General features: G+C 61.7%; 104 protein-coding genes and 4 pseudogenes (2 of these 108 cut by a window edge). 52 read left to right on the top strand and 56 right to left on the bottom strand.

Features of this window, described 5'->3' with window-relative positions; translation table 11 throughout:
• A protein-coding gene (locus NXC14_RS25080; protein ID WP_085780738.1) for a hypothetical protein crosses the window boundary here: on the top strand, nt 1-19 show its 3' portion. It extends 1,166 nt beyond the left edge of the window; only the last 19 of its 1,185 coding nucleotides appear in the window; its start codon lies off the left edge, out of view; it ends in the stop codon at nt 17-19.
• Between the two features lie 24 nt (nt 20-43).
• Here NXC14_RS25080 and NXC14_RS25075 read toward each other — a convergent pair whose 3' ends face one another.
• From NXC14_RS25075 to NXC14_RS25040, 8 genes are read right to left on the bottom strand one after another with little or no spacing between them, the layout of a single operon-like run.
• Nucleotides 44-1,057 (bottom strand): succinylglutamate desuccinylase/aspartoacylase family protein, encoded by a 1,014-nt coding sequence (locus NXC14_RS25075; protein WP_085781256.1) that lies wholly within the window; start codon nt 1,055-1,057, stop codon nt 44-46.
• Nucleotides 1,058-1,088: 31 nt separating this feature from the next.
• Nucleotides 1,089-1,433: a RidA family protein gene (locus NXC14_RS25070; RefSeq protein WP_085780737.1), complete on the bottom strand. Its 345-nt coding sequence runs from the start codon at nt 1,431-1,433 to the stop codon at nt 1,089-1,091.
• A 37-nt stretch (nt 1,434-1,470) separates the two neighbouring features.
• Entirely contained in the window at nt 1,471-2,781 is a 1,311-nt protein-coding gene (locus tag NXC14_RS25065; RefSeq protein ID WP_085780736.1) for an alanine racemase, read from the bottom strand.
• Nucleotides 2,774-3,730 carry an amidohydrolase family protein gene (locus NXC14_RS25060; protein WP_085780735.1) on the bottom strand — a complete coding sequence of 319 codons (957 nt, stop codon included), beginning with the start codon at nt 3,728-3,730 and terminating at the stop codon, nt 2,774-2,776. The genes NXC14_RS25065 and NXC14_RS25060 overlap by 8 nt, the downstream gene beginning before the upstream one ends.
• Nucleotides 3,727-4,668, bottom strand: coding sequence for an ABC transporter permease (locus tag NXC14_RS25055; protein ID WP_085780734.1), 942 nt, complete (start codon nt 4,666-4,668; stop codon nt 3,727-3,729). Before NXC14_RS25055 ends, NXC14_RS25060 begins: the two co-directional genes overlap by 4 nt.
• Nucleotides 4,665-5,627 (bottom strand): ABC transporter permease, encoded by a 963-nt coding sequence (locus NXC14_RS25050; RefSeq protein ID WP_085780733.1) that lies wholly within the window; start codon nt 5,625-5,627, stop codon nt 4,665-4,667. The genes NXC14_RS25055 and NXC14_RS25050 overlap by 4 nt, the downstream gene beginning before the upstream one ends.
• Entirely contained in the window at nt 5,624-7,138 is a 1,515-nt protein-coding gene (locus tag NXC14_RS25045; protein WP_085780732.1) for a sugar ABC transporter ATP-binding protein, read from the bottom strand. Before NXC14_RS25045 ends, NXC14_RS25050 begins: the two co-directional genes overlap by 4 nt.
• Nucleotides 7,139-7,159: 21 nt before the next feature.
• Nucleotides 7,160-8,230 (bottom strand): ABC transporter substrate-binding protein, encoded by a 1,071-nt coding sequence (locus tag NXC14_RS25040; protein ID WP_085781255.1) that lies wholly within the window; start codon nt 8,228-8,230, stop codon nt 7,160-7,162.
• Between the two features lie 221 nt (nt 8,231-8,451).
• Here NXC14_RS25040 and NXC14_RS25035 point away from each other — a divergent pair, with 221 nt between their 5' ends.
• The 5 genes from NXC14_RS25035 (at nt 8,452) to NXC14_RS25015 (ending at nt 13,552) form a co-directional block, all read left to right on the top strand.
• Nucleotides 8,452-9,237 carry an IclR family transcriptional regulator gene (locus NXC14_RS25035; RefSeq protein ID WP_085780731.1) on the top strand — a complete coding sequence of 262 codons (786 nt, stop codon included), beginning with the start codon at nt 8,452-8,454 and terminating at the stop codon, nt 9,235-9,237.
• A 296-nt stretch (nt 9,238-9,533) separates the two neighbouring features.
• Nucleotides 9,534-10,886, top strand: coding sequence for an LLM class flavin-dependent oxidoreductase (locus NXC14_RS25030; protein ID WP_085780730.1), 1,353 nt, complete (start codon nt 9,534-9,536; stop codon nt 10,884-10,886).
• 10 nt (nt 10,887-10,896) lie between these two features.
• The gene (locus tag NXC14_RS25025; protein ID WP_085780729.1) at nt 10,897-11,748 is read left to right on the top strand and encodes an ABC transporter permease; all 852 of its coding nucleotides are present in this window, start codon (nt 10,897-10,899) and stop codon (nt 11,746-11,748) included.
• Nucleotides 11,749-11,788: 40 nt separating this feature from the next.
• Complete coding sequence (locus NXC14_RS25020; protein ID WP_085780728.1) at nt 11,789-12,772, top strand: ABC transporter substrate-binding protein; 984 nt, start codon at nt 11,789-11,791, stop codon at nt 12,770-12,772.
• A gap of 9 nt (nt 12,773-12,781) precedes the next feature.
• Entirely contained in the window at nt 12,782-13,552 is a 771-nt protein-coding gene (locus NXC14_RS25015) for an ABC transporter ATP-binding protein (protein WP_085780727.1), read from the top strand.
• 82 nt (nt 13,553-13,634) lie between these two features.
• Here the strand turns inward: NXC14_RS25015 and NXC14_RS25010 are convergent, their stop codons facing one another.
• The 7 genes from NXC14_RS25010 to NXC14_RS24980 form a co-directional block, all read right to left on the bottom strand.
• Nucleotides 13,635-14,048 carry a type II toxin-antitoxin system VapC family toxin gene (locus tag NXC14_RS25010; protein WP_085780726.1) on the bottom strand — a complete coding sequence of 138 codons (414 nt, stop codon included), beginning with the start codon at nt 14,046-14,048 and terminating at the stop codon, nt 13,635-13,637.
• Complete coding sequence (locus tag NXC14_RS25005) at nt 14,045-14,311, bottom strand: type II toxin-antitoxin system Phd/YefM family antitoxin (protein WP_085780725.1); 267 nt, start codon at nt 14,309-14,311, stop codon at nt 14,045-14,047. Before NXC14_RS25005 ends, NXC14_RS25010 begins: the two co-directional genes overlap by 4 nt.
• Before the next feature lie 194 nt (nt 14,312-14,505).
• Nucleotides 14,506-15,414 (bottom strand): homocysteine S-methyltransferase family protein, encoded by a 909-nt coding sequence (locus NXC14_RS25000; RefSeq protein WP_085780724.1) that lies wholly within the window; start codon nt 15,412-15,414, stop codon nt 14,506-14,508.
• A 71-nt stretch (nt 15,415-15,485) separates the two neighbouring features.
• Entirely contained in the window at nt 15,486-16,175 is a 690-nt protein-coding gene (locus NXC14_RS24995) for an ABC transporter permease (RefSeq protein WP_085780723.1), read from the bottom strand.
• Nucleotides 16,176-16,187: 12 nt separating this feature from the next.
• Nucleotides 16,188-16,913 (bottom strand): ABC transporter permease subunit, encoded by a 726-nt coding sequence (locus tag NXC14_RS24990; RefSeq protein WP_085780722.1) that lies wholly within the window; start codon nt 16,911-16,913, stop codon nt 16,188-16,190.
• Between the two features lie 12 nt (nt 16,914-16,925).
• The gene (locus tag NXC14_RS24985) at nt 16,926-17,699 is read right to left on the bottom strand and encodes a transporter substrate-binding domain-containing protein (RefSeq protein ID WP_085780721.1); all 774 of its coding nucleotides are present in this window, start codon (nt 17,697-17,699) and stop codon (nt 16,926-16,928) included.
• A 49-nt stretch (nt 17,700-17,748) separates the two neighbouring features.
• Nucleotides 17,749-18,528 (bottom strand): ATP-binding cassette domain-containing protein, encoded by a 780-nt coding sequence (locus NXC14_RS24980; protein WP_085780720.1) that lies wholly within the window; start codon nt 18,526-18,528, stop codon nt 17,749-17,751.
• Between the two features lie 162 nt (nt 18,529-18,690).
• Between NXC14_RS24980 and NXC14_RS24975 the strand changes: the two genes are divergently transcribed.
• The 5 genes from NXC14_RS24975 (at nt 18,691) to mctP (ending at nt 23,201) form a co-directional block, all read left to right on the top strand.
• A complete protein-coding gene (locus NXC14_RS24975; RefSeq protein ID WP_064807195.1) occupies nt 18,691-19,155 on the top strand; it encodes an Lrp/AsnC family transcriptional regulator in 465 nt (154 codons plus the stop codon).
• An 84-nt stretch (nt 19,156-19,239) separates the two neighbouring features.
• Complete coding sequence (locus tag NXC14_RS24970) at nt 19,240-20,625, top strand: cache domain-containing protein (protein ID WP_085780719.1); 1,386 nt, start codon at nt 19,240-19,242, stop codon at nt 20,623-20,625.
• Nucleotides 20,622-21,293, top strand: coding sequence for a response regulator transcription factor (locus NXC14_RS24965; RefSeq protein ID WP_085780718.1), 672 nt, complete (start codon nt 20,622-20,624; stop codon nt 21,291-21,293). The genes NXC14_RS24970 and NXC14_RS24965 overlap by 4 nt, the downstream gene beginning before the upstream one ends.
• A 245-nt stretch (nt 21,294-21,538) precedes the next feature.
• Complete coding sequence (locus NXC14_RS24960; protein ID WP_085780717.1) at nt 21,539-21,736, top strand: DUF3311 domain-containing protein; 198 nt, start codon at nt 21,539-21,541, stop codon at nt 21,734-21,736.
• Nucleotides 21,726-23,201 carry a sodium:solute symporter family monocarboxylate transporter gene (gene mctP / locus NXC14_RS24955; RefSeq protein ID WP_085780716.1) on the top strand — a complete coding sequence of 492 codons (1,476 nt, stop codon included), beginning with the start codon at nt 21,726-21,728 and terminating at the stop codon, nt 23,199-23,201. The genes NXC14_RS24960 and mctP overlap by 11 nt, the downstream gene beginning before the upstream one ends.
• Nucleotides 23,202-23,279: 78 nt before the next feature.
• Here mctP and NXC14_RS24950 read toward each other — a convergent pair whose 3' ends face one another.
• From NXC14_RS24950 to NXC14_RS24910, 9 genes and pseudogenes are all read right to left on the bottom strand, one after another.
• The gene (locus NXC14_RS24950; protein WP_085780715.1) at nt 23,280-25,253 is read right to left on the bottom strand and encodes a methyl-accepting chemotaxis protein; all 1,974 of its coding nucleotides are present in this window, start codon (nt 25,251-25,253) and stop codon (nt 23,280-23,282) included.
• A gap of 646 nt (nt 25,254-25,899) precedes the next feature.
• Nucleotides 25,900-26,971, bottom strand: a pseudogene (locus NXC14_RS24945) (LLM class flavin-dependent oxidoreductase).
• 320 nt (nt 26,972-27,291) lie between these two features.
• Nucleotides 27,292-27,630 carry a hypothetical protein gene (locus NXC14_RS24940; protein WP_085780714.1) on the bottom strand — a complete coding sequence of 113 codons (339 nt, stop codon included), beginning with the start codon at nt 27,628-27,630 and terminating at the stop codon, nt 27,292-27,294.
• A 95-nt stretch (nt 27,631-27,725) separates the two neighbouring features.
• Nucleotides 27,726-28,823 (bottom strand): substrate-binding domain-containing protein, encoded by a 1,098-nt coding sequence (locus NXC14_RS24935; RefSeq protein ID WP_085780713.1) that lies wholly within the window; start codon nt 28,821-28,823, stop codon nt 27,726-27,728.
• A gap of 50 nt (nt 28,824-28,873) precedes the next feature.
• On the bottom strand, nt 28,874-29,911 hold the full coding sequence (locus NXC14_RS24930) for an ABC transporter permease (RefSeq protein WP_085780712.1): 1,038 nt from the start codon (nt 29,909-29,911) through the stop codon (nt 28,874-28,876).
• 18 nt (nt 29,912-29,929) lie between these two features.
• Nucleotides 29,930-31,426, bottom strand: a complete 1,497-nt coding sequence (locus NXC14_RS24925; RefSeq protein ID WP_085780711.1) for a sugar ABC transporter ATP-binding protein — start codon at nt 31,424-31,426, stop codon at nt 29,930-29,932.
• 97 nt (nt 31,427-31,523) lie between these two features.
• Nucleotides 31,524-32,417, bottom strand: coding sequence for an NAD(P)-dependent oxidoreductase (locus NXC14_RS24920; RefSeq protein WP_085780710.1), 894 nt, complete (start codon nt 32,415-32,417; stop codon nt 31,524-31,526).
• On the bottom strand, nt 32,407-32,964 hold the full coding sequence (locus NXC14_RS24915) for a gluconokinase (protein WP_085780709.1): 558 nt from the start codon (nt 32,962-32,964) through the stop codon (nt 32,407-32,409). The genes NXC14_RS24920 and NXC14_RS24915 overlap by 11 nt, the downstream gene beginning before the upstream one ends.
• A 13-nt stretch (nt 32,965-32,977) precedes the next feature.
• Nucleotides 32,978-33,742 (bottom strand): SDR family oxidoreductase, encoded by a 765-nt coding sequence (locus tag NXC14_RS24910; protein WP_064695139.1) that lies wholly within the window; start codon nt 33,740-33,742, stop codon nt 32,978-32,980.
• 136 nt (nt 33,743-33,878) lie between these two features.
• Here NXC14_RS24910 and NXC14_RS24905 point away from each other — a divergent pair, with 136 nt between their 5' ends.
• Complete coding sequence (locus NXC14_RS24905; protein WP_085780708.1) at nt 33,879-34,820, top strand: 2-hydroxyacid dehydrogenase; 942 nt, start codon at nt 33,879-33,881, stop codon at nt 34,818-34,820.
• A 10-nt stretch (nt 34,821-34,830) separates the two neighbouring features.
• A complete protein-coding gene (locus tag NXC14_RS24900) occupies nt 34,831-35,862 on the top strand; it encodes an L-idonate 5-dehydrogenase (RefSeq protein WP_085780707.1) in 1,032 nt (343 codons plus the stop codon).
• Between the two features lie 13 nt (nt 35,863-35,875).
• Here the strand turns inward: NXC14_RS24900 and NXC14_RS24895 are convergent, their stop codons facing one another.
• Nucleotides 35,876-36,949 (bottom strand): LacI family DNA-binding transcriptional regulator, encoded by a 1,074-nt coding sequence (locus NXC14_RS24895; RefSeq protein WP_085780706.1) that lies wholly within the window; start codon nt 36,947-36,949, stop codon nt 35,876-35,878.
• Nucleotides 36,950-37,169: 220 nt separating this feature from the next.
• Between NXC14_RS24895 and NXC14_RS24890 the strand changes: the two genes are divergently transcribed.
• Nucleotides 37,170-38,096 (top strand): SMP-30/gluconolactonase/LRE family protein, encoded by a 927-nt coding sequence (locus NXC14_RS24890; protein WP_085780705.1) that lies wholly within the window; start codon nt 37,170-37,172, stop codon nt 38,094-38,096.
• 56 nt (nt 38,097-38,152) lie between these two features.
• Here the strand turns inward: NXC14_RS24890 and NXC14_RS24885 are convergent, their stop codons facing one another.
• Both NXC14_RS24885 and NXC14_RS24880 read right to left on the bottom strand, forming a co-directional pair.
• Entirely contained in the window at nt 38,153-40,264 is a 2,112-nt protein-coding gene (locus NXC14_RS24885) for a VWA domain-containing protein (protein ID WP_085780704.1), read from the bottom strand.
• Complete coding sequence (locus NXC14_RS24880; RefSeq protein WP_085780703.1) at nt 40,261-40,785, bottom strand: RNA polymerase sigma factor; 525 nt, start codon at nt 40,783-40,785, stop codon at nt 40,261-40,263. The genes NXC14_RS24885 and NXC14_RS24880 overlap by 4 nt, the downstream gene beginning before the upstream one ends.
• 263 nt (nt 40,786-41,048) lie before the next feature.
• Between NXC14_RS24880 and NXC14_RS24875 the strand changes: the two genes are divergently transcribed.
• Nucleotides 41,049-41,960 (top strand): alpha/beta hydrolase, encoded by a 912-nt coding sequence (locus tag NXC14_RS24875; protein WP_085780702.1) that lies wholly within the window; start codon nt 41,049-41,051, stop codon nt 41,958-41,960.
• Nucleotides 41,961-41,963: 3 nt separating this feature from the next.
• Here the strand turns inward: NXC14_RS24875 and NXC14_RS24870 are convergent, their stop codons facing one another.
• The 10 genes from NXC14_RS24870 to NXC14_RS24825 all read right to left on the bottom strand — a co-directional run bounded on the left by NXC14_RS24870 (nt 41,964) and on the right by NXC14_RS24825 (nt 55,664).
• Nucleotides 41,964-43,967, bottom strand: a complete 2,004-nt coding sequence (locus NXC14_RS24870) for a CocE/NonD family hydrolase (protein WP_085780701.1) — start codon at nt 43,965-43,967, stop codon at nt 41,964-41,966.
• A 20-nt stretch (nt 43,968-43,987) separates the two neighbouring features.
• Nucleotides 43,988-45,619 (bottom strand): ABC transporter ATP-binding protein, encoded by a 1,632-nt coding sequence (locus NXC14_RS24865; protein WP_085780700.1) that lies wholly within the window; start codon nt 45,617-45,619, stop codon nt 43,988-43,990.
• Nucleotides 45,612-46,439, bottom strand: coding sequence for an ABC transporter permease (locus NXC14_RS24860; protein WP_085780699.1), 828 nt, complete (start codon nt 46,437-46,439; stop codon nt 45,612-45,614). The genes NXC14_RS24865 and NXC14_RS24860 overlap by 8 nt, the downstream gene beginning before the upstream one ends.
• Nucleotides 46,436-47,443, bottom strand: coding sequence for an ABC transporter permease (locus NXC14_RS24855; protein WP_085780698.1), 1,008 nt, complete (start codon nt 47,441-47,443; stop codon nt 46,436-46,438). The genes NXC14_RS24860 and NXC14_RS24855 overlap by 4 nt, the downstream gene beginning before the upstream one ends.
• A 95-nt stretch (nt 47,444-47,538) precedes the next feature.
• Nucleotides 47,539-49,128, bottom strand: a complete 1,590-nt coding sequence (locus tag NXC14_RS24850) for an ABC transporter substrate-binding protein (RefSeq protein WP_085780697.1) — start codon at nt 49,126-49,128, stop codon at nt 47,539-47,541.
• A 115-nt stretch (nt 49,129-49,243) separates the two neighbouring features.
• On the bottom strand, nt 49,244-50,026 hold the full coding sequence (locus NXC14_RS24845; protein ID WP_085780696.1) for a carnitinyl-CoA dehydratase: 783 nt from the start codon (nt 50,024-50,026) through the stop codon (nt 49,244-49,246).
• A gap of 7 nt (nt 50,027-50,033) precedes the next feature.
• Complete coding sequence (locus tag NXC14_RS24840) at nt 50,034-52,088, bottom strand: acetate--CoA ligase family protein (protein ID WP_085780695.1); 2,055 nt, start codon at nt 52,086-52,088, stop codon at nt 50,034-50,036.
• A 4-nt stretch (nt 52,089-52,092) separates the two neighbouring features.
• A complete protein-coding gene (locus tag NXC14_RS24835) occupies nt 52,093-53,253 on the bottom strand; it encodes an acyl-CoA dehydrogenase family protein (RefSeq protein WP_085780694.1) in 1,161 nt (386 codons plus the stop codon).
• 10 nt (nt 53,254-53,263) lie between these two features.
• A complete protein-coding gene (locus NXC14_RS24830) occupies nt 53,264-54,754 on the bottom strand; it encodes a carnitine 3-dehydrogenase (protein WP_085780693.1) in 1,491 nt (496 codons plus the stop codon).
• A 7-nt stretch (nt 54,755-54,761) separates the two neighbouring features.
• Nucleotides 54,762-55,664, bottom strand: coding sequence for a 3-keto-5-aminohexanoate cleavage protein (locus NXC14_RS24825; RefSeq protein ID WP_085780692.1), 903 nt, complete (start codon nt 55,662-55,664; stop codon nt 54,762-54,764).
• Nucleotides 55,665-55,760: 96 nt separating this feature from the next.
• Between NXC14_RS24825 and NXC14_RS24820 the strand changes: the two genes are divergently transcribed.
• Entirely contained in the window at nt 55,761-56,759 is a 999-nt protein-coding gene (locus tag NXC14_RS24820; protein WP_085781254.1) for a GlxA family transcriptional regulator, read from the top strand.
• Here the strand turns inward: NXC14_RS24820 and NXC14_RS24815 are convergent.
• Nucleotides 56,734-57,609, bottom strand: coding sequence for a LysR substrate-binding domain-containing protein (locus tag NXC14_RS24815; protein WP_085780691.1), 876 nt, complete (start codon nt 57,607-57,609; stop codon nt 56,734-56,736). The two genes, NXC14_RS24820 and NXC14_RS24815, sit on opposite strands and share 26 nt — an antisense overlap.
• Nucleotides 57,610-57,719: 110 nt before the next feature.
• Between NXC14_RS24815 and NXC14_RS24810 the strand changes: the two genes are divergently transcribed.
• Entirely contained in the window at nt 57,720-58,616 is an 897-nt protein-coding gene (locus NXC14_RS24810) for an EamA family transporter (protein ID WP_085781253.1), read from the top strand.
• A 154-nt stretch (nt 58,617-58,770) separates the two neighbouring features.
• On the opposite strand, the gene NXC14_RS24805 is transcribed toward NXC14_RS24810, so the two are convergent.
• Nucleotides 58,771-59,205: a hypothetical protein gene (locus NXC14_RS24805; RefSeq protein WP_085780690.1), complete on the bottom strand. Its 435-nt coding sequence runs from the start codon at nt 59,203-59,205 to the stop codon at nt 58,771-58,773.
• 718 nt (nt 59,206-59,923) lie between these two features.
• Between NXC14_RS24805 and fdhA the strand changes: the two genes are divergently transcribed.
• The gene (fdhA, locus tag NXC14_RS24800; protein ID WP_085781252.1) at nt 59,924-61,114 is read left to right on the top strand and encodes a formaldehyde dehydrogenase, glutathione-independent; all 1,191 of its coding nucleotides are present in this window, start codon (nt 59,924-59,926) and stop codon (nt 61,112-61,114) included.
• Between the two features lie 79 nt (nt 61,115-61,193).
• Here fdhA and NXC14_RS24795 read toward each other — a convergent pair whose 3' ends face one another.
• Nucleotides 61,194-62,000: a transporter substrate-binding domain-containing protein gene (locus tag NXC14_RS24795; RefSeq protein WP_085780689.1), complete on the bottom strand. Its 807-nt coding sequence runs from the start codon at nt 61,998-62,000 to the stop codon at nt 61,194-61,196.
• A 119-nt stretch (nt 62,001-62,119) separates the two neighbouring features.
• Here NXC14_RS24795 and NXC14_RS24790 point away from each other — a divergent pair, with 119 nt between their 5' ends.
• The 3 genes from NXC14_RS24790 to NXC14_RS24780 all read left to right on the top strand — a co-directional run bounded on the left by NXC14_RS24790 (nt 62,120) and on the right by NXC14_RS24780 (nt 65,538).
• The gene (locus NXC14_RS24790) at nt 62,120-64,489 is read left to right on the top strand and encodes an EAL domain-containing protein (RefSeq protein ID WP_085780688.1); all 2,370 of its coding nucleotides are present in this window, start codon (nt 62,120-62,122) and stop codon (nt 64,487-64,489) included.
• Nucleotides 64,490-64,564: 75 nt separating this feature from the next.
• Nucleotides 64,565-65,149, top strand: coding sequence for a cysteine hydrolase (locus NXC14_RS24785; RefSeq protein WP_085780687.1), 585 nt, complete (start codon nt 64,565-64,567; stop codon nt 65,147-65,149).
• A 134-nt stretch (nt 65,150-65,283) separates the two neighbouring features.
• Entirely contained in the window at nt 65,284-65,538 is a 255-nt protein-coding gene (locus NXC14_RS24780) for a hypothetical protein (protein ID WP_085780686.1), read from the top strand.
• A gap of 110 nt (nt 65,539-65,648) precedes the next feature.
• On the opposite strand, the gene NXC14_RS24775 is transcribed toward NXC14_RS24780, so the two are convergent.
• Both NXC14_RS24775 and NXC14_RS24770 read right to left on the bottom strand, forming a co-directional pair.
• Nucleotides 65,649-66,905, bottom strand: coding sequence for a DUF4010 domain-containing protein (locus NXC14_RS24775; RefSeq protein WP_085780685.1), 1,257 nt, complete (start codon nt 66,903-66,905; stop codon nt 65,649-65,651).
• Nucleotides 66,906-67,198: 293 nt separating this feature from the next.
• Nucleotides 67,199-67,498, bottom strand: a complete 300-nt coding sequence (locus NXC14_RS24770; RefSeq protein ID WP_085780684.1) for a hypothetical protein — start codon at nt 67,496-67,498, stop codon at nt 67,199-67,201.
• 179 nt (nt 67,499-67,677) lie between these two features.
• Here NXC14_RS24770 and NXC14_RS24765 point away from each other — a divergent pair, with 179 nt between their 5' ends.
• A complete protein-coding gene (locus NXC14_RS24765; RefSeq protein WP_085780683.1) occupies nt 67,678-68,511 on the top strand; it encodes a universal stress protein in 834 nt (277 codons plus the stop codon).
• An 83-nt stretch (nt 68,512-68,594) separates the two neighbouring features.
• Here the strand turns inward: NXC14_RS24765 and NXC14_RS24760 are convergent, their stop codons facing one another.
• Nucleotides 68,595-69,050 carry a pyridoxamine 5'-phosphate oxidase family protein gene (locus tag NXC14_RS24760; RefSeq protein WP_085780682.1) on the bottom strand — a complete coding sequence of 152 codons (456 nt, stop codon included), beginning with the start codon at nt 69,048-69,050 and terminating at the stop codon, nt 68,595-68,597.
• 235 nt (nt 69,051-69,285) lie between these two features.
• Entirely contained in the window at nt 69,286-69,624 is a 339-nt protein-coding gene (locus NXC14_RS24755; protein WP_085781251.1) for a TraR/DksA C4-type zinc finger protein, read from the bottom strand.
• A 228-nt stretch (nt 69,625-69,852) separates the two neighbouring features.
• On the opposite strand from NXC14_RS24755, the gene NXC14_RS24750 reads away from it, so the two are divergent.
• Together NXC14_RS24750 and NXC14_RS33645 are read left to right on the top strand one after the other, a co-directional pair.
• Nucleotides 69,853-70,431 (top strand): hypothetical protein, encoded by a 579-nt coding sequence (locus NXC14_RS24750; RefSeq protein WP_245362226.1) that lies wholly within the window; start codon nt 69,853-69,855, stop codon nt 70,429-70,431.
• Nucleotides 70,428-70,676, top strand: coding sequence for a universal stress protein (locus tag NXC14_RS33645; RefSeq protein WP_245362225.1), 249 nt, complete (start codon nt 70,428-70,430; stop codon nt 70,674-70,676). Before NXC14_RS24750 ends, NXC14_RS33645 begins: the two co-directional genes overlap by 4 nt.
• Before the next feature lie 109 nt (nt 70,677-70,785).
• Here NXC14_RS33645 and ugpC read toward each other — a convergent pair whose 3' ends face one another.
• Nucleotides 70,786-71,853, bottom strand: a complete 1,068-nt coding sequence (gene ugpC / locus NXC14_RS24745; protein WP_085780681.1) for a sn-glycerol-3-phosphate ABC transporter ATP-binding protein UgpC — start codon at nt 71,851-71,853, stop codon at nt 70,786-70,788.
• A gap of 339 nt (nt 71,854-72,192) precedes the next feature.
• On the opposite strand from ugpC, the gene NXC14_RS24740 reads away from it, so the two are divergent.
• The 6 genes from NXC14_RS24740 (at nt 72,193) to NXC14_RS24715 (ending at nt 78,492) form a co-directional block, all read left to right on the top strand.
• Nucleotides 72,193-73,833: an extracellular solute-binding protein gene (locus tag NXC14_RS24740; protein WP_085780680.1), complete on the top strand. Its 1,641-nt coding sequence runs from the start codon at nt 72,193-72,195 to the stop codon at nt 73,831-73,833.
• 71 nt (nt 73,834-73,904) lie between these two features.
• Nucleotides 73,905-75,023 carry a sugar ABC transporter permease gene (locus NXC14_RS24735; protein WP_085780679.1) on the top strand — a complete coding sequence of 373 codons (1,119 nt, stop codon included), beginning with the start codon at nt 73,905-73,907 and terminating at the stop codon, nt 75,021-75,023.
• Nucleotides 75,023-75,934, top strand: coding sequence for a carbohydrate ABC transporter permease (locus NXC14_RS24730; protein WP_085780678.1), 912 nt, complete (start codon nt 75,023-75,025; stop codon nt 75,932-75,934). The genes NXC14_RS24735 and NXC14_RS24730 overlap by 1 nt, the downstream gene beginning before the upstream one ends.
• 17 nt (nt 75,935-75,951) lie before the next feature.
• Nucleotides 75,952-77,001 carry a LacI family DNA-binding transcriptional regulator gene (locus NXC14_RS24725; RefSeq protein WP_085780677.1) on the top strand — a complete coding sequence of 350 codons (1,050 nt, stop codon included), beginning with the start codon at nt 75,952-75,954 and terminating at the stop codon, nt 76,999-77,001.
• A 106-nt stretch (nt 77,002-77,107) separates the two neighbouring features.
• Complete coding sequence (locus tag NXC14_RS24720) at nt 77,108-77,569, top strand: RbsD/FucU domain-containing protein (protein ID WP_085780676.1); 462 nt, start codon at nt 77,108-77,110, stop codon at nt 77,567-77,569.
• A complete protein-coding gene (locus NXC14_RS24715; RefSeq protein ID WP_085780675.1) occupies nt 77,566-78,492 on the top strand; it encodes a ribokinase in 927 nt (308 codons plus the stop codon). Before NXC14_RS24720 ends, NXC14_RS24715 begins: the two co-directional genes overlap by 4 nt.
• A 60-nt stretch (nt 78,493-78,552) precedes the next feature.
• Here NXC14_RS24715 and NXC14_RS24710 read toward each other — a convergent pair whose 3' ends face one another.
• Nucleotides 78,553-79,278 carry a response regulator gene (locus NXC14_RS24710; protein WP_085780674.1) on the bottom strand — a complete coding sequence of 242 codons (726 nt, stop codon included), beginning with the start codon at nt 79,276-79,278 and terminating at the stop codon, nt 78,553-78,555.
• Between the two features lie 120 nt (nt 79,279-79,398).
• The gene (locus tag NXC14_RS34015; protein WP_085781250.1) at nt 79,399-79,740 is read right to left on the bottom strand and encodes a hypothetical protein; all 342 of its coding nucleotides are present in this window, start codon (nt 79,738-79,740) and stop codon (nt 79,399-79,401) included.
• 268 nt (nt 79,741-80,008) lie between these two features.
• Here NXC14_RS34015 and hemN point away from each other — a divergent pair, with 268 nt between their 5' ends.
• Nucleotides 80,009-81,361: an oxygen-independent coproporphyrinogen III oxidase gene (gene hemN, locus NXC14_RS24700; protein ID WP_085781249.1), complete on the top strand. Its 1,353-nt coding sequence runs from the start codon at nt 80,009-80,011 to the stop codon at nt 81,359-81,361.
• Between the two features lie 135 nt (nt 81,362-81,496).
• On the opposite strand, the gene NXC14_RS24695 is transcribed toward hemN, so the two are convergent.
• From NXC14_RS24695 to NXC14_RS24685, 3 genes are all read right to left on the bottom strand, one after another.
• Nucleotides 81,497-81,940: a pseudoazurin gene (locus NXC14_RS24695; protein ID WP_085780673.1), complete on the bottom strand. Its 444-nt coding sequence runs from the start codon at nt 81,938-81,940 to the stop codon at nt 81,497-81,499.
• A gap of 150 nt (nt 81,941-82,090) precedes the next feature.
• On the bottom strand, nt 82,091-84,016 hold the full coding sequence (locus NXC14_RS24690) for a PAS domain S-box protein (protein WP_085780672.1): 1,926 nt from the start codon (nt 84,014-84,016) through the stop codon (nt 82,091-82,093).
• A 26-nt stretch (nt 84,017-84,042) separates the two neighbouring features.
• Complete coding sequence (locus tag NXC14_RS24685) at nt 84,043-84,774, bottom strand: helix-turn-helix domain-containing protein (protein ID WP_085780671.1); 732 nt, start codon at nt 84,772-84,774, stop codon at nt 84,043-84,045.
• A gap of 238 nt (nt 84,775-85,012) precedes the next feature.
• On the opposite strand from NXC14_RS24685, the gene ccoN reads away from it, so the two are divergent.
• The 14 genes and pseudogenes from ccoN to NXC14_RS24615 all read left to right on the top strand — a co-directional run.
• On the top strand, nt 85,013-86,635 hold the full coding sequence (gene ccoN / locus NXC14_RS24680; protein ID WP_085780670.1) for a cytochrome-c oxidase, cbb3-type subunit I: 1,623 nt from the start codon (nt 85,013-85,015) through the stop codon (nt 86,633-86,635).
• 8 nt (nt 86,636-86,643) lie between these two features.
• Nucleotides 86,644-87,378, top strand: coding sequence for a cytochrome-c oxidase, cbb3-type subunit II (gene ccoO / locus NXC14_RS24675; RefSeq protein ID WP_085780669.1), 735 nt, complete (start codon nt 86,644-86,646; stop codon nt 87,376-87,378).
• A gap of 8 nt (nt 87,379-87,386) precedes the next feature.
• On the top strand, nt 87,387-87,539 hold the full coding sequence (locus NXC14_RS24670; protein ID WP_085780668.1) for a cbb3-type cytochrome c oxidase subunit 3: 153 nt from the start codon (nt 87,387-87,389) through the stop codon (nt 87,537-87,539).
• Between the two features lies 1 nt (nt 87,540).
• Complete coding sequence (gene ccoP / locus NXC14_RS24665; protein WP_085780667.1) at nt 87,541-88,404, top strand: cytochrome-c oxidase, cbb3-type subunit III; 864 nt, start codon at nt 87,541-87,543, stop codon at nt 88,402-88,404.
• Nucleotides 88,405-88,513: 109 nt separating this feature from the next.
• Nucleotides 88,514-88,698, top strand: a pseudogene (locus tag NXC14_RS33640) (hypothetical protein).
• Between the two features lie 171 nt (nt 88,699-88,869).
• A complete protein-coding gene (gene ccoG / locus NXC14_RS24655) occupies nt 88,870-90,438 on the top strand; it encodes a cytochrome c oxidase accessory protein CcoG (protein ID WP_085780666.1) in 1,569 nt (522 codons plus the stop codon).
• A complete protein-coding gene (locus NXC14_RS24650) occupies nt 90,435-90,920 on the top strand; it encodes a FixH family protein (protein ID WP_085780665.1) in 486 nt (161 codons plus the stop codon). Before ccoG ends, NXC14_RS24650 begins: the two co-directional genes overlap by 4 nt.
• Nucleotides 90,917-93,199: a cation-translocating P-type ATPase gene (locus tag NXC14_RS24645; protein WP_085780664.1), complete on the top strand. Its 2,283-nt coding sequence runs from the start codon at nt 90,917-90,919 to the stop codon at nt 93,197-93,199. The genes NXC14_RS24650 and NXC14_RS24645 overlap by 4 nt, the downstream gene beginning before the upstream one ends.
• Nucleotides 93,196-93,354 carry a cbb3-type cytochrome oxidase assembly protein CcoS gene (gene ccoS, locus NXC14_RS24640; RefSeq protein WP_085780663.1) on the top strand — a complete coding sequence of 53 codons (159 nt, stop codon included), beginning with the start codon at nt 93,196-93,198 and terminating at the stop codon, nt 93,352-93,354. The genes NXC14_RS24645 and ccoS overlap by 4 nt, the downstream gene beginning before the upstream one ends.
• 33 nt (nt 93,355-93,387) lie before the next feature.
• The gene (locus NXC14_RS24635) at nt 93,388-94,053 is read left to right on the top strand and encodes a Crp/Fnr family transcriptional regulator (RefSeq protein ID WP_085780662.1); all 666 of its coding nucleotides are present in this window, start codon (nt 93,388-93,390) and stop codon (nt 94,051-94,053) included.
• 78 nt (nt 94,054-94,131) lie between these two features.
• Nucleotides 94,132-94,710, top strand: a complete 579-nt coding sequence (ccmE, locus tag NXC14_RS24630; RefSeq protein WP_245362224.1) for a cytochrome c maturation protein CcmE — start codon at nt 94,132-94,134, stop codon at nt 94,708-94,710.
• A 96-nt stretch (nt 94,711-94,806) separates the two neighbouring features.
• Entirely contained in the window at nt 94,807-95,484 is a 678-nt protein-coding gene (locus NXC14_RS24625; RefSeq protein ID WP_085781248.1) for a CBS domain-containing protein, read from the top strand.
• A gap of 269 nt (nt 95,485-95,753) precedes the next feature.
• The gene (hemA, locus tag NXC14_RS24620; protein ID WP_085780661.1) at nt 95,754-96,968 is read left to right on the top strand and encodes a 5-aminolevulinate synthase; all 1,215 of its coding nucleotides are present in this window, start codon (nt 95,754-95,756) and stop codon (nt 96,966-96,968) included.
• A 112-nt stretch (nt 96,969-97,080) separates the two neighbouring features.
• A pseudogene (locus tag NXC14_RS24615) lies at nt 97,081-97,390 on the top strand (hypothetical protein); the annotation flags it as partial.
• 47 nt (nt 97,391-97,437) lie between these two features.
• Here the strand turns inward: NXC14_RS24615 and NXC14_RS24610 are convergent.
• Nucleotides 97,438-97,641 carry a hypothetical protein gene (locus tag NXC14_RS24610; protein ID WP_085780660.1) on the bottom strand — a complete coding sequence of 68 codons (204 nt, stop codon included), beginning with the start codon at nt 97,639-97,641 and terminating at the stop codon, nt 97,438-97,440.
• Between the two features lie 126 nt (nt 97,642-97,767).
• On the opposite strand from NXC14_RS24610, the gene NXC14_RS24605 reads away from it, so the two are divergent.
• The 3 genes and pseudogenes from NXC14_RS24605 (at nt 97,768) to NXC14_RS24595 (ending at nt 101,118) form a co-directional block, all read left to right on the top strand.
• Nucleotides 97,768-98,331, top strand: a complete 564-nt coding sequence (locus NXC14_RS24605; RefSeq protein ID WP_085780659.1) for a threonine transporter RhtB — start codon at nt 97,768-97,770, stop codon at nt 98,329-98,331.
• Nucleotides 98,332-98,510: 179 nt separating this feature from the next.
• A complete protein-coding gene (locus NXC14_RS24600) occupies nt 98,511-99,512 on the top strand; it encodes an IS30 family transposase (RefSeq protein WP_085780658.1) in 1,002 nt (333 codons plus the stop codon).
• A gap of 185 nt (nt 99,513-99,697) precedes the next feature.
• Nucleotides 99,698-101,118 (top strand): annotated as a pseudogene (locus tag NXC14_RS24595) (ISNCY family transposase).
• Nucleotides 101,119-101,124: 6 nt separating this feature from the next.
• On the opposite strand, the gene NXC14_RS24590 reads toward NXC14_RS24595, so the two are convergent.
• From NXC14_RS24590 to NXC14_RS24580, 3 genes are all read right to left on the bottom strand, one after another.
• Nucleotides 101,125-101,862: a hypothetical protein gene (locus NXC14_RS24590; RefSeq protein ID WP_085780657.1), complete on the bottom strand. Its 738-nt coding sequence runs from the start codon at nt 101,860-101,862 to the stop codon at nt 101,125-101,127.
• Between the two features lie 382 nt (nt 101,863-102,244).
• Entirely contained in the window at nt 102,245-106,390 is a 4,146-nt protein-coding gene (gene traA, locus NXC14_RS24585; protein ID WP_245362223.1) for a Ti-type conjugative transfer relaxase TraA, read from the bottom strand.
• Between the two features lie 329 nt (nt 106,391-106,719).
• Nucleotides 106,720-107,202: a hypothetical protein gene (locus tag NXC14_RS24580; RefSeq protein ID WP_085780656.1), complete on the bottom strand. Its 483-nt coding sequence runs from the start codon at nt 107,200-107,202 to the stop codon at nt 106,720-106,722.
• A 490-nt stretch (nt 107,203-107,692) separates the two neighbouring features.
• Here NXC14_RS24580 and NXC14_RS24575 point away from each other — a divergent pair, with 490 nt between their 5' ends.
• Complete coding sequence (locus NXC14_RS24575) at nt 107,693-107,992, top strand: WGR domain-containing protein (protein WP_085780655.1); 300 nt, start codon at nt 107,693-107,695, stop codon at nt 107,990-107,992.
• 81 nt (nt 107,993-108,073) lie between these two features.
• Here NXC14_RS24575 and NXC14_RS33170 read toward each other — a convergent pair whose 3' ends face one another.
• Both NXC14_RS33170 and NXC14_RS24570 read right to left on the bottom strand, forming a co-directional pair.
• Entirely contained in the window at nt 108,074-108,241 is a 168-nt protein-coding gene (locus NXC14_RS33170) for a hypothetical protein (protein WP_198175578.1), read from the bottom strand.
• 345 nt (nt 108,242-108,586) lie between these two features.
• Complete coding sequence (locus NXC14_RS24570) at nt 108,587-108,910, bottom strand: DUF736 family protein (protein ID WP_085780654.1); 324 nt, start codon at nt 108,908-108,910, stop codon at nt 108,587-108,589.
• Nucleotides 108,911-109,876: 966 nt separating this feature from the next.
• Between NXC14_RS24570 and NXC14_RS24560 the strand changes: the two genes are divergently transcribed.
• The 3 genes from NXC14_RS24560 to NXC14_RS24550 all read left to right on the top strand — a co-directional run.
• Nucleotides 109,877-111,220, top strand: a complete 1,344-nt coding sequence (locus NXC14_RS24560; RefSeq protein WP_085780653.1) for an adenylate/guanylate cyclase domain-containing protein — start codon at nt 109,877-109,879, stop codon at nt 111,218-111,220.
• Nucleotides 111,221-111,375: 155 nt separating this feature from the next.
• Nucleotides 111,376-113,265: an ABC transporter ATP-binding protein gene (locus tag NXC14_RS24555; protein WP_085780652.1), complete on the top strand. Its 1,890-nt coding sequence runs from the start codon at nt 111,376-111,378 to the stop codon at nt 113,263-113,265.
• A protein-coding gene (locus tag NXC14_RS24550; protein ID WP_085780651.1) for an ABC transporter substrate-binding protein crosses the window boundary here: on the top strand, nt 113,265-113,630 show its start. It continues 1,542 nt past the right edge of the window; the window shows 366 of its 1,908 coding nt (coding positions 1-366); its start codon is at nt 113,265-113,267; the stop codon falls past the right edge of the window. Before NXC14_RS24555 ends, NXC14_RS24550 begins: the two co-directional genes overlap by 1 nt.

The raw sequence follows: 113,630 nt of genomic DNA, 5'->3' as shown, positions 1-113,630 counted from the left end.
GGTGGACGCAATCAGTTAAGCGCGAGCGCGCGTGGGGATTGGCTCAGGATGCGATAGGTTCGGCGACCTGGATCAGGCAATCGCCGGCCTGGCTGTCGCAGTGCAGCCTGTGCGAGATGACAATGCCGCTTTCGGCGAAACGCAGTTCTTCCTCCGACTGCTCCAAGCGTTCCAGGTCATGATACCATCCCGCCCGATCGCCGGCGGCAACGGTGGCGCCGAGCGCGATAGCCGGCTCGAACCAGCCTCTGCGGCTCGCATAGATGCCCTGGCTGTGCCTCGACAGCGAAAGCAGCTGCAGAGGCCCCGGTTGGGGAAGCGGTCCGAGTGACAGCACCGAACGCTCGACGATGCCGAGTGTCAAAAGCAGCCGGTCGATTGCCGCCGCCGTGAAGGTCATCGTCTCGGGCGTCACGGTTCCGCCGCCGCCAAATTCGCCGGAAAGCCCGATCGTCCCCGCCCGTGCGGCAGCACCCATCGATGTCGGTGCCGCCGGCCCGTTATCGGCGATGAAGGCATAGGACGCGCCGAGCGCCCGCATCAGCGACACGGACCGCTCGAAGCGGGCGGCATCGGCCTGTCGCTCGATCAGCGCGCACGGCAGGTGCGCCATCGACGTGCCGCCCGAATGCAGGTCGAGCACGACGTCGTGGCGCGGAAAGAGTTCACGTTCGAGGAAATGCGCCATCCGCGCTGTCGGTGATCCAAGAGGATCGCCAGGAAAGGCGCGGTTGAGGTTGCCGCCGTCGAAGGGCGAACAGCGCTTGGCCGCCATCACCGCCGGCAGGTTCGCCATCGGCAGGATGGTGACGGCGCCGCTTATTTCCGCAACGTCCAACAGCCGCATCAGCCGGCCGAGTTGCAGTTCACCCTCGTATTCGTCACCGTGATTGCCCGCCATCAGCAACAGAGACGGGCCCTCGCCATTCCTGAGATGGAGGACCGGGATGCGGATCTGATAATAGGGCGAACGGTCCACCGAATAAGGAATGGCGAGGTGGCCGGCCTGCCGGCCCTCGCGCGAGAAGTCGATCGGATTGACAATGCCGCTGTGCATCATGTCTCCAGTCCGGGCGGTTACTTCGCCCTCAGAGCGCGGCGATCGCGGTCATTTCGACGCGCAAATCGGGATCGGCGAGGCGTGCTTCGGTGCAGGCGCGCGCCGGCGGGTGTTCGATGTCGATCCAGCCGTCATAGACGCCGTTCATCGCCTCGAAATCGACGATTGCCGGCAGGAAAACATTGACGGCGATCAGACGCGAGCGGTCCGTACCGGCTTCCTTCAAAAGAGCGTCGATCTTGCCGAGCACATCGCGAGTCTGCTCTTCGATCCCAGCCTTGCGATTTTCCGCGACCTGGCCGGCAATATAGACGAGACCGCCATAGCTGACGGCTTGGCTCATTCGCGAACCTTTCTGATAACGCTGGATCATGGGCAGGTTTTCCTTTTCTTGCTTTTGAAGGGAAGGTTCAGCCGAAGCTTGTGAGATAGGCCGCCGTCACCGAGTGGTCGGGGTCGAGGCCATAGAGAATGGCGTGCCGGTCAAGGCAGGTGCAGGGATGCGAGATGCCGAACTCGATGACGTCGCCGACGCAGACGTCGCTCCCTTCGGGAAGAGCGACGAAGGCGTGCTGATCGTTGAGGCGGAAAACCTCGGCGCCCTTGAGGTCGCCGAGATATGACCGATCGCGATAGAGCGCCAGCGGCCGCGGCAGCCCCTGGTCCATCGCCACGTCGCGCAGGCCCATGCCTGCGATCGCAAGCCGCGGCTCCGGCCGCGACAGGACCTCCGCCCAGACTCGCAGCGCCGGACGAAAACCCGCCGCCGCCGAAAGCGTCTCGCGGCCGATACGGAAGCCGCCGCGCGCATCGAGGCCGGCAAGGCCGCGCTCGTAGACGCCGTGATCGTGGAAGAAGATGGCGCCGCTTCGCAGGATCAGCCGGCAGGCCGGATCGGCGGCAACCGCGGCTGAAAGCCCGGCGATCACGAGATCGAAAAATACCGAGCCGCCTGATGTCACAAGAAGCGGTCGGTCAGGGCCTGTGCGGGCGCGCACCTTCGACAGAAAATCTGCCGTCAGTGCCATCAGAGCCTCGATGCGAACAATTGTCTCTGCCGCATCGGCGGTCGCGGCAGCACCTTCATAGGCGGCAATGCCGCTCAACCGGAAGGTCGACGTCTCGGCGGCAAGAATTGCATCGAGAACTGCCTCAGCGGCAGCGGCGCTGCGGATGCCGGCCCGGCCCGCGCCGAGCTCCACCAGCAGGCCCAGAGGCGGCAGGTCCGTACGCTCTCGCCACGCCGACCGGAGCGCTTCGACGAGTGCTGCCGAATCCACGAAGATGTGGAGTTCGGCATCGGGATACCGGCCGAGCAAAGCCGCAAGCCGTCGGGCGGCTGCCGCCCCGCCGATCTCGTTGGCGAGGATCAGGCGGCGTTGTCCCGCCTTGAGCAGCACGGCGGCCTGGCGGATATCGGCGACCGTGGCGCCCCAGGCGCCAGCCGCCACAAGTGCGTCCGCGAGCGCCGTCGACATCGGCGTCTTGGCATGCGGAGCGATTTCGGCATCGTGGCTTTTTACATAAGCGATCATCAGGTCGACATTGGCAGAGAAGGCCTGCCGGTCGAGCGAGATCAGCGGCAGAGCCATCCTGCCGTCATAAGGCTTCCAGCCCTGTTTGCCGATTTCCGAGAGCGGAAGCGGTGGATGACCCGGCGCAAAGCCCCGCACCCGCTCATCGATCAGCACGTTTTCCCACACAGCATGAAGGTCAGACATGGCAGCCCCTCCCGGCGTCGGCCGGGTCGGCGATCCCGAGACGGTAGGTATCGTTGGCGGTGGCGAAGAACAGGGCGCGCTGGTCGTCCGGAGAAAGCCGCGAGGCGACCGTATGGAAAACCCCATAGACCTCGTCGAAAGAGGCGTGCAGACCTGCGACCGGAAAATCGCTCGCAAACATCGAACGTTCAGGCCCGAAACAATCGAGGCAATGCTCGATCACCGGCCGCAGGCTCTCAAGCGTCCAGTTATTGTCGTAGGCGACGAGATCGGAAATCTTCAGGCGCATGTTGGGTTCTTTACCGAGTGCCCGCAGGCCGCGGCGCCAGAGCGTCATGCCATCCTGCGTCCGGTCGACGGGGCTTCCGCCGTGGTTGAGGACGAAAAGCGTCTCCGGGAAGGCCTGTACGAGCTCAAGCGCTTCATCCATCTGCCAGGGATAAAGCATCAGGTCGAAGACCAGCCCCAGCCGCGTGGCATGCGCAAGCCCCGCCCGCCAGACAGGATCGCTCATGCGATCCGGACTCGACGCAAAACTCTTCGCTGCATCGGCATGCCAGCTGAGAATATCGCGGATGCCGACAACATTGGGATTTTCAGCCTCCGCCTCGATCAGGCGCAGGGCGTCCGGCCGGTCGAGGGCAATGCCGGCGACATAACGGTGCGCCACGCCGGAGCCGCGGTCGAGGCCATCCAGCCAACGGCTCTCCTCCAGCGGGTAGGCAACGGACCAGCCGGCCTCGACATGAACGGTCGCAACCACGTTCTGGCGCGCGGCGTCGGCGCGATAATCGTCGATGCCGTAGTCGCGCAGGATCGGCGCCAAGCTCCCGAACACCATCTCTTCACCGGTCTCCTGCGCTTTCTGAAGCCAGGGATGACGCTGCAGGCCGAGATCCCAGAGATGGTGGTGCGGGTCGATCACCGGCCCATCGTAGCGTCCCGTCATCGGCGCGCCTCGCGACCCGAAACGAGCAGAAGCGCCAGGATCAGCGTGCCGAACATGATCGACCGCCAGCCGGGCGAGGCGTTGACGACGGTGATCAGCGCCGTCGCCGTCACCAGCAGGATCGCTCCCGGAATGGTCCCGGCATAGGTGCCGCGCCCCCCGAGGATTGAAGTGCCGCCGAGCACGACGGCGGCGATCGAGGTCAACAGATAGGGATCGCCAATGCCGACATAACCCTGCCGGTTCATGCCGAGCACCAGAATGCCGGCAACTCCTGCGAAAAAGCCCGACAGGGTATGGGCAATCAGTGTGTTGCGCGTGACGCTGACGCCGGAAAGCCGGGCCGCCAGCGGGTTGGCTCCAAGCGCGAGGAAACGGGCGCCGATCGGCATGCGGTGGACGAGCAGCAGGACGACGACCGCCACGGCGAGCCACAGAAGGATGCCGGAGGGAATGCCGAGCGGCCGCGACTGCCCGAGCATGATGACTGCGGGATTGCTGACGGTGATGGCGCTGCCGCCGGCGACGATGACGAGCAGGCCCTGCAGGAAGGTCGCCATGGCAAGTGTCATGATGATCGGCGGGACGCGGAGATAGGTGGCACCTGCGCCGTTCATCAAGCCAATGCCGGTGGCGATGGCAAGCGCCGCCGTGATGCCGGCAAAGCCGGTCGGATCCCATGCCGGCGAAATCAGCGGCAGCAGGATGGCCGTGACTGTAATAACAGCGCCGACGGAAAGATCGATGCCGCCCATCAGGATGACGAGCGTCTGCCCCGCGGCGACGATGCCGATCACCGCGGCGAGCTCGAGAAGGTAGCGCAAATGGCCGTAGGCGCCGAAGCCGCGCAGCGTCAAGCTTGCGACGATCCAGACGAGCGCCACCAGAAGAAATGTCAGCAGCGGCGGGTTGCGGAACGTCGATCGGATGATGTTCAACGTCTTGCCCTCCACGCGCCGAGAAGTTCCGGAACGGCGACCGCGCCGACGATGATCAGGCCTTGAGCGACATATTGCGCGACGGGCGGGAAGCCGAGGAAGAACATGACGTTGATCATGACCGAGAGGAGCAGGCTGCCGCAAACCGCGCCGCGCATCGTGCCCTTGCCGCCGAGGAAGCCGACGCCGCCGAGCACGGCGGCAGCGATCGAGTTCAGCGTGAAGGGCGTGCCGATGACAGGATCACCGGAGCCGGTCTGCGCGGCGACGAAGAGGCCGGTCAGCGCTGCCAGCAGACCGGAGAGCGCAAAAGCCGTGACCTTCACCCGTTCGACCGGCACGCCGGAACGGAATGCGCCGACCGGGTTGTCGCCGGCCGCATAGATGCCGAGGCCGAGCGGCGTGGCGAGAAACAGCTTCCACAGCGCCAGGATCCCCACGAGCATCAGAAAGGCGATGGGTGTATGGCCGGCCAGCACCGTAGACAACCAGTCGGGAATGGCGCCACCTGGCCGCGGCAGCAGGATGAGGGCGACGCCGCTGATGATGAAGGAGCCGGCGAGCGTGACGATGATCGCAGGAAGCCTCAAATAGGTGACGATGGCGCCGGTGGCGGCGCCGATCGCGAGGCCGGCGGCGGCGACCGCGAGTATGCCACCCGGAACACCAAGCGCCCCTTCCATCGTCGTCGCGGCGATCACCGCGCCGAGGCTGACGAGCGGCCCGATCGCCAATGTGATGCCGCCGTTCAGCATGAGCAGCGCCTGCGCCATGGTGACGAGTGCGAGCGGGAACCAGTTCTGCGTGAACTTCGAGAAGCCGCCGATCGAAAGGATGCCGGGAAAGAGCATCGCATAGAGGATGAGAAAGGCCGTGACGACAAGGTAGAGGCCGGCGAGGCCGCGATTGCGGCGCATCTGGATCGAGGGATAGAGCCGGGATTGGGAATTGGTGTTCATGCCGCCTCTCCCTGTGCCTTGGTCGTGACGCCCATGGCCGCACCGACGATCGCTCCTTCGCTGATCTCATCCTGCGACAGCATCGCCGCGACGCGTCCTTCGCGGAGAACAACGACACGATCGCAGAGATGCACGAGTTCGGGCGTATCGGAACTGGCGAGGATGACGAGCCGCCCTTCGGCGGCGAAGGCGCGGAGCATGAGATAGATCTCCCGCTTGGTCTCGATGTCGACGCCGCGAGTGGGATCGTTGAGCAGCAGAACGGACGGATCGAGCGGCAGCCATTTGGCAAGCGCCACCTTCTGCTGGTTTCCGCCGGAAAGCGCCTGCACCGGGCGGGCCGTATCACCCTTGATCGTCAGCCGGCGCGCGAGATCGGCGACGAGGCCGGTTTCCGCCTGCCGGTCGCGAAGGCCCTTGGCGGCAAGCCGTCCGAGCGAAGGCAGGATGAGATTGGATGTGATGGAATGCGGCAGCACCAACCCCTCATGCTTGCGGTCGGCCGGGACATAGACGATGCCCGCGGCATTCGCCTCGCCGACATCGGCGGGCAGGCCCGATTTGCCGGAGACATCCGCCCGGGCGGCTGCGGCCGGAATGGCGCCGTAGAGGCCAAGCAGCAGATCTTCCTGCCCTTGACCCACAAGCCCGCCGATGCCGACGATCTCGCCGGCGCGGGCGGAGAAGGCGATGTCTTGCACCATGCCAGCGGAAAAGCCTTCGACGCTGATGCGCATGACACCGGGCGTGGCGGCCCCGCGCGGCGGGAACAGGTCGCCGGGCTCGCGGCCGACCATGAGACGCACCAGCCCTTCGCCATCGATGCCGGAAAGCGACTGATCTGCAGTGACGCCACCATCTTTCAGCACCGTAACATGCGAGCAGAGCGCCTGCACCTCGTTGAGGCGGTGGGAAATATAGAGGAGCGCCATGCCGCGCCCCTTGAGCGTCTCGATCAATCGGGCGAGGACGCCGGCTTCATGGGCCGAGAGCGACGAGGTAGGCTCGTCCAGAATGAGCACGCGCGGCTTGCGAAACAGCGCCTTGGCGATCTCCACCATTTGGCGGCGACCGAGCGCGAGATCGGCGACCGGCATGTCGAGCGGCTCGCTGAGCCCCACCATGTCGCACACCTCCTGCACGCCGCGGTAAAGCGCTCGGTAATCGATGAGGCCGAACCGGCGCGGAAAGGCGCCGAGTCCGATATTTTCGGCAATCGAGAGACTGGCAGTCAGGCTCAGCTCCTGCTGTACCACGGCAATACCGGCTTTGCGGGCCGCCGCCGGGCTGAAACGGCCGACAGGTTGGCCGTCTATCAGGATTGACCCGCCGTCCGGCTGGAGCGCGCCGGACAGGAGGTTGATCAGCGTGGACTTGCCGGCGCCGTTTTCGCCGAGCAGGGCATGAACCCTGCCCGGCCGAAGGGCGATGTCGACGCCCTTCAAGACGGGGTTGCCGAAAAACCCCTTGAACACCTGCCGGGCTTCCAGCAGGGGGCTTTCTTCCGTCATGACGACGTTCCCCAACGCGGATTACTTGCTCAGCAGCTTGTCGAAGAGTGCCTTGTCATAGTCCGAGTAGATATAGCCGTCAGCCGGGAACTTGTCGGCGCGCGCGAGATAGCTGCCGATCGAGCTGTCGTCGATGACAGGCAGCGGCACTTTGACGAAGGCTGGGACATCCTTGCCCTGCAGCGCCTGGACCGCCGTATAGACGGAGAGCGCCCCGAGCCAGTTGGGCTGCATCGTCGCCCAGCCCTTCAATCCCTTCTCTTTCCAGAGCTCGAGGAACTGGCGGGCATTTTCGCCTGTTGTCGGCACCTGATCGCGGCCCTGGCGCTCGAAGGCAAGAACGGAACCGGCCGACAAGGCGCCGCCGAGCGACAGCACGCCGTCAATTTCCGGATTGGCGAAAAGCAGGCTTGTCATCGCTTCCTGTGCCGGCGCGACATTATATTCCGTGTTGGTTTCGGTAATCACCTGGATGCCGGGATTGGCATCGAGAACCGGCTGGGCGCCCTTGCGGCGGTCGTCGCTCACCGAAATGCCGGCCGGGCCGTTCATTACGATGATCTTGCCCTTGCCGCCGAGCTGGCTGACCATCCACTTGGCCGCCGTCGCGCCCCATTCGTTGGAATCGGTGTTGATCTTCGCCGTCACCTTGTCGGTATTGACCAGACTGTCGAAATTCACCACCGCGATACCCTTGTCGCAGGCATCCGATATGACGCGGTCGAGCGCCGTGGAGGAACCGGCGATCACGACGATGGCGTCGACATTGGCATCAATCATAGACTGGATATGCTGGATCTGCGTCTGGGCGTTGCCCTGCGCATCCGTGATCATCAGGTCCTTCACCAGGCCCGCTTTCTTCAGCTCCTCCACTTCGGCCGTAATCGTGCCTTCGGTCTGTTTCATCCAGGTCGGCACCGAATAGATATTCGCCCAGCCGATCGTGAAGGGCGCCTTCCTGTCACCCTTGATGCAATTGGCGGCAGCCGAGGCCGAGCCGGTGGAAAGAACGAACAGGGTGGCAGCAGCGGCAGCGCCGGCGAGAAGGCGACGGCGACGCGAGGCGGAAATGCTGTTTTCAGAATTTTTCATGTCGATCCCCTTTTGTGTGGCAGCGTTAATGCTTGCCATCTGTTTTTGTCCAATATAATGTACATATGATCTAAATACCGGACGCGTTGATCTTATGCCGATTTTTCCGCCTCGCAAGAGGGATGAAAAAAATTTTCGTCGACCGGGGACTACAGGATCGGTTGACAGATGCGGCAGAGGGTTTGAAAAGCTTGGCCGAACAGAAATTGGGATCGACAGCAATGGACGCAATTCAGGACGAAGCGGTCGGCAAGCGTGCCCGCGGGCTCGACCGGGCCTTCGAAATCCTCGATTTCCTGCGCCAGAAGCGACAGGCTTTGAAGCCGAATGAAATAGCAGCGCAGATCGGCGCACCGCGCTCATCGGTCTACGAGCTCGTCAACTTGTTGCTGAGCAATGGCATTCTGGAATTCACGGGCGGCGAGGGGCGAGTTTATCTCGGCCGTAAACTCTATTTCCTCGGCGCCGCCTATGAAAACCATTTCGATTTCACCCGCGAATGCGAGGCCGCGCTGGAACAGCTCGCCGACGAAACGCGGGAGACGGCGCAGTTCTGCATGCTGGACGGAAACAAATATACGGTCGTGCGCATGCGCGAAGGCGCGCGGCCGTTCCGGATTTCGACGGATATCGGCCAGTCGGTGCCGATCCCGTGGACGGCCTCCGGGCGCTTGCTGGTCGCGCATCTGTCGGATCAGGAAATTCTGAACTTCATTCCGTCGCAGGATTTTCGTCTGCCTAACGGCGAATGGCTCGATCCGCAAAGCTTCATCGTCGAGGTCCGCCAGGCCGAGCGAGAAGGTCTCTTCACGTTCAACAGCATCGTCGACAGCTTTACCCATTGTTTCGCCGTGCCGGTGCGGGGCGAGGAGGGTCATGCGGCCGCAACGCTCTGCCTGGTCACGCCGCGCGACGACGGCATTGCGAACCGCGACCGCTACCTCGATTGCCTGAAGAAAGCCGCCACTGGCCTGGAGCATGCCCCGGCTCGGCCGAAACGGGGCTGATACCCGTACACGACGCGCATTGATCGCCGGCGACACTTCCTGCGGGAACTCGCGCCGAGCCACGTGCTTCCTTAAATCTTAGCACGCTCGCTGGGCTCTGCCCGCGTGCACATCGAAGAGCCGCTGCAGGACGAGCTATGTCTCGTTGTGCTCTTCGATGTTGATTTCCAGTTTGAGCCCAATCCCGCAAATCTATTCACTCTTCCCCCGAAACTACGAAATGATGTTTCTCTATTAAATTTATAGAGTACGTAATTAATATTCCGACGGCCAACGACGAACGGAGAGGATGCGAAATGACGCGGAAAATCAGGCTTGGGGCATTTCTTCCCGGCGGTGGACAGCATGTTGCATCGTGGCGGCATCCCGATCAGCCGGTCGACGGCGCGACCAGTTTCGAGTTTCACAAGCAGCTCGCCCTGACGGCGGAACGCGGCCTCTTCGATGCCTACTTCCTGGCCGATGGATTGGCCGTTGGCTTCGGTGGAGCGCGTGAAGGCGGCAACGCCCGCGTGGCCGGCTTCGAGCCCGTCACCTTGTTCTCCGCCCTTGCGCCTCTCACCACCCATCTCGGCTTCATCGCGACGTCCTCGACCACGTATGAGGAACCTTATACGACAGCCCGCAAGTTCGCTTCGCTCGATCTGATCTCGAACGGGCGCGCCGGTTGGAATGTCGTCACCACGACAGGCGACCTCACGGCGCAAAACTTCAACCGAGAAACCCAGCTTCCGCATGCCGAACGATATCGCCGCGCCGCCGAGCATGTCGACGTCGTCCGCAAACTCTGGGAGAGCTTCGAGGATGACGCGTTCATCCGCGACAAGGAGACCGGCGTCTTCTTCGATCCGGCGAAACTGCACGACACCGACCACCGTGGCGAGCATTTCAGCGTACGCGGCCCGCTCAACGTTTCACGCTCGCCGCAGGGGCATCCCGTTATTGTGCAGGCCGGCCAATCGGAGGACGGCCGGGGACTCGCCGCCGCGACGGCTGAAGTCATCTTCACCGCCCATCAGCATATCGAAACCGCCCAGGAGTTCTATCGGGATATCAAGGCGCGCGCCCGCGGACTCGGCCGCAATCCGGATCATATCCTGGTCATGCCCGGCGTATCCGCCTTCGTCGGCAGGACCGAGGCGGAGGCACGCGAGAAGTATGATCGCCTGACCTCGCTCATCCTCGAAGAAGATGGGATCGGCCTGCTCAACGGCCTGACCGGCGGCACGCTTGACCTGCATGGCTATGATCTCGACGGGCCGCTGCCGCCTGCACCGCCGACGGAAGGCATGAAGAGCCGCCAGGCCCTGATCCGCCAGATCGCAGACGAAAACAACTTCACCATCCGCCAGCTCTATCAGTGGATCGCATCGGCCCGCGGCCACTACACCATCGTCGGCACGGCAGAGCAGATCGCCGATACGCTGCAGACATGGTTCGAGAACGAAGCGGCCGACGGCTTCAACATTTTGCCGCCTTGGCTGCCGACGGCGCTCGACGACTTTGTCGATCTCGTCATCCCGGAACTCCAGCGCCGCGGCCTGTTCCGCACTGCCTATGAAGGCAAGACGCTCCGGGAAAATCTCGGCTTGCCTTTCCCGACAAACCGCTGGGCTGCCGGACGCACCGTCCTTGAGGCAGCGGAGTGAGGAGAAACCCATGGCCTACGAAATCAACCAGGCTCTTCCGAGAAGCTTCGGCCGACTGAAAAGCAGCAAAAGCAATAGTTCCGCTCTGGCCTCCCATATACGCGGAGTGCTCGCGGCATTTCTGCCGCGCTACGGTCTGCTCATCAGCTTCCTCGTGCTCTGGCAGCTGTCGAGCACCAGGGGCTGGATCAATCCCGCTGTCTTCCCGCCCTTGAACGTAATCCTGTCGGCGCTGTGGACCAATCTTGCCAATGGCGCCTTGCTCGATGATATCGCCATCAGTCTGCAGCGATCCGGAACCGCCTTCGCCTTCGCCGTCCTTGTCGGTATTCCGCTCGGTCTGTTCATGGGCCAGTTTCGCTTGGTCGAACAGGCGCTTGACCCAATCCTGCAGCTCTTCCGGCAGACCTCGGCGCTGGCGCTCTATCCGGTTTTCATCCTGCTGCTCGGGCTCGGTGAAACCTCCAAGATATTCGTGATCTTCTGGGCGACACTGTTTCCGGTGCTGCTCTCCACGATCGGCGGCGTCAAGGAAGTGGACAAGAAGCTCATAGAAATGGCTCGCACCTATGGCGCCGGACCGCTGACCGTCTTTCGCCGCGTCATTCTGCCAGCCTCCGTCCCGGCGATTTTCGTCGGCTTGCGACTTTCGGCGACGACGGCGCTTCTGCTGCTGATCGCTGCCGAGATGATCGGCGCCAATAAGGGCATCGGCTTTCAGGTGATGAACGCCCAGTACAATTTCCAGATCCCGCTGATGTTTGCGGCGATCCTGCTGCTCGCCTTTCTGGGGCTTGCCGCGAATGCCTTGCTCGTTCTCCTGCAGCGCCGTCTCTGCCGCTGGTCTCAGCCGAGCACGTAACCCGCTTCCCCCCGATTTTCCTCTTCCGAAAGGACATTCCATGACATTCCATCCCCGCAATCTTCTCCTGCCGGCTGTGATCGCTCTCGGTCTTGCCACGCCGGCCGCAGCCGCCGACACGGTGAAGCTGCGCTACCTCGCCAGCCAGGGCGGTCTTGCCGCCCATGAACTTGCCGAAGCGCTCGGCTATTTCAAAGACACCGGCATCACGTTTGAGAATGTCGGCTATGCCCAGGGCGGCCCTGCGTCTCTCATCGCTCTCGCATCCGGCGACGTCGAGATCGGCAGCGCCGCCACCTCCGCCGTCCTCAATTCGATCATCGGCGGCAATGATTTCGTCGCCGCCTATCCGTCGAACGGCATCAATGACGAGGTGCAGTCGACCTTCTACGTGCTGGAAGACAGCCCGATCAAAACGATCAAGGACATCGTCGGCAAAAGCATCGCGGTCAACACGCTCGGCGCGCATCTCGACTACACGATCCGCGAGGCATTGCATTCGGTCGGTCTGCCGAGCGACTCCGCCAACCAAGTCGTCGTTCCCGGGCCGCAGCTCGAACAGGTGCTGCGCTCCAAGCAGGTCGATATCGCCGCCTTCGGTTATTGGCAAACAACCTTCGAGGGTGCAGCGCTGAAGAACGGCGGCCTGCGCCCGGTTTTCGATGATACCGATGTGCTGGGAGACATTGCCGGCGGCTTCGTCGTCCTGCGCCGCGATTTCATCAAGCAACATCCGGAAGCCTCGAAAATCTTCGTCGAACAGTCGGCCCGCGCCCTCGACTATGCCCGCGAGCATCCCGAGGAAACCAAGAAGATCCTGGCCAAGGCGCTGGCCGAACGCGGCGAGAATCCTGATATTGCGCAGTATTTCCGTGGCTACGGCGTGCGCGCCGGCGGTCTCCCGGTCGAGCGCGACATCCAGTTCTGGATCGACGTGCTGGTTCGCGAAGGCAAGCTGAAGCAGGGCCAACTGGCGGCCAAGGACATCCTGTATACGGCCGATGCAAAACCGGCGAGCAATTGAGGAGGCGTGATGAGCGTCGCTGAGGACATTCGCCGCGGGGAGGTGACGATCCGTCGCCTCTCCAAATCCTACAAGCTGAACGGCAAACCGCTGCAGGTTCTGAAGGATATCAATCTCCATATCCGCTCCGGCGAAAGCCTCGCCATCGTCGGCGCCAGCGGATCGGGCAAGACCACGCTGCTGCGGGTTCTGGCAGGTCTGGAGGATTCCGACGGCGGAGAGGTGCTGGTGGACGGCAAGGCGATACGAGGCGTCGGCGCCGAGCGCGCCGTCATCTTCCAAGAGCCGCGCCTTCTTCCCTGGCTCACCGTACTTGATAACGTGGCTTTCGGCCTGGAAACGAGAGGTCTGACGCGTGAAAAGGCGAGGGAGCGGGCGCGCCGCTATGTCAAGCTCGTCGGCCTGCAGCAGTTCGAGACCGCCTATCCCCGGCAACTGTCGGGAGGCATGGCGCAGCGCGTCGGCATCGCCCGGGCACTTGCCGTCCAGCCGGAGATATTGCTGCTCGATGAACCTCTCGGCGCGCTCGATGCGATGACAAAGATCGGCATGCAGCAGGAGCTCGCACGCATCTGGCGTGACGAGGACGTGACCACCATTCTCGTCACACATGATCTCGAGGAGGCGATCTATCTCGCCGATCGAATCCTGATCCTGCCGCGGGAAAGGGGAGGCGAGCCACGTCTGATCGACATCGATCTGCCGCGTCCGCGCGACCGCAGCGCGCCGGAATTCGTTCGTCATCGTGAAGAGCTGCTGACCCTGTTTGGATTGCATTGACGGATGCTTTGCGGGCGGCCCGTGCCGCCGGCTCTATAGCAACCTTTGCATCAGCCCACGGATCAGCAGCATTTCACCCGACTCATGGGTCAACGAGCTCGATTCCCAAACCTTGGAAATCCCTGGTGTTGCGCGTCGCAAGGGTAAGATCGTGAGCAACCGCGGTCGCAGCGATCAGCCCATCCATCGATGACAAGCCACGGCCGCCCCGCTTTGCGTGGCCCATCAGATCTCCCCAAGCCAGGGCCACCGCTTCGTCCACCGGGATGATGCGCCGCTCGAAACGCTGCGGCAGATCGCGAGCAAGCCAATCGGCCAGCACGTCACGTTTTCGTCCCTTGTCCATGAGGGCGACACCGCGGCGGATTTCTGCGACCGACACGACGCTGATGAAGGAGCGATCCTCGTCGAGCCCATCCAGCCACCCCAGGACGCGCGCATCGGGGTTCGGTTTCGTGACCTCGGACAGGACATTGGTGTCCAGCAGAAGTCTCACAGTTCGCTATCGCGTGGTTCGTCGCGTTCACGCTCGAGATCCAGATCGGCGCCACGCAGCGGTGACTCCATCAGAAATTCGGCCAGCGTCCCCTTGCGGGCGGTCTTGCGTTGCCATTCCTCCGCAGAGACAACGACGACGCTCGGCTTGCCGTTGCGTGTAATTGTCTGCGGCGCGGCTTGCGCGCGTTCGATCACCTCAGAAAGCTTCGCTTTCGCGCTGGCCACGGTCCAGCTTTCGTCGCCTTGCCGTGATGACTGCATGGCCCACCTCCTGACCAGAATGACTATTATGACTATATAAGCCGTGAATAGGAGAACGGCAAGCTTCGCAAAAGAAATGACAGACGCCCGTCGCCGAAGGCGGAATGAGCGACTTGCGCCATGGTCACATGTCTCCAAACGATGAAGGTTTGAGCAGCGGCACGGCGACGATTACTCGCGGCCAAGATATCACCTCAGCGCGAAAGCATCCCGTTGAGGCGATGAATATGAGCAGCGCCGATGCCGCAGCAGCCGCCGATGATCGTGGCACCCGCTTCGGCCCAGGAGCAGGCAAAGCGCGAATAGGCGTCGTCATTCAGGTCGTCACGTGTATCGTGCAGGCCCTCGTTGGCGGCTTGCTCGCCGGTTTCTCCTTCGAAGGCATTGGCATAGACCCCGATTTCGATCTGGGCGTTCCTCTCCCGGAACACCCGTGCCGCCGTCTCGACCGCGCCCTGCATGACCTCAGGCTTGCTGCAATTGAACAGGAAAGCCGCCGCACCCGATGACACCGCCCAGGACGCGGCATCCTCGACGCTTTCGCCGGAGCGGAGTTTCGGTGCGCCACCCCTGATCGCCGCCTCGTCATCCGCCAATGTGAAGGAAATCCAGAACGGCTTGCCCGATGCCGCCACCGCTTTGCGAACGGCCTCGCCCTCGGCAATCAGGCTCAAAGTCTCACCGAGCCATAGGTCGACGAAGGGAGCGAGGTTTTCGACCAGCACCTCGAGATAGTCCTGCACTCGGGAAGGCTGGAAATTCTCAGGCTCGTAGGAGCCGAAGATCGGCGGCAGCGATCCGGCGACGAGCACCTTCCGGCCGGTCACGGCATCGGCAGCCTCCCGCGCCAGACGACCTGCAAGTCGCATCAGCGCCGGCCCCTCCTCTTGGAAGCGGTCTTCGCCGATATGGAAGGGCACGAGCGCATAGCTGTTCGTCGTGATGATTTCAGAGCCGGCGGCGATGAATTCCTGGTGCACCTTCCGCACGACCTCAGGCGAATTCATCAGCGCCTGCGCCGACCATTCCGGCTGCTTCAGTTCGGCGCCTAGCCGCAGAAGCTCGCGGCTCATGCCGCCGTCGAGAATTCGCGTTGTGCTCATGAGGTAGTCTCCATTCAGGCTGTCGCGCCGTTACCGGCGCCGGGCTTTTCAAAACATATGGCGAGCTCCGCCTAGCGGCGAACCGGCACCTGCGCTTCGAGACTTCGAAAGACGCGGGCGATCACGGCAGTCAGGGCGAGATAGAAGAGAGTGACGACGATGAGCGGTTCGTAGACGAGCAGCGTGTCCTGACGAACCTTGTTGGCGACGGCATAGAGGTCCATCACCGTCACCGTGAAAGCGAGCGGCGTCGCCTTCAACTGCATGACGATCTCTCCGGCAATGGTCGGGAGGGCAATGCGAAGGGCGCGCGGCAGCCAGATGCGGCGGGTGAGCTTCCAGGGCGACAGCCCGAAGGCGCGGCCGGCCTCGAGCTCGCCCTTGGGAACGGCAAGCAGCGCGCCGCGCAGCACTTCAGCCTCATAGGCCGCATAATTCAGCGTGAAGCTGACGGAAGCGAAGAAAAACCCCTCGCGCAGGATCGGCCAGAACAGGCTCTGGCGGATGCCGGGGATCATGGGCAGCAGCGAGCCGACCCCGTAATAGAGGAGCCAAAGCTGGATCAACAGCGGCGTGCCACGGAAGAAGGTGCAGTAGCCGCGGGCGGCGAGTCGCGTCAGCCTGCCGCCGGTGACCTGCGCGAAAGCGAGACCGATGGCGATGACGAAGCCGAAGACCACGGAAATGAGAAGCAACGCTACGGTCTGCCAGGCGCCGGTCAGAAGAAGCGGCCAATAGGAGGAGATCCAGGTGAAACTCATGGCGCGCTTTCTTCAGGCCAGACGCGGCTGTCCCCGCCGCACCCGCCCTTCGATCAATTTGAAGAAGGCGTTGGAAGCGAGTGTGATGGCGAGATAGAGAAGAGCCGAGGCAAGAAAAAAGACGAAGTAGTGTTTGGTGCTTGCCCCGGCGAGGCGGGTGGCGAGCGCCAGTTCCTGATAGCCGACGACCGCGACCAGCGCGCTGTCCTTGGTGACCGACATCCATAGATTGGCAAGGCCGGGCAGCGCATTCGGCAACAGCGCCGGCAAGTGGACGCGACGGAAGCGCAGCACCGGCCCCATGCCGAAAGCCTTGGCGGCCTCGATCTGGCCGACGGGAATGGCAAGGATCGCGCCGCGCAGCACCTCGGTCATATAGGCGCCCTGCACGAAGCCGAGAACTGCGACGGCGGCGACGAAACCGTTCACCTCGACCGGCGGCAGATTGAATGCCGCCAGCAGCCGGTTGAGGCCATCGGTGCCGGCATAATAAAGTCCGACGATCAGGATCAGCTCGGGAACGGCGCGAATGACCGTCGTATAGAGATCGAGCACGAGGCGGAGCACAGGATTGCCTGAAAGCTTTCCAAGCGCACCGCCCGTGCCAAGCAGCAGGCCGACAGCGAAGGCGCAGGCGGAGATGGCGACCGTAGAGACCGCACCTGCCAGAAGAACGCCGCCCCATCCCGGAGGATAGGGGGAGAGCAGGTCCAGAATGCCTTGTTGCCCGGTCGCCATTTCTAGGAGCGCTTACTTCGCGCCATAGATATCGAAATCGAAGTATTTCTTGGTGATTGCGTCGTATTGGCCGTTGGCGCGAACAGCAGCGATCGCCTTGTTCAACTTGGCTTTCAGCTCTGTATCTTCCTTGCGCAGGCCACCCGAAACACCAGCGCCCAGGATCTCCTTGTCGTCGGCGACATCGCCCATATTGGCGCAGCAATCCTTGCCCGCATCGCTTTTCAGGAAAGCGTCGAGCGCGAGGGAATCACCGAAGACATAGTCGATGCGGCCGGAAGCGAGATCCTGGAAAGCTTCGTCGAGCGTCTGGTAGGTCTTTTCCTCGGCAACGGCAGCAAAATACTTCTTGTAATATTCCGACTGGATCGTCGATACTTGAATACCGATGGTCTTGCCCTTCACATCCTCTGCCGTGGCACCCGGCTTCTGGTCCTTGGGGCCGATTAGGGTGCTCGGGGTGTTGTAATATTTGTCGGTGAAGTCGATCACCTTCGAACGTTCCGCGGTGTTCGACATCGACGACCAGATCACGTCGAACTTCTTGCTCTCAAGAGCCGGAATGAGGCCGTCCCAGGAGATCTCGACGATCGAGCACTTCTCCTTCATCTCTTCGCAGACGGCATTCATCAGGTCGATTTCCCATCCCTGCCACTGGCCCGAGGCGTCTTTGGCAAAGAAGGGCGGGTAGGATTCGTTCATGACGCCGAAGCGGACTTCGGCCTGTGCCGCGACTGCGGAAAGCGCAAATGCGACGCCGGCGAAAAGCGTGGGGAGCAGTTTCATTCGCAGGATTCTCCTGGTTCGTGTTGTCGGTAATGGCTCGATGCAGTGATCAGTGGGCGCTAAGGCGGGTGAACTCCCGGCAGCGGGCGCTGACGGGGGCCCCGAAGACGCGTTCCGGCGGGCCTTCCTCCTCGATCCGCCCTTGGTGCAGGAAGAGGACGCGGCTCGAGACATCGCGAGCGAAGCGCATTTCATGCGTGACGATCAGCATGGTCCGGCCCTCTTCCGCCAGATCGCGAATGACTTTCAGCACCTCGCCGACCAGCTCCGGGTCGAGCGCCGATGTCGGCTCATCGAACAGCATGACGGCGGGATCGACGCAGAGCGCCCTTGCGATCGCCGCGCGCTGCTGCTGGCCGCCGGAGAGAAAGGCGGGATAGGCGTCGCGCTTGTCGAAGAGCCCGACCTTGTGCAGCAGGGCTTCCGCCTTTTCGATCGCTTCGCGCCTGGAAACGCCCATGACATGCACCGGCGCCTCGATGACGTTTTCCAGTACGGTCCGATGAGCCCAGAGATTGAAGCTCTGAAAAACCATGCCGAGCCCGGTTCGCAGCCGCTCGATCTGCCGCCAGCTCTGCGGCTGCAGCCGGCCGCCGCGGCCGCTTTTCAGAGCGACCTCCTCACCGTTCACGGCGATGCGGCCACGATCCGGCGTTTCCAGAAAATTGATGCATCTAAGGAAGGTGCTCTTGCCAGAACCAGACGAGCCGATAATGGAGATGACGTCAGACTTATGGGCCTCAGCCGAAATACCCTTGAGAACCTGTTGCGAGCCGAAGCTTTTATGAAGATCTTCGACGCGAAGAGCAGGAATGGGCTGATCCGACATGCATGGGTCCGGCTGAACTGAGTTTGCGAAGGATAATGATAAAGTTGCGCGGTTTTTTCGCGCAATTTCTGCCTCTTCTGCATTCAATGTGCAAAATAATCTTTCTCATGCGGCGAATCAGGCAGAACGCATGAGCCGCGAAACGCCGAAATGGACTGGATAATGGAACAACTGGATCGTTTTGACCGTGACATCCTCGATATCGTTCAGCGCGACTGCCAGCTGAAGGCCGAAACGATCGCCGAGCGGGTAGGTTTGTCGGTCTCGGCCGTGCAGCGGCGGCTGAAGCGGCTGCGCGAGGAGGGCATCATCAAGGCGGAGGTCGCCGTCCTCGACCGGAAGGCGACGGGGACATCAATGGTGTTCATCGTCGGGATGGAGATCGAGCGGGACAATTACGACGCCTTGGCGAAGTTCCGCGTCTGGGCGGAAAAACAGGATCATATCCAGCAGGTCTATTACGTCACGGGCGCGGTAGATCTGATCGCGATCGTGACCGCCCGCGACGTCGAGCATTATGACGACATCGCCGCCCTGATTATGGCTGACAATCCGCAGATCCGCCGCATGCATACGAATGTGGTGCTGCGGGACGTCAAGCTCGGCCTGTTCGTGCCGCTGGAATAGCCATCACCTCATACCGCCGGCAAGCTGCTGGACTCATGTCGGACAAAGGGCATAATTCCGGACGCATTTCGGGAGGAACGAGCCTTGACCCTACGACACCAGATCATCGCATTGGCGATCGTCCCGCTCGTCATTTCGATCCTTGCGATCACCACCTTCATCACCTGGCAATCGGCAAATCTCGCCAAGAACAGCATCGACACATTCGAACAGAACATGCTGAAGACCAAGGAAGGCGAAATCCTCAACCTGACCAATCTTGCCTTGTCCGCCATCCAGACGATTTACGACAAAGCCGGCCCCGACGACGAAGCCGCCAAGCAGCGGGTGGCTGGGATTCTGACCTCTCTCGACTATGGCAGGGATGGCTATTTCTTCGTCTACGACTATGACGGCAACAATATCGTCCATCCGCGCCAGAGTTTCCGGCATGGCCAGAATTGGCTGGACCTGACCGATCCTGACGGCGACAAGGTGATTGCCGAGCTTATCGCCACGGCAAAGGCGGGCGGCGGCCTGCATCAATATAAATGGCAGAAACCTTCCACGGGACAGATTGCCGACAAGCTCTCCTTCGTCGTCAGCCTCGACAAATGGCACTGGGTGGTGGGAACCGGCGTCTATCTCGACGACGTCTTTGCTCAGAGTGCTGCCGCCAACGCCGTGATGCGCGCCAACATCAGGCGAACCTTCGTCATCGTCGCGCTGATTGCCGTGCCCTCGGTGCTCGTCGTCTTCACGACCTGCATGCTCCTGACCTTCCACGAGCGCCGCATGGCCGACAGCCGCCTCAAGGAACTGACGCAGCGGGTCATCGACACCCAGGAAGAGGAGCGCACGCGGCTGGCGCGCGAGCTGCATGACGGCATCTCGCAGACCCTTCTCGGCGTTCGATATGCAATGGACTTCGCCGGCCGCAAGGTCAGGACCAATGTCGACGATGCGGCGCTGACCATCGAGCGCGGCGTCGAGGCGCTGAACGGCGCCATCAAGGAAATAAGGCTGCTCTCGCACGATCTGCGCCCCCGCGTGCTCGACGATCTCGGCCTGACCGCGGCGCTCGAGGCTCTCTGTCATCACTTCGCCGAACGGACGGGGATCGAGGCTGATATCGACGCCTCGGGCTTTAATGGCATGCTGAAGGCGGAAGCCAACACCGCCCTCTACCGCGTCGCCCAAGAGGCCTTCAACAATGTCGAGCGACACTCGGGCGCCTCGAAGCTTTCGGTCAAGCTGTGGAGCGACGGCGGCCGCGCCCGCATGACGATTTCGGACAACGGCACCGGCTTCGACGGCAGCAAGGACGGCGGATCCGGCGGATCGGGTCTCGGGCTGCGCAACATGCAGGAGCGCATGGCCCACTTCCGCGGGCTGTTGCTCATCAACAGCAGCGAGTCCGGCACGACGCTGACGGCGATGATGCCGAGATCGGCCAATCTGCCCGCCGGCAAGCAGGCGGAAGCCGCATGAATGAACGCGCGAAAATCAGGGTTCTCCTGGTCGACAACCATCCGCTGGTGCTGGACGGGTTGAAAGCGGTGTTGGAAACATTCGACCATATCGAAGTCGCCGGTACCGCCGGGCTCGCGCAAACGGGTCTCGAAATCGCCCGGCAGATCCAGCCGCAGGTGGTGTTGATGGATATCAACATGCCGAAACTCAGCGGCATCGATGCGATCGAACTGTTCAGGAACGAGCTTCCCCAAGCCCGGGTCGTAATGCTCTCCATGCATGACAGCCGGGAGTATATATCCTCGTCGGTCATGCATGGAGCAGCCGGCTACGTGCTCAAAGATGTTTCGACGGACGAGATCGTTGCGGCCATCGAGACCGTGGCTGATGGAGGCACCTATTTCTCCTCGGGGGTCTTCGACGCGCTGATGGGCGAACGCGCAAACGAGGGCAGCGATCCCCTGACGCCTCGCGAGCGCGACATTCTAGGACTGATCGTTGCCGGCAGGAGCAACAGGAAGATTGCCGAAGCGCTCGGAATAACCTCCGCCACGGCGGAAACGCACCGAAAGAACCTCAAGAAGAAGCTCGGCATCACCACCACGGCCGGCCTCATCCGTTACGCGCTCGACCACGGTATCGTCTCAAAAGTCAGCGGAAACCCTAGCCTACCCACTTCTGGGTAGACGCCGGCATTTCCGCCCCGCGGCCATCTTGTGACGACAAGACCGACGCCATAGGACTCCATCCGCGGCTGGCCAAGTGTCAGTCGTTGGGAGGAATTCATATGCGTTACATTAGCTTTCGATCGGCTGGAAAGGTCGAGCGATCCGAACCGGGCTCGCCGCGGCCTGCGGCTGACAGACCCGCCTTCCACGCCGACAACTGGAACATGGCGACCGCCCCCCGCGGCGCCTGAAAGGTACCCGACATGGAAAGACCACATAGCAAGGCAGCGCTCTGGCTGCTTATCATCCCGTACATAGGGCTGCTCTGGCCGCCATTCTACAATCTCCGCGAGCCGTCGCTTTTCGGCTTTCCCTTCTTCTATTGGTATCAGCTTCTCTGGGTACCGATCACAGCGACGCTGACCTGGATCGCCTACCGGAGTGTTCGCCATGACGACTGACATCAACGTCACGGCGCTTGCCGTCTTCATCTTCTTTTTCGCCCTCGTCACCGTCATGGGTTTCGTCGCCAGCCGCTGGCGCAAGCCCGAGACGCTGGCTCATATCGATGAATGGGGTCTCGGCGGACGCAACTTCGGTACCTGGATTACCTGGTTCCTCGTCGGCGGCGATTTCTATACGGCCTATACCGTGATCGCCGTCCCGGCGCTGGTCTACACGGTCGGCGCCTACGGCTTCTTCGCGCTGCCCTATACGATCGTCGTCTACCCCTTCGTGTTCATGGTTATGCCGGTGCTGTGGAAACGTGCCAAGGATTTCGGCTATGTGACGGCAGCCGACGTCGTCCATGGTCAATATGGATCGCGCGGTCTCGAGCTTGCCGTCGCGGCGACCGGCGTCATCGCCACCATGCCTTACATCGCCCTGCAGCTCGTCGGCATGACGGCGGTCCTGAAGGCGCTCGGACTGCATGGCGAATTGCCGCTGGCGATCGCCTTCATCGTGCTGGCGCTCTATACCTACTCGGCGGGCCTGCGCGCGCCCGCCTTGATCGCCTTCGTCAAGGACATCATGATCTATATCGTGGTGATCGCCGCGGTCGCGCTGATCCCGTCGAAGCTCGGCGGCTACGCCAATGTCTTCGCCTCGGCCGATGCGGCCTTCCAGGCCAAGGGCTCCGGCAACCTGCTGCTGGGCGGCAATCAGTACGTCGCCTATGCCACGCTCGCTCTGGGCTCGGCGCTTGCGGCCTTCATGTATCCGCATACGCTGACAGGCATCTTTGCCTCCAACAGCGGCAAGACGATCCGCAAGAATGCGATCATGCTGCCGGCCTATACGCTGCTGCTCGGCCTTCTGGCGCTGCTCGGCTATATGGGCCATGCCGCCAACCTGAAGCTTGACAGTGCGAACGACGTCGTTCCCACGCTGTTCAAGACGCTGTTTTCGGGCTGGTTCTCCGGCTTCGCCTTTGCCGCGATCGCCATCGGCGCACTGGTGCCGGCGGCGGTGATGAGCATTGGCGCGGCCAATCTCTTCACCCGCAACTTCTGGAAGGCCTATGTCGATCCCAAAGTCAGCGATGCAGGCGAGGCCAAGGTCGCTAAGGTGACATCGCTGGTGGTCAAGGTCGGCGCGCTTCTCGTCATCCTTTTCCTGCCGACGCAGTTTGCCCTCGACCTGCAACTGCTCGGCGGCATCTGGATCCTGCAGACGCTCCCGGCGCTGGTCTTCGGTCTCTACACCGGCTGGTTCCGTGCACCCGGCCTGCTTGCCGGCTGGTTCGTCGGCTTCTGCGGCGGCACCTTCCTGGTCTGGGATGCCGGCTGGAAGCCTCTGCATCTGATCAGCCTCGGCGGCGAACCCTTCACCGTCTATACCGGCCTGCTGGCGCTGGCGGCAAACATCGCGGTTGCAGTCGTGTTCAACGCCCTGCTTCCAGCCAGGGCCCCGGCTCGGGCGTAGGCACGAAAACGCGAAGGGCAGCAAACGCTGCCCTTCCTCATTTCAAATTATGGCAGGGGCGCAGGAGTGCTTCCGCGATCAGAATTCTTCCCAATCGCCCGCCAATGCCGCGTTCCCCTGGACCGCCGCGCCGCCCTGGAACGACTTGCCGATCTTCGCGATCATCTGCCGAGCGGGCGAGGCGACAGGTTGAGCGTGCTGCGCTGCCGCGGCGGGCGGCGTCATGCGCCTTGATGCCACCGCTCCGCCGATATTGAACTGGCTGAGCAACTGGAACAGCGCATCGGCTTCCTTGGCGAGGTTATGGGCGGCAGCTGTCGCTTCCTCCACCATGGCGGCGTTCTGCTGCGTCCCCTGATCCATCCTGTTGACAGCGGCGTTGATTTCTTTCAGCCCCGTCGCCTGTTCCTGCGAAGCGCCGACGATCGCGCCGACATTGCCGTCGACCTGCTGCACCTGCGCGGCAATCTCCTGCAAGGCCTTTCCGGTCTCGCCGACGAGGGCGACGCCGCTCTTCACATGGCCGTTCGAAGCGTTGATCAGTTCCTTGATCTCCTTTGCCGCCTTGGCGGAACGCTGCGCCAATTCGCGCACTTCCTGGGCGACGACGGCAAAGCCCTTGCCGGCTTCACCGGCGCGGGCGGCTTCGACGCCGGCATTCAGCGCCAGCAGGTTGGTCTGGAAGGCGATCTCGTCGATGACGCCGATGATGCTTCCGATCTCGGTGGCGGAAGATTCGATCTTGCCCATGGCGTCGACCGCATCGCGAACGACGCTGCCCGAGCGTTCCGCATTGTCCTTGGTCTTGCGGACGAGCTGCCCGGCTTCCTGAGCCCTGTGGCTGGAGTCGGCGACAGTGGTCGTGATCTCTTCCAGAGCAGCGGCGGTTTCCTCGACGGAAGCGGCCTGCTGTTCGGTCCGCTTGGCGAGATCGTCCGAGGCCGACCGGATCTCCTGTGCGCCGGCCGCGATGGCACTGGCGTTCTGAGAAACCTTCTGCATGGCGGCACGGAGCTTTTCGACCGCGGCATTGAAATCGGCGCGGAGCTTTTCCAGGGACGGAATGAACGGCGTGTCGATCTGCTGCGTGAGGTCGCCGTCTGCCAGGGCCTGCAAGGCGTCCCCAAGCCGGCCGACAGCCTGGTCCGTTTGCTCCGCAAGGGTGCGGCGTTCGCTGGCATCCTGCTCGAGGCGTTGCCGCTCCGCGACAGCCCGCTTGCTTTCCGCATCGGCTTGCCGTTCCGCCTTCGCTGAAATCGCGTCACGCAAGCTGGCCACGGCGCGCGCGAGCTTGCCGATCTCGTCGCCGCGCGCTTCGAGGCGACGGTCGCCGTCGAGATTGCCTTCCGCCATCGCTTTTAGCGAAAGCTGGAGTTTTGCCAGCGGACCGATGATCGTACGGGATGTGATGACGGCAGCGAAAATAGAGAGAAGAGCCGCGATCCCCAGCGCCGTCAGCACGATCGGCTTGAACCCGCTTGCCGAACTGCGAACCTTACCGCCGATCGTTTTGTTCAGCGCTTCCTGATAGTCGATGAATTTATTGATGGCGCCGAGCCACTGCACGAAAGCCGGACGGGCCTGTTCGAGCAGGATCTTGCGCGCCGCCTCGCCGTCGCCCTTCTCCTGCAGCGCGATGATCTCGGCGACCAGAGGATTGGTTTTCGCCTGAATGCCGGCAATCTCGTTGAGAATAGCTTTTTCCTGATCCGTGGCACCTGCCGGGGATGCAACCATGTCGGCCATGCGCTTTTCATTCTCGGCATAAGTGGCCGCGAGCTTATCGATCAGCGCCTCGGCGGCCTTGCGTTCATCCGCCGAGGTCACCAGGGTCACGTCGCGGATGGCGATCGCCCGATCATGCACGCTGCCGCGATAGTTGATGGCAAAGCGTTGCTTGACGCTGTTGACGTCATTGATCGTTTCAAGATCGCTGTTGATCTTCGCGACCTCTACCGCCGAATAGATGGCCAGGCCGGCCATCAGCAGAACCAGGAAGCTGAAGCCGAGGGTGAGACGCACCGCGATCCCGAAATTCTTAATGCTGTTCATTGGCACTCTCCATGGTTGGCGAGGTTGTCAAAAGTCGCTGGGACATCAGGATCGCTCGCGACTCCTCATTCAAGCGTGCGGTCCTTGATCCGTACCCGAACACGTCCCGAGGCACTGTTCGCGCCCGACATGCCACTTCGCATGCACTGTACATTGTCCGGGAACGGCCGTGCCAATGCCCAGGAGGCGCGGAAAGTAACATCGTCGATTTCGTGCAAGATTTCGGAAGCCCGGCTCGCCGTCATGGCGTAGGTGACGATCCTGAGAACGCCTTCCCGATATCCTAAAAATTTAGGGGAATATATTTTAGAGAATGTAAACGGAGGCGGCAGAGAGCCAGTAAGCTGCGTTTTTCGTATATCGTGTGCGCATTTCTTGCACCGCCGCCATGCGGGAAGAGTATGCTAAGTTGTTTCACAGCAACGGCCGACATCTGCTGTTGTAAATTCGGCGCTCAACTCTTTCGCCGCCTTGCACTCGGACAATGATCCGGGGAACGCCGGACGGAAATCGCGAGTCACTTCGGATGCACTGCGGCAGCGCAAACGATGCTTGGCGCCGACTCTACGTCGCCTACAATTCCGGCCGCAACAATGTGCTGCAACGATCCGACATCGTGTGCTCATGGAATTGCCCATCAGCGGGGTCAGCCACGCAGCAGCGGCAGAAGCTGATCGCCCTGACGCTTGATCTCGGAGAGGTAAGGCGTATCCGAAAGCACGAAATGCGTGATTCCCAGTTCCTGATATTTGCGCAGTGAACGGGCGACCTCTTCCGCCGAGCCGACCAGCCAAGTGGTGCCGGCCCCGCCGCCGCCGAACTTGCCCGGCGCGGTGTAGAGATTATCGTCGAGCACGTGGCCGCGCTCGTGAAGAGCGAGCAGCCGCTGCTGGCCCACGGCAAGTGCACCCTGGTGATCGTGCCAGCCGGCGCCTTTGTTCTTCGCCATCTCGGCGACTTTCGCCTCGGCATCGGCCCATGCCTCATCCGTCGTGTCCCGAACCAGCGTCGTTATCCGCAGCCCGAATTCCAACGGTGGAAGGTCGCGGTCGAGGTCCCGGCTCAGTCCCTTGAGCCGATCTATCCGCTCGCGGACACCATCGAGCGGCTCGCCCCAGAAAAGCTGGACATCGGCCTCGGCCGCCGCCACCCGTTCGGCCGCCTCGGATGCGCCACCAAAATAGAGTTTCGGGTGCCGGCGGTCGCCCGCGAACCTCGATGCGCGGCACCACGGTGGATTCGGCAACCCGGAAATGCTCTCCCGCGGAGGTGACGTTTTCTTCGGTCCATAACCTGCGCACCAGCCGCATGAACTCCCTCGTCCTGCTATAACGATGCGCCTGATCGCCCTCGCTGTCGCCGTAAGCCGACAGGTTGTCCTTGCCCGAGACGATGTTGATCCGCACCCGGCCGCCGGTCAGATGGTCGAGCGTCGCCGCTGCGGACGCGAAATTTGCCGGCCGCCAATAACCCGGGCGGATCGCAATCAGCGGCTCGAAGGTGGTGGTGCGCGCCGCGAGCGAGGCCGCGACGGTGAACGTGTCGGGACGGCCCCAGCCGGTGCCGATGAGCGCGCCCTTCCAGCCGTGCTCCTCAAGCGCCTTCGCATGGCTGGTCAGCGTATCCAGGCTGTTGTGATTGTCGACGGCGGAATCGCCGCGATGGCCGGGCCTGACGTCGTTCGGAATATACCAGAGAAATTCGGGATCAGTGCTCATGCGATGCTGCGGATCTGCGTGGTTGGAAGAAGAAGACCAAATAAGGCGGCCTGGTAGATCATGCAGCTATCTGCTTCGCCGGCGCCATGCGAGGTAAGATGGAGCATTGCCCACTAAATCAGTAGACTATTTAAATTAATAATAGCGGCGCTGATGAAAAATTGTGCCAAAGGCCGGTGCCCGCGGGCTTGGCAGCGTCCCAATAGGAAAAGCGCCTGGAACGCTCGTTCGCAGGCGCTTTAAAATTGTTCGATCGCTGTTCTCGATCTTACGGCCGGGCAGCGTCCGTCGCTCCAGTCGGCGCGGAAAATGCCCGGCGGTCAGGCAATGGCCGGCGGGTATTCGTTGGCCTGGAAGACGTGGTGATGCACCTTGCCGGTGAAGAGCTGCAGGAGTTCGCCGGTGACCTCGCGGCTCTCGAAGCGCACATGGGAGCGAAGCGCTGCATTGACCGCATCCATATCGGGATAACGTATGGCGAGAGCCATGGCATAGACAGGAGCGCCTTCGTCGCGCTCCATTCCGTCAAGCACCCGGACTTCCTCGGCGCCCGGAAATTTCGTCCAGAGAGGGACGAGCCGCTGCCTGACAAAGGCGCGGAATTCCTCTTCTCGGCCGGGATGGATTTCGCCTTCAAACAAAGCATAACGAATGATCATGGGTTCTCTTTTCCAAAACTCGCCGGAGCTGGATCGATATTGGCGTGGTGTCAGCGGGGGTAAGGGCGTATCCGCAGATACGCCCTTGGGAAGGCTTATTTGCCCCAGATTTTCTTGTATTGATCGCGATAGCCGTTATCGGGATCGAAGCTGTTCTTCGGCCCGCCGTCGAATTCGACGTTCGCGCTGGTCACCACGTGCAGCGGCGACACGTAGCCCGACCACGGCGCACCCGCAAAAGCGCGGTTCAGTTCGTCGACGAGCTGCCAGCCCTGGAGGTTGAGCGGCTCGGCGACCGTGACGGCCTGATACTGCTTGGCGCGAATGCGCTGATAGGCGCTCTCCGAACCGTCACCCGCGGCGACGTTGACCGGCTTTCCGTCGCCTGGAATGCCGGCAGAGGCGAGCGACGGTCCCATGAAGTCGTAATAGAGGTCGTTGATCGCCAGCGAATGCGTCCACTTGGCGCCGTACTTCTGCAGAAGCGACGTGGTCAGCTGCGGCATGCGCTGGGAGGTTTCGGCGATCGGCGTGTCGACATATTCGAGCACCGTGCCGCCGAGATCCTCGATCTCCTTCTTCATGCGGTCGGCCTTGGCGATAGCGATCGCATAGGTCGAGTCGGTGAAGATGATGACGCCCGGCTTGCCGCCGGCATCGGCGAAGGCCCAATCGGCCGCGGACTTCGATACTTCCATCGCATCGGTGGTGACGTTGGCGAAGACGCCGACTTCGGGAACCGGGCCGACGGCCGAGGCGGCGTGCCAGGAGACCATCGGAATGCCGGCAGCCTTTGCCGATTCCATTGCCGGCTTCTGCTCGACGGCGTCAAAGCCGTTGATGATGATGCCATCGGGCTTCAGCGCCATGGCTTGGCCGAAGGCCGCCGTCCGGCCGCCGATCGAACCAGCGCCGTCGAGCACTTTCACCGTCCAGCCGAGCGCGCTGGCCGCTTCCTGCACGCCATTGGCGACGCCGAGGATACCGCCGTTTTTCATATCGGCTGCAAGAATGACGATGTTCTTTCCGGTGGCGCCTTTGGGGCCGCTCGTCGGGCCATCCCATGCGCTCACCTTGGAGGCATATTTCTCGACCACGGCTTTGGCGTCGGCCATGGAATCGGCCAGTGCCGGCATGCTCAGCATAACGGCGACGGTTGCGACCGTTGCCTGCAATAAGGTCCTGCGCTTCATGTTCACTCCTCCATTTTGTTTGTTATGAAACGCCGGCCGGGCCGGCATCCTCATTTGGATGCGGGTGTGATCCTCCTCACAGCTCCGCGCTTGCGCTGGGCGTAGCCTGCGATGCCGATGGCAATCAGCAGGGTCACGCCGTTGAACAGCGGTTCGACGAAGAACGATCCGCCGAATTGCTGAATTCCAGATATCCCCACCGCCAGGATGATGACGCCGATCAAGGTGCCCCAGACATTCACCCGTCCCGGCTTGATCGTCGTCGACCCAAGGAAAGCGCCGACGAGAGCCGGCAGCAGATATTCGAGGCCGACGCTCGCCTGGCCGATGCGCAGCTTCGAGGCCAGCAGGACCCCGGTCAGGGCCGCCAGCAGGCCTGACGTGACGAATGCGCCCATCACGAATTTGCGGACGGGAATGCCGTTGAGGGCCGCGGCCTTGGGATTGGCGCCGATGGCATAGAGATAACGGCCGATCGGCAGGTATTCGAGCACGATCCACATGCAGATCGCGATCAGCAGCACGTAGAAGCCGGTAATTGGCAGGCCGAACAGCATGGTGCCGTTCAGCGCGTAGAAACCTTCAGGCAGGACGCCGACCACCTGCCGGCCGCCGGTGTGCCAAAGGGCAAGCGCATAAAGGACCGTACCGGTGCCGAGGGTGGCGATGAAGCTGTCGATCTTGGCGACCTCGACGAGCAGACCGTTGATGAAGCCGGTGAGGACGCCAAGCGCGAGAACGATGAGGACGGCGACCGGCCAGGGAAGGCCGTAGACCGTCTGCAGGCTGATGGCGAGAATGTGCCAGAGCACGATGCCGTAACCCACGGTCAGGTCGCGGCCCGAGGCCATCGGGATCATCGCGGCCAGCGACAGAAGCGCGATGATCGCCTTGTCGGAGACGATCGAGCGGACATTCAGGACCGTCGGAAACGTATCCGGCAGCATGATCGAAAAGAGCAGGATCAGGCCGACTGTCAGGATCACCAGTCCATAAACCGGAATCAGGCGCCCGATCTTCTGTCCGGCGGACAAGCCGGCCATTTCGCTCTTGGTCGGCTCCAGCGCGGTGGATTCAATGGATTGCATGGCTGTTCTCCCGATGGCTCAAGCAGCTTCCGATGCGGATGCGGCCGTTATCACCGCCTCCGTCGTCAGGGCGCTTCCAGTCAGTTCGCTGACGATTTTGCCGCGCGAGAAAACCAGCGCGCGGTGGCAGATATGGGCGATTTCCTCGAAGTCCGTCGAGACCACGACGACTGCGAGACCAGCTTCCAGCGCCTGCGTGATCAGGCGGTAGATTTCCGCACGCGCGCCGATGTCGACTCCGGCGGTCGGATCTTCGGCGATCAGCAGCTTCCGGCCGGTCGCCAGCCAGCGGCCAACGACGACCTTCTGCTGGTTGCCGCCCGATAGAGCTTCCACCGGCAGATCCGGATCGTTCGGCCTGAGGCCGACGGACTGGCCGATCGCATGGGCAAGGTCGGCTTCGCCGCGCGGAGACAGGAAGGAAAAAAGCCCGCGTCCGACTGCGCCGGGGTTGATATAGGTATTTTCCCGAATGGACAGCGAGAGCGCGACGGATTCCTCCGTCCGGTCGCGGGCGATCAATCCGATGCCCGACGCCATTGCGCTTAGCGGGCTCGAAAGGTCCGGAGTTTGGTCATGCAGCAGGATCGTGCCGCCGAAAGGTTCGCAGCCGAACAGCGCCCGGCCGATCCGTTCCTGACCGGCGCCGCGCAGGCCGGCGAGGCCCAGAAGTTCGCCCTGTCTTATATCGAACGATATCGGGCTCGTGCCGGCGCAGACGAGATCGCGCACCTTGACGATCGCCTTGCCGGGCTTGATCTCGGTCTTCGAAAAGAGACCGTCGCCGCTGCGGCCGATGATCATTGTCACGAGTTCGTCGGGAGTGGTCTCGCTGACCGGCTTCTGCCCGACCATGCATCCGTCGCGCAGGACGGCGACGCGATCGGCGATGCGGAAAATCTCGTCCAGCCTGTGGGAGACGTAGATCATGCCGACGCCGCGCTCCTTCAGGGGACGGATCGCGTTGAACAGCCGATCGACTTCGTCGGCGGGCAAGCTCGCCGTCGGCTCGTCAAGCACCAGAACGTCGGCTTCGACGGCAAGCGCGCGGGCAATGGCGACCAGGGATTTTTCGGTGCGCGACAGGGCCGAGACCCGCGTCGTCGGATCGAAATCGCAGCCGACCAGCTTCAAGGCCTCTTTCGCGCGCGCCTGCGTCCTGTTCCAGTCGATCAGACCCCGGCGCATCGAGAAGCCCTGCGACAGGCCCATATTCTCGCTGACCGTCATCCACTCGATCAAGCCGAGATCCTGATGGATAAAAGCCACCGGCTGCCGCTCGTTCGGCTTCGGCGGGCGATGATGGTAGCTCTGGCCGCGAAACAGGATGTCGCCGTTATCGGGCTTGTAGATGCCGGCCAGGGTCTTGATCAGCGTCGATTTCCCGGCGCCGTTTTCGCCGAGCAGCGCCAGGATCTCGCCCTCGCGCAGGTCGATCGAGACGTCACGCAGCGCCTGCGTGCCGCCGAAGCTTTTGGTGATCGATTGGAACTCCAGCAGTCTCTTGGCTTCCACTGTGGCTCCTCCCAAAGCTGCAGCTGTCGTCATGTTATCGATAACATCGGCCGATTAGTCAAGCGGAAAGTGACAATCTCCCCGGCCTGAAATGAGGTCAGTCGGCGGCAAATCCGTCGAGCAGGCGCATCATCTCGGCAGAGTCCTTCGGCCCAAGGCCGGCAGCGCAAAGCAGGCGATGAATCTCCACCACCGCGCCCGTCATCGGCAGCGGCGTTTTTGTCCTCAGTGCAAAGGCCTGAAGCGAGTCCAAATCCTTCAGCATGTTGTCGATCCTGCCTGTCGGCGAGAAATCCCGGGCGGCGAATTTCGCCATGAATTCCTGCAATATCCGGCTGTCCGCCCTGCCGCCGGCAAGGGCGGCCGGAATGGCGGAGGGATCGACACCGCCGGCTTCCGCCAGCTTGACGGCTTCAGCGACCGACTGGAACAGCACGGCGCAGAACAGCTGGTTGATCAGCTTGGTGGTCTGCCCGGCGCCGGATGCGCCCATCAGCGTATAATTGGCGGCAAGATGCCGCATCACCACGCGCGCCCGCTCGAAATCCTCGGAGCTGCCACCGGCCATGATCGTCAGCTTTCCGCCGAGGGCACCGGGCACACCGCCCGAAAGCGGGCAATCCACCCATGCCATGCCCGTTTCCCCCCGCAGCCGCTTCGCCATGTCGGCGGTCTCGGCGGGGTCGATCGAAGACATATCGATCAGCAGCTTGTCAGCGCTTGCCGCCGCCGCAACCCCCTTCTCGCCGAAGACGACGGCGCGGACGATATTTGCGTGATTGAGGCTGAGGACGCAGAATTCCGACCGCGAGACCGCATCCTCCACCGAAGCGGCCCCGTGGGCGCCCTTGGCTGCCAACGCCGCGACCTTTTCAGTATCGAGATCGAAAACCGATACTTTGTGGCCGGTCTCGATCAATCGCGTGACGATCGCCGCTCCCATGATGCCCGCGCCGATGACGGCGACATCTGCTCTGTGGTCATCCCGCATGATAATCTCCTCCCTTGACGGCCACGCCTCGCAGCCCCTCACAAGCCAGCGCCACCATATCTTCCAAAGCCATATCGATCGCCACCGTCACGACACCGCGCTCCCCGATCGGCGGCTCCAGCGTCTGCAGCTGGCTGTCGAGCAGCGAAGCCGGCATGAAGTGGCCCTGACGGGCCTGCATCCGCGACAACAGCAGATCACGCGACCCCTCCAGGAAAATAAAGGCCAGGGGCCCATCGGCCGCCTGCCGCAGCCTATCCCGATAACTTCTCTTCAGCGCCGAACAGGAAATCACCAATCCCTGCGACGCCTTTTGCGCCGCCCTTAATTCCTCACCGATCCGGTCGAGCCACGGCAGGCGATCTTCATCGGTGAGCGGTATTCCCTTCGCCATCTTCTCGACATTGCGCGGGGGATGGAGCTGGTCACCTTCCACAAATAACATGCCGTTGCGACCGGCGAGGCGCTCGCCAACCGAAGATTTGCCGCAACCGCTGACGCCCATGACAACCACGGCAAAGGGCAGTGCCTCTTTCTCAACGTCCATCGTCTCGCCTCCCTTAGAGGCAGGTGGTGATGCCGCCGTCGACATAAAGCGTGTGGCCGTTGATGAAGGACGAACCGCGTCCCGAAAGGAAGACGGCGGCACCTACCAGTTCCTCGACATTGCCCCAGCGTCCGGCCGGCGTCCGCTTTTCGAGCCAGGACGAGAATTCCGGATTATCGACGAGCGCCTGGTTGAGCGGCGTCTTGAAGTAGCCCGGCGCAATCGCGTTGATCTGCAGGCCGTGCTTGGCCCAGTCGGCGCACATACCGCGGGTCAGATTCCGCACCGCGCCCTTGGTCGCCGTATAGGGAGCTATGCCCGGACGGGCGAGCTCGCTCTGAACCGAGGCGATGTTGATGATCTTGCCATGCCCACGGGCGATCATGGCTTTGGCGGCCGCCTGGCCGACGTAAAACACGCTGGAAATATTGGTGGTCAGCAGCAATTCCCATTTGTCCGCCGGGAAATCTTCCAGCGGCGTGCGGAACTGCATGCCGGCATTGTTGATCAGGATGTCGAGCGGACCGATATCGGCTTCGATCGCGGCGATACCCTGCGCAGCAGCGTCCTTGCTGGTGACGTCGAAGATCGCCGCATGGGCAGAAAGACCTTGAGCCTTGAGGCTTTCGACTGCGCGTTTGACGCTTTCGGGCGTGCGGCCGTTGATGACGACCTCGGCGCCATGCTGCGCCAGGCCCTCGGCCAGCGCATAACCGATCCCCTGGCTCGAGCCGGTGATCAGGGCAAGCTGCCCGGTCAGATCAAACAGGTTCTTCATGCAAATCACTCCTCCGGTGTCGCGGCGAATGACGGCTTATACCGCCACTTGCGGTGAAACTCACTTGACATCCCTATCTCGAATTATATGTTATCGATAACATAATCAACAGCCAAAATGCGAGACGAAGAACGCAATGCCTGACGTAGACATCTTGATGGTCGGGGCCTATCCAGAGTGGGACATGGTCGATCTGGAGGCGAGCTACCGCGTCCACCGCCTGTGGGAAGCCGCAGATCGGCAGGAACTGATTTCAAAAGTCGGCAGCAATATCCGCGCCATCGCGACGCGCGGGGAACTCGGCGCTTCCGCCGAGCTGATGAAGCAACTGCCGAAGCTGGAGATCGTTTCCTGCTACGGCGTCGGCACCGACGCGATCGACCTCTCCTATGCCCGCGCCAACGGCATTCGCGTGACGAATACACCTGACGTGCTGACGGAAGACGTCGCCGATATCGCGATCGGACTGCTGCTTTCCACGGCACGCCAGATTCCGCAGGCCGACGTTTTCGTCCGCACCGGCCAGTGGGGCAACGTACCCATGCCGCTGGTAACGCGGGTTTCCGGCAAGAAGGTCGGGATCGTCGGCATGGGGCGGATCGGCAAGGCGATCGCCAAGCGGGCTGCCGCTTTCGGCTGCGACATCTCTTATTTCGCCCGCAATAGGGACCAGGATGTCGCCTATGGCTATGAAGCCAATCTGGTCGCGCTTGCCAATTGGGCCGACTTCCTGATCGTCATCGTTCCCGGAGGGGCCGCGACCATGAAGATCATCAACGCCGAGGTGCTGGAAGCGCTCGGTCCGGAAGGCATGCTGATCAATGTTTCGCGCGGAACGACCGTCGACGAGGAAGCGCTGATCGCAGCGCTTCAGAACCGCACCATCCAGGCCGCCGGCCTTGACGTTTTCCTCAACGAGCCGAAAATCGATGCGCGCTTCCTGACGCTGCCGAACGTCGTGCTGCAGCCCCATCACGGCTCCGGCACCATCGAGACCCGCAGGGCCATGGGCAAACTGGTCAGAGACAATCTCGCCGCGCATTTTGCCGGTCGCGCGCTTCCGACGCCGGTCGTGTGAGGAGTTCGACATGAAAGCCATCGTCATTCACGCTGCAAAGGACCTCAGGGTCGAAGAGCGCGAAGCGGAGATTGCAGGACCGGGGCAGGTGGAGGTTGCCATCGAAGCCGGCGGCATCTGCGGTTCCGATCTGCATTATTACAATCACGGCGGCTTCGGCACCGTTCGGCTGCGCGAACCGATGATCCTCGGCCACGAAATCGCCGGCACAGTCAAGGCGCTGGGTGCCGGCGTGAGCGACCTTGCCATTGGAGACCGCGTCGCGGTTTCCCCGAGCCGGCCGTGCAGCCATTGCCAATATTGCCTGAAGGGACAGCAGAACCACTGCCTGAACATGCGATTCTACGGCAGCGCCATGCCCATGCCGCACATTCAGGGCGGCTTCCGCCAGCGGCTGGTGGCGGAGCGCTGGCAATGCCACAAGGTCGCCGACGGCATTTCTATTCATGAGGCCGCCTTCGCCGAACCCTTTGCCGTCACGCTGCATGCGGCAAGCCGCGCCGGATCGCTGCTCGGCAAGCGGGTGCTGGTCACCGGCTGCGGTCCGATCGGGATGCTGGCGATCGTGGCCGCCCGCGTTCTCGGCGCCCGTGAAATCGCCGCGACCGACGTCACCGACAGCGTTCTGACGATCGCCCGCACCAGCGGCGCCGATCGCACGATCAACGTTGCCACGCATGCATCCGACCTTGCCGCTTACGGCGCTGACAAGGGATATTTCGATGTCATGTTCGAGGCGTCGGGCAATGAACGGGCCGTGCGCGCCGGCCTTGAGGTGCTGAAGCCCCGTGCCGTTCTCGTGCAACTCGGCCTTGGCGGCGATGTCTCCATTCCGCAAAACATGATCGTTGCAAAGGAAATCGAGATGCGCGGCACATTCCGCTTTCACGAGGAGTTCGGGCTCGCCGTCGAGCTGATCAACGCGCGCCGCGTCGATCTGAAGCCGCTGCTGACAGGCGTCTTCGCAATCGACGAGGCCGTCGCCGCTTTCGAACTGGCAAGCGACCGCAGCAAGTCGATGAAGGTGCAGATCGCCTTCTAACGCCGGTGCCTAACTATGAGGCACCGCTGCGATCGGTGCTTTCGCGCAGCACGACTCTGTAGCTCGTCAATGTGATCTCGTCGCCGGTCGCCTCGCCGCTGCCTTGCAGGGCATCGAGCAGGCGGACGGCGGCCTGCCGGCCGATGCCGTAACAGTCGACATTGATCGTGGTGATACTGGGATGACAGACTGACGAGATCTCGTAGTCGCCGAAGCCGGCAATGGCGATATCTCCCGGCACCTTCATTCCCCTGCGCTTGCATTCCATGATCGCACCGAAGGCGGAAAGGTCGGAGACGCAGAGAACCACTTCCGTGTCCGGCCAGCGCTCCAGCAGGCTCATAATCGCCTGACCGCCCTGTTCCATGGTGATCGGCGGTACGCCGAAGGAAATCGCCCGGCCCGGCCCGAGGCCCAGTTCCTCGACCGTCTTCAGGAAACCGCTTCGCCGCTGGCTGCCGCGCGTATCGCGCGCCGTCGTTCCGCCGATATAGCCGAACCTCCGATAGCCCTGGCTGGCCAGCGTCCGCACTAGCAGCGACATCGCCTCGCTATTGGAAAAGCCGACGACATGGTTGATCGGCTCCTCCGGAAGCTCCCAGGTTTCCACCACCGGAATGCCTGCCTTATCGAGCATGCGCCTCGCACGGTCGGTATGCGAACCGCCTGTCAGGATGATGCCTTCGGGACGCCGGCGCAGCATCGCCTCGATCAGTTTTTCTTCTTTCTCGGCGGAATAGTCGGTATAGCCGAGAAGAAGCTGAAGGCCGGTATTCTCCAGTGCATCGGTAATGCCACGGGCGGTGTCGGAGAAATTCGAATTGTTGATGGAGGGCACCAGCGCCGCGATGAAGCCGCTGCGCCGCGAGGAAAGACTGCCGGCGGAGAGATCCAGCACGTAGCCGAGCGCGTCGACGGCTTCCATGATGCGCTTTCGCGTTTCTTCGGAAACACTTGCATCCTGGCGAAAGGCGCGCGAAACGGTCATGGCCGATACGCCGACATATTTGGCGACCTCAGCCATCGTCAGCTTTTGGGCGTCTCCAGCCTTGAGGCGCTTGACCTTTGGCTCATCGTCGTTTTTCACTGCTCTCCGCTTTCAAACAACGTCGGAATTGTATAATTCAGCACACGATAAAGTTATCGCTATCATCGCACAATCGATTTTATCCAAGAAGTATGCGGTTCTACAGCCGGAAAAGCCTGCTTCTCACCGAAATTGCTAGGTTACCGGCGCCTTGCCGGCTATACGAATCTCCGAAATCCGAGCATTATGATATCGATAACAATCCTGAGGAGGAAGACTTATGTTCGGTGAAATCGAAGGTACCGGGTTCGAGGTCCTCGACCCGCGCTTTGAAAGCTGCTTCGTCGGCCATGCTCGGGTCGAACGCCTCTGGACGGGCGGCCGCTGGCTGGAGGGACCGGCCTGGTTTGCCGCCGGACGCTATCTGGTCTTCTCGGATATCCCGAACAACCGCATGATGCGCTACGACGATACCAGCGGACATACCTCCGTCTTCCGTTCGCCCAGCAACAACTCGAACGGCAACACCGTCGATAATCAGGGCCGGCTGATCACCTGCGAGCATCTGGCACGCCGGGTCACCCGGACGGAGTTCGACGGCAAGGTCAGCGTGCTCGCCGACCGGATCGCGGGCAGGCGGCTCAATTCTCCGAATGATGTGACCGTCAAGTCCGACGGCACAATCTGGTTTACCGATCCGAGCTACGGCATACTTCACGACTATGAAGGCGACTATGGCGAAGAGGAAATCGGCGGATGCCATGTCTACCGACATGATCCGGAAACTGGCGTGACCGATCAGATGACGTCGGATTTCATCAAGCCGAACGGTCTGGCTTTCTCGCCCGACGAGTCGGTTCTCTACGTCGCCGACACCGGTGCATCGCACTTGCCGGGGGGTCCGCGTCATATCCGAAAGCTCGCGGTATCAGGCGACGGGACGCTGAGCGACCTCGGCGTGTTCGCAGAATGTACTGTCGGCATGTTCGATGGGTTTCGCGTGGACCGGAAGGGCAGGATCTGGACAAGTGCGGCGGACGGCGTGCACGCCTATGATCCGGATGGCACGCTGCTGGGCAAGATTCATATTCCCGAGATCGTCTCCAACGTGACTTTCGGCGGAGAGAAATTGAACCGCCTCTTTATCACCGGGACTACGTCTCTCTACGCCGTTTATCTCACGGCCAATGGGTCGAGACCGGGGTAAACTCATGCAGCGCGGCTGCACTTCCGGGCGGCCGCGCTTTCTGGGTGCTTCGCAGCTCACCGTTGACTGAGACCGTCGGCCAGCCTGATGAGCCCGAGGAAATCCGACCTGTAGCCGAAGGGATCCGCCCCCCGCGATGCCGCGGCCAGATCGGCAACCGCCTGATAGGAATAAGTGTCGAGGGCGGGGAGGCGGCTCAGTTTCTGGCCGAAGGCGGCGACAGCCACCGAGAAGCGGACATCCTGTGGCGCGGCATCGACGCTGGCGACCGCATTGCCGTCGCCGACGGGCGTGGTGATGAGGGCGCTCTTATCCTCGCCCGGCCGCTTGTAGCGCATCTTGACGAAGGCAAGCTCACCCTGGCGCCCGCTGTCCGCTGTCTCGGCCGGCGTCTTGTCGGCTGCGCCATAACGCAGGTCGTCGTTCATGACCGCGGGGCTTCCCTTGGGCGTAATCTCATAGATCGCCGTGACGCTGTGGCCTGAGCCGATATCGCCGGCATCGACGCGGTCATTGTTGAAATCCTCGCGGTTAAGGGCGCGCGTCTCGTAGCCGATCAGCCGATATTCGGCGATCCGTTCCGGATTGAACTCGACCTGGAACTTCACATCCTTGGCGATCGGAAACAGTGTCGATCCGGCCTCTTCGACCAGCGTCTTCTGCGCTTCCGCCAGGGTGTCGATATAGGCGGCGCTGCCATTGCCGTTCTGCGCCAACGTCTGCATCAGGGAATCGTTGAGATTGCCGCGTCCGAAGCCGAGAACGGTCAGGAAGATGCCGTCCTTGCGCTTTTCTTCGATGATGCGCTTCAGATCTTCATCGCTCGAAGGGCCGACATTGAAATCTCCGTCCGTCGCCAGCATCACGCGGTTGACGCCGCCCTTGACGAAGGCCTGTTTGGCAAGATCGTAAGCCGCCTCGATGCCCTCGGCGCCGCCCGTGGAACCTCCGGCCTCCAGCCTGTCGATCGCTGAAAGGATTTTCGATTTTTCGGCGACGCGTGTCGGTTCAAGCACCGTGCCGGCATTGCCGGCATAGGTAACGATCGAGACGGTGTCGTCGGCCTTCAGCCTGTTGACCAGCAGACGGAAGGCGCTCTTCAGCAGCGGCAGCTTGTCCGGCTCGTCCATCGAACCCGAAACGTCGATAAGGAAAACCAGATTGGCACGCGGCGTCGTCGCCGGCGCGATATCATAGCCCTTGATCGCCACATGCATCAATTGCGTGTCGTGGTTCCACGGTGTCGGCATCACCGTTACGGTCGCCTTGAAAGGCTGATCGGCATTGTCTGGACGCGGCCAGTCATAGGGGAAATAGTTGATCATTTCCTCGACGCGAACCGATTGCGGATCGGGCATCGCCCCGCTCGTCAACGATCGGCGGACAAAGGAATAGGAGGCGCTGTCGACATCGGCGGAGAAGGTCGAAACCGGGTCGGTTGCAACGCTCTTGACCGGATTTGCCGCAGCATTGGCAAAGCGCTCGCGATTGGCATCGGGCTGGATCTGCACACGCCCTTCCGCCGGCGGCAGAGGTGAGGGGGCGACGGCCATCGACTCTGCCAATTGCGGCTGGGGGGCGCCGGGAGCGGCCGGCGCGACGCGTTTGGCCGCGCCGAGCGCCGCAGCCGAGCCCTCGGACTTCGTCAGCAGGGCGATCTTGCCGGCATCGAATTCAGAAGGCGCAGCGGGTTTAGCGGCGGCCGACTGCTCCTCGTCCTGCAAGCCCCGGGTGCTATCAGCCGCCGATGATTGAGCTGCCGGCTGCTTCTCTTTCGCCGGTGCTTGGGCAAGCTGAGGTGCGACCTCGACGGGTTCGGCCGGCTCTGGCGCATTATTTTGCGAGACGTCACTCGCGATCTTTTCCTGATCGACGATCGGCAGCCCGTTGTGATTCAGCGTTATCACGAGATAACCGGCAGCGGGAATGACGAGCAGCGTCGCAAGGGCTGAACCGGCAAGGAATTTCTTGTTCATGGCAGGGCTCCATATCCAGTTGATGACGGAGCTTTGACGCCAGCCCTTCAGATTTCCTTGGGCTGCGGCAGTATCATTTCCTGCGTCGTCGAACGCCTGCATGGCGGCGGCAAGCGCACGCGTGCGCGCCTCCGGATCGGCTGCAGGCGGCGCGGTGCGGGAGAGTTTTTCCAGTTTCTTGTCCACGGTCATACCTCTTCCTTGCCGAGCATGGCCTTCAGTCTCTTGCGCGCTTCATGCACCTGCCAGGAGACGGTTGTTTCCGAGCAGCCCATAATATCGGCGGCAGCGGAATGGCTGAGGCCTTCGCCATAGACGAGCAGCACCGCGTCGCATTGCCTTTCCGGCAAAGCGCGCACGGCCGCCCACAATTCGCTCGATATCTCATCGTCATTCTTACTGGGCGCATCGGGCAGCGGTTCGGCGGCATAAGCACGGAACGTCTGTTCTTCTCGAGCCAGCTTGCGCCTATGGTCGCGGGCGGCGTTCAGCGTCAGGGTGTAGAGCCATGTCCTGAAACGACTGGCGCCGCGAAAGCCGCGGATCGCCGCGCCGAGCTTGACACAGACATCCTGGGCGATGTCGTCCGCATCGGTGGAACTGCCCGACCACCGCCACGCCGTCGCATGGACGAAATCATAATGGCGCGAGACCAACTGCCCAAAGGCCTCCCGGTCACCGCGCTGCGCCCGTTCTATGAGCTCCGCATCCAATGCGCACCTACCCCCAAGCTATCAAGCAAGATGCTATTTCGGCATTGAGACGTTTCTCCGATGGCGTTCCTTGGGTCGACGGCAAAAAAATTATGGCTTTTTCTGAAGCGGCGGCAAGTCTCCGCCCCGCAGGCCAAAAATAGTGGACGCCGCGACATCCATGGGTCGCGACCAGACAGATTGCCTCCGTTTTGAAGGCGCATGATGATGGCAGAGTCGGCCAAGGGCATGGATCTGCATGTCCCAAATCGAAAGGACTCTTCATGTCCGCTCAATCGCCTGTCCCTACCGAAAAAGCCATCCTGCAGTTTCTCGAGATTTGCGATAGTTTGTATCCCGCCGACGCGGTCGAAGCGTCGGTCGAGCAGCAGCGAAACTGGTACGATGCCCTTTGCGCCCGATTCGACCGCCCGCTGCCGCCGGAAATGATTTTTGCCGACGGCGTGGTCCAGCGCATTCCGATCCGGCGCTACCGTCCCCGCAAGATCAGCACGCGCACGGTACTTCTCTATCTCCATGGCGGCGGTTTCGTCGTCGGTTCGCTGGAGAGCCATCATGCCATCTGCGCGGAGATTGCCGATTTTGCCGGTGCAGAACTCGTTTCCGTCGATTATCGCCTGGCTCCCGAATATCGCTGGCCAGCACAGACGGATGACGCCTTTGCCGTGCTGAAGCATCTGCTTTCGGCCAACAACAAGGTCGTGCTGATCGGCGATAGCGCCGGGGGCAATCTTGCGGCGGGCCTTGCACTGCGGGCACGCGACGAAGGCCTACCCGGCGTCGTCGGTCAGGTCCTGATCTACCCGGCGCTCGGCGGAGACCTGTCCGCCGGCTCCTATGTCGAGATGGCTGCGGCGCCTGGCCTGACCACGGCCGATGTTGCCTATTATCGCGAGATCCTGCAGGCGCCGGCAGGCAGCGAGATCGCCGAGCCGCTGAATGCGTCTTCACTTGCCGAACTGCCGCCCACCTACATCACGGTCGCGCATTTCGACCCGTTGAGAGACGACGGCCGCCAGTATGCGGCCCGGCTTGCAGCGGAGGGTGTCGAGGTCTCCTTTCGGGAGGAGCCGCAGATGGTGCATGCCTGGCTTCGCGCCCGTCACATGAGTGAAGGCGCGCGCGACGGCTTTCACGCCGTCTGCGAGGCGGTTCGGCATTTCGCATCAGCCTGACGATCACATCAGGTCGCGCGCGATCCGCTTTTCGGCAAAGATCTTTTCGAAGATCTGCACATCGTCCTCGAAAGCGGTGACGACGGCGCTGATGATCCAATCACTCGCGGTGCAGGCAATCCGCGCGGTCGCGACCGTGCGCACGAACCAGCCGGGCCGGTGCATGTCGCAAGTCCAGGTCGAGGTGCCGGTCATCGACAGCGGGTCATCTGGCGAAATCGACCAGACCTCTTCGCGCAATTGCCGCGTCGACAGGCCGGTTTCCGGGTGTTCGTAAAGCCCGGTCTCCTCGTGGATGCGATAATCCGTGCGGTTGGCCGAGAGGTCCCGGACGGCCTGACGCTTCGTCGCGGCGCCCGCATGCTCGATATATTTGGGCAGGGGATCGGGATTGGCCGGTTCATCGATTTCGATCTTCCGGTGGTCCCCGAGCAAGGGCAGCGCCAGGCCGAGCGAGGCGATATCAATCTCGACCCTTTGATCATCGGGCGGCGGCAGGATCATCGGCCAATAGGCGGTCGAAAGCGAAAGGCGGATTCGATGGCCCTTGCGGAAGCGATAGCCGCATGCATCGAGCACCAGCCGGATCGGCACTTTCTCGCCCGGCGTGAGAGGCTTGGGATCGGCATTGCCATCGCGGTGCGTGAGATTGACGACGCCGAAGGCGACACGGGTGGCCGTGCCGTCCGGATGGACATCGACCAGGCGGGCGCAGAGATTGCCGCCTGTCGCGTGGGGGCACAACGCAACCGTTACGACGGGCCGGCCGAGGTAATCATGATCCTCTGCAAGCGGCACCGTGTCGAAGACCAGCGAGCCGGAATCGTCTGAGCGTTGGTCGATGGCCATTTCGGCGTCGGGCTTCAGCGTAAAATACTCTCCCGACGCCGTGCCGGTGTCGAGGGGAGAATGGAGATGGACGGGATGCTCGGGCGCATGCGGGATCGGCATGCCTTGCGTCAACCGGCCGAATTGCTCGACATAGAAGCATTGCATCCGCGGCGGCGTCCACATGTCCTTGGCGATCCAGAAGCCTGGATCGCTGTCGCGTCGGGCGGCAGGCCTGACGGCATCGAGAATATAGGCGCGTGCCTGCGGCAGTCGGTCGATGCCATTGTCGTCGCCGCACAGCCATTTGTTCCACCAGGCGATCGCTTCGCTGTGGAAGTCGACGCGCGGCTTCGGCCAGGCGAAGTGCGGATATTTGTGGACCCATGGGCCGATCAGGGCCTTCGCCTTTCCGCCGAGACCTTCGACCGCCAGCAGAGGCGTGTTGCGATAGCCGTCCGCCCAGCCGGCAATGACGAGCGCCGGGATATCCACATTCGAAAAATTCTCTGAGATCGAGCCGTGACGCCAGAAATGGTCGCGCCGCTGGTGAGTGAGCCACTCCTCCATGAAGAACGGTTCGCCGGCAAGGCGTTCCAGCCACATTTCCTTCCAGCGGTCGCCGACCAGGGCAGGATCCGGCGGGCGCGACTGGTAGCCGAGCATGGTCGCCGCCCAGGAGAGCTGGGCGGAGAGGTGGCAGCCGTTCTTATAGTGGATGTCGTCGTTGTAACGGTCGACGGTCGAGGCGATCGAGATGACGGCTTTGAGCGCCGGCGGGCGTAGCGCTGCGACCTGCAGGCTGTTGAAGCCGCCCCAGGAGATGCCCATCATCCCGACCGAACCGTTCGACCATGGCTGCGCGGCAATCCAGGCGATCAGCTCGCAGGCATCGGCAAGTTCGCGCTCGGTATATTCGCCGTCGATGACGCCTTCGGATTCTCCGGATCCGCGGATATCGACGCGCACGCCGGCAATGCCTGCGGCCGCGAACACCGGATAGGTCGACTCGTCGCGGGGGCTGGTTCCGTCGCGCTTGCGATAGGGCAGGAATTCGAAAACGGCGGGAACCGGATCTTCTTCCGCGCCGTCGGGCATCCAGATGCGCGCGGCAAGCCGCGTTCCATCCTTGAGCTCAATCCATTCATTCTCGATGGTGGTGAAGCCGCGGGATGTCATGCTCACTCCTTCATTCACATTCAATTGTCGGCGCTTTCCATGCGGCGTGTCGCAAGCACGCGTTCCAGCCAGCCGATTTCCATTTCGGGCACAGATTTCAACAGCAGGTCAGTGTAGTCGTCAAAGGGCGGCGACAGTGCCGTCGACTTCGGGCCGAACCGCACCAGCTTGCCGCGATGCATCACCGCGACGCTGTCCGCGATCGCCCGGACGATGGCGATGTCGTGGGTGATGAAGACATAGGAAAGCTGCTCTTCCCCCTGCAGGCGCAGCAGCAGCTTGAGGATACCCTCGGCCACCAGTGGATCGAGCGCCGAGGTCGGCTCGTCGCAGAGGATGAGCTCCGGCTTGGCGGCAAGGGCTCTGGCGATCGCCACGCGCTGCTTCTGACCGCCCGACAGTTCAGCCGGATAGCGGTCGATGAAGCCATTACCCATTTCGATCTGATCGAGCAATTCCTTCACTCTGGCGGTCTTCTCGCCACCTCTCAGGCCATAATAGAAAGTCAGCGGGCGGCCAATGATGTCGCGCACCGTCTGGCGCGGGTTCATCGCCGTGTCGGCCATCTGATAAATCAGTTGGATGCGTCTCAGATCCTCGTTCGGCCGGCTATTGAGATCGGGCATCAGTGGTTTGCCGTCGAAGACGATACGCCCGCTGCTCGGCGGCAGAAGGCCGGTAATCGCGCGAGCCAGACTGGATTTACCCGAGCCGGATTCGCCGACGACCGCAAGCGTCTGCCCCCTCGGCACGTGCAGCGAAACATCGTGCAGCACCTTGAAGCCGTTGGAATATTCGGCGCTGAGATTTTCCACTTTAAGAAGGGCCGCGGATTGGTCTGAAGCTTCCTCGCGATAGGCTTGCCGGACATTGACGAGGGCGCGTGTATAGTCTTGTTGCGGCGCCTCGATGATCTGCTGAACGCTGCCATATTCCACTTGGCGGCCATGGCGCAGGACCATGATGTCGTCGGAGATCTGGGCGACGACGGCAAGGTCGTGGGTGATGTAGAGCGCGGCCGTATGCGTTTCCTCGATGGCATGCTTGATCGCCGCCAGCACGTCGATCTGGGTGGTGACGTCAAGCGCCGTCGTCGGCTCGTCGAAGACGATAAGCTCGGGGTTCGAGCAGAGCGCCATCGCGGTCATTGCGCGCTGCAGCTGGCCGCCGGAAACCTGATGGGCAAAGCGCTCACCGAAGCTTTCGGGGTTGGGTAATCCGAGAACACGGAACAAATAAAGCGCCCGTTTGCGCGCCTCGTCTTTGGTCATCAGACCATGTTTGACCGACGCTTCGATCACCTGATCGCCGAGCCTGTGCGCCGGATTGAAGGCTGCCGCCGCCGATTGGGCAACGTAGCAGACCCGGGCGCCGCGGATTTTCTGGATGCCGTTCTTGCCGAGCGCCAGAATGTCGGTACCGCCGAGCCGCACCTCGCCTCCGGTGATTTCGGCGCCGCCGCGGCCATAGGCCAGTGCCGAGAGGCCGATTGTCGACTTGCCGGCACCCGATTCCCCGATCAGGCCGAGAACCTTGCCCTTCTGAAGATCGAAGGAGACGCCATCAACGATCGTCACGCGCTTCGGCGGTTCGCCGGGCGGATAACTGGTTGCCTCGATCTTCAGATTGCGGACGGAAAGAAGCTCAGGCATCGCCGCGCCCTCCCTTGAGGCTGGATGTGCGTTTCAGGAGCCAGTCGACGACCAGATTGACGCAGATGGCGAGCACGGCGATCGCCGTACCCGGCACGAGGGCGGCCGATATGCCGAAGATGATGCCATCCTTGTTGTCCTTGACCATGCCACCCCAATCGGCGGCGGGCGGCTGAATGCCGAGGCCGAGGAAGGAAAGCGTCGAGAGGAACAGGATCGAGAAGGCGAAGCGCAGCCCGAACTCGGCCAAAAGCGGCGACAGCGTGTTCGGCAGGATCTCGCGGAAGATGATCCAGAGCTTGCCTTCGCCACGCAGCTTCGCCGCCTCGACGAATTCCATCACCGCCACATCGAGCGCCACGGCGCGGCCGAGACGATAGACGCGGGTGGAATCCAGGACGGCCATGACGAGGATCAGGACGACTATGTTCTGCGGCAGGACCGCCAACACCACGAGCGCGAAGATCAGTGTCGGGATCGACATCATCAGGTCGTTGAAGCGCGAAAAGACCGTGTCGATCAGCCCGCGCGACACCGCTGCCGTAAAACTCAGGATGACGCCGAGCGAGAAGGAGATGATCGTGGCGGCGGAGGCGACCAGCAGCGTCGTGCGCGCGCCATAGATCAGCCGCGAGAGGATGTCGCGACCGAGGTTGTCGAGGCCGAAGAGATACTTATCGTCAGGCAGTTGCCAGACGTCGCCGACGACCTGCGTTTCGCCATAGGGAGCAATCCAGGGCGCAAAGAGCGCAAAGATGAAGGCGAGGGCGATGCCGGCCATGCCGATCCAGGCGGTGATGGGGATGTCTCTTGCTCTCATCTCGGATGCCTCAGCCTGGGATTGGCGATGATCGCCAGAATATCGGCCGTCATGTTGAGGAAGATGTAGACGGCCGCGAAGATCAGGCCACAGGCCTGCACGACTGGCATGTCGCGTACGGTGACCGCATCGACCATATATTGCCCCATACCGGGATAGACGAAGACCACCTCGACGACGACGACGCCGACCACGAGATAGGCAAGGTTCAACGCGACGACGTTGATGATCGGCGCCAGCGCATTCGGGGCGGCGTGTTTGACGATGGCGCGGAAGGCGCTCAGACCCTTCAGTTCGGCGGTCTCCATATAGGCCGAGGACATGACGGAGAGGATCGCTGCCCGCGTCATGCGCATCATGTGCGCGAGCACGACGAGAACCAGGGTCGCCGTCGGCAGGGCGATCGCCTTCAAGCGCTCGACCAAGCCCATGCTGTCATAGACCGTCGCCGGGAAGGTCGCCATGCCGAACTTCACAGCGAAAAACAGGATCAGCAGGTAGCCGATGAAGAATTCCGGCAGCGAGATCGCCGCGAGCGAGATAACGTTGATGATCTTGTCGGGCATTCGATTGCGAAAATGCACCGACAGCATGCCGAGGCCGACGGCGAGCGGCACTGAAATGACAGCCGCGAAACCCGCCAGGAAGAGCGAATTGCCGAGTCGCTTGCCAATCTGCTCGCTCACCGAGTTCTTGCTGGCCCAGGAGGTGCCGAAGTCACCCTGAACGGCACTGCCGAGCCATTCAACATAGCGCGTCGTCACCGGGCGATCGAGCCCAAGGTCCCGACGGATATTGGCGACCGCCTGCGGCGTCGCCGACTGGCCAAGATAGGTGGTGGCAAAATCGCCGGGAAGGGCTTCCAGCCCGCCGAAGATCAGGACAGACACAGCAAAGAGCAGGACAATGCTGAGCACGAAGCGCTCGAGAATGAGGGCCAACAGCGGAAAACGCTGCCGGAACCGGAGACCGGGCAGGACATTGCTTGGGGCAGGATTGGTCATGGCGAAGACCTAGCGCTGAAACGTCGGGAGGACCGCGGGTTTCATCCCACGGTCCCGGCTTCGTTGGGGATCGGAAGGGCGTGCGCCCTTCGCCGCTAGGCGTCCAGCCAGACACGGGTTGCGACGTAACCGTTCGACATATCGTTGCCGATGTCATGGACATAACCCTTCACCTGCTTGGTGGAGGCGTTCACGAAGTCGTTGAACATCGGCAGGATCACGCCGCCCTCGTCGCGCACCATCATCGCCATGGTGCGGTACATATCCTTGCGTTTGGCTTCATCAAGCTCGGCGCGCGCCTGCAGCAGGAGCTTGTCGAAGTCAGGGCGCTTGAACTTGGTGTCGTTCCAGTCCGCCGTCGAGAGATAGGCGGTGGAATACATCTGGTCCTGCGTCGGGCGGCCGCCCCAGTAGGAGGTCGAGAAGGGCTGGACGTTCCAGACATTGGTCCAGTACCCGTCACCCGGTTCGCGCTTGACCTCGATCTCGATGCCCGCCTTCTTGCAGCTTTCCTGGTAAAGGACGGCCGCATCGACGGCGCCGGGGAAGGCGACTTCGGAGGTGCGCAGGAGAACCGAACCGCTATGGCCTGACTTCTTGTAGTGGAAGGCAGCCTTGTCGGGATCGTAGGTGCGCTGCTCGATGCCCTCGGGGAACAGCGCATAGGTGCTGTTGATCGGGAAATCGTTGCCCACCTTGCCGTAACCGCCAAGGATCTTCTGCACCATGGTTTCGCGGTCCATGGCGTATTTGAGCGCCAGGCGCAAGTCGTTATTGTCGAACGGCGCCTTATCGCAATGCATGATGAAGACATAATGGCCGCGGCCGGCTGTCGAGAGAATCTCGACGTTGGGTGCGCGCTTCAACAGGCTGACCGTCTTCGGGTCGACACGGTTGATGTAGTGCACCTGGCCCGACGACAGGGCCGCGATGCGGGCGGTGGCGTCGTTCATGCCGATGATCTCGATCGAATCGACGTAGCCGCGGTCGGTGCGCCAGTCGTCCTTGTTCTTCTCGAAGGTGGCGCGGACGCCGGGCTCGAAGCTCGTCAGCTTGTAAGGTCCGGTACCGATCGAGGCCAGGGGATCGTCGACGCCGCCATTCGGCTGGATCACCAGATGGTAATCCGACAGCAGCAGCGGCATATCGGCATTGCCTTCACTGAGCGTCAGGACGAGATTGCCGCCATCGGCCTTGATCTCCTTAATCGAGCCGAGAACGCCCAGCGCGCCTGATTCCGAGCTTTTGTCGGTGTGGCGCTTCAGCGTTGCAACGACGTCGTCGATCGTCAGTTCCTTGCCGTTGTGGAACTTGACGCCCTTGCGGATCTTGAAGGTCCAGGTGACCGCATCCTTTGACGGCTCCCAGGATTCGGCGAGCGCCGGCACGGCAGCCCCAGTCAGCGGATCGGATTCGACCAGCATATCGCCCCAGCAGCGGCCGACGCAGAACATGAACTGCGACAGAAATTTCGCCGGATCCTTGGAATCGGTGGCGGCACCGCCTTCGAGGCCGAGCTTCAGGTGACCACCGTGCTTCGGTTCGGCGGCTTCTGCGCTTTCGGTGAAGAGTTTGTCGGCAACGGCAAGTGTGATGCCGGCCGCCATGGCGCGTCCCATGAATTCGCGGCGGCTGAGCCCGCCGGCGGTGACGCGGCTTGTGAGATATTTGGTGTAGTCGTTCATTCCCCTGTTCCTTCTTTGGTGCGTTGACAGAACTTCCGGGCAGAATCGCAGGCGGTTTCCTCTCCGCCTCCGGTGCCCGCATCATGCGGGAAAATGCGCGGTTGCTGCCGCCTCCTTATCGTCCTTTCCAAATGGGGCTTCGCTTCTCCGCGAAAGCCCGCGCGCCTTCCAATTGGTCTTCGCTCGAATAGAGCCGATCGACGGTCGCAAACTGCCGCTTGGTGATCTTGTTCATGGCAGTCTGGAACGTCGAACCCTCCGCTTCGCGAACGATTTCCTTGATTGCAGCATAGACGAGCGGCGGCCCGCTTTCGAGCAGCCGGGCAAGCTCCCAGGCTCTCGCCATCAAGCGATCGGCGGGCAGGATTTCATTGACGAAACCCCAGCGATGCGCTTCGTGGACGTCGAGCCAGCGACCCGTCAAAAGCATGTCCATCGCGATATGATAGGGGATGCGCTTCGGCAGCTTGATCGAAGCCGCATCGGCGACCGTGCCCGAGCGGATTTCCGGCAGGGCAAAGGTCGCATGCTCGGCGGCGATGATGAGGTCGGTCGAGAGCGCGATCTCCAGTCCGCCGCCGCAACAGATGCCGTTGATCGCCGAGATGATGGGCTTGTTGAGGTCACGCAGTTCCTGCAGCCCGCCAAAGCCACCCACACCATAGTCGCCGTCGACCGCATCGCCCGACGCAGCCGCCTTCAGATCCCAGCCGGCGCAGAAAAACTTTTCGCTCGCACCCGTGACGATGGCAACGCGCAAGTCGGGGTCGTCGCGGAAATTTCGGAAGATCAATCCCATGGCGCGGCTGGTCGCGAGGTCGATGGCGTTCGCCTTCGGCCGGTCGATGACGACTTCCAATATTCCGCCGTCACTTCGTGTACGAATGTAGTCGCTCAAACCTGCGCTACCTCCTTCGCCGTATGAGAGCATCAACTGCAACAACACCGCGCCCTTCGGGAAGAACCATCAAGGGATTAATGTCCAGTTCCTCAAGGCGCACCGCATTCTTTACGACATATTCTGCCGTAGCTGCGACGGCGTCTATAGTGGCTTCAAGATCGCCGCGCGGACGCCCGCGATAGCCATGGATCAACTTTGCGATTTTAAGACATGAAATCGCCGCACCAATATCGGCTTTCGTCGCCGGAAGCGGCAGGACGACGGAATCTTCGAGCAGTTCGACGAAGATTCCGCCCGCTCCCAATGTCAGCGACAATCCGAAGACCGGGTCCCGGCTGGCGCCGACAATGAGCTCGGCGACTGGCGGATCGATCATTTTCTCGACGAGATAACCGCCATTCGGCCGCATCGCCGCCGCCGCATTCGTCACCGCCTCTGGATCTTTGAGGTTGAGCACGACGGCGCCGGCCTCGGTCTTGTGCGCAATGCCGAGCCCCTTCAGTACGACGGGAAAACCGAGCCGCTCGGCCTGCTCTGCGGCTTCGCGAGGAGAAAAAGCCTGCAGCCCCCGGGGAACAGGGAGGCCGCAGGCAGCAAGCTCGGTCTTTGCATCGGCTTCCGACAGCGTATCGAGCTCGCCATCAACGGGGACGACGTTGAGGAGCGGCAGGGGAGGGGGACGATCCCAGGCCTCGCCGATCCCAGCGGCAACTTCCGCCGCGGTGATGGCTTCGTCGATACCCGAGAAGGCGACGATGCCCTTTGACATCAGACGAGCGGCAACCGGCTCCGGCATGTTCTCGGGAAGGGTCGCGAGCACGCCGGCCAGCGCACCGGTCGCGGAGGCTGCGGCGATGACTGCGTCTGTCGTCGTCGTCCACTCGGATGAATCACACCGGTCGTCGCGGGGAAAATCTAGAACCACGAGATTGAGTGCGCAGCCACCTTTGAACATGGCGCTGAATGCCTCCGTCTGACGCGCGAGATCGCCCCAGACGAAGGTGTGGTAGTCGAGCGGGTTTGCAAGCGCTACCATCTCGCCGAGCACCTCGCGCAGCCGCGGCAATTGCTGCGGCTGCAGGGCGGGGAATTCCACTTTCCGGCCGACGGCGGCATCCGCCATCAGGGAAGCCTCGCCGCCCGAGCAGCTCATGGACGAAATCGAATAGCTTGGGAGAGGGCCGGCAAGATGCAGCAGTTTCAGAGTTTCGAGCAGCGCCGGCAGGCTCTGGACGCGGCCGAGACCGAGGCGGGCGAGCACGGCATCGGCCACCGCATCGCTGCCGGCAAGCGAAGCTGTATGCGACACGGCCGCGTGTTTCGCCTGCTCGGACCTGCCGACCTTCAACACGACGACAGGCTTCTTCGATCGACGGGCCATAGCGGCAAGGCGTTCCAGGCCGGCAAGGTCGCCGAACCCTTCGACGTGAAGGCCAACCGCCGTGATGCGTTGATCCTCAATGAGCGCGCAGGCGACATCGGCAAGCGATGTCTGCGCCTGGTTGCCCGATGTGACCACATAGGCGATCGGCAGTCCGCGCGTCTGCATGGTCAGGTTGAGGGCGATATTGGAGGACTGCGTAAGGATCGCGACACCGCGTTCGACGCGCTGCATGCCATGCTGATCAGGCCATAACAAAGCGCCGTCGAGGCCGTTGATCAGCCCGTAACAGTTCGGCCCGAGGACCGGCATGCCGCCGGCCGCTTCCACAAGGGCCTGCTGCAGTTCGGCGCCATCGGCAAGTTCCGCCGTCGCCTCGCTGAAGCCCGATGCATAACAGACGGCGCCGCCGGCGCCGGCCAGCGAAAGGCCGCGCACGATGTCGATGGTGAGCGTTCGGTTGACGCCGATGAAAGCGGCATCCGGTGCCGCGGGCAGATCGGAGAGGGAGCGATAGCAGCGCCGCCCAAGCACCTCGTCGAGTTTCGGATGAACCGGCCAGATCTCGCCCGAAAAGCCCATGCGGTCGCACTGCTCGATCACCCTGCGTGCCTCACGGCCGCCGAAGACGGCGATCGTTTGCGGTCTGAGCAGGCGGTCGAGCGGTCTTGAGGTCATCGGCTCATGCTCCCAGCGGCCGAAGCAGATCGCGGCTGATAATGTGCCGCTGGATCTCGGAGGTGCCGTCCCAGATGCGCTCGACGCGGGCGTCGCGCCAGAAACGGGCGAGCGGCAGGTCGTCCATCAGGCCCATGCCGCCGAAAATCTGGATCGCCTCGTCGGTGACGCGAGCCAGCATCTCGGAGGCGTAGAGCTTGGCGGAGGCGATCTGCCGGTCGGCGGGACGACCGGCGTCGACCTGCCAGGCGGCGGCAAGCGTTAGCCAGTCGGCCGCATCGATCTCGGTGATCATGTCGGCAAGCTTGAACGACACACCCTGATTGGCGCCGATCGGCTTGCCGAACTGCTTCCGCTCGGCGGCGTAGGGGAGCGCCAGGTCGAAGACGCGCCGCGCCCGGCCGACGCAGGTGGCGGCAACCGTCAGCCGTGTGCCGTAAAGCCATTGGTTGGCGATATCGAAGCCGCGATGCACCTCGCCCAGCACCTGGGCTTCAGGAATGCGGCAGTCTTCAAAGCTGAGTGTACAATTATGGTAGCCGCGATGCGAAACGGACTCGTAGCCTTTGAGGATTTCGAACCCGGGCGTGCCGCGATCCACCAGGAAGGCGGTGATCTTCTTCTTGATGCCTTTCGGCGTTTCCTCCTCCCCGGTCGCGGCGAAGACGATGACGAAATCGGCGACATCGGCATGCGAGATGAAATGTTTCGTGCCGTTCAGGACAAAGTCGCCGCCATCGCGGCGTGCAGCGCATTTCATGCCGCGCATATCGGAGCCGGCATCCGGCTCGGTAATTGCAAGCGCGTCGATCTTCTCGCCGCGCACCGCGGGCAGGAGATAACGCTCACGCTGCTCGCCCTCACAGGCCATCAGAATGCCGGAGGGCCGGCCGAAGAAAACCGTCAGACCCAGCGAGCCGCGCCCGAGCTCCCGCTCGACCAGCGTGAAGGTGAGATGATCGAGGCCCGCACCGCCGACCTCCTCCGGAAAGTTGCAGGCGTAGAAGCCGAGATCGATGCATTTGCGCTGGATCTCGCGCCCGAGTTCCGGTGGAACGATGCCGGTCCGCTCGATCTCGCTCTCATGCGGATAGATTTCGGTCTCGACAAAGGCGCGAACCGTGTCGACGATCATTTGCTGTTCTTCGTTGAGGCCGAAATCCATGCCGATCCTCTTACCGTTTCTCGCCGACACAACGGCCGGCGCCTTCGGGCAGCGCCAATTCCGAATGAGCCGCAGCGATCATCCTGACCTTGTCGAGCACGGCGGCCGGCGCCGGTGCCGCCTTACCCATCTTGCTGTCGACATGCAGCAGCATGTGCTCGGCGGTGGCGAGAGCCTCGCCCGTCGCCGTAGCGTACAGAGTGTGAAAGACATGCAGCCGTTTGTCATCGGCGGCGAGCACCTGACAGGTCGAGTGGATCGCCTGCCCGAGCTTTGCCTCACCGAGATGGCGGATGTGGCTTTCGACCGTATAGTAGCTATGGCCCGCCTCGACATAGGCGAGATCGACGCCGACAAGACGCAGCAGCGCGTCCGACGTATCGCCGAAAACCTGCAGGTAGCGGTGTTCGGTCATGTGGCCGTTATAATCGACCCAGGCGGGGCTCACCTTGGTTTCGACGAGCCTCAGCGGTTTCGACGGATCGACAGAGGCGGCCGCATCACCTCCTCGCGCCCAGAGGGTTTGTTCGAAATCCTTCAAGAGCTTGCCGGCGCCCCAGCCTTTGCCGCCGTGGCCGCCCTTGAGGGATTGGAGGATGCCGACAAGATTTTCGTCGCGGATGCGCTCGAGCTCGCGGATCGAAAGCCCCGCCGCCTGCTCGTCGGACTGTCGGCCGATCTTTTCGATCAGTGCATCGTCGAGATCCACCACATCGGTGAGCTTGGTCCATGGCCAGGCGAGGCACGGCCCGAACTGGGCGAGGAAATGGCGCATCCCGGCCTCGCCCCCGGCGATGCGGTAGGTCTGGAACAGGCCCATCTGCGCCCAGCGCAGGCCGAAGGAATAACGGATGACGTCGTCGAGCGTCTCGACGGTGCAGATGTCGTCGTGGATAAGCCATAGGGCCTCGCGCCAGAGCGCCTCGAGCAGCCGGTCGCCGACGAAGGCCTCGATCTCCTTGGCGATGTGGACGCCCTTCATGCCGATCGGCGGCAGTTTGTCCATCGCCGCCTTGATGGTCACCGCCGATGTCTTCTCGCCACCGACCATTTCGACCAGCGGCAGCAGATAGACCGGATTATAGGGATGGGCGACAAACAGCCGTTCGGGATGTTTCATGTCCCGCTGCAGGTCGGTCGGCAGCAGTCCTGACGTGGATGAGCCGATCAGGGCATCCGGCCGTGCCGCGGCATCGATCTGCGTCAAGACACCGCGCTTGAGGTCGAGCCGTTCCGGCACGCTTTCCTGGATCCAGTCGGCGCCGGCGACCGCTTCCTCCAATGTCTTGCAGAAGGTGAGCCGGCCGCGCGGCGGCAACGGTGCGCCGGTCAGCATGGCATAGGCCTTTTCGGCATTGGCGATCACTTCGCCGACGATGCGTTCGGCCTCCGGATGCGGGTCGAAGACATCGACGTCGATGCCGGCAAGCAGGAAACGGGCGATCCATCCGCCGCCGATGACGCCGCCGCCGATACAAGCTGCCTTGCTGATCCCTGTCATGCCGCCCTCAGCGCTTCGTCAGTTTGAGTTTCTTGCGGACGTCTTCCGGACCGATGATCCGCGCGCCCATGCCTTCCACCACCTGCACGGCCTTTTCGACGAGCTGCGCATTGGTGGCGAGCTGGCCCTTGCCGACGAAGAGGTTGTCTTCCAGGCCGACACGCACATTGCCACCCGCCAGAACCGCCGCGGCCGGATAGGCCATGGCATTGCGGCCGATCGAGAAGGCCGAAAAGGTCCAGCTCGCAGGCACATTGTTGACCATCGCCATGAACGTGTTGAGGTCGTCAGGAGCACCCCACGGAATGCCCATGCAGAGCTGGATCAACACGGGGTCTTCGATCAGCCCCTCTTCAGCGAGCTGCTTGGCGAACCAGAGATGGCCGGTGTCGAAGGCCTCGATTTCGGGCCGCACGCCGAGAGCCGTCATCTTGCTTGCCATCGCCCGCAGCATGGCCGGCGTGTTGGTCATGACATAGTCGCCGAGGTTGAAGTTCATCGTGCCGCAGTCGAGCGTGCAGATCTCCGGCAGGCACTCGGCGACATGGCTGACACGCTCGCTGGCGCCCGCCATGTCGGTGCCTTTCGCATTGAGGGGCAGGGGGCTTTCGACATCCCCGAAGATCAGGTCCCCGCCCATGCCGGCGGTGAGGTTGAGAACGACGTCGATATCCGCCGAGCGGATGCGGTCGGTGACCTCCCTGTAGAGATCATTGCGGCGGCTGGCGGCCCCGGTTTCCGGATCGCGGACATGGCAGTGAACAACGGCCGCCCCAGCCTTGGCGGCGTCGATCGCGGAATCCGCGATCTGCTTGGGAGTGATGGGAACGTGGCTGGATCTGGAAACCGTGTCGCCGGCGCCGGTCACGGCACAGGTGATGAAGACATCGCGGTTCATAGCAAGAGGCATGTTTTTGTTCTCCCGTCTTATGGTCATTACGCGACAACATGAACAGAGATGCTTTACGCTTTCAGAAGCTTTTGATACATTATCGGAATCGTGGAGGTGACATTGCTACAGCGATCGACCGAGCGGCTCGATATCGACCTTCTCGTTCTTCCGGATACGAACCTGATCCTGATCGCGTCGGTCATCGAGCCGCTACGTGGCGCCAATCGCATTTCCGGCAGCGAGCTCTACCGCTGGCGGCTCCTGACACCGGACGGAGCGCCGGTTCCGACCACCAGCCACATCGCCATTCCGGCGGACGGGATCTTCCGGGCGACGGCCGAGGATAGACCGCTCTTCGTGCTTGCGAGCTACAACTGGCGCGGCAGCGCCACGCCGGCGCTCAAGATGCAGCTATCCCAGGCCGCCCGCCACCGGACGGTGATCGCCGGCATCGAGTCAGGCACCTGGCTGCTCGCGGAGGCAAGCCTGCTCGACGGGCAGCCGGCGACCGTTCACTGGGAAGATTACGAGGATTTTGCGCTTGCTTATCCTGAGGTGCGGGCCGTCAAGGATCGTTTTGTCATCGACGGCAAGCGACTGACGACATCGGGTTCGCTGCCGACCGTCGACCTGATGCTGGAGATCATCAGGCAGCGACAAGGTTATTCGCTGGCGCTCGAAGTCAGCCGGCTGTTCCGCTACGAGCAGCCCTCCTTTCATGGCGACGAACCGCTTTCCGCAGCCTCGGCGGGGCTCAGCATGCACGATCCCCGCGTGGCGCAGGCGGTGCGGCTGATGGAGGAACATATCGAGCAGCCCCTGATCCTCGCTCGGATCGCCCGCAGGGTCGGCATCAGCGCCAGGCATCTGCAGGACCTCTTCCAGCAGAGCATCGGCGCACCGCCGCATGTGCATTATCTCGCACTGCGCCTGAATGCGGCGCGCCGCAAGGTGATCGAGACGACGGCCTCCTTCGCCGATATCGCGGCGGCAACCGGTTTCAATTCGGCCTCGGCCTTTGCCAGAAGCTACCGGGCGAATTTTTCCGAAAGCCCGTCCGAGACAAGGCGCCGCTTGCGCCGCCGCATCACGTCATCGGCGGCGGCGACGTAGGCTGGAACGCGTCCCGGATCATCTCGGCAAGCTCGCGGATGGCTTCGGTGGAACGGTAGGTGCTGCGGCGGAGCACCACCTTCGAGGAATCGACCGGCGGGAAACCGTCTTCGGCGGTCAGCTCCCGGCAGCCGGGCGGGATGCTGCTGCGCGAAAGCGTTGTCACGGCAAGGCCTGCGGTCAGCGCATTCTTCAGTCCCGAACCCGTATCGGCGATGAAAGCAATGCGATAGTTGCGGCCGATCTGCTCCAGCGACCGGAGCGCAAAATCACGTGACCAGGTGGAGTTGCGATAGGTCGCAATGGGGAGGGGGTCGAGATCGTGCAGCCGGTGGACCATCGAGGTGACCCAGACTGTGGGATCGATGCAGATGACCTCACCTTTCGTCTGGTCGCTCCAGTCGAAAACGACGGCGAGATCGAGTTCGTCCCGCTCCAGGGCGGCGAGGTTGCGTGATGTATAATCACAGGACACGGTGACCTCGACAGCCGGGTGACGCACAGCGAAAGCCGCAAGCGCTGCCGGCAAAACTGTCTGGCTGTATTCCTCGGGAATTCCGATGCGCACCGGCCCGTCCAGCGGCTTGCTGCGGATCGTGGCGGCGGCCTCGTTCAGGAGATCAATGACCCTGCGGGCGTAAGGCACCAGCTGTATGCCCTGGCGCGTCAGCAGCACGCCGCGGGCGCCGCGCTCAAAGAGGCATTCGCCGATCGTCTGCTCAAGCCTCTTGATCTGGGTGCTGACGGCGGACTGCGTCCGGCCGATCCGCTGGGCAGCCGCGGAGAAATTCGATGTCTCGGCGACGACCAGGAAGGTTCTCAACAGGTCGCTTTCGATTGGCTCGTGCATGGTCAGCCATAGATAAAATCGATGATAGTCATCTCTACTATTCGTTTGTCTAATGTCAAATCCTGGCGCAGAAATGGGCGGCGTTCGACTTCCTTCTTTGAGAATCTGTGGTGACCATTGACAATCCGACCACGCGCCTCGCAGGCAGCGAGCACGAGAAGGGTGTGCTTCTCATTGTTGCCGCGACGCTCGCCTGGAGTGCGAGCGGCGTCTATTCGCGGCTGCTCACGACCGACGTATGGACGGCGACCGCCTGGCGGTCGTTGTTCGGAGGCCTGTTTCTGCTGATCCCCTGCCTTTTCCTCGAAGGGGGCATCTCGCGGCGGCAATGGCACTCCGTCTTCCATCCGTCGGGACTTGCGATGATCGCATGTCAGACCTTCAGTCAGGGATGCTTCATCGGGGCGCTCTATATGACCACCGTCGCCAATGTGACGATGATCTACGCGACGACCCCCTTCATCGCCGCGCTGTTCGGCTGGCTCATCCTCAAGGAGAGAGTGGCCAGGCGAACGATGATTGCCGGCGCCGTCTCCCTCTTCGGCGTCGGCATCATCGTCGCCTCGTCGATCGGCGGCGGCACCGGCTGGGGCGATCTCTTAGCGCTCGGCATGACCGCCTCCTTCGCGCTCGTCATCATTATTCCGCGCATCGATCCCGGCGTGCCGAGCCTGCCGCCGACCGTGGTCAGCGCTTTCCTGACGCTTGTCATCTTCGCGCCCTTCGGCTCGGTCGGCTCGCTCGATCTGCACAATTGGATCGTGCTAGCCGCCTTCGGGGCGACGAATTTTTCGCTGGCGCTGGTGCTCTTCCTCGCCGGGGCAAAGCGAATGCCGCCGGCCGAAGCCGCGCTGATCGGCACGATGGAAATCGTGCTGACGCCCTTCTGGGTCTGGCTGCTATTTTCCGAAGAGCCGCCCGTCGCCACCTATTTTGGCGGCGCCATCATCCTCGGCGCCGTGTTCTGGCATACGGCGGTCGATTTCAATCGGGGCCGCCGGCCATAGGGCGGCTGGCTGCCGACTGTCCTCCGCTCCGCTGACGAATCTTGTCGTGTTCGCTCATGCGCCGATGAGCGACCATGCGATTGCCGTGACGGCCGTTTCAGCCGGCGGTGGGGCCACCCCCTTTGATACTTCCAGGTGGCGGCCTCAGCCTCAACTAGCCAAAGAACGCACGAAGCTGAGCGAAAAACCCGCCTGGTTTATGAGCCGCCATCTTTCGTACGCGGCGAGCTAGTGTCGCAGCGCTGACGCGTTCCCCGAAATGGCAAAAGCAGACCAGGTCATGCAATTGCTCATCACTGAGTTCGAAGAACCGCCTGGCTTCGCCATAGCTGTCGTTTTCCATTCCTGCCGCCCGCAGAATGGGATCAGCGAACGCAACAGAGATCGGAGTGTCGTCGTCACGCAAGGCGAGCCGATCGGCAATCGGCTGATACTCTGTCTCGTGAAGCGTTCTGAGAAACGGCTTAGGGCTGCGTTCCAGAATGTCCGCCCACCGTTCTAGGCGTTCGCGCCTCGTCATTTCAAGGCGATCATAGGTCGGGCTGACCTTAGCGATCGTTTTCAATTGCTCGAGTGCATGCTGTTCCATTTCGGCCTCCTATCCCCGGAAAAATAGATGGTCCGCTCCCAGAAACAGCCTCGCTCAGGTCACAGCCGAAGTCCAATCACGATTGAAAACGACATCTGCTGCTGGCCGAAAGATGTGATTACAAGTGCCACATGTTCAGCGGTGCGAAGCCCGAAAGTTGCGATCACATCATCCGGAGCGATCCGGAAAACTGCCGCATTCGCGAGATCAATCTGTCGTTCCCCACGGAAAGTGATTGCGGCTTTGCCGCCTGTCGCCTGGAGGTGCGCCCATGTCGCTTTTTCGGGCGCTGTTTTCGACCAGGCATGGTTTTCTGGTCATGTTTACGGCGCTGCCTTGCAAGCTGGCGACATGAACATGCGAGGCTGGCCAGCGGCCGGCGCGCTGCCGCGCGGCGGTGGTAGAACTGAAGTCCTCAAGGCGGTCGCTGGCTTGATACCCAGAGATCGAGACGGATCGAAAGGAGGTTCTGGAGCCCGAACCAGCTCTTTGCGCAGCAGATCTCCGGATTGCGGCGGGCGATGACGAGCGGAACGACAGGCCAGACCTATCGTGCCACTCTCTCCTCGATCCAGCCTGTCCCCGCCTAGCTGCGAAATTCGAATATCGCCCGATGCGGCGATGTGAATACCGGACTGCAGAGGAGGCAGGCCGGAGGAAAGCTTGCCGTCGACTGCATCGGTTGCAGCTCGAGGCATTCAACACATGGGAGGAATCCATGAGCAAGAACAGAGGCGTCGTCTATCTCCGGCCGGGAAAGGTCGAAGTCCGCGATATCGACGATCCGAAGCTGGAAGCGCCGGACGGCCGCCGCATCGAACACGGCGTGATCCTGAAGGTGATCTCCACCAATATCTGCGGCTCCGACCAGCACATGGTCCGCGGCCGCACGACGGCAATGCCAGGCCTGATCCTCGGCCATGAAATCACCGGCGAAATCATCGAGAAAGGCGTCGATGTCGAGATGCTCGAGATCGGCGATATCGTCTCGGTGCCCTTCAATGTCGCCTGCGGCCGTTGCCGTTGCTGCAAATCTCAGGATACCGGCGTCTGCCTGACCGTAAACCCGACTCGCGCCGGCGGCGCTTACGGCTATGTCGACATGGGCGGATGGATCGGCGGACAGGCACGCTACGTCACCATTCCCTATGCCGATTTCAACCTGCTGAAAATTCCGGGCCGGGACAAGGCGATGGCGAAGATCCGCGATCTCACCATGCTTTCGGACATTCTGCCCACCGGCTTTCACGGTGCAGTGCGCGCAGGCGTCGGCGTCGGCTCGACCGTCTATGTCGCCGGTGCCGGTCCTGTCGGCTTAGCGGCTGCGGCTTCGGCTCGCATCCTCGGTGCTGCGGTCGTCATGATCGGCGATTTCAACAAGGACCGCCTCGCACATGCGGCGAAAGTCGGTTTTGAGCCCATCGACCTCTCCAAGAGCGACCGTCTCGGCGACATGATCGCTGAAGTCGTCGGCAGCAACGAAGTGGACAGCGCCATCGACGCGGTCGGCTTCGAGGCACGCGGCCATTCGGGCGGCGAACAGCCGGCAATCGTGCTGAACCAGATGATGGAGATCACCCGCGCCGCCGGCTCGATCGGCATTCCCGGCCTCTACGTGACCGAGGATCCGGGCGCCGTCGACAATGCCGCCAAGCACGGCAATCTCTCGCTTCGCTTCGGTCTCGGCTGGGCAAAGGCGCAGTCCTTCCACACCGGCCAGACTCCGGTGCTCAAATATAATCGCCAGCTCATGCAGGCGATCCTCCATGACCGGCTGCCGATCGCCGACATCGTCAACGCCAAGGTCATCCCGCTCGAAGATGCCGTCCAAGGTTATGAGAGCTTCGATCACGGAGCGGCGACGAAGTTTGTTCTCGACCCACATGGAGACGTCGCGAAAGCCGCATAAAGCGAAGGACCGGAGACCAAACCGACAGCGCCGCGCTTCTTTTCGAAGCGCGGCGCTATTTAGTTTTAACTTGGCAAAACTACTGGATGCTGAACGGGAAATACTTAGCGTTGATCATGTCGTAGGTCCCGTCGGCCTTGATGGCCCTCAAGGCTTCGTTCAGGCGCGCAAGACGCTCCTTGTCATCCAGGCGCAACGCGATGCCGGCACCCTCGCCGAAATAGGTGACGTCGACCAGATCCGGCCCCTTGAACTCGCAGCAGGTTCCCGCCTTCGTGTTGGCGATCCAGTCATAAATGGCGAGTTTATCCTCAAGGATAATGTCGACACGCCCGTCCGAGAGGCCTTTGTATAATTCCGGCGAAGACGGGAAAACCGTCTTCTTCAGGTCAGGATAGAGGTGGTTAGCATAGGATTCCTGCGCTGTGGACGATGTCACTCCGAGTTTCTTGCCGCTGAGGGCGGCGGGGCTTACGTCGCTGATCGGCGAATCTTTCCGGGCGATGAACACCGACGGGCTGGTGTAATATTTCTCGGTAAAAGCGACTTTCTGGCGGCGCTCCAGGCTCATCGACATGGACGAGATGATCGCGTCGTATTTGCCGGCGACGAGATCGGGGATCATGTCGTCCCACTTTTCGATGATGAACTGACATTCGAACTTTCCGACGTCGCAAAGCGCGTTGGCGATATCGATGTCGAAGCCTTGCAGCTGGTTATTTGCATCGAGATAGTTGAAGGGCGGAAATGCTCCTTCGACGGCAACTCTCAGAGGCGTGCGATCTTGCGCAGCCAGCTGCAGCGGCGAGGCGGCGGCGAGAAGGAGGCCCAATCCGCCCGCCATCAGCGCTCCGCGCAGTATAGTCTGAATGGATAGGCGCAACATCGTCGGAACTCCTTGTGTGGCGTAGTCTCCGCCATAGTGCGCCCCAGCCTTTAATTCTACGTGAACGCTTCTTTGTTAACGTCCACGAATGCGCCCGTGGTGGGTTCAGGGGTTTAGGCTTGCACATCGTTGTCCCTTCCAGCTCCAATACGTTTCAGCAATCCTGGATCGCTTCGGGGAGAATTCTATTCCTGATCGCTGTCAGCGGGCTCGGGGCGATCGGACTGGTCGTGCTTTCCGCGCTCTGGGCGGGAACCGAGAGCGACGCGGCAGCCCTCGATCGACAGCGTCAGCTTGTCAATGCGCGCCTCAGGGAACAGGTCGATCAAGTGGCGCATGTCATTGGTCAATTCGGCAATGGCTACCTCTCCAGCGTCTATCCGGCCTCCCGGGCAGCCGGAGTTTCCTCCAGCCTCGACACTGTACTCACGGCGGCGGCCGGGAGTGCGATCAGCCACACTGCGATGTCGGCCTTCGGCTATGACCAGGCCTTCGTCGTCGATGACAAGGCGCAGCTGATCATGCTGACCGACGCCGAAACCGAAAAGCGCTATCGCTGGATGAAACCGCTCTTTCTGCCTCTCCTGAAAGACGCGCGCCTGACGGCGCACCACGGCACCGCTTCCAGCGAACCGATCCCATCGTCATTGGATAGCCGAGCGGCCAATACCGCTCGCTCGAACCATGCACTGGCCAATCTGATGCGGCTCGAAGGCCGGCCGACGATCGTGGGCGTCGTTGCCGTCAACGAAGCCGCCGAGCGGCAGCCGCAGCCGATGCGGCAATTCCTGATCGTCGTGCGGTTTCTCGACGGCGCGGCGCTCGACGAGTTGAGCCGGCAACAAGGCCTCAACGGCGCGCGCTTCGCGCGCACGGCCGACGCTGACGAAAATGAGGTTGCGTTCCAGATCGACGCAACGGCAAACGGCGAACCGATCGGCTTTATTGTATGGCGGCCTGATCTTCCTGGTTCGAGGGTGATCGGCCGCTTGATGCCGGCGCTTTCGATTGCCGCCCTGGTGATCGCGGTCCTGTTTTCGGTTCTGCTGGTCCGCCTGCGAAGCAGTCTCGGCGAACTGAAGAAAAGCGAGCTGCACGCCAGGCAGCTCGCCCTGCATGACGTGCTGACCGGCCTTCCCAACCGCGCCCTGTTCGCGATGCGCTTGGAGGAGTGTTTGGCCGACACGCGCAATTCCGCCGAGCGGTCGGCAGTGGCGCTCCTTGACCTCGACCGCTTCAAGGCGGTGAACGACACGTTCGGGCATGCTGCCGGCGACGAGCTCATCAGGCTGGCTGCGGAGAGGGTTCACGCGTTGCTTCGTCCGGGGGACACGCTTGCCCGCCTCGGCGGGGACGAGTTTGCCCTGCTTCTCCGGAACATCAGAGATGAAAAAATCTTGCCTTCCATCTGCGAAGCGATCGTTGCCGAACTTGGCAGACCCTTCCCGCTTTTGAGGGGCGAAGCGATCGCCCGGGTCGGCGGCTCGATTGGTGTGACCGTGGTGCCGGACGCCGGACGCAATGCCGACGATCTCATGCGTTATGCCGACGTCGCGCTCTACGAGGCCAAAGTGGGCGGAAGAGGCCAGTGGCGCGTCTATTCGCCGTCCATGGACGGTGGCAGGAATGCACGCGACGTCCTTAAGAACGAATTGCGGGATGTTCTGGCAAAGAGCACGGCCTTCTCGGCCGTCGCTCCACAACCCGGTACGATCGGCAACAGACCGGACTTCGGATCGCTTGAGGTCTACTATCAGACAGTGCATCGCGCCGAGGGCGGATACTCGGCGTCAGGCGCGGAGGCTCTCGTGCGCTGGCGCCACAGCCAGCGCGGACTGTTGACGCCTGCCAGCTTCATCCCGGCGGCCGAGGAAGGCGGCCTCATCGACGCTCTCGGTTTCTGGGTGCTGCGCGAAGCCTGCAGGGCTGCCGGCAGCTGGCCGAAAGACACCTTTGTGGCCGTGAATGTGTCTCCCTCCCAGCTGAGAAGGCCCAACTTCGCCGAGGAGGTCTTCGCCGTGCTTGAAGAGACCGGCTTGCCGCCGTCGCGCCTGGAGCTCGAACTCACCGAGTCCTCGCTGATCGAGGATAGATCGGATGTCTATTCGGTACTGAAATCGCTGCGTGGCCGTGGAGTTCAGATTTCGCTGGATGATTTTGGAACCGGCTTTTCGTGCCTCAGCCACCTGGTCCGCTTCGACATAGACCGCATCAAGATCGATCGTTCCTTCGTCTCTCAGCTGGGCGCAAAAGCCAACGGCGCTGCCATCATCGGCGCCATCGTCACTCTCAGCCGCAACCTCGGCATTTCGACCACGGCCGAAGGGGTCGAAACCGAATATCAAAGGGACTTTCTGGCCGCCCTCGGCTGCACCGACCTCCAGGGCTACTTCTTCTCCAAACCGGTTCCGCTTTGCGAACTCGACTGCTTCGGCAAATCCGAAAGCAGCCCCGCATCACGGACGATCGCTCCGGGAGCCATTGCCTAGCGCCCTTTGATCTTTCGGCATCAGGAACTTTCGCCCCGGGCAGCGGTTGACGCCCCAAGACGAATGGAGGATGTGATGGGCGACATCGGCGAGTGGCGGCACCTTTGCGTCGACATGCAGCGGATGTTTGCCGAAGACACGCCGTGGCACGTTCCATGGATGGCCCGGATCTCCCCTCAGGTCGAGGAACTCGCCGGCCGCTATCCGTCCCGAACGATCTTCACCCGTTTCATGCCGCCTGAGCATGCGGATGCGATGCCGGGAAAATGGCGCGATTATTACCGGAAATGGTGGATGATGACAGGTGAGCATCTTCCGCATGGCCTCGTCGAGCTGACTTCGTCGCTCGCCTCGCATGTTCCGCCGGCAAGATGTTTCGACAAACGCACCTATTCCCCCTGGATTGACGGTCGCCTTCACACGATTCTTCAATCGGAACGGGTCAACACCCTTGTGATTACCGGTGGGGAAACGGACGTCTGCGTGCTTGCCGCGACGCTCGGCGCCATCGATCTCGGCTATCGCGTCATCCTGCTGAAGGATGCCGTCTGCAGCAGCGCCGACGATACTTATGACGCTTCGCTGGAACTTCTCCACGACCGCTTTTCCGTGCAGCTCGAACTCATGGAGACCGAGGAGTTCTTGAGCGGCCTTGGCTGAGAAGCCGTTCCGGCGATCTTTCATTGATATGTATCAAGGCTGGGCTCCCCGCGCCGGCATAAGCTGGGCAGCCTGCCAGAGGAGCTCGGCAGCGCATCTTGCGGCAACGAAATCAACCGGTCCGGAGATAAGCAATGTCTTTGGAGCTGATCAGTGGAATGATGAAGTCGTCCGGCGAGGAAGCCCTGCTGGTCATGGATGCCGGCGGCACGAACCAGATGGTCGTTATCGACAGGCAAGCCCTCCTTGAGGTTGCCCAGCCGCCGCGTTGCGACGAAAGCCGGCTGCAGGAAAATATCGGCCTTTTCAGCCGGATTGCCTGCGCGAAATTCAATCGCGGCGATATTGAGCGCGACGGGCGCATCAGAATTCATGCAGCCGACCTTTGAGTGCCGCTCACCTCCCCGACGGTGTTGAGTCTCGGCACTCATAGGAAGTGGCGCGTCAGATCCGGCGCGATCGAGCGGCAGGCATCGGCGCCAACAACGAGATCAGTCGCTTACGTCATGAACGAGCCGGCGAGGCCGGCGAGCACCGCGATACCGCTCACGATGGCGAGCCGAACCGCATAGCCAAGGCTCCCCGCGCTTGCTGCAAGCCCTGTTTTCGCAAGAAGATTGGCGAAAGCAGCGACCGCTATGGCTTGTGCAGCCGCGTCCGCCGGCAGGTTCGGGAGCTTCGCGATCGAAAGCGTTATCGCATCGAGATCGCCGAGCCCGGTGATGAAGGCGACCACCGCCAGCGACTGCGTTCCGAAGAATTCCAAGGCCGCCCGCGTCACGATGGTGACAGCGGCAAGAAGAAGAGCAAAGCGTAGGACGACGATCACCTCCAGCGGATTTTTCGGTGAAAAGTCGGGACTGTCACCGGCGCGCGGCGACAAGCCGGCCAAGCCACCGCCGATGGCAAGCGCCGCCGCACCCGGGCCAAGCAATGCCGCAAGCTCCTCCAGCACCGTCGGTGCGATGACGCCACAAATCAAAAGCACCCGGCTCAGGGATACCGCCCCCGCCATCATCGCTCCGGCTGAAAGCAGCGGCGAGAGCGCGGGCATCTGCTTAGACTGTCGGGCAAAGGAAAGAGTAAGGGCCGTCGAGGAAACGATACCCCCACAGGCGCCCGTCAGGAGCAGTCCGGCTCTGGCGTCGGTGAGCCGGATCATGACATAGCCAGCAAACGAAACCGCTCCCACGAATATGGTCAGCATCCACAGCTCGAAAGGGTTGATCATCTGCCAGGGATCGACCGCCTCATTGGGAAGAATGGGAAGAATGACGACCGTCATCGTCAACAAGATCAGGGCGGCTCTCAACTCGAGCCAGGTCAGTTTCCGCAGAAACCCGTGCAGAGGCTCCCGCGCCGCCAGAAGTGCCGTCATTGCAACCGCGCTCGCCGCGGTCGTCGTCATGTCTGCAACGACGGCTCCGAAACCGAGCGCAAACACCGTGATCGCGGCAATGGCACCGGTTGCGCTGTAGTCACTCTCCCGCAGCGCCTGCATGCGGCTGAAGACAAGGATCGTGACGCAAAAGAATACGAAGATGGCCGTCGGCAGGACCGGCCCCACGATGGGTTGCAGGAAGCCGCAAAAGCCGCCGAGGAAACTCGACAGGCCATAGGTGCGGATACCCGCCACTCTCTTGCCCGGCGCCGCCTCCCGTTCTTGCCATCCACGTTCGATGCCGACGAGTATGCCGATCGCAAGCGCAAGACTGAGGCGCTGGAATGCATCTGTCATCACCAATGAAGTCATCATCGGAACGTCCAGTTATTGCCGGCGACTCCGCCTGACGGAGGCTATTATGTCCCATTTTCCGTGGTGAGCACGCATGCCGATCTCTCTGTTCCTGGAATCCATCCACACCCGTGCGGAACGGGGTCGTGGCCGAGTTTGCGCAGAATGCCTTGACCGAGGCGCCCCGAGAAACTGCGCGATTGGCCGGGATCTCCTCGATAATGGCGGTGGTCTCCGCAAAGTGGTGGGTGGGCTGGCGGATGAGACGGTGGAAGACCTTTTGCGCTCGAACCTGTGCCCGATGCGTCCGGCCCTCAACCGGCTCCCCTGTCTTCTGCCTCTTCCAGAGCTGCGCTCAACAGTTGGAGCGCGAACTCCTCTGCGACCTTTTCGTCATCCGCGCATAGCTTCAACGGGGCGCATCTCTCCTTCAGATTACGGATGAGTCTCCGGCGAAGCCTGGGGACGAGCCGCGATTCCGTTTTGGCGAGAAGCTCCTGCAGACAGGTGACGGCCACCGCTTCAAACATGAGAAGCTTGCCTTCGACTTCGCCTTGCGAAGGAATGGGCAGCCGCTCGCCGCCTCGTTTGAAATCTCGCTCCGTCGACAGCATTTGCGGCCTCCTTAACCGATCACAGGCCTGCACCTTACCGAATTCCGCGATTGGGACGTCCACGGCCCCAATCGAGAAGCAACCTACAAGGCAGAAATCGACAGCGCTTTGACGAAGGTCAAGGAACCCCTTGCCATCGCGACTATCCTTTCCCTATCCAACCAGAGAGGTATATCGACATGGCCATCAGGACGGCATTAAGCATCCTCAGCGTTCATCAGTTCGAAGAAGATCTCAAAACCGCAATCGACTTCTGCGGCGCCCATGGCGCCCATTTGAACGCGCTGGTGATCTCTTTGGGAACTGCGCCGACGATCGGCAATTATAACACCATCTCTTCTGTCTGGCTTGACGAACGCCAGCGCGAAATCGACGCTTTGTCAGAGAAGACAGACGAGATCAGGACCGCTCTCGACCGAAGCGAGATCTCCTGCGAGGTCCAGGAGGTCTACACGGAATTTGCCTGGGCCGACGAAGACATTGCTGAAAGGGCGCTCTACGCCGACGTCGTCCTGATCGGGCGCCAGGCGGCCCAAGACGAAGATCTCCGCAAACGGATCATCAATGGGGCACTCTTCCAGACGCCGACGCCGATTGTCATCAACCGTGGCGCAGGCGCGATGAATGCCTTCTTGAGGTCGGTTCTGCTGGCATGGGATTCCAGCGACGAAGCGTCGCGCGCCGCCCGCCAATCGCTTGATCTGCTCCGCCAAGCCGACATCGTTTACGTCACGATGGTGGATCCGGTGGCGCGGATGCGCACGCACGGCGAAGAACCGGGCGCCGACATTGCCGCCTATCTTGCCCGTCATGGCGTGAAGGTGCAGGTGGATCGCATTGCCAGCGGCGGACGACGGGCAGACGAGGTCCTGCGGCAGCACGCCGTCGACGTCTCCGCCGACCTGATCGTCATGGGCGCATACAACCATCCCCGCTGGCAGCAGACGATCTTTGGCGGCGTGACGCGCGGCATGATCGAAGAAAGCCGGATGCCCATCTTCATGGCCCATTGAGCCGGCCGGCGCTCAGCCGGTCCGGCGTCTCACACCTCGTTGTGCATTTCGCCCGGTTGCTGCACACATCCGGGCGATAGGCACTAATCGATGGCGAAAGCCGCGCGGCCGGATATTGTCCGGACAAGGATGCCAAAGAAGATGTGTGGAGATTCGGCAAGGATCGGAACCTCCTTCGGGCTGAGTGAGCCCACTTCCCACCAGTCCGGGTGCTTCTGCAATACTTCCCAGGCGTGCAGGCGCTCGCTCCGCCGCAGTTCAGTATCGGGAAACTCCTCGAACTTTCCTTCGGCGATAACGCTCGTCCAGCCATTGCCCACCCGCCGGTCCACCTGCAGGCACACCTTATCGTTTTCCCGCATCCATTCCAATTTGCGCCCCGGCATCGAAAAGCAGTATGCGACGCCATCTTCAAAGGCGAAATAGATGGGCACGATATAGGGCTGACCGTCCTTGCAGCAGGCCAGGTGCCCAAATCTTGTCTCTCGCAGGACGGCGTGGCATTCGGCCAGCGTAAATTCCCGTAAATCAAATGACATGACACGCTCCTTTCCGATGATCGAGGAGCCATTCTAGGCCGATCGCGGCTTCGCGCATTGATAGAGAGCAATGTCGAATTGGCAGGCCGACCGCCGGCCCGGGCAACAAATCACGGAAGAGGTCAGCTTGGCTGAAGGCCAGGAGTGCTGCATGGTCGATACCGGATGACAACAGGTGAAATTCAGACGCTGAGAAAGGAAGGCACTCGCTCCCTTTGCTGCCGCCACAGCTCGGTTAGGGGGAAAGCCTCTCGTCCGCCAGACGAGCACAGCTCACGCAGTAGGGCGTGTAGGGGATGACCTCCAGCCGGCTGGGTTCGATCGGGGCGAGACATCTGACGCAGCGACCGAACGTTCCGCGCTTGAGGCGTTCGAGGGCCGCCTCGATCGATTTGATTTGCTCACCTGCTTCCCTTCGCATTTCGGTCAGTACCTGATCGTTCTCGATCTGGGTGACACGATCTTCGCTATCCGGATCCAGCGCAGCACTGAGATCGGCATCAATGGCCGACCGCCGGCGCTGCAGGTCCGCTTTCATGGTGTTCAGTTTATTTTCTATCTCTTCGGTCTTCATCGAGGCCATCCCGCTACGGAAACGGCGGCACATGCCGCGCTCTGTTGGCGCATTCGACCCGCGGCGGTCCATCGCGCAACGCTCTCACCGTACGACCGCCGATGAGGGCTGCATTGATCGGCGTCAATAGGGGAGGGAAATCCCCAGTTTGAGCCAAGTCAATGCGCATTTCCGGGTCAAGCGCCAGAGTGGCAAAACAGGCGCCATTCTCTTCTTCGGGTGTACACCATGAAACGGCATATCCTTCTTCCGCTTCTCACTTATCCCGATGCGACTTCGGAAATCATGATCGCCAATGCAGTCATGCTGGCGCGCCACTTGCAAGCGACGCTGACCGTTTATGCGGTGGAGATTGCCGTTCCCGACGTATCCAATGCGCTGTCCTCTCTGATCATCGATGCGGCGCGGATGGCGCGGGAAGCAGGAGCGCTGAGCCGCCGGCGCGCTTCTATGTTGACGCAGAAGGCGGTCGATGAGGCAAACGCGGCATCTGTCGATCTACGCGTTCGTGAGATCAAGCTCGAGGAGCCATTCGTCGTGGACGCCCTGGCGGAAGCCTCGCGCGCCTACGATCTCGTGCTTCTGGAACTGGCGGGCCTCTCCCGCCCGATCGTCGAGGCGGTGCTGTTCGGATCGGGGCGGCCGCTCGTCCTCTATCCGCCGGCGCCTTTCGGCGGCAGGATCGACCGCGTCGCCATCGCATGGGATGGCAGCCCCGCGGCTGCACGGGCGACTCATGATGCCTCCGTCTTTCTAGAGCAGGCCTCCAAGGTCTTCCTGCTGTCCGTGATCGTGAGAAGCCGATGACCTTTGAAACGGGCGACCATCTCATCGAAAACCTGCTGAAGAGCGGTGTGATGGTGGAGGCGTCAGGCCTGCGCGCAGGCGGCAACCCGGTCGGGGAGGTGCTGCAGAGCAAGGCCTTCGAACTGCGGGCCGACCTTCTCGTCATGGGCGGGTTCGGCCATTCGCGTTTGCGGGAATTCGTGCTCGGCGGCGCGACGCAGGCGGTGCTGAGCAGCATCACCCTGCCTGTGCTGCTGTCGCATTAACGGATCAAAGGACCGGCTTCGAGGCAAGTGCTTCTCGAACTCATTGCCAACGCCACGAAGGCCGCGGCCTCACCAGCCGCGGCATGTCGGCCCGGCAACAAACGGCTCCTCAATCCCGTCGCAGCGTCTTACCGGTCTCCGCATCGAACAGATGAAGCTTGCCCGGCCGGGCAGCGATCGTTACGGCCTGCCCCGGCTCGAAATCGTGACGTTCAGACAGCACGGCGACAAGCTCGCCGGATCCGTAGCGCAGAAATACCATCGTCTCGTGGCCGGTGGGTTCGGTGACGTTGACGGTTGTCTTCAAGCCGCTCGGAGCGAGCGAAAGATGTTCGGGCCGCACGCCCAGGCGCACGGCCTGGCCATCGGACGCCTCCGGCGTGAAACCGAGCGCAATCTCATCGCCCGTCTCCGTGACGAAGACCGCACCCTCGGCCTTGTAGTGACCTTTCAGCAGATTCATCGACGGCGAGCCGATGAAGGTGGCCACGAAGGTATTGCGCGGACGGTCGTAGAGTTCCAGCGGCGTTCCCGTCTGTTCGATCTTGCCGCCCTGCATGACCACGATCTTGTCCGCCATGGTCATCGCTTCGACCTGGTCATGGGTGACGTAGATCGTCGTGGTTCTCAGTCTTTGGTGGAGCTCCTTGATCTCCTTGCGCATCTGCACGCGCAGCTTGGCGTCGAGATTCGACAGGGGCTCGTCGAAGAGGAAGACCTGCGGCGATCGGACAATGGCTCGTCCCATCGCCACGCGCTGCCGCTGGCCGCCCGAAAGCTGGCGCGGATAGCGGTCAAGATAGGGCACGAGGTCGAGTGTTTCGGCCGCCGCCTGCAGGCGCTGCTTGATGACATCGGCCGGCTGCTTCTGGAGGCGCAGCGCGAAGACCATGTTCTCGGCAACGGTCTTGTGCGGATAGAGGGCATAGCTCTGGAAGACCATCGCAATATCGCGGTCCTTCGGCGGCAGATTGTTGACGATCTTTCCGCCGATCGAGATGGTGCCGCCGGTAATGCTCTCGAGCCCTGCGACCATGCGCAGCAAGGTCGACTTGCCGCAGCCGGACGGGCCGACGAGCACCACGAACTCGCCGTCGCGAATGTCTATGTTGACCCCATGCAGGATATTTAAGGCGCCGTATGCCTTCCGCGCCTCTGAAATATTGACCTCAGCCATATGCCTCCCACTCGCTTTCCGGTCACCCCAGGCACACATTCCAGGGGATGAATCTCTCGACAGTATCCAGCGTATGAGGCACTACGAAAACGCGCTCTGCCACGACCCGAAGTACCTTCAAAACCTCCTCCATGAAACGTTTCATTTTTTATTGACTTTTTCCGCTTCCCGTCTAATGCTCAATGATGAGACCGAGAGGAGCGGTTTCAAACAAGAATTATGAAACGTTTCATTTTCTTGTTTACCAGATAGTTCTGCACGAGACCAGTCCCAAATTCGGGCCGGAGCCTATCCGGAACACTGGCTGGCGGCAGCGCACCAAACGTGGAGGAGGAAGACATGAAAGTCGAAATTTACGATGCATTGATGCGCCGTCAGGCAAGCCGCCGCGACGTTTTGCGGGGAACGGCAAGTGCGGCGGCTCTGCTCGGCCTGTCCGGCGCGATGGGCGGAATTGCCGGCACCGCATTCGCCGCCGATGACCTACGCGCGCAGATCCTGCAGATCCCGGGCGTCGGCAAGGGTTCGCCGACGGACGCGGACTGGCAGAAGGTCGGCGAGCTCTGCCTCGGCCCGACCAAGGCCAATGTCAAGCAGGGCGAATTCGCTGGCGTCGAGCTGACCTTTATGGGGCTCAACAACCAGAATCTGCACAACTTCCTGTTCCGCGGCTTCCTGAAGCCTTGGGAAGCCTATACCGGCGCCAAGATCAACTGGATCGACCTTGCTCAGGCCGATTACAACGCCCGCCTTCAGCAGTCGATCGCAACCGGCACGGTCGATTTCGACATCCTTGAAATGGGGGCGCCTTTCGAAGGCGACACCGCCGGACGCGGGCTTCTCGACGAGATGCCTGATTGGGCTGCAAAGCAGGTCGAAGCCGACGACCTGGTGAGCTACCTGAAGCCACCGGTTGGCACCTGGGACGGCAAGACCTATCGTGTCACGATCGACGGCGACTGCCACACCTTCGCCTATCGCAAGGATTACTTCGGCGAAGGCTCGATCAGCGGCATGGCCGAGCCGCCGAAGACCTGGCAGGAGGTCAACGCAGCGTCCAAGGCGCTGATCGGCAAGACCGATCCCTTGACCAGCCAGCCGGCCTACGGCTATCTCGACCCGCTCAAGGGCTGGGGCGGCTTTGGCTTCTATTTCATCGAAAACCGTGCGACGGCCTATGCCAAATATCCCGGCGATCCGGCCTGGCTGTTCGACCCCGAAAATATGAAGCCGCTGGTTAATAACCCCGCCTGGGTCCAGGCAATCCAAGACGTCCTGGATTTGATCGCAGCCAAGGCCTATCCGGCCGATCAGATCAATGCGGACCCCGGCACCACGGCCTTCTCGCAGTTTCTGGCAGGCACCGGTGCAATGCTGATGTGGTGGGGCGATGTTGGCTCCGGCGCCCGCACATCCGATACCTCGGTCGTCGGCGACGTGGTCGGCTTCGGCATCAACCGCGGCTCCAACCGCGTCTACAACCGCAAGACCGGGCAGTGGGAAGACAAGTATAACGAGGCGCCCAACATGGCCTACCTCGGCTGGGGCATCTACGTCACCAAGCGAGTCTCCAGTGACGAGAAAAAACGCAAGGCGGCCTGGTCTGCTGCCGCCCATCTCGGCGGCAAGGATCTGTCCCTTTGGACGTCGGCCTATCCGTCCGGCTTCCAACCCTATCGCCAGTCGCACTTCAACTACGACGAATGGGAAAAGGCAGGTTACGACCGCGCCTACATCGAGGATTATCTGGGTTCGAACGCCGACAGCTACAACCATCCGAACGCTGCGATCGAGCCGCGCATCCCCGGCATCTTCCAATACTACTCCGTTGCGGAGGACGAATTGGCGAAGGGCTTTGCCGGACAATACAAGTCGGCACAGGAAACGGCGGATGCAATCGCCGCCGCCTGGGAAAAGATCACCGACCAGATCGGCCGCGATAGCCAGCTGAAACTCTATCGGGCGAGCCTCGGGCTCTGATCGATTGACATAACGCGCTGGCGGACCGGAAGGCTCCGCCAGCGCCCATCCTGTCTGGGCGAGGAATATCAATGTCGACAGTCGAAGGCGACCTGCTCCACACGGTCGAAGCCGGCTCCATTTCCGCGAGCCGCCGTTTCTGGGGCCGCTCGGCTCTATGGCTCAGCGCCATATGGTTCATCGCATCCTTTGTGTTGCAGGCTGTCCACGAACTCGGCTGGACCGATTGGGGCTTTGCCAACTGGCGGCCGGTTCTCTACGCCTATTTCATCTGGGCCGCGGTTCTTTGCGTCACCCGCGTCGTCATATACGGCGAGGCCGGCAAAAAGGCGCTCTTTGTTCTGCCGGCAGCACTCTTCGTCGTATCGATGGTGGTCTTCCCGCTGCTCTTTGCGCTCTGGATCGGCTTCTCCGACTGGAATCTCGCCTCTTCGGCCGGGCGGCGCTTCAACGGGCTTGATAATGTGCGCCGCATGATCGCCGATCCGTTCTATGCCAATGCCTTGCTCAACATGATCCTTTATTGCCTTGCGATTGCTGTTGAATATGCGATCGCCTTCGGCCTGGCGCTGCTCCTCAACCAGGAAATCATTGCCCGGAAGTTCTGGCGGGTTACTTTCCTCGTGCCCTTGATGTTGTCGCCGGTCGCGGTGAGCTGGATGGTGGGCAAGTCGATGCTGGAAACCCGTTTCGGCCCGATCGCGCGCATGGCCCGCTGGCTCGGCTGGGAAAACCCCTCCTTTTTCGGCGATCCGCTGACGGCGCGGCTTTCGATCATGATCATGGACGCCTGGACCTTCATTCCCTTCATGATGATCATGCTGCTCGCCGGATTGCAGGCCTTGTCGAGGGAGGTGCTGGAGGCAGCCGAAGTCGACGGCGCCACCAAATGGCAGCGCTTCTGGCAGGTGATTTTCCCGCTGATGCTGCCGGTGTCGGTCACGGCAGTGATGATCCGCATCATCTTCAAGCTCAAGCTCGCCGATATCATCATCACGGTGACATCGGGAGGGCCCGGCGGAGCGACGGATTCCGTCACCAGTTTCATCTACCGCGAATACCGAGACCGTTCGAATGTCGGATACGGAACCCTGCTCGCGCTCGTCTATCTGGTGATCATCGTCCTCGGCATGACGGGGCTGATGAAGATCTCCGACCGCATCGTCAAGCGGATGACAGGAAGGCTTTGATGGTTCGCATCGATTTCGAAAAATATGGACGGGGCCAACGCATTCGCTGGTGGGCCATGCGTTTGGCCATTTACGGCCTGCTCGTCATCTGGGCCTGTGTCTGCATCTTCCCGCTGTTTTGGACGATTTCAACCTCATTCAAGACAGCCGCAGATGTCATGCGGGGCAATCTGATCCCCTGGTTCAATTTCGCGCCCAACTGGCTCGGCTGGCGCTCGCTCGGCCTCTCTCCCGATACGATTCCCCAGATCTCGACCGTGCGTGACGAGTTCATGCGCAGGCTCTGGAACAGCGTCATCATCTCCGTCACGGCATCCGCACTTGCGGTCGTGCTCGGGTCGCTCGCCGCCTACGGCCTCAGCCGCTTCTCCTACAAATTCGGCCATATGCGCAATTCCGACATTTCCTTCTTCTTCCTGTCACAGCTGATTATGCCGCCTGTCGTCCTCGCCCTGCCATTCCTGGTTCTCTACAAGGAACTGGCGCTGCTCGACACCTATGCCGGCATGATCGCCGTTTATACGCTGATGGTTCTGCCGATCGTCGTCTGGATCATGCGCGACCAGTTCGCCACCATACCGGTCGAGCTCGAGGAAGCCGCGCTGGTCGACGGCCTGTCGGTCTGGGGAGCGTTTGCCCGCATCATCGTGCCGCTCGTTCTGCCGGGCATGGTTGCCGCCTTCCTTTTGGCGCTGATCCTGTGCTGGAATGAATATTTCTTCGCCGCATTGCTGACTTCCACCAATACGAACACGCTGCCGGTGATGATTGCCAGCCAGACAGGCAGCCAGGGCATCAACTGGTGGTCGATGGCCGCCCTTTCCACCGCCGGTATCCTTCCGCTGGTCATCGTCGGCGTCGTGTTGGAAAAGCACATTATCGCCGGGATGACCGCAGGAGCGGTAAAATAGCCGCGGGACGTTTGAACATGGCAAAGATGCCCACAGTCAAGGATGTCGCCGAATATGCGGGCGTCTCCGTGGGCACAGTTTCGCGTGTTCTGTCGGGCGAAGCCGCGGTCAAACCCATGCTCCGTGAAAGGGTCAACGACGCCATTTCGGCGCTCGGTTACCGGCCGAACGTGACTGCACGAGCCTTGCGCACCAGCAGAACCGACGTGATCGGCCTCGTCGTTCCCGACATCACCAACCCTTTTTTTGCGCAGCTTGCGGCAAGCGTCGAGCGCGCGGCGCTCGAATGCGGTCACAGCCTGATGCTGGCAAGCTCGCATAACGACAGCGAGGCGGAGCAGAGCCATGTTTCGGCTTTTCTCGACCGATCAGTGCGCGGCATCATCGTGGTGGCTTCGAGCGACGGTTCAGGTCTCGATCTGCCAGCCTCGGTGCCGGTCATATCGCTGGACCGGCGCTTCGGCACCTTTCCCCTGGTGTCGACCAACCATGCGCAGGCGGCCACGCTGATTGCCGATCATCTCTATGGGCTAGGGCACCGGCGCATCGCCTATATTGCCGGGCCGACCGACACTGAAGCAGGGCGCATGCGCAAAGAGGCCTTTGTCAGCCGCATGGACGGCTTCGGCAAAACCGGCGAGCCTGCCGAACTGGAAATTGCCCATGGCAGGTTCGACTACGAATCCGGTGAAAGAATCGCCCGCGAGCTGCTTTCACGCCCGCCGCAGAACCGGCCAACGGCGATTGCGGCCGCCAGCGACCAGCAGGCGATCGGCGCTTTACGCGCTGCCCGCGACCTCAAGATCGACGTGCCGCGAAAACTTTCCGTCACAGGGTTCGACGACATCTCGCTTGCCAATCTGGTGGTGCCGCGGCTGACAACCATTCGCCAGCCGGCCGACATGTTGGCGCGGCGCGCGGTCAGCCTTCTCCTCGAAGAACCGCCGGGCAAGGGCGACGAAATGGTGGACGGATCGCTGATCGTGCGCGGTTCGAGCGGCCCGTGCCCGCAACCTGGCGCAGCGGCCCGAAAATCGGAATCGGTTGTCGGAAAGCCCGATGCGTAGATCCTAAGCGTCCGGAACAGCGCGCAGGGCACTCCAAGGCGGATATCGCCGGACACAGAAATTGAAGCACGGCCGGGGCTCCGGCCAGAGAAAGGATGGAAGATCAATGCTCAAGGGAATTCGGGCCGAACTCAACGGCGACATTCTTCAAGCGCTTTGCAACATGGGACATGGCGATTATCTCGTCATCTCCGACATGAATTTTCCATCGGATTCGATCGCCCGTCAGACGCGCCTGGGTAGACTGCTGACCATGGAAAATATTCCCGCACCGCAGGCGATCGACGCGGTCCTTTCGGTCTTGCCTTTGGACACGCCGATCCAGCCTTCGGTCGGCCGCATGGAAGTGATCGGCAAACCGGATGAAATTCCGCCGATTCAACAGGAAGTACAGGCGATCGTCGACCGCGCCGAAGGCAAGCCGTCGCCGATGTATCCCATCGAACGCATGGCGTTCTACGAAATCGCCAAAAAGGCCTATTGCGTAATCGCAACCGGGGAATTGCGGTTCTATGGATGCTTCCTTTTGACCAAGGGCGTCATTCCAGCGGAAGAGGCGGTGCGATGAACGAGAAAAGCGGGATCGTCATCCTGGGAATTTTTGCTGCCGACACAGCATATAAGGCAAAACGCCTGCCCCATATCGCCGAGACGCTGATGGGGTCTGGTTTCACCCTCGGGCCGGGAGGCAAGGGCTCCAACCAGGCGATCGCCGCGGCAAAGGCCGGCGGCAAGGTGACCTTCATTTCCCGGGTTGGCAACGATGCGTTCGGCGCGATGGCGCTGGCGGCCTATGCCGAAGCGGGTGTGACGGCCAATGTGATGAAGATGGAAGGGGTTTCCACGGGCGCTGCCTTCATCTTCGTCGACGAGATAAGCGGCGACAACGCCATCATCGTGGTGCCGGGCGCCGCGGGGCTGATCGGCATCGAAGATGTCGAAGCGAGCCGCGCGGCGATCGAAAGCGCCGCCATCTTCATGACACAGCTCGAACAACCGCTGGAAGCGGCCTTGCACGGCCTGTCAATCGCCAAGGGGGCAGGGGCCACAACGATCTTCAACCCGGCGCCGGCCAGCGCCATCCCGGACAGCATCTATGGCCTGTGCGATTTCATCGTTCCGAACGAAGTTGAAGCAGCGGAATTGGTGGGCCATGCGATCGAAACCGATGAGCAGGCACGTGCAGCGGCACGCACCCTGGTCGATCGGGGTGCGAAAGCAGCGGTCATCACGCTCGGCGCCCGCGGCGCGTTCTATCACACCGCCGGGCAGAGCGAATTCGTGCCCGCCTTTTCGGCGGGAAATGTCATCGACACAACCGGGGCCGGCGACGCCTTCCTTGGCGGGTTCGCGACGGCGATTTCGGAAGGCCAGGCGCCAATCCAGGCCGTCCGTTTCGGCTGCGCGACCGCCGCAATTGCGGTAACACGGCCGGGCACGGCTCCCGCCATGCCTTCTCGCGCCGAGATCACCACCTTGCTCGGCTCCTGATGCTTGGACGTCGCAGAGGAATTGGGCGAGGCGTGTCAGCCTCGCCATCTCCAGAAATCGTCAATTCAGCCTTGCGGTAAAGACGTAGCCGACGCCGCGCACGGCCTTGATGAATTGCGGCTTCTTCGGGTCCGTCTCGATCTTGCGCCGCAGCCGGACGATCTGGGCATCGATCGTCCGGTCGAAAGCTTCGAGGCTTCGGCCCCGGGTCAGGTCCATCAGCACGTCGCGGGTCAGAACGCGTCCGGCATGCCGGACTAAGGTCGTGAGCATATCGAACTCGCCGGTCGTCAACTCGATTTCCGTGCCTTCCGGATCGAAAAGCTGTCTGCGGCTGAGATTGAGCTTCCAGTCCTCGAAGCCGATGATCTCCTCGCTGGCCGCCTCGGCGCTGCGCGCAGGAGCTTGCCGGCGGCGCAGGATCGATTTCAGGCGCGCATGGACCTCCCGGAGATGGAAGGGCTTGGCGATGTAATCGTCAGCGCCGACCTCCAGACCGACGATTCGATCGACGACGTCGTCGCGGCCCGTCAGCATCATGATCGGCACGTCGGATTGGGCGCGGATTTCACGGGCAAGATCAAGGCCGTCGGCGCCGCCGGGAAGAACGAGGTCGAGCAGCACGGCGTCGAAATTCTGCTGGCGCAGGCGCACGCGCATCTCGGTGCCGTCAGCGGCGGAAGAGACCGTGTAACCCTCATCCTCGAAATAGCGCGTCAACATCTGCCGAATGCGCGGATCGTCGTCGACGACGAGAAGATGCGCGTCATGTTGAAGTGCTGCCATCGTCCATCCGCCAAGCCTTGCTCGTTACAGATCGTATTCAGTGGCATCGTCTTTAACATGCCCCTCAAGTTGGTGTCACCAGCCGGCCGGCGTTGTCCTCATCGGAAGCCGCAAATCCACTCAGGTCGGATTTGCAGGTCTGGCGTCGTGCAGCCAATGGCGTTTCGCCGGCATCGGGACGGGGGCCGGCGAGGACTGCCATGCGCAGAGCCATCCGCGGACATCGTTCGCCGTAATCAGAATCGTGTTGCCGCTCGTTAAGGCAAGGCGGCGCGCGGCTATCTGGCAGAAAGTGTCAACGTATTGAAGAAGGCGGAATTCGGTTGCCCGCGGCGGCGACGCAACGGACAGCAATGCCCTCCGGGACACGATGACGGTCTTCATGTCGGGCCCGAACCGCACATCGATATGCCCTGACTTGTCTTTCGCATCGAGACTTGCTGTGACGATTTCATATGGCATTCCATCGCTCCGGATCATTGGTTCGTCGCTGCGGCCTATTCCAGTTTTCCAGGTTACGACGCCGGTCAAAAGACGCTTTGACCTCGATCAAATCGAAAGGGCGGTGACGGCACCGAACATCCGCCCCGGGACCACCCGCGACGGCTTTAAGGCAATGTACAAATATCTGGATGATTTCGCGGCGACGGCAACATCATTGATTTGGAACAAGGAAGACCGTGCGGCCCCTGGGCATAAAGCATCCTGCTTTTTGAAAGGAAATGTGATGATGCCCGACGATCTTGTCGCAAAATACGGCGATGCACGGCTTCCGCGTTACACGAGTTATCCAACGGCGCCGGCTTTTTCAGCAGCCGTCGGACCGGATGAATATGCCGCCGGCCTTGCCGAAATCGGAGAGGCCGGACCAGTCTCGGTCTATCTCCACCTACCATACTGCCGTTCGATGTGCTGGTACTGCGGCTGTCACACGACCATCACCCGGCAGGATGCTCCGGTCGTCGAATATCTTGATGTGATGAGCCAGGAGATCGAGCTCGTTTCCTTTGCCGCCGGCAACGACGTGCCCGTCAGAAACGTGCACTTGGGCGGCGGCACGCCGACGATCATGAAGCCGCAGGAATTCTCCGCTCTGATGGCAAAGCTCCGGAGCGCCTTCGCCTTCGAAGCGGATGCCAGCGTGGCAATCGAGATCGACCCGCGCACATTGGCCGCCCCCATGATCGATGCGCTCTTCGAAAACGGTGTCGATCGCGCGAGCCTCGGGGTCCAGAGCTTCGACCCGGTCGTGCAGGCGGCAACCAATCGGCTGCAGTCATTCGAGCAGACTGAGATGGCGCTCACCGCGTTGCGCTCCGCAGGCGTGACAAGCATCAATTTCGACCTGATCTATGGCCTCCCGAAGCAGACTGTCCGATCCTGTGTGGAAACCGTCCGCCTTGCCGCGGAGCTGCGTCCGGAACGTTTCGCTGTTTTCGGTTACGCCCACATACCCTCCTTCAAGAAGCATCAACGTCTGATCGACGAAGCATCGCTACCAGACGCAAAACAGCGCAACGAGCAGGCGGAAGCCATCGCCCAGGAGCTTCAACAAGCCGGATATGTGCGTATCGGGCTCGACCACTTTGCCTTGCCGGAGGATCAGCTGGCGTTCGCCGCACGCAACGGCACGATGAGACGAAACTTCCAGGGCTACAGCACGGATGACTGCGATAATCTCATCGGCCTCGGCGCTTCCGCGATCGGCCGGCTACCGAGTGGCTATATGCAGAACCACGTGCCTCTGGGTCTTTATGCGGAGCGGATTGCCTCTGGCGTCCTGCCCACCGCCAAAGGCTATCTTCTCAGCCAAGAGGACAAGCTTCGGGCGAGAATCATCGAACGGCTGATGTGCGATTTCGAAGTCGACCTCGGAAGTGTGAGCAGCGGAACGGGTTTCGACACCCGCTTCCTTGTTGAGCGCAACGACCGTCTCGGTGAGCTGATGGCGGACGGCGTTGCGACAATGAGCGGCGAGCGGATCGTCGTATCCCGAGACGCACGCTTCATGGTCCGTGCAGTCGCGGCGGCGTTCGACGCCTATTTCGGCTCGCACGGACGCAAGCACAGCAAGGCCGCCTGACCTGCATCAGAGCCGGGCGATCGCCGGCAGCCTGAGCCGCAGCGCAGTCTTGAACGGCCGCCACCGGCGAAGGCAAGGCGGGTTCTCCATCGTGCGGGATGGCGCGCGAGTGCGGCCATCCGCGCCGGTCATTGATTACTGGGTGAGATTGGCAAGATCGGCGTCGAGCCGCTTGCGTACCATGTTCGGCACCTTTGCCTTTTTGATGGCTTCGAGATTGGCCGGGCTGTCGCCGACCTGGATCAAGGCAACCATGCCCATGCCGACATGCGGCGTGCATTTCAATATATAGGCGCCGGGAACATCGAATTTCGCCTGATACTGTTCGTTCGGCTTGGATTTGAATTCGGCGACGCCATCCGGAATGAGGCCCTTGAAGGTCTCGACGTTGTGGCTCTTGTCGGTAGGGATGAAGGTGACAGTGTCGCCGGGGGCGATCTTCAAGAAGCCGGGCTCGAACACCATTGCGCCGTCCGCGCCCTTGTTAAGCATCTGAACCTGGTGGTCGGCGGCCATCAAGGGCGCTGCCGAGGCAATCAAGGCTGCCGCTGCAGCGATCAGACCGAATTTCAAACGCATGTGCAATCTCCTGTTCTGCGAGGCTCCATCCGCCGCGTGAACCGGTCTTAGGAGATGCCGGAATCCGGTTCTTTGACCCCCATCAAATTCGCGAAAAAAGCTGGGGATCAGGTTTTTGTCTGTCTGCCGACAATGGCAACAGGCCCGAAGTCACTTCGCGTCGAGAAGCTCGCGGATCTTCAAGGCCAGTTCTTTGGCGGTATAGGGCTTACGCAGCCACTGTGCGCCGGGAACGGTGCCTTTTTCCACAAGACCCGGCTCGGAATATCCTGACGTGAACAGAACCGCGATGTCTGGCCGCATAACCCGCACTTCCCGTGCGAGTTCGTCACCGGTGATCCCGCCCGGCATGACGATGTCGGTGAACAGGAGCGCGACGCCGGGGTTCTCCCGCAGGAGGTCGAGTGCGCGGTGGCCGTTTTCGGCTTCACGCACCGTGTAGCCCATTGACGCCAGCCTGGCGACGGCCACGCGGCGGACGCGGGCGTCATCCTCCACGACCAGCACTGTTTCGTCGCCGCGCGGCAGCTGGCTCTCGCCGCTGTCAAGATCCGACGCCGGCTCCCGAGGCTTTGCGTCACTGATGGCAGGCAGATATATCCTGACTGTCGTGCCGCGCCCCACCTCGCTGTAAAGCTGCAGATGCCCGCCCGACTGCTTGACGAAACCATAGACCATGCTGAGCCCGAGCCCCGTGCCGGAGCCGACTTCCTTGGTTGTGAAAAATGGTTCTATCGCGCGCTTCCTGACCTCCTCGGTCATACCGATGCCAGTATCCGTCATGGCAATGAGGACGAAGTTGCCGCTGCGCACCTCCGGGAACATCTTGGCATAATCTGCGTCGAGATGGACGCGCGAGATCGTCGTCGTCAGACTGCCGCCCCTCGGCATCGCGTCCCTTGCGTTGAGGGCGATGTTCAGAATGGCGTTCTGGAGCTGTGAGCTGTCGACGAGCACGTCGAGGCCCGACCCGTCAATGACGGTCGACAGCTTGATATTTTCGCCGAGCGTTCGCCGTAGCAGATCCGAAAAGCCGCTCACGAGCTGACCGAGATCGGCATGCTTGGGGTTCAGCGGCTGCCGGCGGCCGAAGGCCAGCAGCTGCCCGGTCAGGATCGCTCCGTCCTGCGCGGCGGACTGGGCTTCCTTGAGAATGTCCCGAAGACTGCCAGGCGGCAGCTTGTCCTCGATCATTTCGAGGTTGCCGCTGATGACGGTCAGGAGATTATTGAAGTCATGCGCAAGGCCCCCGGTCAGCTGTCCGATCGCCTCCATCTTTTGCGCCTGGCGAAGATCCTCCTCGATCCTGAAGCGGCTCGTCAAGTCGCGGACAAAACCGGTGAAAATCCGCTCGCCGTTGGCCGTCGCCTCTCCAACGTGCAGTTCCATGGGGAATTGTGAGCCGTCGGCCCGCTGTCCGGTTACGACGCGCCCGTAGCCGATAATGCGCTTCTCGCCGGTTTCGATATAGTGGTCGATATAGCCGTCATGCGCTTCACGGTAGGGGGTGGGCATCAGGTTGCTGACGTTACGGCCGCAAATCTCATCCGCGGGCATTCCGAACAGCTTTTCAGCAGCTTTGCTGAATGACAGAACCTTTCCCTTATGGTCGATCACCACCATCGCATCGGGTACGGTGTCGAGGATTGAGCTGAGATGCGCCTCACGCGACTTGACCGCCTCTTGAGCTTGCCTCAGTGCGCTGACATCGCTGTTTGTCTGGATGACCGTAAGCTCTCCGTCCGGCAGGCTGACCAGCACGCAGCGCGATGCGACGTGAATGTCATGACCGCTCTTGTGGCGATGAATGATTTCGCCCTGCCAGAAGCCGCGCGATTTCAGCTGATCGCGGATGTTTTCCGCCGGTTCGAGAAACTTCGTCGCCAGAAGTTCATGGACCTTCTCGCCGACGGCTTCCTCTCGTGCCCAGCCATACATGTTCTCGCAGCCGATCGACCAGTGTGTGATCGTTCCGTCGAAACGATGAACGACGATATCCGCTCCGTCGAGTACGTGCACCATGGCATCCAGCTCCTGCGGCGATGCGGTTCTCGGTGACACGAGGCGGTGAGGCATGAATGTCAATCCTGCGGCTTTTTGCATCAGTGCAGGTTGACCCTATGACAGGAATCGTCAGAAAAATCATCAGCGTCGCCGGACAACTGTTTCAACCGGGCAATATTGACGATCCTCAGGTCGTGCCTGCCCTCGGGAATAACGATGTTGCGAGACGCCAGTTTCGTGATCGTGCGAGACACGGTCTCGATGGTGAGGCCGAGATGATCCGCAATGTCCTGGCGGTTCATGGGAACGCGCACCAGGCCTTGGCGCGGCCGCAGGTTGCGGCGGGACGCAAGCTTGAGGATAAAGCTGCAGAGACGCTCCTCGGCATTCTTTTTCGACAACAGCACCATCTGTTCATGAGCGGCGGTCGCCTCCTGGCAAAGCAGGGAGATATAGGCCGGGCCGAGCGCGTCGGAGCGGGCGACTTCTTCGTGAAAGCTCTTGCGCGACATGCGCCGGATCTTGCATTCGGTGACGGCCTCCGCCGTGAAAATGAAGTCGTTTTGCAACGAGGCGCCGATGAGATCGCCGGCGAAATGAAAGGCTGTGATCACCCGGCGGCCCTCGCCGATGATGCGATGCAGGCGAACGACGCCTTCTTCCACCTGGAAGAGATGTTTCGCCTGGTCGCCCTCCCAGCAAATCGCCTTGCCGGCTGCGACAGGCTCCGCCGCCGAGCTCAGGAAAAGCGACGAAAGCGATTGGCCGGCAGCAATTGCTTCGACCGTTTTCTCGGCATTTTCGAATGCGTGGTTGTTCTGCATCAGCATCGTCGTGTCCCCTCGTGGCAGTGGGTGCAGTAGAAAGCTGTCGCGTCACAAGGGAATGAGCGGACGGTGCCAAAGGGTGAAAGAAAGTAACAGTGTGTAACAGCGGCGGTCCATCCGCGGCGTGAGGTCCCCTTGTTGATGTAGATCAAGGAGCCATCGCTAGCTTCGTGACAGTCCTGCCCCGAACTACCGAGAAAGCCGGCCGCGGGGCGGTCGTCTTTGCACTGGGGACGACATCATGAATTACACGATGGAAACAATGATGCTCGCGGTCGCGACGTTTCTAGCGCTGCTTGGAGCCGCATTCGCGCACGATCATCTTTTTGCGATCCATATGGGAATACTCAGCTTCTGCCTGGTTGCCGGGACCCTGCTCCTTGTCAGGAAGGTCGATTTCACACCGGCGGACCAGCGGCAGAAAGTCGACCTGTCAGGCTATTTCGACGAAGTGGTCCGCTACGGCCTGATCGCCACCGTATTCTGGGGCGTGGTCGGCTTCCTTGTTGGCGTTATCATCGCGCTACAACTGGCTTTTCCCGACCTCAATATCGCGCCCTACCTTAATTTCGGCAGGCTGCGGCCGGTTCACACATCGGCGGTCATCTTTGCTTTCGGCGGCAACGCGCTGATCATGACGTCCTTTTATGTGGTGCAGCGGACCTGCCGCGCGCGGCTCTTCGGCGGTAGCCTCGCCTGGTTCGTCTTCTGGGGCTACCAACTCTTCATCGTCATGGCGGCGACAGGCTACGTGCTCGGCATCACCCAGGCCCGTGAATATGCCGAGCCCGAATGGTATGTCGACCTCTGGCTGACGATCGTCTGGGTCGCCTATCTCGCCGTCTATCTCGGAACGATCCTGAAGCGTAGAGAACCGCACATCTACGTGGCGAACTGGTTCTATCTCGGCTTCATCGTCACTATCGCGATGCTGCACGTGGTCAACAACCTTGCCGTTCCGGCCTCGTTCCTCGGCTCCAAGAGCTATTCTCTCTTCTCCGGCGTCCAGGATGCGCTGACGCAATGGTGGTACGGCCACAACGCCGTCGGCTTTTTCCTCACCGCCGGCTTCCTCGGCATGATGTATTATTTCGTGCCGAAGCAGGCCAACCGGCCAGTCTATTCCTACCGGCTGTCGATCATCCACTTCTGGGCCCTGATTTTCATGTACATCTGGGCCGGTCCGCATCATCTGCATTACACGGCGCTGCCCGACTGGGCCCAGACGCTCGGCATGGTTTTCTCGGTCATGCTCTGGATGCCCTCCTGGGGCGGCATGATCAACGGCCTGATGACGCTTTCGGGCGCCTGGGACAAGATCCGCACCGACCCGGTCATCCGGATGATGATCGTCGCCATCGCCTTTTACGGCATGTCGACCTTCGAGGGCCCGATGATGTCGGTCAAGACAGTCAATTCGCTCAGCCATTATACAGAATGGACGATCGGCCACGTGCATTCCGGCGCGCTCGGCTGGGTCGGGATGATCACGTTCGGGGCAATCTATTACCTGACACCGAAACTGTGGAGGCGCGAACGTCTCTACAGCCTGCGGATGGTCAACTGGCACTTCTGGCTCGCGACCCTCGGGATCGTGATCTACGCCGCCGTGCTCTGGGTAGCCGGCATCCAGCAGGGTCTGATGTGGCGCGAATACAATTCCCAGGGCTTCCTCGTCTACTCCTTCGCGGAGACGGTCGCGGCGATGATCCCCTACTACGTGCTACGCGCGGTCGGCGGAACGCTTTACCTGGCGGGCGGCCTCGTCATGGCCTGGAACGTGTTCATGACGATCCGCGGCCACCAGCGCGACGAAGCTGCAATCCCGACCACTTTCGTACCCCAGGCACAGCCTGCCGAATGAGGTGAGACATGGCATCGATATTGGATAAACATAAGATCCTCGAGAAAAACGCGACGCTTCTTCTGGTCGGCTCGCTGCTCGTCGTCAGCATCGGCGGCATCGTTGAAATCGCACCGCTGTTCTACCTGCAGAACACGATCGAAAAAGTGGAAGGAATGCGTCCTTACACGCCGCTGGAGCTCGCAGGACGCAACGTCTACATCCGTGAAGGCTGCTATCTCTGCCATAGCCAGATGATCAGGCCTTTCCGTGATGAAGTCGAACGCTACGGCCATTATTCACTGGCCGCAGAATCCATGTACGACCATCCGTTCCAGTGGGGATCAAAACGTACGGGGCCGGATTTGGCCCGTGTCGGCGGACGTTACTCGAACGAATGGCATGTCCAGCATCTCGCGGACCCCCGGGCAGTCGTGCCGGAATCGATCATGCCAAGCTACGCCTTCCTCAAGGAGCAGGAAGTGACGGTCAAGGATGTCGTAATGGACCTCAAGGCCAACGAGGACGTCGGCGTGCCCTACAGCGACGACATGCTGGCGAATGCGGAAGCCGACATGAGAGCTCAGGCCGATCCGAACGCGGACACGACGGCCCTGCTCGAACGCTATCCGAAGGCGAAGGTCGGCGATTTCGACGGCGACCCGGCCAAGCTGACCGAAATGGACGCGCTCGTCTCCTACCTGCAGATGCTCGGAACGCTGGTCGATTTCTCGACCTATGACGACGCGACCGGCTACCGTTGAGGTGATCCATGGAAACCTACACCGCAATGAGACACTTCGCCGATAGCTGGGGCTTGGTGGCAATGGCGGCATTCTTCGTCGGGGTGGTCGTGTTCACCCTTCGCCCAGGCAGCAAGCAGACGGCGAAAGAGGCCGCCGATATTCCCTTGAAGGACGATTGAGATGTCGGAAAAACATATCGATGAATTGAGCGGCGTCGAAACGACCGGACATGAATGGGACGGCATCCGCGAGCTCAACAATCCCATGCCCCGCTGGTGGGTGTGGACCTTCTACGCCACCATTCTCTGGGCGGTCGGCTATGCGATTGCATATCCCGCGATCCCGATGATCACTTCCGCCACGAAAGGTTATCTCGGCTACTCGACTCGCGCGGAGCTGCAGCAGGACCTGGACCAGGCCAAAGCGTCCCAGACGCAGTTTCACGACCTGATCGCGGCAAAGACAGTCCAGGAGATCGACGCCGATCCTGCCCTCCGTGCATTCGCAATCGGCGGCGGTGCGTCCTCATTCAAAGTCAATTGCGCGCCCTGTCATGGCTCGGGGGCGAGCGGCGGCCCTGGCTTTCCTAACCTGAACGATGACGACTGGCTATGGGGCGGCGACCTGGGCGCCATCCAGGCGACGATCGCCCACGGGATCCGGTTCGATTCGGATGCCGAAACCCACGCGTCCGAGATGCCGGCCTTTACCGATGTGCTCGAGCCTGCCCAGATGCGGCAGGTCGCTGCCTACGTCTGGGGCCTGACCAATACGCCCTCGGATCCCGCTCTCGCGGAGGCCGGAAGGCAGGTCTTTCTCGACAACTGCGCCGCGTGTCACGGCGAGGATGCCAAAGGAAAGGCGGAAATGGGAGCGCCGGATCTCGCCGACGCGATCTGGCTGAAGGCGCGCGGCGAAGGCGCCATCGTTCGCCAGGTCGCCTCTCCCAAACATGGCGTCATGCCTGCCTGGGCTGCGCGCCTCGGGGATACGACCGTCAAGGAGCTCACCATTTTCGTTCATTCGCTCGGCGGCGGAACCTAGAGCAATTCCAGCAGAAGTGGGCGGCGATTTTGGGCCGCGATGGTGAGAAAACAGAGAGACAGGGCAGTTCCGTGGTTGGAAGAAAACGGAAATGCTCCAAGGAGAAGCGATGACAGTTCACGATCACAATCCCATCCTCGGTCTCTACGGCACCCGCGCGCCATCATCCGCTCTCGCGTTTCGGAACGCGCCAAGGCGGTCCCGCCGTCGGCCGAACAGGAGGATGCGGCAAAGATCGGAAATTCGATCGTAAGCTTGATCTGCCTCAAGGATGACAGGCAGACGAGCCGATAGTTTCAGCTCCTGTCGAGGACATCTCAGCGGTGTTTCTCCCCCGCTGTCCTCCGGCCACGCCCTTACCCCAGGGCGTGGCCTTTTCATTCCGAAAGGTCATTTCTTGATCTGCATCAAGGAACTGATGCGCCGCGGGTGGGACAAGGGCAGGCAAACACTGGACAGGTTCCCATGAATCTCTACACCGCCCCAGATCCGAATGACATCGAGCGCGTCAGTGTCGAGCCGGTCAACGCCCGGCGCAACCGACAGCCTCTCTATGCGCCGCGCAAGAAGATTTTTCCAAAGCGCGCCGAGGGTCGATTCCGCCGGTTCAAATGGATGGTGATGCTGATCACGCTCGGCATTTATTACCTGGCGCCGTGGATCCGTTGGGATCGCGGCCCCTACGCCACCGGTCAGGCAATTCTCGTCGACCTCTCCTCGCGGCGTTTCTTCTTTTTCTTCATCGAAATCTGGCCCCAGGAATTCTACTATGTCGCGGGCCTGCTCGTCATGGCGGGGTTTGGCCTCTTCCTCGTCACCGCCGCGGTCGGCCGCGCCTGGTGCGGCTACGCCTGTCCGCAAACCGTCTGGGTCGATCTCTTCCTCGTCGTCGAACGCGCCATCGAAGGCGACCGAAATGCGCGAATGAAGCTCGACGCCGGCCCCTTCACCTTCGACAAGCTCAGCAAGCGGCTGATCAAGCATGCGATCTGGCTGCTGATCGGAGCCGCCACCGGCGGCGCATGGATCTTCTATTTTGCCGACGCGCCGAGCCTGGCGGCTTCGCTGTTTGCCGGCAGTGCCCCTGCCGCCGCCTATGCGACCATCGCCATCCTGACCGCCACGACCTATTTGCTTGGCGGCCTCATGCGCGAGCAGGTGTGCACCTATATGTGCCCGTGGCCGCGCATTCAGGGCGCGATGCTCGACGAAAATTCGCTTGTTGTCACCTACAATGACTGGCGGGGCGAGCAGAGGGCGCGCCACGCCAAGAAAGCCCAGGCCAAGGGCCTGCCGGTCGGTGATTGCGTGGATTGCAATGCCTGCGTTGCGGTCTGTCCGATGGGAATCGACATTCGCGACGGCCAGCAGATGGAATGCGTCACATGCGCTCTCTGCATCGATGCCTGTGACGGCGTCATGGACAAGCTCGGAAAACCTCGCGGCCTGATCGCCTATGCGACGCTCAGCGAATATTCGAGCAACATGTCGCTTGCGACGGACGGAGGACGGACAGCTATCCAGCCCTCGAATGTCCGAAACGCTGATGGAAGCTTCATCTCGGCGGTCCGGCATTTCGACTGGCGGATCATCTTTCGTCCGAGAATCGTGTTCTACGCCGTCGTCTGGGCATCGATCGGCATTGCCATGGTCATCCATCTTGCCTTCCGCGAACGACTCGAACTCAACGTCGTCCATGATCGCAACCCCCAATATGTCCTTGAAAGCGACGGCTCCATCCGCAACGGCTACACACTTCGCGTCCTCAACATGGTGCCGACGCCGCGGGATGTGACCATCACTCTCGTCGGGCTCGAAGGCGGCATGATGCGCATTCCCGAGTACGGCAGGCAGGATGGCCGCAGCTTCACGGTCAATGCCGAACCTGACGCGGCCACGACGATCAAGGTCTTCGTGACGCGCAAGCCTGACGGGGCCGAGATCAACGAATTCCTCTTCGTCATCGAAGATACGGGCCATTCCGACCGGGCGACCTATCGCGCGGCGTTCAACGCACCGGGAGAGGTGAAATGAAGGCTTCCACTAGAGGTTTTACCGGTTTGCACATGCTTCTTGCCACCTCGGCATTTTTCGCCGTCGTGATCGCCGTCAATGTCACCATGGCCGTGTATGCTTCATCCAGCTGGAGCGGCCTGGTCGTCGAAAACACCTATGTGGCCAGCCAGGAATTCAACAGCAAGGCGGCAGCGATGAAGGCGATTGCCGCCTCCGGCGTTGAGGGCGCTCTCTCCGTCAACGGCCGCGCGATCCGCTACGACATCCGTGATGGCAACGGCGCGCCTGCGATCATCGACGAAGTCACGCTGAATTTCAAAAGGCCGGTCGGTGATCACGAGGATTTCCACCTGACCCTCCGGAAGACGGGCGAGGGCCGGTTCGAAGCCGACCACGAGGTCGCCGGCGGCGACTGGATCGTCGAAGCCATATCGAGAAAGAACGGCTTGGTCGTCATGCATGAGGCCAAGCGCATCGATACTGCGGAGTTTGGCCGATGACCTGCTGCTCCATGGATACGGAAAGCGTGCTCGCCCTCAGCGCGACATCCGCCAGCGCCGACGAAATTCGGCTCGCCAGCCACCCGCTCGGGGCCGGATTGCATCAGCTCGACCTCAGTGTACCCGACATCCACTGCGGCGGCTGCATATCCACCCTCGAAAAGGCGATCTCGGCGCTTCCCTTCGTCAAAAAAGCCCGGGTCAATCTCACTGCCCGCCGGGTCAGCTGCATTTATCAAGGGGAAATCGAGAAGCGGGCGACTGACCCCTCCGAAATCCTGGCAACGATCAATGCGGCCGGATACCGCGCGCATCTCTTCACACCCGCCGCACCTGAAAACGACAGGATCAGGAACCAGCTGCTGCTGGCGATCGGAGTCTCGGGTTTTGCAGCCGCCAACATCATGCTGCTCTCGGTGTCGGTCTGGTCTGGCGCCGACGCGGCGACCCGCGACATGTTTCACTGGATCTCGGCGATGATTGCGGCCCCCGCGCTGGTCTATGCGGGGCGCTTCTTCTTCAAATCGGCATGGAACGCCCTGAAACGCGGGCGCACCAACATGGACGTTCCGATCTCGCTTGCCGTGACGCTGTCGTATGCCGTCTCCCTGTGGGAGACGGTGCATCACGGCGAACACGCATGGTTCGACGCCTCGGTTTCGCTGCTGTTCTTTCTGCTGATCGGCAGAACGCTCGATCACGTCATGCGGGAAAAGGCCCGCGCCGCGATCAACGGACTTGCAAGACTTGCCCCGCGCGGGGCGTTGCTGATGATGACTGACGGATCGCGCCGCTACGTTCCGGTGGAAGAGATCGCGGTGGGTGACGATATCGCGATCGCGGCAGGCGAGCGCATCTCGGTCGACGGCACGATCGTCAGCGGCGAGAGCGACGTGGACCTCTCCATCGTCACCGGTGAAATCAGGCCGGTCGCAGTCGCTAAAGGCAGCGCGGTGAATTCGGGGGCAATGAACCTGACCGGCTCTCTCATCCTGCGGGCGACGAAAGTGGCGAGAGATTCCCTTCTATCAGAAATCATCAGCCTCATGGAAGCTGCCGAAGGCAGCAGGGCCGGCTATCGCCGGATCGCCGATCGGGCCGCAGCACTCTATTCCCCGGCCGTGCACCTGTTGGCGCTGGTGGCCTTCCTGGGCTGGGGATTTTTCGGCGGCGACTGGAAACAGGCGATGCTGGTCGCGGTTGCGGTGCTGATCATTACCTGCCCGTGCGCGCTCGGCCTTGCCGTTCCTGTGGTCCAGGTGGTCGCTGCGGGCGAGCTTTTCCGCAAGGGCATCATGGTCAAGGACGGTTCTGCGCTCGAAAGACTCGCCGAAGCTGATATCGTCGCCTTCGACAAGACCGGCACACTAACGATGGGGCGGCCGCGTCTCGTCGCGGTCGAAGCCACCGAGGCGGACAGTGCCGCCATCGCCACCGCATTAGCCGCGCATTCACGGCATCCTCTCTCCGAGGCGCTGCTGCGGGACATTGAGAAGGCTTCTTCATTCTCCTTCGACAGGGTCACGGAAATCCCCGGCGGGGGGCTGGAGGCCTGCAATGGAACGGATGTCTATCGGCTGGGCAACCGCGCCTTTGCCTGCGGAACCGGCCCTACGCCCGGCACGGAGGATGGGCCGTTTTCGGAGGTGATCCTGTCGAAGAACGGCGCCGATCTGGCACGTTTCCTCTTTGACGACACGCTTCGCCCGGGTGCTGCCGAAGCTGTTTGCGCTCTCGCTGCAGCCGGCCTTGAAACGCTGATGGTATCCGGCGACAGGCAAAATGTCGTCGACAACACGGCGCAGGCTCTCGGCATTCAAAGGGCTTTGGGCGCCTTGGCACCGAAGCAGAAAGTCGAGGAATGCCAAAGGCTGAGCGGCGAGGGTCGCCGCGTGCTTATGGTCGGCGACGGGATCAACGACGCCCCGGCGCTTGCCACAGCGCATGTCTCGATTGCGCCCGCCACCGCATCCGACATCGGCAGGCAGGCCGCCGATCTGGTCTTTTTCAACGATCGGCTCGGTGCCGTTCCGCAAGCGGTCGCCATTGCGCGAAGATCCGCCAGCCTGATCCGGCAGAACTTTGTTCTGGCCATCGGCTACAACGTGCTGGCGGTTCCGATCGCGATCGCCGGACTGGCGACGCCGCTGATCGCAGCCGTGGCCATGTCGACATCATCGATCATCGTCGTAACCAATGCGCTGCGGTTGAATGCCTTTGGCAAACATTCTCCCATGCGGAGCGAAGCGCAAGCCAGCGGAGAGGTGAAGACCGCATGAACATGCTGATCTATCTGATCCCGATCGCGCTGCTGATGGGGGGAATGGGCCTGCTCGCATTCCTCTGGTCGCTGAAAAGCGGCCAGTACGACGACCTTGAAGGTGCCGCCTGGCGAATTCTCGTCGAAGACGAAACCGAGCGCAAAGGACCGTGATGCCGCATCCGGGTCAAAATGAGAGGAAGATCGATGCTTGCGAAAAATCCCATACTTTTGCGGTCTGACCTGTTCGACGGCCTCGACGACGCCACGATACAAGAATTGGCCGCCACACCTCAGTTGCAAACCTTCGCTCCTGACGAGCGGATCATCGCCGAAGGCCAGCCGGCGTCGTTCGTCTATTGCATTATCAGCGGATTCGTCCGTCTTTCCAAATCCGAATCCACCGGGCGCGAGGCAGATGTCTGCGTCTGCGAGCCCGGCGACACCTTCGGCGAATATCTTCTGTCGGGCGGCGGAGCCTACGCCTACAGCGCGTGTTCCGCCGACGGGGCGGAGGTGGCCTTGTTCGAACTTGCATACTTGCGGGCTCTCGCCGACCGCTACCCCTTCATTCATCGCAACGTCATGCGTATCATGACCCGACATCTGCTCGGCGCAATGGATCGCATTGCTGGAGACCGGCTGCACACGGCCGCGCAGCGCGTCGCGAACTACCTCGTAAGCCGGTGCCCTGCCGCAGCTTCACAGGCCACGTTTCGCCTGCCTTACCGGAAGAGGATTCTGGCCGGCAAACTAGGGCTTGCGCCCGAAGCGCTGTCGCGGGCATTCGCGGCGCTCGTTCCCGCAGGTGTCGAAGTCAAAGGTAAGGTCGTGCTGGTCGACAGTGTCGATCTGTTGCGGAAGGCCTGCTGACGTCGGGAACAAGCCGGCAAAACACGCCGTAATTTGGCCGGGCTTCAATGTGGTGGCGGGAGCCACAGGAGATAAGGGATGACGCGCAAGCAGAAGCGCCTTGCGGTGATTGCTGGCGGGATGAGTTTCATCCTGGCGGCGGTGTTGTTGGTGATGTTCGCCTTCAGCCAATCGGTGGCCTATTTCTACATGCCGGCCGATCTTGCCAAGACGCCGGTGGCGCCGGAGACCCGCATCCGGCTCGGCGGCCTGGTCGGGGCGGGCAGCGTCGTACGCGGCGCCGGTTCGACGGTGGAGTTTTCCGTCACCGACGGCAGCGCCAATGCGGTGAAGGTCAGATATACCGGCATCCTGCCCGATCTGTTCCGCGAGGGCCAGGGCGTTGTCACCGAGGGCATGTTTGCCGCCAGCAGCAACGTCTTTGTCGCCGACACCGTGCTTGCCAAGCATGACGAGACCTATATGCCGAAGGAGGTGGCCGACAAGCTGAAACAGCAGGGGCTGTGGCAGGAAGGCCAGGGGCAGGGGCAGAGCCAAGATCCGGGGCAGGAGCAGGAGGCGAAAGCCCTCGTCGGACCCATCTCCTCCACCGCCGTCAATCCGGACGAAGTGCTGGCTCATCCGGCGCTGGAGGGCGCGCGCCCGGAGCGAATGTGACGGCGGTCATGAGCAGATTGATGAAGATCAAAGCGGTATGAACACCCTGTCTCTAGCATATCTTCAAATACAATTATGATCAGTGAGGCAGCGACCATGCAAGCAAGGGATATAATGACCACGAATGTGGTTTCGATCAGCCCGGTGGTGAGTGTGCGCCATGCGGTCGCGATGATGCTGCAAAATCATGTCAGCGGCCTTCCCGTCGTCGACGACCACGACCGCATCTGCGGCATGGTGACGGAGGGTGATCTGCTCCTACGCCGGGAGGTCCGCTTTTCTCCCCGTCCGGCGCGGGCGCCGGAGCTGATATCCGAGATCGACCTCGAACGCTACATTGGCAGCAACGGATGGTGTGTGGCGGATGTCATGTCCCAGGACGTCATCGTCGCCCGGCCCGACAGCGAAGTCTCCGATATTGCCGAAAGCTTGCAGGTGCACCGTATCAAGCGGCTGCCGATCGTCGAAGACGAACGTCTGGTCGGGATCGTGAGCCGACGGGATATCCTGCGTGTCATCGCAGAGGCGCCGACGACCGTATTGCCGCGGGGAGACGAGGCCATCACGCTGGCGGTGCGAACCCGGCTGAGATCGGATCTCGGTCTGACGCCGCAAAAAGTCCAGGTTTCCGTCCGGAACGGGCAGGTGACGGTCGACGGACACGTGGAATCCGAGCTCAAGCGCAGGGCGATCAAGGTTCTCATCGAGGGCCTTGGCGGCATTGCCGGCTATAAGGATTGCCTGCTCGTATCGCCAGTTCGCAACCTGGATTGAAGTTTCGGTCGCGTTGGCGCGCCGTCACGCCGAAGTGACGAGGAGGCTTGCTCGATCTGGAATCGAGCAAGCCATCTGTCAACTTCCCTGGTTGACACGGGAGCTCCCGACTCGCCCCGTGACACTACACCAGCCACAGGCTTCCTCATTGATGTAACGCAATCACGGCGACCCCCGCGAAAGCACGCGACTTGCGCCGAACTTGACGGAGATCAAATACCGACCGGCTGCCCCGATGTATCGCTTGACCTCGCAAAAGGGAGCATCTGATGGATTTCGAAGCATTTTTCAAAAACGAGCTGGACGGGCTTCATGCCGAGGGCCGCTACCGCGTTTTTGCCGATCTCGAACGTCACCGCGGCAACTTCCCGCGCGCGACGCGCCATACGGCCGACGGCGAGAAGGAAGTCACGGTCTGGTGCTCCAACGACTATCTCGGCATGGGCCAGAACCCGAAGGTGATCGAGGCGATGAAGGCCGCCATCGACCACTGTGGCGCGGGTGCGGGAGGCACCCGGAATATTTCTGGCACCAACCATTATCACGTTCTGCTCGAGCGGGAGCTTGCCGATCTGCATGGCAAGGAATCAGCACTGATCTTCACCTCAGGCTATGTCTCCAACTGGGCCGCACTCGGTACGCTCGGCGCCAAAATTCCCGGCCTGATCATCTTCTCCGACGCGCTGAACCACGCCTCGATGATCGAGGGCATCCGTTACGCCAAGTGCGACAAGGTGATCTGGAAGCACAACGACGTCGCCGATCTCGAAGCCAAGCTCAAAGCCGCCGATCCGAAGGCGCCGAAGCTGATCGCCTTCGAGAGCGTCTATTCGATGGACGGCGATATCGCCCCGATCAAGGAGATCTGCGATCTCGCCGACAAATACGGGGCAATGACCTATCTCGACGAAGTCCATGGCGTCGGCATGTACGGCCCGCGCGGCGGCGGCATTGCCGAACGGGAGGGGCTGATGGACCGGCTGACGGTAATCGAGGGCACGCTCGGCAAGGCTTTCGGGGTGATGGGCGGCTATATCGCCGCCTCCGCGGCGCTGTGCGATTTCATCCGCTCCTTCGCCTCCGGCTTCATCTTCACCACGGCGCTGCCGCCGGCGCTCGCCGCCGGTGCGGTGGCCTCGATCCAGCATCTGAAGGTCAGCCAATTCGAGCGCGCCCGCCACCAGGACCGGGTGCGCAAGCTGCGCTCGCTGCTCGACCAGAACGGCATTCCGCATATGCACAATCCCAGCCATATCGTACCGGTGATGGTCGGCGATGCCGCCAAGTGCAAGTGGATCTCCGACCTGCTGCTCGACAATTGCGGCGTCTACGTCCAGCCGATCAACTATCCCACCGTGCCGAAGAAGACCGAGCGACTGCGCATCACCCCGACGCCGCTGCATTCCGACGCCGATATCGCCCATCTCGTCGAGGCCCTGCATTCGCTCTGGTCGCGTTGCGCGCTGGCGCGGATGGTAGCCTGAGCACGGGGGAAGGATGCACGATATTCGCCGCGATCAAAGATATAAATCGCCGCTCGCGGGACAAAGCCTGAAGCAAGCATCGAGGAGACAACGGCGTTTCCCCCCGCAGACCCTGCGCAAGGAAATCGCCATTGTCCCGCAGGAGGTGACGATGTTTGCCGCTTCCGTTTACGACAACATTGCCTTGGGAAGGCCGGCGCTATCCAGCGAGGCCTGGAGGAATTGATGGCGGCGCGGACCATGATCGTGATCGCGCACAGGCTCGCCACCGTGCTCAAGGCGGAGAGGATTCTGGCGATGGACGCAGGATCGTGGAAGAGGGGACGCACGCCTCGCTCATGCGCCAAGGCGGCCTTTACACGCGCCTGGCGGAGCCGCAGTCCGAGATTCCGGCCGGTCTTGAACCGGAACAGGACGCTTGATTGGCGATTGTCCGACGTCCGCGCAGCAGGGCTTTGATCTTCCGGTGCTATTCTTCCAGGAGGAGAGCCGTCGCGACATAACCCACGCTGACGGTGCTCGCAAAGAGGTAGATGAAAAGGCCCTTTGCCAGATAATTCTCGAGCGTGTCTGCTGCTGCAAACCCGTTCTGCCAAACGAAGAACCCCACGGCGCATCCTATTCCAAAGCCCGTGGCCAATCGAGTGAGCATGAACCTGATCATGCAAGGCATGGCGCCTACCTCTGACCTGACCGCAATAAACGTCGGGGCGCCCGGAATGTTCCGTCGCCAAAATGATCTCTGTCAACGACCGGCGGGCGCGACCATGAGAAGCGGAGGAAACCGGAGACCGTATCAGTGCATCTTCTGCCTTTCGCATCAGGCGTTTTCACGCTTCTCATCTTGCCCGGGCCGACCAACGCCATTTTGGCAATGGCATCTCAGGGGCTGACTGTCGGGCGCGCGATCGCGCTACTCGCCACCGTCCTGCTGGCATATCTTGCGATCGTCCTTCCGGCATCCGGTCTGGCCGGCTCTTTTCTCAGCGATCACCCCCTGGTTTCGCAAGGCGTCAAACTCATCTCGGCAACCTGGGTGCTGTACCTGGCGCTGCGGCTCTGGGGCATGGGATCGAGCCAGGTCGAGGCCGTGAGCGTAAGGCAGCTGGCCGTGACGACGCTGTTAAATCCCAAAGCGCTGATCATCGGACTGACGATGCTCCCTCCCGCAGCGGAGCTGCCTGCTGCAGGATCCATTACCATTCTCGCATCAGTGGTCCTCGCGGTCTCCTCGATCTGGCTGTCGGTCGGCAGGGTCATCCTTGGACGTGATAAACGGATACCGTCGTTTGCCCGGCGATGCGGATCCGCAACCCTCGTCGCATTCTCCGCCGTCTTGACGTTCAGCGCTCTTGATGGATGAAAGCCCCTCCTGTTGCTGCTGCGCGCGGCGAGCGGCCGCCTTCGCAAGCCCTTGGCGCGGCTGGCAAACACTGGTGTTCCATAATGTTGATTATGCAATCTATTATTGTAAGAGGGTACATTCTATTTCCAAGTGCGACATGCCAATGGTTTCAATGGCTTCACTTTGGAGATTTTGGCATGTCCCGATGCTATACGCAGCTTGCCCTCGCCGATCGCCGACGCCTGCATCACTTGGTGGCGGCGAAAGTTCCGGTCAACGAGATGGCCCGTCAGCTTGGCCGTCACCGCTCGACGATTTACCGCGAGATCAAGCGCAACACGTTTCGCGATCGTGACCTGCCGGACTACGACGGCTACTACAGCACGGTTGCGAACGACATTGCGCAGGACCGACGTCGCCGGCTGAAAAAGCTGCGGCGTCACCCGAATTTGCGAACACAGATCATCAACCAGTTGGAGGCTCGCTGGTCTCCGGAACAGATTGCCGGACGCCTGCTGTCGGACGGCCTCAGTCGTGTTCGCGTTTGCAAGGAGACAATCTATCGCTTTATCTACAGCAAGGAAGATTATGGGCTTGGTCTCTATCAGTATCTACCGGAAGCGCGCCGCAAACGTCGTCCACTGCGCTCCAGGAAGCCGCGCGACGGTGTTTTTCCAGCCACGCACCGCATATCCCAACGTCCTGATTCTGTTGGAGATAGATCGCAGTTTGGGCATTGGGAGGGCGACCTCCTCATCTTCGAACGTCCACTCGGCCATGCCAATGTCACCTCCCTCGTCGAGCGCAAGAGCCGCTATACCGTTCTCATCAAGAATCCGAGCCGGCACTCGCGCCCGATCATGGACAAGATCATCAGAGCGTTTTCGCCTTTGCCGGCCTTCGCGCGTCAAAGCTTCACCTTTGATCGCGGTACCGAGTTTGCCGGATTCAGGGCTTTGGAAGAAGGGATCGGTGCGCATAGTTGGTTTTGCGACCCAAGTGCGCCTTGGCAAAAAGGAACCGTCGAGAACACCAACAAGCGCATTCGACGTTTCCTGCCAGGCACCACAGACTTGGCAGTTGTGTCGCAACACGACCTTCTCAACCTGACGCGCCATATCAACGATCAGCCGCGCAAATGCCTCGGATACAGGACACCGACCGAGGTATTTATGGCGCATTTGCGCGAAGATGGGTGATCCCCTATCCTGCAAAACAGGCATGATGCACTTGGGTTAGCTTCTCCAGAGCTATTTAGTAAAGCGACAGTTAGGCCAGTTAGAGATGCGACAGCCTCGCCTCTTGACGCACTGGTCAAAGCCAACGTTGGGAGCAAGGATGACGACCTTCAACCTGGTCGAGACCATGAGCGGTCGGAGTCGTCATGTCCTTTTTGATCACCATGTCGCAGAAAGAATTGCATCGCCTCGAGCTTATCCAGAAGATCCGTGACGAGCGCCTAAGCGTCGTTCAGGCCGCCGAACAGCTCGCGCTTAGTCGAAGTCAGGTCCATCGGCTGCTGCAGGCCTATGACCGGGATGGTCCGGCGGGGCTTGTTTCAAAGAAGCGATCACGCCCAAGCAACCGGCGCCACAGCGAGGAGTTTCGCAATGCGGCGCTGGATCTGATCCGCGAGCGCTATCTGGATTTCGGTCCGACGCTGGCGCGTGAGAAGCTGATCGAGTTGCACCGGATCTCTGTCGCCAAGGAGACGCTGCGGCAATGGATGACCGAGGCTGGCATCTGGGTCTCGCGCCGGGAGCGCAAGAAACGGGTTTTCCAACCACGCGGCCGGCGCGATTGCTTTGGCGAACTGGTGCAGATCGATGGCTCGCATCACTGGTGGTTCGAGAGCCGCGGCCCCAAGTGCGCCCTGCTTGTCTATATCGATGACGCCCCCGGCAAGCTCTTGCATCTTCGCTTTGCCGGATCGGAGAACACGTTCGACTATCTGCATGCGACGAAGGCTTATCTGCAGCAATGGGGCAAGCCGCTGGCTTTCTACAGCGACAAACATGGTGTCTTTCGATCGACGCATCCGTCGAAGAAGGACAGGACAAGCGGTCTGACGCAGTTCGGCCGGGCGCTCTATGAGCTCAACATCGATATCATCTGCGCCAACACCCCTCAGGCCAAGGGTCGGGTGGAACGTGCCAACCAGACATTGCAGGATCGGCTGGTCAAGGAGATGCGGCTTCGCGGCATCGATACGATCGAGGCTGCCACTGCCTATGCGCCTGAGTTCATGGCGGATTTCAACGGGCGCTTCGGCAAGCCGCCACGCAATCCGAAAGACATGCACCGACCGCTGGTCAACCACGAGAACCTCGATGGTGCCATGTGCCGGAAGGAAGTCCGCACGCTGTCGCAATCTCTGACGCTACGCTACGAGAAGGTGTTGTTCATTCTCGATCCGACCGAGATTTCCAGGCCACTGGCTGGCCAGAAAGTGATCGTCTGCGACTACCCGGACGGACGGCTCGAGATCATGCACGAGAGCTTTTCCCTGCCCTACAGGACCTTCGATACGTTGCGCTCGGTGCATCGTGCGGAGGTCGTCGACAACAAGCGGCTGGACGACATGCTGTCGATCGTCGCCGAGTTGCAAGCCGGCCGAGAACAGCAACGCAGCAAGAGTGGTCCCCGACGCACCGGGCAGATGGATCATATGTTTGGCATTCGGGACGGTAGCACAGCCAACGGCTATCAGAAGCGGGACGCAAGCCGAGGACAGATTACATGAACGATCCGGCGGTGATTGCACGGCGAGAGAAAGCGTTATTGAGGCAACCAGCGGCGGAATAAAGATCGTCAGTGCACGCCGATGTCGCTTTGCGTATCCGATTCCAGCTGCAGGCATGCGGACCAAAGCGGTGTCTTGTGGAAGGATCCGTCCTGGAAGAGTGTGAGCCCCTCTCTTACTTCATAGAGCAAGCCGAGCCAGCACAAGCGCCGTAAGACGCCGTATTTTAGATCGGATTTCAGCTTCCAGGCTTCCAGGGTCATTTCAGCTTCCGAAAGAGGCGCCAGATCTGGATAGAGGATTTTCACAACCTCCATTGGCGTGCAACCTTCTCTGGCCTTGATATTGAGAAGATTGAGGAACATGCGCCACCAGCGCAACCGCGCTTGCACCTCCTCTTCCCGCTCGGTGGCGTGGATGTAGGAATAGAGATAATCCGTGGCGACCAAATCGAAGAAGGCGTTAGGGTTCACCAGAAACTCGCGGCCGCGTCTGGTTGGCAGCAGCACATCCTTTCTCCGGCGTAGAAGCTTCAGATGGCGGGTCATGTCGCGCACGACCCAAAGCGGCGGCATGTCGCTTTCATTGAGCACCTTGTTCATGCTGTAGAGATCTTCGGCTGTGAACCCTGGCCAAAGGAAGTGCACAGCGGCCCAATGCACGAACTTGCGGCTCATGGCGCCGGTCGCCGTCAATCCTATGCCACCCTCACCGTCAGCATAGGCAACGGACAGAAGCATGCCGCGAACAAGTGGTGACAGCGCGGCGACATTGACGTCACCCTGCAGTTTGATTTCCGGAAGCATCGTGCGACTTTGATCCCTACCCCGCCCCTATGCAGGTGCGCACGAGTATCAGCCGGCGACGAAACAATTGCTACTGAGAAAGCTAAAGCCGAAGAGGAGCATCATCACCCGCCCCCGCTCCGCCCTTTCAACCCGGCCCAGCCCGTCGGATCGGGGGCCGATCCGAGCAGCCAGTGTCGCGTTTCTAATCGGTTGGCAGAGTCGCATTCCTAATCAGCTTTGACAATTGGGCGCGCGCTCTGACCGCCGCTCCGGTGACTTCCGCTTCTGGGTGAACGTTTTCAAACATCTGAGCACAGAGGAGACCACCACATCCCCAGCGTGAAAGCGAGTAGCCGACAGCGGCGCATGAACGCCAAGCAATGCGGTTGTTCAGCGACCTTTAGAGATCGATTCCCCGGCCGCGGTTGACCGCCCGGTGACGCCTTTCGGCGAGGATCTGCTGACTGCTTTCCGCGCGGACGGTCTGCTGCAGGACCTTCAATCTCTCCTGCATCTCGACGAAGGCCGGGCGCTGCGCCTCTGGCACGTGGTTGATGAGATCCTTGTCACCGCGGATGATGGCATTGCGACCGAAGCGCTGGTCGAGCGCCTTGCTGATGTCGTCGAACTCCCGCCGGGCGCCCGGATCGAGAGAGGCAGGCGATGCGTTTTGCCGATGGCTTTTGTTCCTCGCCTCAGCGGTGAGACGCATCAGCGCCTCTTCCGCCGCCTTCGACAGGCCGGGAATAGCAACCGCCATGCGCCGGCGCTCGTCGATGATGCCCTGGCGCTCCGCATCGAAGATATTGGCATAGGCGCTCCCGAGAGAGCGCAGCCGGGTGGCCGCCTCGGGCACGGCCTGCACCGCATCTTTACGCTCCCGGCCGGAAGCCAGCATCTTGTCCATCAGACGGCCGGAGCCGCGCAAGGCGCCATAAGCAGCCGGATCATTGGTCACCGCAGCAGCGATGCGATCGGCAGCAAAGCCTTTTGCAAGCAGTTCCTCGATCTTGCCGACAGCGCCTGCCGGATCGCGCCAGATCGTCCTTGCCACGTTCGCCAGTGCCGCTCGCTGCTGACGGTAGAAAGGAGCGGAGAGAACCCGCGACCGCGCCTCGTCGTCGATCGGTATCTTGAACGCGGTGACAGCGGCAAGCATGGGCAGCACGGTGACATTCTCCTTGCCCGGCTTCATGCCTGACCCCTTGCCTTGCTCCTGGTCCGCAACGGCACTGGCCGCCGCGACGACCCTCGAGCGGTCATGCCGTTCGGCCAGATGCTGCGCCTCGGCAAAACGTTTGACGGCTTCAAACAGGTGGGTCAGCTTATCGCGCTCGCCGGCCGCCAGATCTTCCGGCATGCGCTCGGCCATGTTGCGTTCAGCAATCGCATCCGCCTTTGCGGTGAAGGCGCTCCAGCCGAAGCGGGCAGACAGCGCCTCGCTGACCGCCTTGATCTCCTGCACGACCGTGCGGTCCTTCGCGGCAAGCGCAAAGGCGGTCTTATAAGCATCATCCCCGCCCCTGTTGCGCACCGTCTCGATCTCCATGAGACGCGCCATGGCGCCTTCGGAGAGCGCCGGGATCGACAATGACATATGCGCGCGACGCGCCTGCTCACGGATCTCGAACCGTTCGGCGTTCCTGCGGAACTCGCTCGCATGGGCGCGAACCATGGGAAGCAATTCCGTCACAGCCGCCAAGGCGACATTCCGCTCCTGGCGCTCTGCGCGTCCGTCGACGATGAGCTCGGAGCCGCGCAGGCGGCCAAGCCGATCGGGGCTCGCGGCAAGATCGTCGGCGAGCCTGCGGGGTTCGGCGCCGGCCTCTGAAGCACGCGCATTCAGGGCGACAAGTGCGCCATCCGGATCGCGATAGATCTTTTCCAGTACCGGTCGCAGCAGCGTTTCCCGATCCTTCCACGCCGGGGATGACAACTGCGCCAGCCGCGCATCCTCATTGAGGCTCCTGGCGAATTCGGTGGTCGGCGGGATCAGATAATCGGCTTTGCCGGCGTTCGCGCCCGAGGGGGGCTGGGGTTCAGTTGGGTGGGATTCAGTTCGCATCTCGCTATAGGAGACGCGCCGTTCCCGCTCGATCGCAAAGCCGAGCGCCATGCCTGCCCGCTCCCAGAGCTTTTCCACCTGCTCACGCTTTGCGGCAATCCACGCAAAGCGACGCGAGATGTCCCCCTCGATCTCGGCCGCGGCCAGCGAGAGATGATCGAACCCGCGGCGGCGGGCGAAGTCTTGCGCATGAGCCCGATAACCGGCCTCGCTCTCAAAATCGAGCGTCGTCGTCTTGGCGCCGGAGCGCGACAGCCGCTCGACGAGCGGCTTGAACAGATCCGGCCGATGACTTTCCCGCTCGATGCGGTCCTGGCGCGCTTCGGCGGTTTCGATCTGCCTGGCCGTCCAGACGTTGCGGTCGACCTCCCGCTCCTCATAACGCTTCTGACCTGTCTCTTCATCGACAACGGCAATCTGGACCTTGACCCGCTCCACGCCGTCCTTGCGCAGCGTGACGGTGTCGCCCTCAGAGACGCCGGCTTCCTCGAGCGCCTTTGGCAGGCTCACGCCCCACAGCCGATGGACGGTTCCATCATCGGTCCTGACATCGGCATAGGGGCTGTCGTCGGCATCCTCATCATCAGGCCGGAATTTGGCCTCTCCGGTTTCGACAAGCTCGCCGGTCACGCCGGCGGCATGATCGACACGCGGTTTGCGTCCCCATTCCGGTCTTGGCTCAAAATCCTCCCTTGCCGCATAAAGATCGACGCGATCGCGATGCCTCGTCATCGCTACATAGGTCAGGTGTTGGTCCATCATGCCGGTGGCAAGCACCAAGGTGCGCTCGACGGTGGTACCCTGGGCTTTGTGGATCGTTGCGGCATAGCCGTGATCGACATTGCGATAGCTGTCTTCGCTGAAGACGACTTTATGGCCGTTGTCGAGACGAACCGACATCAGCGCTTCGCCGCGTTTGTCGCCGGTGGAGATGACCGTGCCGAGCATGCCGTTCTTGACGTATTGCGGACCATAACTGCTGGCCCGCGGCTCGAGAAAGCGGGCGTTCTCCAAAAAGATGATGCGATCGCCTGCGGCGAACTCCCGCGCCCCGCGTGCCGTCTGGAAGGTGCGGCTGTCGGAAAGCGCACCATCGCCTGCCATCACCTGACGCAGCGCCTCGTTCAGCTTGCCGACATCGTCATTGGTGTGGGCAAGCACGAGCAGTTCGTCCCCGCGCAGCCGACCATCCCTGCCCTCGGAAACGGATCGACCGATTGCCTCTCTACGCGCCTGGCTCCAGTCGGCAACAATCCGCTCGATCGTTTCCGCGCGCGTGCGCGCCTCGGCAAGGTGACCATGCCGGGCATAAACGTCGAGCCCTTTCTCGATCTCGCCGCGGGCAAAGAGCCGCGAGGCCTCACGCGCCCATTCTTCACGCTGGCGGCGCACGCCGGCAAGCTCGGCAAAACCGATGCGTTCGCTGATCGCCCGAAAGGCTGCACCCGCCTGGATCGGCTGTAGCTGCATGGCGTCGCCGACGAGAACGACTTTCGCGCCCGCCGCCTCGACGATGTCAAGCACACGGGCCATCTGCTGGGATGACACCATGCCGGCTTCATCGATGACGAGCACATCACCGCGATGGAGTGTGTCGCGGCCATTCGCCCAGGCCATCTCCCAGGCGGCGAGGGTGCGCGACTTGATGCCGGAACTGTCTTCCAAGCCTTCCGCCGCCTTGCCTGCAAGGGCGGCACCGATCACCCGGCGCCCCTGGCTTTCCCAGGCAAGGCGGGCTGCCGCCAGCAGCGTCGATTTGCCGGCGCCGGCAAGGCCGACAACAGCCGCAATACCGCTGTCGCCGGTGACATGACGGATCGCATCGACCTGTTCCGCGTCGAGCTTGAACGGCTTTTGTGGATCGCCGCTCTCGACGCGCTCGATCGCCGTATCGACCTGCCGAGCCGATACCCCATAGCCTGCTTGCTCCGACAGAACCCGCGCCGAACGCGCCATGTCGTATTCGATGCGCAGCATCGCCCGTGTGGTGAAGACTGCCGGTTCCGACGCCTTGCCGGTCTCAGCGTCAAGCTGCTGCGGCTTCAACATCACCAGTTCATCCGACGCCATCAGCCGGGCGCGGATATTGGTGAAGTCTGCTGGATCGTCGACATAGCGGTGCAGCGCTTTGGCGATATCCTTCTCGTCGAAGGTCGAGCGCTCATTGCCGAGCTGCTTCAGCAAAAGCTCCGGCTCCGCCAGCAGCCGGTCGGCCATCTCTTGCCGGCGGGCGAGATCGGCCGGCGCGAAGTAAAGCTCCCTGCCCTTGCGCGCGAGGGCTGCCTTCTCCGGCCCGAGATGTTTTTGCGCGATACCGTCGAGGCCCTGTTCGGCATAGGAGCGGCCGTCGAGCCGGATCTCATGACCGGCAAGCGCCAGGTGCCGGTTGGCCGTCTCCGCCCAGGCGATCTTCCACGCCTTCAACAGGCCGATGCCGCTTTTCCGAAACGCGCCTATCGACCGGAATTGCGGCTGCGACATTTTCAGATTGATGCAAAATAGCCTATTTAACTATTTTATTATAGTTAGTATAGCGGTGGTGCAACGGCTGGGGATGGCTGGCAATGGCGCATGGCGGCCATGGCGAGCTATGCTTACTTTCTAACTCTGATCGGAAGCTTTACATGAATATAGCGATTGGCCGGGATGGGGCGGTAAGCCACCGCTCCTGATCTGCGGCCAAGACTTCAATTCCATTCACATCCTGTTCTTCGCTGGATAGGGTGGATACAAAACGATCAATTCCGCTTTAGAGACGACCGCCGACTGAGGGGCTGCCTTGTTTGCGACTCCTCGGAATTTGGGCGCTGCTACCCGGCCCATTGAACGGCACGCGCCACATAGACGGGTATGCCGGTTGCTAACGTGATATCCTCGATGATTGGCGCCAGCGAACCGAGTTCGTCCTCGATAAGCGCGACGAGCTTGGGATAGTTGATATCGACGCCAGTGGCGTCGGCAGCCCAAGCGTTCATCCAATCGCCGCCGTTGACGCGGAATTCATGCGTGTCGCAATCAAATTCGAGATCGTCCAGCAGACTGATGGTGAAGCGCCCGAAAATCTCGTTCTCACCCTCCAGCTGATATTCGGCGAATTCATCGTCCCCGATGAGAACCCTCCGTTGCAACTCCATGATGACGTGGATCCGATCAATTGCCGCCTCGAGTCCATCGACCAGGCGATCGTGAAGCTCGCGCGAGAAGCTGCTGTCGCAGCCGAAGCGGTTTGCCAGGACGACGAGTCGGAAACCGGCAAGCTTGGTGTAGAGCATGAGGTTCTGATTGGTTGTCATAATGTGATCTCCTTCATCTTGATGACGGAGATCGGCGCCTCTGTTGCAAAGAGGGGTCAAGGACCGCGGAACGCGGCTTGCAAGCGGGGGAACCGATTTTTCCAGAGCGCAGTGAAACGCAGCGGCGGAAAAATTGGGGGCGACCGCGCCGTCCTTGACGCCGGATTTGCTGGAGTAAAATAGGACGTCAGAGAGAAGAAGACCCGCGGACCCGAAGGGGCCGCGACCGCTTCCGGCGTGAGCCGGCGGGAGACGCATCGAGGATAGAACCCCTCGGCGATCATTCGCTCACATCATCCAACGAGACCGGCGACCGGAGGCGGAGGTCGCTTGTGGGCTTGCGTGATCGAAGCGAATAGCCCCCGGCGACCATTGGCCGGCTCGCCCACTATCGTCGGTTTCGGCCATCATCACGAAAATGAATCGGTGCGGGTCGACCGATTCACAAGTGTCGTTGGACGCAAAAGCTGGAATAAGCGATTCTTCCGTCATGCTCGCTCAGCCCTATCAGCTCTATATCGAACGCACGGACGCGACGAAAAATATGGCGCGCTTCTACGTGCTTGCGATCGAACCAACGCTGTTCGGCACGCCCTGCTTGACGCGGCGATGGGGACGCATCGGAACGACCGGCCAGGCCATGGTGCATCACTTCGACAAGGAAGAGGATGCAGTAAGCATGTTCCTTGATCTTCTTCGGACGAAACGGGCGCGCGGCTATAGACCGAACACAAGAATCCGACGTGAACCCATGGTCTGGAGCTGTCCGGGAAGCCTTCATAACCGGTAATCTTTGATGTGAAGCACAGCTTCGGGGCGACGCGCCGGTCGATCCGGCGTGCCGGCCCAGGCGGGAAGGCAAAGGCCACCCTCAGAAGGGTGGCGCAGCATCGATGGTGCCCTCCTGTTCGGCGATCGCTACAGTCAGTTCGGCCTGAGCGATCTCCAGCTCCGCTTCGATCTGGCGGCGCTCGGCGGGATCGGCGTTCCTGAGCTCGGCGCGCAGTTCTTCAACCTGAATTTCGAGTGCAACCGTCATCGTCGTCATCTCCTGAATGATGTGAAAGATGACGCCCCGGGTCGTGGGGGTCGGGCCGGGTCAAGGATCGCGTCAGCGACCGGCGGAGCCGGCGAGCGGAGGAACCGATTTTCTGACGGTGCCTTTCAGGGCGCCGGCTGAAAATTGGAGGGGCCGCGAAGTCCTTGAGGCGGCACGAGCCTCACGGCAGACTCGGATATCTGAGCAGGCAGTCCTTGGTCTCGTGTGGCACGACAGGAGGAGTGAATGCGGGCTCGATGCCCGCGTTCACTCCCGATACCGCGCGTAACAAATCGCGAAACGGCGAAGGCGGCCCCGATTGCTCGGGGCCGCTCGAGTCGCTCTTCAGTTCGGGCTGTTCCAGAGGATGACTTTCTTGCCGGGATCACCGCCAGGAGCCTGGGCGACGTTGCCGAAGATCACGCCGATGTCAGGGGCCTCCAGCTTGACGGAGAGATATTCCTCGCCGGTCTGGCGGGCAATGCGGTTCCACGCCGCCCCTATTTCGAAGCCGGTCTTGCGGTGGATGATGCGGTAGTCGGGTGCGTCGTCGCTCGCCTTGCTGGCGTTGGGAACGATGGCGATCGGGGCGTTGACCCGGATGGTGGCAAAGATGCCTTCAAGGCTGCCGTCGGTCTTCTGCGTCAGGGCTGCGATGGTGGTTGCCATTGTATGTCTCCTTCGGTTGCTCGGGACCATTCCCGATGGCGCCCGAAGAAGGGACCGAGCCGCAGGCGTCACCGGAGCGCCAGCGCAGGGGAACCCCTTGCGGGTTGACGCTGACGGCGGCCGGTCCCTTAGAAAGGCGACACAAGAGAACGGGAATGGTCCTGAACGGCGACCGAAGCCGGTGACAACCATCACGGCAGCCCAATTCTGCGCTGAGCAAGAGGGCGAGGATCAGTGGCGCGGTGCAAGACGGCGATAGAGATGCCGACGAGACCCCGGATCGGCAAGCTCGATCGGCTCGAGCAAAAGGGGAGAGTGTCCGGCGCCTCGAATCGAGCGTCGGCAGGTCGTCTTTCGCCAGCAGCGCGGCGAGCAGGGCGGTGTTAATCCACAGGCGGACCAGGTCGGCATCCCTTGCGCGAAGGTCTTCCAAGCGATCGGCGACTTCATGCGTTTGAAGCTCAGCTCGATCTGCCATCGCAGCCGATAGGCCGAGGCGAGCCGTTCGGCGGCCAGTCGTCGGCTGTGAGCGACGTCAGCAGCAACAGCCAGCCCGCCATCTCGATGCCAGCCTGGCTGGGCTGCTATTGTGCCTTGGCGGCCAACCGGCGCTCCCGTCCCCGGGCATTCTTGGCGGCCTCGGGCGGTATTTAGACCCCTCCTCCGGGGGGTGTGGCCGAAATGCCCCGGCGGCAGCCTTTGCCGTAACTTCGACGCACAAAAGAGTCCGGGTCCCATTGTTTCGCATATGCAGCATCCCTATCTGAGTTGGATATTGAACCACCGAGAAAGGACCTCCCGTCCGATCCCCCATCCGGGGGGCGCTGCTGCCGGGCTTTCGGCAGATCGTTGACAATTATTACCGCTCGTACATCCTGATTTCCTTGTGACCTGCGCATGAAAATGCGTCGGCCGGGGGATTTTTGGCTCTTGGGGATGGCGTGCCTTATGAGGATCATACCGAGAATGAGCACGATCGAATCCAGCGTGTCCTCCATCCTGTTGGACCGGGTCGCCGAATGGCTGACGCATTCCTCGCTGGCCGGCGACGACCTCGAAAACATCGTGCGCGGCTTCTGCGAACGACTTGCCGCCGCGGGCCTGCCGATCGCGCGCGTGCACCTGACCTTTTCGATGCTGCATCCGCTCTATGATGCGCTAAGCTTCACCTGGCGGCGCGCCAGCGGCGTCACCATCGAGGGCTTCCGGATGCCCGCTGGCCAGAAGCCAGACCGCTTCCTGCAGAGCCCCTATTATTACCTGCTCGACAACAACCTGCAGCACATCCGCCGGCGGCTGATGCAGGAAGGGCCGGCCGAATTCCCGATCTTCGAGGACCTGCGCAAGGACAGGATGACCGATTACCTCGCCTTCGTGCAGCCCTTCGGCGACGATTCGGTGCAAGGCATGATGGGCTCCTGGTCGACCGACCATCACGACGGTTTTACCGACGACATGATCGACGCGCTGCTCCGGATGCAGAACCATCTGGCGGTCGCCGCCAAGATGGCGGTGCTCGGCAAGCTCGCCAACAACATGTTGACCACCTATCTCGGCGGCGACGCCGGCAAGCGGGTGCTGAACGGCCAGATCCGCCGCGGCGACGGCGAGACGATCCGTGCGGCGCTCGTCATGGGCGACATGCGCGAATCCACCATGTATGCCGAAAAGGAAGGAAGGCAGTCCTATATCGATACGCTGAACCAGTTCTTCGACGCGATCGCCGCCCCCTTCAACCGCAACGGCGGCGAGATTCTGAGCTTCCTCGGCGACGGCTTTCTGGCCGTCTATCCCTGCGGGCGTCACAAAGACCCGTCGAAAATCGCCTGCGAGGCAGCGCTTTCCGCCGTCTACCAGGCGCAGGCGCGGGTGGCCGAGCTCAACCGCGACCGCGAGGAGAAGGGTCTGGCCAGGATCGGCTACGGCATCGGCCTGCATGTCGGCAACGTCATGTTCGGCAATGTCGGCCTCAAGGACCGGTTGACCTTCTCCGCCTTCGGATCGGCGGTCAACGAGGTGCAGCGTCTGCAGATCCTGACCAAGAAATACGGCCGCGAAGTCGTCGCCAGTCAGGCCTTCGCCGGCTATTGCGGCGGCGAATGGACGACGCTCGGCGAGGAGAAACTGCGCGGCATCCGCCAGAAGGTGACTGTGCTGCAGCCACGTGCCCCGGCCCCGGAGATTCATGTCGACGAACATTTCCGAGAGGCCGTGCAGAACGGACTTTCAGAAGCCGAACAGGTCATTCTCCTGCACCGCGACGCCAAGAAACAGGTCAAGCGCACAAGTATGGAGAAGTTCATCCAGTAAAACGCCAGGTTGCGGCCGCTAGAACTGCCGGTTCTTTCGGGCAGAGATGGAGAAACGCAGCAATTTCCCCTTGATTGTCATCAGCTAGACACCCCGTTTGCGGTACGATAGTGTTGCCTTAACGGGAACATAGAAGACTGGGGAATTTCATTGGTATGGCGTCCGCTGCCGATCTGTTGCGTATTGAGAATCTCGACGTCTCCTTCTCGGTTTTCGGCGACCGCCTGCGTGTCGTAAAAGAAGCCAATCTCCGCATTCTTCCGGGCAAGGTCACCGCTCTCGTCGGTGAGTCCGGTTCCGGCAAATCTGTGATTAGCCAAGCCATCATGGGCATCCTGCCCAATCCGGCGAAAGCGTCGGGCAGCATCCTCTTTACCGATCCGCTCGACGGCAGCACGACCGATATCCTGTCGCTGCCGCGCGACAGCGAAGAGATGCGCGATCTGCGCGGCAAGCGCATGGCGACGATTTTCCAGGAGCCGATGACCTCCCTCTCGCCGCTGCACACTGTCGGCAACCAGATCAGCGAAGTGCTGCTGATCCACACCGAAATCGACAAGCAGGAGGCGCGCGCCAGGACCGAGGAGATGCTCGGCCTCGTCGGCTTCTCCAATCCGCACCGCACCTACGACATGTATCCCTTCGAACTGTCGGGCGGCATGCGCCAGCGCGCGATGATCGCCATGGCGCTGATCTGCAAGCCGGCGCTGCTGATCGCCGACGAGCCGACGACGGCGCTCGACGTGACGATTCAGGCGCAGATCCTGGAATTGCTGCGCGACCTGCAGGCCAAGCTTGGCATGGCGATGCTGCTCATCACCCACGATCTCGGCATTGTCGCCAACATGGCCGACGAGGTGGTCGTCATCTATCACGGCGAGATCATGGAAGCCGGGCCGGTCGAGGCGATCTTCCGCGACCCGCAGCATCCCTATCTCAAGGCCCTGATGGCCGCCGTTCCGCATTTCGACATGAAGCCCGGCGAGCGGCTGAAGGCGCTGAGGGATGTGCGGGTCAATCTCGAGGCCCTTGTCGGCAAGAAAAAGCCGCAGCAGGCGGAAACCCCGGGCACGTTGCTTTCAGTCTCCAATCTTTCAAAGACTTACAAGACGCGCAAGCGCAGTTTTCTCGGCAAGCACGAGGCTACCGTGCTGCGCGCTGTGGACGATGTCAGCTTCGATATCCGCCGCGGCGAATGTCTTGGCCTGGTCGGCGAATCCGGCTGCGGCAAGACAACCGTCAGCAAGATCCTGATGCGCGCCATCACGCCGGACAGCGGCGCGGTGGTGTTCAACGATGGCAAGGACGTGATCGACCTGCTTTCCGTTCGCGGTGAGGCTCTCCAGGATATGCGCACCAAGATCCAGATGGTGTTCCAGGATCCGGTCTCCTCGCTTTCGCCGCGCATGACGGTGCGCAACATCCTCAGCGAACCGTTGGAGATCCACGACCGAGGTGACAGCGACGAGCGTAAGCGCAAGGTCGAAGGGCTGATGGCGGCGATCGGCCTCGACAAGCGCTATCTCAGCCGTTATCCGCACAGCTTCTCAGGCGGGCAGCGCCAGCGCATCGGCATTGCTCGGGCACTCGCACTCGGCCCGAAACTCGTCATCCTCGACGAGCCGGTGTCGGCGCTCGACGTCTCGGTGCAGGCGCAGATCCTCAACCTCCTGAAGGATCTGCAGAAGGAGCTGGGGCTCACTTATCTTTTCATCTCGCACAATCTCGCTGTCGTCGATTACATGGCTGACCGCATCGCGGTCATGTGCAAGGGCCGCATCGTCGAGATCGCTCCACGCGAAATCATCCTGCGCGATCCGGTGCACCCCTACACGAAATCGCTGCTCGCCGCCGTGCCCTTCCCCGATCTCGACCGGCCGCTCGATTTCCAGGCGCTCCGGGAAAACGGCGCCGCTGACAAGCAGAACTGGGGCAAGACCTTCACCGCCGAGCATGACGACGCGGCCGAGCTTGCCTATGCCGATCTCGGCGACGGCCATCTGGTGCGCGCCCGCAAGGGCGCGGATATCCGGGAGTTGCGCTGATGGTGACGCGTCGCACATTCCTCGGCGGCCTCGTCGGCGCTGCGATCGCGCCGGCAGTGCTTCGCGCCGAACAGGCCGTCGAACCGGAATTCCTGAAAGAGCGGCTGGCCGCCGGCAGCCTGCCGCCGATGGCAGAGCGCATTCCCGCCCGCCCGCGCATCTTCAACCTGAAGGAGATGGGGCTCGAACCCGGCGCCTATGGCGGCACGGTGCGCACCATCATCGGCAGCCAGCGAGACATCCGCTTCATGACGATCTACGGCTATGCCCGCCTGGTCGGCTACGACAAGCATCTGCAGTTCCAGCCTGACATTCTCGCCGATTTCCGCTCCGAAGACGACACAGTCTTCACCTTCACGCTGCGC

The organism is Rhizobium sp. NXC14, assembly GCF_002117485.1.
GTDB lineage: Bacteria > Pseudomonadota > Alphaproteobacteria > Rhizobiales > Rhizobiaceae > Rhizobium.
The sequence above is the reverse complement of the archived record's forward strand: the minus strand, read 5'-3'. Positions and strand labels throughout refer to the sequence as shown.

What these genes read in the sequence shown, in the direction of transcription:
- NXC14_RS25075 (WP_085781256.1), bottom strand. Translation starts at nt 1,057, where the DNA reads ATGCACAGCGGCATTGTCAATCCGATCGACTTCTCGCGCGAGGGCCGG.
- NXC14_RS25070 (WP_085780737.1), bottom strand. Translation starts at nt 1,433, where the DNA reads ATGATCCAGCGTTATCAGAAAGGTTCGCGAATGAGCCAAGCCGTCAGC.
- NXC14_RS25065 (WP_085780736.1), bottom strand. Translation starts at nt 2,781, where the DNA reads ATGTCTGACCTTCATGCTGTGTGGGAAAACGTGCTGATCGATGAGCGG.
- NXC14_RS25060 (WP_085780735.1), bottom strand. Translation starts at nt 3,730, where the DNA reads ATGACGGGACGCTACGATGGGCCGGTGATCGACCCGCACCACCATCTC.
- NXC14_RS25050 (WP_085780733.1), bottom strand. Translation starts at nt 5,627, where the DNA reads ATGAACACCAATTCCCAATCCCGGCTCTATCCCTCGATCCAGATGCGC.
- NXC14_RS25045 (WP_085780732.1), bottom strand. Translation starts at nt 7,138, where the DNA reads ATGACGGAAGAAAGCCCCCTGCTGGAAGCCCGGCAGGTGTTCAAGGGG.
- NXC14_RS25040 (WP_085781255.1), bottom strand. Translation starts at nt 8,230, where the DNA reads ATGAAAAATTCTGAAAACAGCATTTCCGCCTCGCGTCGCCGTCGCCTT.
- NXC14_RS25035 (WP_085780731.1), top strand. Translation starts at nt 8,452, where the DNA reads ATGGACGCAATTCAGGACGAAGCGGTCGGCAAGCGTGCCCGCGGGCTC.
- NXC14_RS25030 (WP_085780730.1), top strand. Translation starts at nt 9,534, where the DNA reads ATGACGCGGAAAATCAGGCTTGGGGCATTTCTTCCCGGCGGTGGACAG.
- NXC14_RS25025 (WP_085780729.1), top strand. Translation starts at nt 10,897, where the DNA reads ATGGCCTACGAAATCAACCAGGCTCTTCCGAGAAGCTTCGGCCGACTG.
- NXC14_RS25020 (WP_085780728.1), top strand. Translation starts at nt 11,789, where the DNA reads ATGACATTCCATCCCCGCAATCTTCTCCTGCCGGCTGTGATCGCTCTC.
- NXC14_RS25015 (WP_085780727.1), top strand. Translation starts at nt 12,782, where the DNA reads ATGAGCGTCGCTGAGGACATTCGCCGCGGGGAGGTGACGATCCGTCGC.
- NXC14_RS25005 (WP_085780725.1), bottom strand. Translation starts at nt 14,311, where the DNA reads ATGCAGTCATCACGGCAAGGCGACGAAAGCTGGACCGTGGCCAGCGCG.
- NXC14_RS25000 (WP_085780724.1), bottom strand. Translation starts at nt 15,414, where the DNA reads ATGAGCACAACGCGAATTCTCGACGGCGGCATGAGCCGCGAGCTTCTG.
- NXC14_RS24995 (WP_085780723.1), bottom strand. Translation starts at nt 16,175, where the DNA reads ATGAGTTTCACCTGGATCTCCTCCTATTGGCCGCTTCTTCTGACCGGC.
- NXC14_RS24990 (WP_085780722.1), bottom strand. Translation starts at nt 16,913, where the DNA reads ATGGCGACCGGGCAACAAGGCATTCTGGACCTGCTCTCCCCCTATCCT.
- NXC14_RS24985 (WP_085780721.1), bottom strand. Translation starts at nt 17,699, where the DNA reads ATGAAACTGCTCCCCACGCTTTTCGCCGGCGTCGCATTTGCGCTTTCC.
- NXC14_RS24980 (WP_085780720.1), bottom strand. Translation starts at nt 18,528, where the DNA reads ATGTCGGATCAGCCCATTCCTGCTCTTCGCGTCGAAGATCTTCATAAA.
- NXC14_RS24975 (WP_064807195.1), top strand. Translation starts at nt 18,691, where the DNA reads ATGGAACAACTGGATCGTTTTGACCGTGACATCCTCGATATCGTTCAG.
- NXC14_RS24965 (WP_085780718.1), top strand. Translation starts at nt 20,622, where the DNA reads ATGAATGAACGCGCGAAAATCAGGGTTCTCCTGGTCGACAACCATCCG.
- NXC14_RS24960 (WP_085780717.1), top strand. Translation starts at nt 21,539, where the DNA reads ATGGAAAGACCACATAGCAAGGCAGCGCTCTGGCTGCTTATCATCCCG.
- mctP (WP_085780716.1), top strand. Translation starts at nt 21,726, where the DNA reads ATGACGACTGACATCAACGTCACGGCGCTTGCCGTCTTCATCTTCTTT.
- NXC14_RS24950 (WP_085780715.1), bottom strand. Translation starts at nt 25,253, where the DNA reads ATGAACAGCATTAAGAATTTCGGGATCGCGGTGCGTCTCACCCTCGGC.
- NXC14_RS24940 (WP_085780714.1), bottom strand. Translation starts at nt 27,630, where the DNA reads ATGATCATTCGTTATGCTTTGTTTGAAGGCGAAATCCATCCCGGCCGA.
- NXC14_RS24935 (WP_085780713.1), bottom strand. Translation starts at nt 28,823, where the DNA reads ATGAAGCGCAGGACCTTATTGCAGGCAACGGTCGCAACCGTCGCCGTT.
- NXC14_RS24930 (WP_085780712.1), bottom strand. Translation starts at nt 29,911, where the DNA reads ATGCAATCCATTGAATCCACCGCGCTGGAGCCGACCAAGAGCGAAATG.
- NXC14_RS24920 (WP_085780710.1), bottom strand. Translation starts at nt 32,417, where the DNA reads ATGCGGGATGACCACAGAGCAGATGTCGCCGTCATCGGCGCGGGCATC.
- NXC14_RS24915 (WP_085780709.1), bottom strand. Translation starts at nt 32,964, where the DNA reads ATGGACGTTGAGAAAGAGGCACTGCCCTTTGCCGTGGTTGTCATGGGC.
- NXC14_RS24910 (WP_064695139.1), bottom strand. Translation starts at nt 33,742, where the DNA reads ATGAAGAACCTGTTTGATCTGACCGGGCAGCTTGCCCTGATCACCGGC.
- NXC14_RS24905 (WP_085780708.1), top strand. Translation starts at nt 33,879, where the DNA reads ATGCCTGACGTAGACATCTTGATGGTCGGGGCCTATCCAGAGTGGGAC.
- NXC14_RS24900 (WP_085780707.1), top strand. Translation starts at nt 34,831, where the DNA reads ATGAAAGCCATCGTCATTCACGCTGCAAAGGACCTCAGGGTCGAAGAG.
- NXC14_RS24890 (WP_085780705.1), top strand. Translation starts at nt 37,170, where the DNA reads ATGTTCGGTGAAATCGAAGGTACCGGGTTCGAGGTCCTCGACCCGCGC.
- NXC14_RS24885 (WP_085780704.1), bottom strand. Translation starts at nt 40,264, where the DNA reads ATGACCGTGGACAAGAAACTGGAAAAACTCTCCCGCACCGCGCCGCCT.
- NXC14_RS24875 (WP_085780702.1), top strand. Translation starts at nt 41,049, where the DNA reads ATGTCCGCTCAATCGCCTGTCCCTACCGAAAAAGCCATCCTGCAGTTT.
- NXC14_RS24870 (WP_085780701.1), bottom strand. Translation starts at nt 43,967, where the DNA reads ATGACATCCCGCGGCTTCACCACCATCGAGAATGAATGGATTGAGCTC.
- NXC14_RS24865 (WP_085780700.1), bottom strand. Translation starts at nt 45,619, where the DNA reads ATGCCTGAGCTTCTTTCCGTCCGCAATCTGAAGATCGAGGCAACCAGT.
- NXC14_RS24860 (WP_085780699.1), bottom strand. Translation starts at nt 46,439, where the DNA reads ATGAGAGCAAGAGACATCCCCATCACCGCCTGGATCGGCATGGCCGGC.
- NXC14_RS24855 (WP_085780698.1), bottom strand. Translation starts at nt 47,443, where the DNA reads ATGACCAATCCTGCCCCAAGCAATGTCCTGCCCGGTCTCCGGTTCCGG.
- NXC14_RS24850 (WP_085780697.1), bottom strand. Translation starts at nt 49,128, where the DNA reads ATGAACGACTACACCAAATATCTCACAAGCCGCGTCACCGCCGGCGGG.
- NXC14_RS24840 (WP_085780695.1), bottom strand. Translation starts at nt 52,088, where the DNA reads ATGACCTCAAGACCGCTCGACCGCCTGCTCAGACCGCAAACGATCGCC.
- NXC14_RS24835 (WP_085780694.1), bottom strand. Translation starts at nt 53,253, where the DNA reads ATGGATTTCGGCCTCAACGAAGAACAGCAAATGATCGTCGACACGGTT.
- NXC14_RS24830 (WP_085780693.1), bottom strand. Translation starts at nt 54,754, where the DNA reads ATGACAGGGATCAGCAAGGCAGCTTGTATCGGCGGCGGCGTCATCGGC.
- NXC14_RS24825 (WP_085780692.1), bottom strand. Translation starts at nt 55,664, where the DNA reads ATGCCTCTTGCTATGAACCGCGATGTCTTCATCACCTGTGCCGTGACC.
- NXC14_RS24815 (WP_085780691.1), bottom strand. Translation starts at nt 57,609, where the DNA reads ATGCACGAGCCAATCGAAAGCGACCTGTTGAGAACCTTCCTGGTCGTC.
- NXC14_RS24805 (WP_085780690.1), bottom strand. Translation starts at nt 59,205, where the DNA reads ATGGAACAGCATGCACTCGAGCAATTGAAAACGATCGCTAAGGTCAGC.
- fdhA (WP_085781252.1), top strand. Translation starts at nt 59,924, where the DNA reads ATGAGCAAGAACAGAGGCGTCGTCTATCTCCGGCCGGGAAAGGTCGAA.
- NXC14_RS24795 (WP_085780689.1), bottom strand. Translation starts at nt 62,000, where the DNA reads ATGTTGCGCCTATCCATTCAGACTATACTGCGCGGAGCGCTGATGGCG.
- NXC14_RS24785 (WP_085780687.1), top strand. Translation starts at nt 64,565, where the DNA reads ATGGGCGACATCGGCGAGTGGCGGCACCTTTGCGTCGACATGCAGCGG.
- NXC14_RS24780 (WP_085780686.1), top strand. Translation starts at nt 65,284, where the DNA reads ATGTCTTTGGAGCTGATCAGTGGAATGATGAAGTCGTCCGGCGAGGAA.
- NXC14_RS24775 (WP_085780685.1), bottom strand. Translation starts at nt 66,905, where the DNA reads ATGATGACTTCATTGGTGATGACAGATGCATTCCAGCGCCTCAGTCTT.
- NXC14_RS24770 (WP_085780684.1), bottom strand. Translation starts at nt 67,498, where the DNA reads ATGCTGTCGACGGAGCGAGATTTCAAACGAGGCGGCGAGCGGCTGCCC.
- NXC14_RS24765 (WP_085780683.1), top strand. Translation starts at nt 67,678, where the DNA reads ATGGCCATCAGGACGGCATTAAGCATCCTCAGCGTTCATCAGTTCGAA.
- NXC14_RS24760 (WP_085780682.1), bottom strand. Translation starts at nt 69,050, where the DNA reads ATGTCATTTGATTTACGGGAATTTACGCTGGCCGAATGCCACGCCGTC.
- NXC14_RS24755 (WP_085781251.1), bottom strand. Translation starts at nt 69,624, where the DNA reads ATGAAGACCGAAGAGATAGAAAATAAACTGAACACCATGAAAGCGGAC.
- NXC14_RS24750 (WP_245362226.1), top strand. Translation starts at nt 69,853, where the DNA reads ATGAAACGGCATATCCTTCTTCCGCTTCTCACTTATCCCGATGCGACT.
- NXC14_RS33645 (WP_245362225.1), top strand. Translation starts at nt 70,428, where the DNA reads ATGACCTTTGAAACGGGCGACCATCTCATCGAAAACCTGCTGAAGAGC.
- ugpC (WP_085780681.1), bottom strand. Translation starts at nt 71,853, where the DNA reads ATGGCTGAGGTCAATATTTCAGAGGCGCGGAAGGCATACGGCGCCTTA.
- NXC14_RS24740 (WP_085780680.1), top strand. Translation starts at nt 72,193, where the DNA reads ATGAAAGTCGAAATTTACGATGCATTGATGCGCCGTCAGGCAAGCCGC.
- NXC14_RS24735 (WP_085780679.1), top strand. Translation starts at nt 73,905, where the DNA reads ATGTCGACAGTCGAAGGCGACCTGCTCCACACGGTCGAAGCCGGCTCC.
- NXC14_RS24730 (WP_085780678.1), top strand. Translation starts at nt 75,023, where the DNA reads ATGGTTCGCATCGATTTCGAAAAATATGGACGGGGCCAACGCATTCGC.
- NXC14_RS24725 (WP_085780677.1), top strand. Translation starts at nt 75,952, where the DNA reads ATGGCAAAGATGCCCACAGTCAAGGATGTCGCCGAATATGCGGGCGTC.
- NXC14_RS24720 (WP_085780676.1), top strand. Translation starts at nt 77,108, where the DNA reads ATGCTCAAGGGAATTCGGGCCGAACTCAACGGCGACATTCTTCAAGCG.
- NXC14_RS24715 (WP_085780675.1), top strand. Translation starts at nt 77,566, where the DNA reads ATGAACGAGAAAAGCGGGATCGTCATCCTGGGAATTTTTGCTGCCGAC.
- NXC14_RS24710 (WP_085780674.1), bottom strand. Translation starts at nt 79,278, where the DNA reads ATGGCAGCACTTCAACATGACGCGCATCTTCTCGTCGTCGACGACGAT.
- NXC14_RS34015 (WP_085781250.1), bottom strand. Translation starts at nt 79,740, where the DNA reads ATGCCATATGAAATCGTCACAGCAAGTCTCGATGCGAAAGACAAGTCA.
- hemN (WP_085781249.1), top strand. Translation starts at nt 80,009, where the DNA reads ATGCCCGACGATCTTGTCGCAAAATACGGCGATGCACGGCTTCCGCGT.
- NXC14_RS24695 (WP_085780673.1), bottom strand. Translation starts at nt 81,940, where the DNA reads ATGCGTTTGAAATTCGGTCTGATCGCTGCAGCGGCAGCCTTGATTGCC.
- NXC14_RS24690 (WP_085780672.1), bottom strand. Translation starts at nt 84,016, where the DNA reads ATGCCTCACCGCCTCGTGTCACCGAGAACCGCATCGCCGCAGGAGCTG.
- NXC14_RS24685 (WP_085780671.1), bottom strand. Translation starts at nt 84,774, where the DNA reads ATGCTGATGCAGAACAACCACGCATTCGAAAATGCCGAGAAAACGGTC.
- ccoN (WP_085780670.1), top strand. Translation starts at nt 85,013, where the DNA reads ATGAATTACACGATGGAAACAATGATGCTCGCGGTCGCGACGTTTCTA.
- ccoO (WP_085780669.1), top strand. Translation starts at nt 86,644, where the DNA reads ATGGCATCGATATTGGATAAACATAAGATCCTCGAGAAAAACGCGACG.
- NXC14_RS24670 (WP_085780668.1), top strand. Translation starts at nt 87,387, where the DNA reads ATGGAAACCTACACCGCAATGAGACACTTCGCCGATAGCTGGGGCTTG.
- ccoP (WP_085780667.1), top strand. Translation starts at nt 87,541, where the DNA reads ATGTCGGAAAAACATATCGATGAATTGAGCGGCGTCGAAACGACCGGA.
- ccoG (WP_085780666.1), top strand. Translation starts at nt 88,870, where the DNA reads ATGAATCTCTACACCGCCCCAGATCCGAATGACATCGAGCGCGTCAGT.
- NXC14_RS24650 (WP_085780665.1), top strand. Translation starts at nt 90,435, where the DNA reads ATGAAGGCTTCCACTAGAGGTTTTACCGGTTTGCACATGCTTCTTGCC.
- NXC14_RS24645 (WP_085780664.1), top strand. Translation starts at nt 90,917, where the DNA reads ATGACCTGCTGCTCCATGGATACGGAAAGCGTGCTCGCCCTCAGCGCG.
- ccoS (WP_085780663.1), top strand. Translation starts at nt 93,196, where the DNA reads ATGAACATGCTGATCTATCTGATCCCGATCGCGCTGCTGATGGGGGGA.
- NXC14_RS24635 (WP_085780662.1), top strand. Translation starts at nt 93,388, where the DNA reads ATGCTTGCGAAAAATCCCATACTTTTGCGGTCTGACCTGTTCGACGGC.
- ccmE (WP_245362224.1), top strand. Translation starts at nt 94,132, where the DNA reads ATGACGCGCAAGCAGAAGCGCCTTGCGGTGATTGCTGGCGGGATGAGT.
- NXC14_RS24625 (WP_085781248.1), top strand. Translation starts at nt 94,807, where the DNA reads ATGCAAGCAAGGGATATAATGACCACGAATGTGGTTTCGATCAGCCCG.
- hemA (WP_085780661.1), top strand. Translation starts at nt 95,754, where the DNA reads ATGGATTTCGAAGCATTTTTCAAAAACGAGCTGGACGGGCTTCATGCC.
- NXC14_RS24610 (WP_085780660.1), bottom strand. Translation starts at nt 97,641, where the DNA reads ATGCCTTGCATGATCAGGTTCATGCTCACTCGATTGGCCACGGGCTTT.
- NXC14_RS24600 (WP_085780658.1), top strand. Translation starts at nt 98,511, where the DNA reads ATGTCCCGATGCTATACGCAGCTTGCCCTCGCCGATCGCCGACGCCTG.
- NXC14_RS24590 (WP_085780657.1), bottom strand. Translation starts at nt 101,862, where the DNA reads ATGCTTCCGGAAATCAAACTGCAGGGTGACGTCAATGTCGCCGCGCTG.
- traA (WP_245362223.1), bottom strand. Translation starts at nt 106,390, where the DNA reads ATGTCGCAGCCGCAATTCCGGTCGATAGGCGCGTTTCGGAAAAGCGGC.
- NXC14_RS24580 (WP_085780656.1), bottom strand. Translation starts at nt 107,202, where the DNA reads ATGACAACCAATCAGAACCTCATGCTCTACACCAAGCTTGCCGGTTTC.
- NXC14_RS24575 (WP_085780655.1), top strand. Translation starts at nt 107,693, where the DNA reads ATGCTCGCTCAGCCCTATCAGCTCTATATCGAACGCACGGACGCGACG.
- NXC14_RS33170 (WP_198175578.1), bottom strand. Translation starts at nt 108,241, where the DNA reads ATGACGGTTGCACTCGAAATTCAGGTTGAAGAACTGCGCGCCGAGCTC.
- NXC14_RS24570 (WP_085780654.1), bottom strand. Translation starts at nt 108,910, where the DNA reads ATGGCAACCACCATCGCAGCCCTGACGCAGAAGACCGACGGCAGCCTT.
- NXC14_RS24560 (WP_085780653.1), top strand. Translation starts at nt 109,877, where the DNA reads ATGAGCACGATCGAATCCAGCGTGTCCTCCATCCTGTTGGACCGGGTC.
- NXC14_RS24555 (WP_085780652.1), top strand. Translation starts at nt 111,376, where the DNA reads ATGGCGTCCGCTGCCGATCTGTTGCGTATTGAGAATCTCGACGTCTCC.